Source organism: Stenotrophomonas sp. AC248, from assembly GCF_979258185.1.
On record NZ_OZ409840.1, the window covers coordinates 1,923,137 to 2,038,479 of the forward strand.

Annotated in this window: 91 protein-coding genes (2 of these 91 running past the window's edge); 43 read left to right on the top strand and 48 right to left on the bottom strand. The window is 67.8% G+C overall.

The window, feature by feature from the left end:
• The 7 genes from hisA to ACZ0AE_RS08910 all read left to right on the top strand — a co-directional run.
• Positions 1-471 carry the 3' portion of a 1-(5-phosphoribosyl)-5-[(5-phosphoribosylamino)methylideneamino]imidazole-4-carboxamide isomerase gene (gene hisA / locus ACZ0AE_RS08880; protein ID WP_038688645.1) on the top strand. It extends 264 nt beyond the left edge of the window, so only the last 471 of its 735 coding nucleotides appear in the window; its start codon lies beyond the left edge, outside the window; its stop codon occupies positions 469-471.
• Positions 465-1,241 (top strand): imidazole glycerol phosphate synthase subunit HisF, encoded by a 777-nt coding sequence (gene hisF / locus ACZ0AE_RS08885; protein WP_038688643.1) that lies wholly within the window; start codon positions 465-467, stop codon positions 1,239-1,241. The genes hisA and hisF overlap by 7 nt, the downstream gene beginning before the upstream one ends.
• Entirely contained in the window at positions 1,231-1,854 is a 624-nt protein-coding gene (gene hisIE, locus ACZ0AE_RS08890) for a bifunctional phosphoribosyl-AMP cyclohydrolase/phosphoribosyl-ATP diphosphatase HisIE (protein WP_038688641.1), read from the top strand. The genes hisF and hisIE overlap by 11 nt, the downstream gene beginning before the upstream one ends.
• 88 nt (positions 1,855-1,942) lie before the next feature.
• A complete protein-coding gene (locus ACZ0AE_RS08895) occupies positions 1,943-3,541 on the top strand; it encodes a calcineurin-like phosphoesterase C-terminal domain-containing protein (protein WP_463600869.1) in 1,599 nt (532 codons plus the stop codon).
• A gap of 172 nt (positions 3,542-3,713) precedes the next feature.
• Complete coding sequence (locus tag ACZ0AE_RS08900; RefSeq protein WP_051598834.1) at positions 3,714-4,718, top strand: glucokinase; 1,005 nt, start codon at positions 3,714-3,716, stop codon at positions 4,716-4,718.
• Between the two features lie 55 nt (positions 4,719-4,773).
• A complete protein-coding gene (locus ACZ0AE_RS08905) occupies positions 4,774-5,772 on the top strand; it encodes a N(4)-(beta-N-acetylglucosaminyl)-L-asparaginase (RefSeq protein ID WP_463600870.1) in 999 nt (332 codons plus the stop codon).
• Between the two features lie 2 nt (positions 5,773-5,774).
• Complete coding sequence (locus tag ACZ0AE_RS08910; protein WP_463600871.1) at positions 5,775-6,506, top strand: copper homeostasis protein CutC; 732 nt, start codon at positions 5,775-5,777, stop codon at positions 6,504-6,506.
• 221 nt (positions 6,507-6,727) lie between these two features.
• Here the strand turns inward: ACZ0AE_RS08910 and ACZ0AE_RS08915 are convergent, their stop codons facing one another.
• Positions 6,728-9,799 carry a TonB-dependent receptor gene (locus tag ACZ0AE_RS08915; protein ID WP_463600872.1) on the bottom strand — a complete coding sequence of 1,024 codons (3,072 nt, stop codon included), beginning with the start codon at positions 9,797-9,799 and terminating at the stop codon, positions 6,728-6,730.
• A 620-nt stretch (positions 9,800-10,419) separates the two neighbouring features.
• Between ACZ0AE_RS08915 and ACZ0AE_RS08920 the strand changes: the two genes are divergently transcribed.
• From ACZ0AE_RS08920 to ACZ0AE_RS08950, 7 genes are all read left to right on the top strand, one after another.
• Positions 10,420-12,885 (top strand): GH92 family glycosyl hydrolase, encoded by a 2,466-nt coding sequence (locus ACZ0AE_RS08920; RefSeq protein ID WP_463600873.1) that lies wholly within the window; start codon positions 10,420-10,422, stop codon positions 12,883-12,885.
• Between the two features lie 105 nt (positions 12,886-12,990).
• Positions 12,991-14,037, top strand: a complete 1,047-nt coding sequence (locus ACZ0AE_RS08925) for a LacI family DNA-binding transcriptional regulator (RefSeq protein ID WP_038692249.1) — start codon at positions 12,991-12,993, stop codon at positions 14,035-14,037.
• A gap of 44 nt (positions 14,038-14,081) precedes the next feature.
• On the top strand, positions 14,082-15,392 hold the full coding sequence (gene fucP, locus ACZ0AE_RS08930; RefSeq protein WP_051598833.1) for an L-fucose:H+ symporter permease: 1,311 nt from the start codon (positions 14,082-14,084) through the stop codon (positions 15,390-15,392).
• A gap of 7 nt (positions 15,393-15,399) precedes the next feature.
• Entirely contained in the window at positions 15,400-16,395 is a 996-nt protein-coding gene (locus tag ACZ0AE_RS08935; RefSeq protein WP_038688630.1) for a carbohydrate kinase family protein, read from the top strand.
• Positions 16,392-17,585 (top strand): AGE family epimerase/isomerase, encoded by a 1,194-nt coding sequence (locus ACZ0AE_RS08940; RefSeq protein WP_448133561.1) that lies wholly within the window; start codon positions 16,392-16,394, stop codon positions 17,583-17,585. Before ACZ0AE_RS08935 ends, ACZ0AE_RS08940 begins: the two co-directional genes overlap by 4 nt.
• 161 nt (positions 17,586-17,746) lie before the next feature.
• Positions 17,747-20,395, top strand: coding sequence for a beta-mannosidase (locus tag ACZ0AE_RS08945; RefSeq protein WP_463600874.1), 2,649 nt, complete (start codon positions 17,747-17,749; stop codon positions 20,393-20,395).
• Positions 20,396-20,459: 64 nt separating this feature from the next.
• The gene (locus ACZ0AE_RS08950) at positions 20,460-20,909 is read left to right on the top strand and encodes a hypothetical protein (protein WP_038692243.1); all 450 of its coding nucleotides are present in this window, start codon (positions 20,460-20,462) and stop codon (positions 20,907-20,909) included.
• 36 nt (positions 20,910-20,945) lie between these two features.
• Here ACZ0AE_RS08950 and mtnC read toward each other — a convergent pair whose 3' ends face one another.
• From mtnC to ACZ0AE_RS08975, 5 genes are all read right to left on the bottom strand, one after another.
• Positions 20,946-21,644: an acireductone synthase gene (mtnC, locus tag ACZ0AE_RS08955; protein WP_463600875.1), complete on the bottom strand. Its 699-nt coding sequence runs from the start codon at positions 21,642-21,644 to the stop codon at positions 20,946-20,948.
• A gap of 3 nt (positions 21,645-21,647) precedes the next feature.
• Positions 21,648-22,211, bottom strand: coding sequence for a 1,2-dihydroxy-3-keto-5-methylthiopentene dioxygenase (locus ACZ0AE_RS08960; protein ID WP_038688624.1), 564 nt, complete (start codon positions 22,209-22,211; stop codon positions 21,648-21,650).
• Between the two features lie 258 nt (positions 22,212-22,469).
• Complete coding sequence (locus ACZ0AE_RS08965) at positions 22,470-23,114, bottom strand: methylthioribulose 1-phosphate dehydratase (RefSeq protein WP_463600876.1); 645 nt, start codon at positions 23,112-23,114, stop codon at positions 22,470-22,472.
• A 658-nt stretch (positions 23,115-23,772) separates the two neighbouring features.
• Positions 23,773-25,200, bottom strand: a complete 1,428-nt coding sequence (locus tag ACZ0AE_RS08970) for an amino acid permease (protein ID WP_038688620.1) — start codon at positions 25,198-25,200, stop codon at positions 23,773-23,775.
• 67 nt (positions 25,201-25,267) lie between these two features.
• Entirely contained in the window at positions 25,268-26,746 is a 1,479-nt protein-coding gene (locus tag ACZ0AE_RS08975) for an amino acid permease (protein WP_038688618.1), read from the bottom strand.
• A 183-nt stretch (positions 26,747-26,929) separates the two neighbouring features.
• On the opposite strand from ACZ0AE_RS08975, the gene ACZ0AE_RS08980 reads away from it, so the two are divergent.
• Positions 26,930-27,514: an NUDIX hydrolase gene (locus ACZ0AE_RS08980; protein ID WP_463600877.1), complete on the top strand. Its 585-nt coding sequence runs from the start codon at positions 26,930-26,932 to the stop codon at positions 27,512-27,514.
• Between the two features lie 183 nt (positions 27,515-27,697).
• Here ACZ0AE_RS08980 and serA read toward each other — a convergent pair whose 3' ends face one another.
• Positions 27,698-28,939, bottom strand: coding sequence for a phosphoglycerate dehydrogenase (gene serA / locus ACZ0AE_RS08985; protein ID WP_137189371.1), 1,242 nt, complete (start codon positions 28,937-28,939; stop codon positions 27,698-27,700).
• A 187-nt stretch (positions 28,940-29,126) separates the two neighbouring features.
• On the opposite strand from serA, the gene ACZ0AE_RS08990 reads away from it, so the two are divergent.
• The 3 genes from ACZ0AE_RS08990 (at position 29,127) to ACZ0AE_RS09000 (ending at position 32,691) form a co-directional block, all read left to right on the top strand.
• The gene (locus ACZ0AE_RS08990; protein ID WP_463600878.1) at positions 29,127-30,515 is read left to right on the top strand and encodes an FAD-binding oxidoreductase; all 1,389 of its coding nucleotides are present in this window, start codon (positions 29,127-29,129) and stop codon (positions 30,513-30,515) included.
• A 65-nt stretch (positions 30,516-30,580) separates the two neighbouring features.
• Positions 30,581-30,874, top strand: a complete 294-nt coding sequence (locus ACZ0AE_RS08995; RefSeq protein WP_392732939.1) for a DUF2388 domain-containing protein — start codon at positions 30,581-30,583, stop codon at positions 30,872-30,874.
• Positions 30,874-32,691, top strand: a complete 1,818-nt coding sequence (locus tag ACZ0AE_RS09000) for a DUF7844 domain-containing protein (RefSeq protein ID WP_463600879.1) — start codon at positions 30,874-30,876, stop codon at positions 32,689-32,691. The genes ACZ0AE_RS08995 and ACZ0AE_RS09000 overlap by 1 nt, the downstream gene beginning before the upstream one ends.
• On the opposite strand, the gene ACZ0AE_RS09005 is transcribed toward ACZ0AE_RS09000, so the two are convergent.
• Together ACZ0AE_RS09005 and ACZ0AE_RS09010 are read right to left on the bottom strand one after the other, a co-directional pair.
• Positions 32,669-33,733, bottom strand: a complete 1,065-nt coding sequence (locus tag ACZ0AE_RS09005) for an ATP-binding protein (RefSeq protein WP_038688605.1) — start codon at positions 33,731-33,733, stop codon at positions 32,669-32,671. The genes ACZ0AE_RS09000 and ACZ0AE_RS09005 overlap by 23 nt on opposite strands.
• Positions 33,733-34,479, bottom strand: a complete 747-nt coding sequence (locus ACZ0AE_RS09010; protein WP_102100680.1) for a response regulator — start codon at positions 34,477-34,479, stop codon at positions 33,733-33,735. Before ACZ0AE_RS09010 ends, ACZ0AE_RS09005 begins: the two co-directional genes overlap by 1 nt.
• Positions 34,480-34,605: 126 nt before the next feature.
• Here ACZ0AE_RS09010 and ACZ0AE_RS09015 point away from each other — a divergent pair, with 126 nt between their 5' ends.
• From ACZ0AE_RS09015 to ACZ0AE_RS09030, 4 genes are all read left to right on the top strand, one after another.
• Positions 34,606-35,760, top strand: a complete 1,155-nt coding sequence (locus ACZ0AE_RS09015; protein ID WP_463600880.1) for an efflux RND transporter periplasmic adaptor subunit — start codon at positions 34,606-34,608, stop codon at positions 35,758-35,760.
• Positions 35,761-36,350: 590 nt separating this feature from the next.
• A complete protein-coding gene (locus ACZ0AE_RS09020; protein WP_463600881.1) occupies positions 36,351-39,464 on the top strand; it encodes a multidrug efflux RND transporter permease subunit in 3,114 nt (1,037 codons plus the stop codon).
• A gap of 1 nt (position 39,465) precedes the next feature.
• Complete coding sequence (locus tag ACZ0AE_RS09025; RefSeq protein ID WP_463600882.1) at positions 39,466-39,855, top strand: nuclear transport factor 2 family protein; 390 nt, start codon at positions 39,466-39,468, stop codon at positions 39,853-39,855.
• Positions 39,856-39,954: 99 nt separating this feature from the next.
• Entirely contained in the window at positions 39,955-40,689 is a 735-nt protein-coding gene (locus ACZ0AE_RS09030) for an MliC family protein (RefSeq protein ID WP_447593383.1), read from the top strand.
• 24 nt (positions 40,690-40,713) lie between these two features.
• Here ACZ0AE_RS09030 and ACZ0AE_RS09035 read toward each other — a convergent pair whose 3' ends face one another.
• The 7 genes from ACZ0AE_RS09035 to ACZ0AE_RS09065 form a co-directional block, all read right to left on the bottom strand.
• Entirely contained in the window at positions 40,714-41,295 is a 582-nt protein-coding gene (locus tag ACZ0AE_RS09035) for a hypothetical protein (RefSeq protein WP_463600883.1), read from the bottom strand.
• Complete coding sequence (gene yeiP, locus ACZ0AE_RS09040; RefSeq protein WP_128098065.1) at positions 41,285-41,851, bottom strand: elongation factor P-like protein YeiP; 567 nt, start codon at positions 41,849-41,851, stop codon at positions 41,285-41,287. Before yeiP ends, ACZ0AE_RS09035 begins: the two co-directional genes overlap by 11 nt.
• Positions 41,852-41,917: 66 nt before the next feature.
• A complete protein-coding gene (locus tag ACZ0AE_RS09045; protein ID WP_447593385.1) occupies positions 41,918-42,688 on the bottom strand; it encodes an SDR family NAD(P)-dependent oxidoreductase in 771 nt (256 codons plus the stop codon).
• Positions 42,689-42,766: 78 nt separating this feature from the next.
• A complete protein-coding gene (locus ACZ0AE_RS09050) occupies positions 42,767-45,334 on the bottom strand; it encodes a sensor domain-containing protein (RefSeq protein ID WP_038688591.1) in 2,568 nt (855 codons plus the stop codon).
• Positions 45,331-46,224 (bottom strand): hydroxymethylglutaryl-CoA lyase, encoded by an 894-nt coding sequence (locus ACZ0AE_RS09055; RefSeq protein ID WP_463600884.1) that lies wholly within the window; start codon positions 46,222-46,224, stop codon positions 45,331-45,333. The genes ACZ0AE_RS09050 and ACZ0AE_RS09055 overlap by 4 nt, the downstream gene beginning before the upstream one ends.
• Before the next feature lie 190 nt (positions 46,225-46,414).
• On the bottom strand, positions 46,415-46,801 hold the full coding sequence (locus ACZ0AE_RS09060; protein ID WP_463600885.1) for a VOC family protein: 387 nt from the start codon (positions 46,799-46,801) through the stop codon (positions 46,415-46,417).
• Between the two features lie 10 nt (positions 46,802-46,811).
• Positions 46,812-47,600 carry an enoyl-CoA hydratase-related protein gene (locus ACZ0AE_RS09065; protein ID WP_137189384.1) on the bottom strand — a complete coding sequence of 263 codons (789 nt, stop codon included), beginning with the start codon at positions 47,598-47,600 and terminating at the stop codon, positions 46,812-46,814.
• A 119-nt stretch (positions 47,601-47,719) separates the two neighbouring features.
• Between ACZ0AE_RS09065 and ACZ0AE_RS09070 the strand changes: the two genes are divergently transcribed.
• From ACZ0AE_RS09070 to ACZ0AE_RS09080, 3 genes are read left to right on the top strand one after another with little or no spacing between them, the layout of a single operon-like run.
• Positions 47,720-47,974, top strand: coding sequence for a FeoA family protein (locus ACZ0AE_RS09070; protein ID WP_038688583.1), 255 nt, complete (start codon positions 47,720-47,722; stop codon positions 47,972-47,974).
• Entirely contained in the window at positions 47,971-49,830 is a 1,860-nt protein-coding gene (gene feoB, locus ACZ0AE_RS09075; protein WP_038688581.1) for a ferrous iron transport protein B, read from the top strand. Before ACZ0AE_RS09070 ends, feoB begins: the two co-directional genes overlap by 4 nt.
• Complete coding sequence (locus tag ACZ0AE_RS09080) at positions 49,830-50,084, top strand: DUF6587 family protein (protein ID WP_137189385.1); 255 nt, start codon at positions 49,830-49,832, stop codon at positions 50,082-50,084. Before feoB ends, ACZ0AE_RS09080 begins: the two co-directional genes overlap by 1 nt.
• A gap of 157 nt (positions 50,085-50,241) precedes the next feature.
• On the opposite strand, the gene ACZ0AE_RS09085 is transcribed toward ACZ0AE_RS09080, so the two are convergent.
• Both ACZ0AE_RS09085 and ACZ0AE_RS09090 read right to left on the bottom strand, forming a co-directional pair.
• Positions 50,242-50,823: an NAD(P)H-dependent oxidoreductase gene (locus tag ACZ0AE_RS09085; protein WP_463600886.1), complete on the bottom strand. Its 582-nt coding sequence runs from the start codon at positions 50,821-50,823 to the stop codon at positions 50,242-50,244.
• 53 nt (positions 50,824-50,876) lie between these two features.
• A complete protein-coding gene (locus ACZ0AE_RS09090) occupies positions 50,877-51,278 on the bottom strand; it encodes a MerR family transcriptional regulator (RefSeq protein WP_463600887.1) in 402 nt (133 codons plus the stop codon).
• 155 nt (positions 51,279-51,433) lie between these two features.
• On the opposite strand from ACZ0AE_RS09090, the gene dapB reads away from it, so the two are divergent.
• The 5 genes from dapB (at position 51,434) to ACZ0AE_RS09115 (ending at position 58,375) form a co-directional block, all read left to right on the top strand.
• Positions 51,434-52,174 (top strand): 4-hydroxy-tetrahydrodipicolinate reductase, encoded by a 741-nt coding sequence (dapB, locus tag ACZ0AE_RS09095; RefSeq protein ID WP_448135772.1) that lies wholly within the window; start codon positions 51,434-51,436, stop codon positions 52,172-52,174.
• Positions 52,175-52,455: 281 nt separating this feature from the next.
• On the top strand, positions 52,456-53,586 hold the full coding sequence (carA, locus tag ACZ0AE_RS09100) for a glutamine-hydrolyzing carbamoyl-phosphate synthase small subunit (RefSeq protein WP_448133576.1): 1,131 nt from the start codon (positions 52,456-52,458) through the stop codon (positions 53,584-53,586).
• Positions 53,587-53,734: 148 nt separating this feature from the next.
• Positions 53,735-56,977, top strand: a complete 3,243-nt coding sequence (gene carB, locus ACZ0AE_RS09105) for a carbamoyl-phosphate synthase large subunit (RefSeq protein ID WP_038688570.1) — start codon at positions 53,735-53,737, stop codon at positions 56,975-56,977.
• 8 nt (positions 56,978-56,985) lie between these two features.
• Positions 56,986-57,450 carry a transcription elongation factor GreA gene (gene greA / locus ACZ0AE_RS09110; RefSeq protein ID WP_026069738.1) on the top strand — a complete coding sequence of 155 codons (465 nt, stop codon included), beginning with the start codon at positions 56,986-56,988 and terminating at the stop codon, positions 57,448-57,450.
• A gap of 4 nt (positions 57,451-57,454) precedes the next feature.
• Positions 57,455-58,375: a phosphoglycerate mutase gene (locus ACZ0AE_RS09115; RefSeq protein ID WP_447593402.1), complete on the top strand. Its 921-nt coding sequence runs from the start codon at positions 57,455-57,457 to the stop codon at positions 58,373-58,375.
• A gap of 51 nt (positions 58,376-58,426) precedes the next feature.
• On the opposite strand, the gene ACZ0AE_RS09120 is transcribed toward ACZ0AE_RS09115, so the two are convergent.
• Positions 58,427-59,497 (bottom strand): DUF1176 domain-containing protein, encoded by a 1,071-nt coding sequence (locus ACZ0AE_RS09120; RefSeq protein WP_463600888.1) that lies wholly within the window; start codon positions 59,495-59,497, stop codon positions 58,427-58,429.
• 141 nt (positions 59,498-59,638) lie between these two features.
• Here ACZ0AE_RS09120 and recJ point away from each other — a divergent pair, with 141 nt between their 5' ends.
• Both recJ and ACZ0AE_RS09130 read left to right on the top strand, forming a co-directional pair.
• On the top strand, positions 59,639-61,411 hold the full coding sequence (recJ, locus tag ACZ0AE_RS09125; protein WP_463602082.1) for a single-stranded-DNA-specific exonuclease RecJ: 1,773 nt from the start codon (positions 59,639-59,641) through the stop codon (positions 61,409-61,411).
• A gap of 70 nt (positions 61,412-61,481) precedes the next feature.
• Entirely contained in the window at positions 61,482-62,093 is a 612-nt protein-coding gene (locus ACZ0AE_RS09130; protein WP_463600889.1) for a hypothetical protein, read from the top strand.
• A gap of 27 nt (positions 62,094-62,120) precedes the next feature.
• Here ACZ0AE_RS09130 and ACZ0AE_RS09135 read toward each other — a convergent pair whose 3' ends face one another.
• Together ACZ0AE_RS09135 and ACZ0AE_RS09140 are read right to left on the bottom strand one after the other, a co-directional pair.
• On the bottom strand, positions 62,121-63,185 hold the full coding sequence (locus tag ACZ0AE_RS09135) for a DUF1176 domain-containing protein (protein WP_463600890.1): 1,065 nt from the start codon (positions 63,183-63,185) through the stop codon (positions 62,121-62,123).
• Between the two features lie 126 nt (positions 63,186-63,311).
• A complete protein-coding gene (locus tag ACZ0AE_RS09140) occupies positions 63,312-64,370 on the bottom strand; it encodes a DUF1176 domain-containing protein (RefSeq protein WP_463600891.1) in 1,059 nt (352 codons plus the stop codon).
• Positions 64,371-64,508: 138 nt separating this feature from the next.
• Here ACZ0AE_RS09140 and ACZ0AE_RS09145 point away from each other — a divergent pair, with 138 nt between their 5' ends.
• The gene (locus ACZ0AE_RS09145) at positions 64,509-67,424 is read left to right on the top strand and encodes a VIT domain-containing protein (RefSeq protein ID WP_463600892.1); all 2,916 of its coding nucleotides are present in this window, start codon (positions 64,509-64,511) and stop codon (positions 67,422-67,424) included.
• 128 nt (positions 67,425-67,552) lie between these two features.
• Positions 67,553-68,428 carry a LytTR family DNA-binding domain-containing protein gene (locus ACZ0AE_RS09150; RefSeq protein ID WP_463600893.1) on the top strand — a complete coding sequence of 292 codons (876 nt, stop codon included), beginning with the start codon at positions 67,553-67,555 and terminating at the stop codon, positions 68,426-68,428.
• Positions 68,429-68,486: 58 nt separating this feature from the next.
• Here ACZ0AE_RS09150 and ACZ0AE_RS09155 read toward each other — a convergent pair whose 3' ends face one another.
• Complete coding sequence (locus tag ACZ0AE_RS09155) at positions 68,487-69,233, bottom strand: M48 family metallopeptidase (RefSeq protein WP_038688555.1); 747 nt, start codon at positions 69,231-69,233, stop codon at positions 68,487-68,489.
• 204 nt (positions 69,234-69,437) lie between these two features.
• Between ACZ0AE_RS09155 and prfB the strand changes: the two genes are divergently transcribed.
• The 4 genes from prfB (at position 69,438) to ACZ0AE_RS09175 (ending at position 76,263) form a co-directional block, all read left to right on the top strand.
• Positions 69,438-70,563 (top strand): peptide chain release factor 2 gene (gene prfB / locus ACZ0AE_RS09160; protein ID WP_102100629.1). Its coding sequence is split into 2 segments (ribosomal slippage): positions 69,438-69,512 and positions 69,514-70,563, totalling 1,125 coding nucleotides; the frame shifts between segments, so codons are not numbered across the junction.
• Between the two features lie 126 nt (positions 70,564-70,689).
• Positions 70,690-72,207, top strand: coding sequence for a lysine--tRNA ligase (lysS, locus tag ACZ0AE_RS09165; RefSeq protein WP_463600894.1), 1,518 nt, complete (start codon positions 70,690-70,692; stop codon positions 72,205-72,207).
• Positions 72,208-72,404: 197 nt separating this feature from the next.
• Entirely contained in the window at positions 72,405-73,544 is a 1,140-nt protein-coding gene (rpfG, locus tag ACZ0AE_RS09170; protein WP_038688550.1) for a cyclic di-GMP phosphodiesterase response regulator RpfG, read from the top strand.
• A 544-nt stretch (positions 73,545-74,088) separates the two neighbouring features.
• Positions 74,089-76,263, top strand: coding sequence for a response regulator (locus ACZ0AE_RS09175; RefSeq protein ID WP_463602083.1), 2,175 nt, complete (start codon positions 74,089-74,091; stop codon positions 76,261-76,263).
• Positions 76,264-76,275: 12 nt separating this feature from the next.
• On the opposite strand, the gene rpfF is transcribed toward ACZ0AE_RS09175, so the two are convergent.
• Positions 76,276-77,145, bottom strand: a complete 870-nt coding sequence (gene rpfF / locus ACZ0AE_RS09180; protein ID WP_463600895.1) for a diffusible signal factor synthase RpfF — start codon at positions 77,143-77,145, stop codon at positions 76,276-76,278.
• A 508-nt stretch (positions 77,146-77,653) separates the two neighbouring features.
• On the opposite strand from rpfF, the gene ACZ0AE_RS09185 reads away from it, so the two are divergent.
• A complete protein-coding gene (locus ACZ0AE_RS09185) occupies positions 77,654-78,757 on the top strand; it encodes a DUF6624 domain-containing protein (RefSeq protein ID WP_463600896.1) in 1,104 nt (367 codons plus the stop codon).
• A 100-nt stretch (positions 78,758-78,857) separates the two neighbouring features.
• Here ACZ0AE_RS09185 and ACZ0AE_RS09190 read toward each other — a convergent pair whose 3' ends face one another.
• The gene (locus ACZ0AE_RS09190) at positions 78,858-80,534 is read right to left on the bottom strand and encodes a long-chain fatty acid--CoA ligase (RefSeq protein WP_463600897.1); all 1,677 of its coding nucleotides are present in this window, start codon (positions 80,532-80,534) and stop codon (positions 78,858-78,860) included.
• Positions 80,535-80,770: 236 nt separating this feature from the next.
• Between ACZ0AE_RS09190 and ACZ0AE_RS09195 the strand changes: the two genes are divergently transcribed.
• Positions 80,771-81,220 carry a hypothetical protein gene (locus ACZ0AE_RS09195; RefSeq protein ID WP_463600898.1) on the top strand — a complete coding sequence of 150 codons (450 nt, stop codon included), beginning with the start codon at positions 80,771-80,773 and terminating at the stop codon, positions 81,218-81,220.
• 89 nt (positions 81,221-81,309) lie between these two features.
• Here ACZ0AE_RS09195 and acnA read toward each other — a convergent pair whose 3' ends face one another.
• Positions 81,310-84,066, bottom strand: coding sequence for an aconitate hydratase AcnA (gene acnA / locus ACZ0AE_RS09200; RefSeq protein WP_448133585.1), 2,757 nt, complete (start codon positions 84,064-84,066; stop codon positions 81,310-81,312).
• A gap of 287 nt (positions 84,067-84,353) precedes the next feature.
• On the opposite strand from acnA, the gene ACZ0AE_RS09205 reads away from it, so the two are divergent.
• The 3 genes from ACZ0AE_RS09205 (at position 84,354) to acnB (ending at position 87,631) form a co-directional block, all read left to right on the top strand.
• Entirely contained in the window at positions 84,354-84,578 is a 225-nt protein-coding gene (locus ACZ0AE_RS09205) for an AbrB/MazE/SpoVT family DNA-binding domain-containing protein (RefSeq protein WP_038688544.1), read from the top strand.
• A 7-nt stretch (positions 84,579-84,585) separates the two neighbouring features.
• A complete protein-coding gene (locus tag ACZ0AE_RS09210) occupies positions 84,586-84,984 on the top strand; it encodes a type II toxin-antitoxin system VapC family toxin (RefSeq protein ID WP_038688541.1) in 399 nt (132 codons plus the stop codon).
• A 61-nt stretch (positions 84,985-85,045) separates the two neighbouring features.
• Positions 85,046-87,631, top strand: coding sequence for a bifunctional aconitate hydratase 2/2-methylisocitrate dehydratase (gene acnB, locus ACZ0AE_RS09215; RefSeq protein WP_038688539.1), 2,586 nt, complete (start codon positions 85,046-85,048; stop codon positions 87,629-87,631).
• 243 nt (positions 87,632-87,874) lie between these two features.
• Here acnB and ACZ0AE_RS09220 read toward each other — a convergent pair whose 3' ends face one another.
• The 23 genes from ACZ0AE_RS09220 to flhA all read right to left on the bottom strand — a co-directional run.
• A complete protein-coding gene (locus ACZ0AE_RS09220) occupies positions 87,875-88,945 on the bottom strand; it encodes a protein-glutamate methylesterase/protein-glutamine glutaminase (RefSeq protein WP_463600899.1) in 1,071 nt (356 codons plus the stop codon).
• Positions 88,942-89,538, bottom strand: coding sequence for a chemoreceptor glutamine deamidase CheD (cheD, locus tag ACZ0AE_RS09225; RefSeq protein WP_038688535.1), 597 nt, complete (start codon positions 89,536-89,538; stop codon positions 88,942-88,944). Before cheD ends, ACZ0AE_RS09220 begins: the two co-directional genes overlap by 4 nt.
• Complete coding sequence (locus tag ACZ0AE_RS09230; RefSeq protein WP_038688533.1) at positions 89,535-90,398, bottom strand: CheR family methyltransferase; 864 nt, start codon at positions 90,396-90,398, stop codon at positions 89,535-89,537. The genes cheD and ACZ0AE_RS09230 overlap by 4 nt, the downstream gene beginning before the upstream one ends.
• A 54-nt stretch (positions 90,399-90,452) precedes the next feature.
• Positions 90,453-92,723, bottom strand: coding sequence for a methyl-accepting chemotaxis protein (locus ACZ0AE_RS09235; RefSeq protein ID WP_463600900.1), 2,271 nt, complete (start codon positions 92,721-92,723; stop codon positions 90,453-90,455).
• A 446-nt stretch (positions 92,724-93,169) separates the two neighbouring features.
• Positions 93,170-95,539 carry a methyl-accepting chemotaxis protein gene (locus ACZ0AE_RS09240; RefSeq protein WP_463600901.1) on the bottom strand — a complete coding sequence of 790 codons (2,370 nt, stop codon included), beginning with the start codon at positions 95,537-95,539 and terminating at the stop codon, positions 93,170-93,172.
• A 96-nt stretch (positions 95,540-95,635) separates the two neighbouring features.
• Positions 95,636-96,019 carry a hypothetical protein gene (locus tag ACZ0AE_RS09245; protein WP_038688529.1) on the bottom strand — a complete coding sequence of 128 codons (384 nt, stop codon included), beginning with the start codon at positions 96,017-96,019 and terminating at the stop codon, positions 95,636-95,638.
• Between the two features lie 151 nt (positions 96,020-96,170).
• Positions 96,171-96,662 (bottom strand): chemotaxis protein CheW, encoded by a 492-nt coding sequence (locus ACZ0AE_RS09250; RefSeq protein ID WP_038688527.1) that lies wholly within the window; start codon positions 96,660-96,662, stop codon positions 96,171-96,173.
• A gap of 540 nt (positions 96,663-97,202) precedes the next feature.
• Positions 97,203-97,982 carry a flagellar brake protein gene (locus ACZ0AE_RS09255; RefSeq protein ID WP_038688526.1) on the bottom strand — a complete coding sequence of 260 codons (780 nt, stop codon included), beginning with the start codon at positions 97,980-97,982 and terminating at the stop codon, positions 97,203-97,205.
• A 176-nt stretch (positions 97,983-98,158) separates the two neighbouring features.
• The gene (locus tag ACZ0AE_RS09260; RefSeq protein WP_463600902.1) at positions 98,159-100,399 is read right to left on the bottom strand and encodes a methyl-accepting chemotaxis protein; all 2,241 of its coding nucleotides are present in this window, start codon (positions 100,397-100,399) and stop codon (positions 98,159-98,161) included.
• 811 nt (positions 100,400-101,210) lie between these two features.
• Positions 101,211-103,187, bottom strand: coding sequence for a chemotaxis protein CheA (locus tag ACZ0AE_RS09265; protein WP_463600903.1), 1,977 nt, complete (start codon positions 103,185-103,187; stop codon positions 101,211-101,213).
• Between the two features lie 57 nt (positions 103,188-103,244).
• Entirely contained in the window at positions 103,245-103,610 is a 366-nt protein-coding gene (locus ACZ0AE_RS09270; RefSeq protein ID WP_038688521.1) for a response regulator, read from the bottom strand.
• Positions 103,607-103,915 (bottom strand): STAS domain-containing protein, encoded by a 309-nt coding sequence (locus tag ACZ0AE_RS09275; protein WP_038688519.1) that lies wholly within the window; start codon positions 103,913-103,915, stop codon positions 103,607-103,609. Before ACZ0AE_RS09275 ends, ACZ0AE_RS09270 begins: the two co-directional genes overlap by 4 nt.
• Positions 103,916-104,128: 213 nt before the next feature.
• On the bottom strand, positions 104,129-105,496 hold the full coding sequence (locus ACZ0AE_RS09280; protein WP_463600904.1) for a chemotaxis protein CheW: 1,368 nt from the start codon (positions 105,494-105,496) through the stop codon (positions 104,129-104,131).
• On the bottom strand, positions 105,493-106,275 hold the full coding sequence (locus ACZ0AE_RS09285) for a ParA family protein (protein ID WP_038688515.1): 783 nt from the start codon (positions 106,273-106,275) through the stop codon (positions 105,493-105,495). The genes ACZ0AE_RS09280 and ACZ0AE_RS09285 overlap by 4 nt, the downstream gene beginning before the upstream one ends.
• A 5-nt stretch (positions 106,276-106,280) precedes the next feature.
• On the bottom strand, positions 106,281-107,270 hold the full coding sequence (gene motD, locus ACZ0AE_RS09290) for a flagellar motor protein MotD (RefSeq protein WP_038688513.1): 990 nt from the start codon (positions 107,268-107,270) through the stop codon (positions 106,281-106,283).
• A 1-nt stretch (position 107,271) separates the two neighbouring features.
• Positions 107,272-108,012 (bottom strand): flagellar motor protein, encoded by a 741-nt coding sequence (locus tag ACZ0AE_RS09295; protein ID WP_038688511.1) that lies wholly within the window; start codon positions 108,010-108,012, stop codon positions 107,272-107,274.
• Between the two features lie 112 nt (positions 108,013-108,124).
• Entirely contained in the window at positions 108,125-109,924 is a 1,800-nt protein-coding gene (locus tag ACZ0AE_RS09300) for a chemotaxis protein CheA (protein ID WP_447593450.1), read from the bottom strand.
• Between the two features lie 4 nt (positions 109,925-109,928).
• A complete protein-coding gene (locus tag ACZ0AE_RS09305) occupies positions 109,929-110,543 on the bottom strand; it encodes a protein phosphatase CheZ (RefSeq protein WP_038688507.1) in 615 nt (204 codons plus the stop codon).
• The gene (cheY, locus tag ACZ0AE_RS09310) at positions 110,543-110,935 is read right to left on the bottom strand and encodes a chemotaxis response regulator CheY (RefSeq protein WP_038688505.1); all 393 of its coding nucleotides are present in this window, start codon (positions 110,933-110,935) and stop codon (positions 110,543-110,545) included. Before cheY ends, ACZ0AE_RS09305 begins: the two co-directional genes overlap by 1 nt.
• Before the next feature lie 16 nt (positions 110,936-110,951).
• A complete protein-coding gene (locus ACZ0AE_RS09315; protein ID WP_038688503.1) occupies positions 110,952-111,698 on the bottom strand; it encodes an RNA polymerase sigma factor FliA in 747 nt (248 codons plus the stop codon).
• Positions 111,695-112,582: a MinD/ParA family ATP-binding protein gene (locus tag ACZ0AE_RS09320; RefSeq protein WP_038688502.1), complete on the bottom strand. Its 888-nt coding sequence runs from the start codon at positions 112,580-112,582 to the stop codon at positions 111,695-111,697. Before ACZ0AE_RS09320 ends, ACZ0AE_RS09315 begins: the two co-directional genes overlap by 4 nt.
• On the bottom strand, positions 112,569-114,296 hold the full coding sequence (gene flhF / locus ACZ0AE_RS09325; protein WP_463600905.1) for a flagellar biosynthesis protein FlhF: 1,728 nt from the start codon (positions 114,294-114,296) through the stop codon (positions 112,569-112,571). The genes ACZ0AE_RS09320 and flhF overlap by 14 nt, the downstream gene beginning before the upstream one ends.
• 154 nt (positions 114,297-114,450) lie before the next feature.
• A protein-coding gene (gene flhA / locus ACZ0AE_RS09330; protein ID WP_038688501.1) for a flagellar biosynthesis protein FlhA crosses the window boundary here: on the bottom strand, positions 114,451-115,343 show its end. It continues 1,216 nt past the right edge of the window; the window shows 893 of its 2,109 coding nt (coding positions 1,217-2,109); the start codon falls outside the window, past its right edge; it ends in the stop codon at positions 114,451-114,453.

Consider the following 115,343-nt stretch of genomic DNA (forward strand, 5'->3'; position numbering starts at 1 on the left):
GACGACGTGGCGCGCATTCTTGATGCGGGCGCCACCCGGGTGGTGGTCGGTTCGGTGTCGGTACGCGCGCCGGAGACGGTGATCGGCTGGCTGGGCGAGTTCGGCCCGGAGCGGCTGACCATCGCGCTGGATGCCCGCCAGGCCGACGACGGCCGCTGGCTGCTGCCGGTGCACGGCTGGACCGAAACCGCCGAAGACACCCTGGATGTGCTGGCAACGCGGTACGCGCAGGCCGGCATGACCCACCTGCTGTGCACCGACATCGCCCGCGACGGCATGCTGTCCGGCCCCAACATCGGCCTGTACCAGCACCTGGCCACCCTGTTGCCGGGCGTGGCGGTGCAGGCGTCCGGTGGCGTGCGCAGCGCGGCCGACGTGGCCGAGGCCAAGGCGGTGGGCTGCGGCGGCGCGATCCTGGGCAAGGCGCTGCTGGAAGGCCGCATGACCCTGCCGGAGGCGCTGGCATGCTGAGCCGCCGGCTGATTCCCTGCCTGGACGTGCGCGATGGCCGCGTGGTCAAGGGCGTGCGTTTCCGCGACCACGTCGACATGGGCGACATCGCCGAGCTGGCGCTGCGCTACCGCGACCAGGGCGCCGACGAGCTGGTGTTCTACGACATCGGTGCCAGCCCCGAAGGCCGTGCGGTGGACGTGGGCTGGATCGAGCGCATCGCGCGCCTGATCGACATTCCGTTCTGCGTGGCCGGCGGAATCTCCGACGTGGAGACCGCGCGCCGGGTGCTGTATGCCGGTGCCGACAAGATTTCGGTCAATTCCCCGGCACTGGGGCGCCCGGCGCTGATCGAGGAACTGGCCGATGCGTTCGGCGTGCAGTGCGTGGTGGTCGGCATCGATTCGGTGCGCGAGGCCGACGGGGAATGGCGGGTACGGCGCTTCAGCGGCGACCCGGACAAGACCCAGGCCGTGCCGGTGCGCACGCTGGACTGGCTGGTCGAGGCGCAGCGCCGCGGTGCCGGCGAGATCGTGCTGAACTGCATGGACAGCGACGGTGTGCGCCGCGGCTACGACGTGGCCCAGCTGCGCCAGGCACGCGCGCTGTGCCAGGTGCCGCTGATCGCCTCCGGCGGAGCCGGTGAGATGCAGCACTTTGCCGACGTGTTCGACCAGGCCGATGTCGATGGTGCGTTGGCCGCCAGCGTTTTCCACAGTGGCGCCATCGCCATTCCCGCGCTCAAGCAGTTCCTGCGCGAGCAGCAGATCGAGGTTCGAGATGTCTATTGAGGTACTGCCGTCGCGCGAGGCGCTGGACGGACTGGCGTGGAGCAAGGGCGACGGCCTGCTGCCGGTGGTGGTGCAGGATGCCGACAGCCTGGCCGTGCTGATGCTCGGCTATGCCAACGCCGAATCGCTGGAAATGACCCTGGCCACCGGCCACATGACCTTCTACAGCCGCAGCAAGCAGCGCCTGTGGACCAAGGGCGAGTCGTCGGGCAACGTGCTGGCGGTGGTGGCGGTGCGCGTGGACTGCGACAACGACACGTTGTTGGTGAGTGCGCGCCCGGCGGGCCCGACCTGCCACACCGGCAGCGACAGCTGCTTCGAGCGGGCCCCGGGCAACTTCCTGGGCCGCCTGGATGCGTTCGTGCGCCAGCGCGAGCAGCAGCGCCCCCCGGGCAGTTACACCACCACGCTGTTCGACGGCGAGATCCGCCGCATCGCGCAGAAGGTGGGCGAGGAGGGGGTGGAAACCGCGCTGGCCGGGGTGGCCCAGGACGATGCGGCGCTGCTGGGCGAGTCAGCCGACCTGCTGTTCCACCTGATCGTGCTGCTGCGCGCGCGCGGTTTGTCGCTGGCCGACGCGGTGGCCGTGTTGGCGGCGCGCCACGCAGGGTGAGCGTATGAATCGCGTTTAACGTCGGTGAAACGCGGCACAAGCGATGATGTGCCGCTTTACAATCACCCACCCCGAACGGACCGTCCCGATGACCCGCACTGCTGCCTGGCTGGCTTGCCTGCTGTTGACTACCGCACCCGCCCTGGCCGCCGAGGTGACCGTGACCGGCAAGGTCTATCAGGAACGCGACGGCAAGCCCGGGCGCGGGCCCACCGACCCGGGCATGGCCGGGGTGCAGGTGTCCAACGGCGAGGTGATCGTGCGCACTGCCGCCGACGGCAGCTACAGCCTGCCGGTGCGCGACGGGCAGACGGTGTTTGTGATCAAGCCCGATGAGTACCGCTTCCCGGCCGCCAGCAACGGGCTGCCGTCGTACTGGCGCCACTACGCGCCGCAGGGCTCGCCGCGGCTGAAGTACGACGGTATCCGCGCCACCGGCAGCAACGTGCGCAACTGGGACTTCGCGCTGGAACCGGCCAAGGGCAGCGACGCCGCCCGCGCCGGGTTTGAGATGCTGGTCTTCACCGATTCGCAGACCGCCAGCCGGCAGGACATCGACTATTACCAGCGCGCCATCGTCGACCCCATCATCGGCAAGCATCCGGCACGGCTGGGCACCACGCTCGGCGATATCGTCAACGACGACCTGGACCTGTACCCGACCATCAACAAGGCCACCGCGCTGCTGCAGGTGCCGTGGTTCCACGTGCCGGGCAACCATGACCTGGATTTCGACGCCGGCGATGACCGCCACTCGCTGGACAGCTGGCGCGCGGTGTACGGGCCCGATACCTACGCGGTGGAAGAGGGCGGGGCCAGTTTCGTGTTCCTCGACGACGTGGTCTACGACCCTGCCGCCAAGCCGAGCTACGTGGGCGGGCTGCGCCCGGACCAGTTCACCTTCCTCGGCAACTACCTGAAGGGCCTGCCGCGCGATCGCCTGGTGGTGCTGGGCATGCACATTCCGCTGTTCGATGCCGCGCCCGGCCGCGAAACCTTCCGCCACGCCGACCGCACGCGCCTGTTCGCGCTGCTCAAGGAGTTCCCCAACGTTCTGGTGCTCAGCGGCCACAGCCACACCCAGCAGCACTACTACCATGGCGCCGCCGAGGGCTGGCAGGGCAGCAAGCCGTTGCATGAGTACAACGTGGGCGCCGCCTGTGGCGCGTTCTGGTCGGGCGTGAAGGACAGCAACGGGATCCCCGATGCCACCATGAGCGATGGCACGCCGAACGGCTATGCGGTGTTGTCGGTCAAGCCCGGCGGCGACTACGGCCTGCGCTATTACGTGGCCCGCGCGCCGGATGACTACCAGATTGCCCTGCACGCGCCCAAGGTGCTGCGCAAGGACGCCTATCCGGCATGGGGCGTGTACGCCAACGTGTTCATGGGCCAGGCCGATACGCTGGTGGAATACCGCGTGGACACTGGCGCCTGGCAGACCATGAAGCGGGTGGAACAGCCCGACCCGCGCCTGCTGGTGGAGAACGTGGCCGACGACCAGGCCGAGCGCCTGCGCGGTTTTGATCGCTCTCCCGAAGCCACGCCGTCGCCGCACCTGTGGCGCGGCGCGCTGCCCACCAACCTGACGGCGGGCGAGCACAAGGTGGAAGTGCGCGCAGTGCACGCCGATGGCCCCACCGCCTCGGCCAGCACCAGCTACCGCCTGCAGGTCGGCAAGCCCTGATGGGGCGCCTGCCGCGCACGGCGCAGCGGCTGCATACGCCGCTGTACGGCGCGACCTGCTTTGCAAACCCGGTGCGATCGCCGAAAATCGCACCGGGTTATTCGACCCCAGCCAAGGCCTGCGAGTGAGCGTTGCGGTACCGTTTCCGGAGCATTCTCCGGCCCCCTCCGATGTGTCTTTGCTGACGCCCGGTCGGGAATCGTCTGTTGAAACGCTGCTCGTGGCCGACGTCGGTGGCACGTTCGCGCGCCTGGCCGTGGCCGAACTGCGTGCCGGTCAGCCGCCGCAGCTTGTCGGCCTGCGCCGTTACAGCTGTGCCGCGTTTGCCAGCCTGGCCGCGATCCTGGCCGATTTCATCGCCAGCGCCGGGCAGCCGCTGGACAGCGCCGTGGTGGCGATCGCCGGGCTGCTGGAAGGCGACCACCTGGTCAACACCAATCTGCCGTGGCCGGTGTCGGTGGCCGACACGCGCACCCAGGCCGGCCTGCGCTCATTGGCGCTGATCAACGACTTCGAAGCGGTCGCCTACGCGATCCCGCATGTGCAGGCCGATACCCTGGTGCCGCTCAATGGCGCGCCTGACACCGCATCGCGTTGGCCGGCGCTGGTGCTCGGCCCGGGCACCGGGCTCGGCGCGGCCCTGCGTTTCCAAGGCGGGCACCAACCCGTACTGGCCAGCGAAGCCGGCCATGCCGCGCTCACGGCCGGCACCGCACTGGAACTGGAGATCCTGCGGCAGATGCAGCAGCGCTGGGCGCACGTGGACCAAGAGCGCATCCTGTCCGGAAGCGGCCTGATGAACCTGTACCCCTGCCTGTGCGGCCTTCGCGGCGTGGCACCGCAGTGGGACACCCCCGAACAGCTGATCGCCGCCGCGCATCTGGGCGACGACCCGGTGGCGGTGGAAACGCTGGAGGTCTTCAGCGCGTGGCTGGGCAGCCTGGCCGGCGACCTGGCCATCACCTTCGGTGCGCGGTCGGTGTACCTGGTGGGCGGCATTCCGCCGCGCATCGCGCACTTCCTGCACGCGGGTGGCTTCCAGGCGCGGTTCCTGGCCAAGGGTGTGATGGGCCGGGTGCTGGCGCAGGTGCCGGTGTGGCGGGTGGAACATGGCGAACTGGGCATGCTGGGTGCGGCGGTATGGCACGCCGCGCGCCACGAACGCGCCGTGGCATGACGCGTCCGCCCGGTAGCGGGCGGTTCGATGACCAATCTTGCAGGGAGTGGGTGGGATGACCGATCGCAGGCAGTTCCTCCAGGCCGGTGTACTGGCCGCAGGCGCGCTGGCCCTGCCGCGCGCCGGTGCGCGGGCAGGCGGCGGCGCGCGGGTGGTGTCCACCTGGGACTTTGGCGTGGGCGCCAACCAGGCGGCGTGGAAGGTGTTGGCCGGCGGCGGCAGCGCGCTGGACGCGGTTGAAGCCGGCGCGCGCTGGGCCGAAAGCGAGTTGTGCAACCCCACCGTGGGCCGCTGCGGCAATCCTGATCGCGACGGCGTGCTCAGCCTCGACGCCAGCATCATGGACGGCGACGGCCGCTGTGGTTCGGTGGCGGCGCTGACCGACATCCTGCATCCGGTGTCGGTGGCCCGCAAAGTGATGGAAAACACGCCGCACGTGATGCTGGTCGGGCAGGGCGCGCAGCAGTTCGCGGTCGAGCAGGGCTTCGAGCGCCAGAAGCTGCTCACGCCGGCAGCCGAGAAGGCGTGGCGCGACTGGTTGAAGACCGCCCAGTACACGCCGGAGATCAACGTCGAGCGCCGCGGGCGTCCCGGCGACAGCAGCAACCATGACACCCTGGGCATGTTGGCCATCGACGCCACCGGCCGCCTGGCCGGTGCCTGCACCACCAGCGGCATGGCCTGGAAGCTGCACGGCCGGGTGGGTGACAGCCCGATCATCGGCGCCGGCCTGTACGTGGACAACGAGGTGGGCGGCGCCACTGCATCGGGAGTGGGCGAAGAGATGATGCGCAACGCCGCGTCGTTCCTGGTGGTGGAGCTGATGCGCCAGGGCCGGTCGCCCGCCGAGGCCTGCCGCGAGGCGATCGCCCGGTTGGTGCGCAAGCGCCCCGAGGCCAGCAAGACCCTGCAGGTGTGCTTCCTGGCGCTGGACAAGCAGGGCCAGGTCGGCGCGTATGCGTTGCACCGTGGCTTCGTCTACGCGGTATGCGACAAGGATCGCCAGGACGACCTGCGTGATTCGGCATCGGTCTACACCAGCGAGCAGACCTGAGCATGGCGCGTCGGCTGCTGGAAATCGCCTCCACTTCGGTGGCCTCGGCGTTGGCCGCGCAGGCCGGTGGCGCCGATCGCATTGAACTGTTCGACAACCTCGCCGAGGGCGGCACCACGCCGTCTTACGGCAGCATTGCCGTGGCCCGCGAGCGCCTGCGCATCCCGTTGTTCGTGTTGATCCGCGCGCGCCCCGGCGACTTCCACTACGGCCCGCTCGAGGCGGAGATCATGCTGCGCGATATCGCCCACTGCCGGCAGCTGGGCTGCGACGGTGTGGTGATTGGCGCGCTGGACGCCGACGGCAACGTGGACACGGCGCTGTGCCAGGCGCTGGTGTCGGCTGCCGGGCCGCTGCAGGTAACGTTCCATCGCGCGTTCGACGCCGCACGCGACCTGCCCGCCGCGCTGGAGCAGGTGATCGCGCTGGGCTGCCAGCGCGTGCTGACCTCGGGCGGCCAGGCCAGTGCCGAAGCGGGCGCGGAGAGGGTGGCGGCGCTGGTGGCGCAGTCGAACGCGCGCATTGGCGTGATGGCCGGCGCAGGGCTCAACGCGCGCAACATCGCCGCGGTGGCCGCACGCACGGGGTGTGTTGAACTGCACGCATCGGCCAAGGCGGCGCAGCGTTCGGCGATGCGCCACCACAACCCAGCCCTGGTGGGCCTGTCGCCGGATTGGACTGTTACCGACGCCGAAGAAGTCGCCGCGCTGCGCGCCGCGCTGGACCAGATCTAAGAATCAGGCGGGTAGAGCCACCCCATGGGTGGCTGCTCCTGGTTCCGGCACCGCGTGTAGCCACCGAGGGCTGCGACAGCCACCCATGGGGTGGCTCTACACCGGGGGCGAATGCATCCCGCGACGGCTTCCCCAGGCCCACAAAAAACGGCAGCCACCTGTACCAGCGCGGCTGCCGTGGAGGACCGTTACCCCCGCCCGAAGGCGGGGGCGGGTGACGCTTAGAACTTGTAGTTCACGCCGAAGTACAGCTGGCGGCCGGCATAGATGTTGGACAGCAGACGGGCCTCGGTGTCGTTGCCCAGGTAGCTGCGCAGTTCGGACTTGGTGGCATTGAGCACCGAAGCGGTCAGCGTCCAGTCCGGCGTAACGTTGTAGGCAACGTTCAGATCCAGCTGATCGTAGGGCTCGGTGTAGCTGGTCAGGCCATTGTTGAGGCCGCCGACCACTTCACCGCGACGGTTGTACGAGGCACGCGCCAGGAAGGTGTCGTTCTCGTAGAACAAGGTCACGTTAGCCTGGTTCTTAGCGCTGCCGACCAGCGGCGAGGAGCCGATTTCTTCGCCATCGAGCACGATCGACGCCAGGTTGGTGTCGTTGTAGGTGTAGTTGGCCTGCACGCCGAAGCCGAAGCCGAAGGTGTACTGGCCGTACAGTTCCACGCCCTGCGAGACGCCGTCACGGCCGTTGGCCTGGGTTTCGTACTTCTGCACCGTCACCGATTGCCCGCCGACGGTCATCTGCTGGTCGCGCACCACCGGCACGGTGAAGTTGTCCACGTTCTTGCGGAACAGCGACACGCCGGCCACCGCGCCTGGCTTGAAGTACCACTCCAGGCCGAGGTCGAACTGCACCGCCTCGAACGGCTCCAGCGCCTTGTTGCTGCCCGAGCCATACCAGCCGGGTGTGTCGGTGCCACCGGCGACGCGACGGTCGTTGCTGTATTCCTCGCTGACGTAGCGCAGGCCACCCGGGTAGGCAATGGAGGTGTAACTCGGGCGGGCGATCACCTTCGACGCCGCGCCGCGCAGCACCAGCGAATCGGTGATGTCCCAGGCGATGTTGAAGCTGGGCAGGAAGTCGGTGTAGGTCTTGTCCAGCGAGCTGAGCGTGTAGACCTTGTCGCGTGCCTGGGGGTCCGGCACGCGCACGAAGCCGCCCTGGCAGCGCAGGGTCGGATCGGCGGCCGGGTCATCGCAGCTCATCGGTGCACCGGCGGCGTTGTCCACGAAGTAGTCGTTGAAGCGCTCGACCGAATCGCTGGACTGCGCGAACTGCTTGGTACGCACCACGCGCACACCGACGTTGCCGCGGACGCGTTCAGTACGGAAGTTGGCCTGGAAGTAGCCGGAGTAGATCTTCTCGTTGACGTCGTAGACGAAGTCTTCTTCGGTACGGTTGTGCGAGCCGCCGTAGGTCTTGTTCAGGTAGTCGATGTAAGCCGGGTAGTCGACGCCCGGGAACACGTTGGCATTGAAGCCGCCGGCGATGTTGCTGATCGGGTTGGACAGGAAGAAGCCCGGCTGGGCGTTGCCGGCGGTGGGGTCGCAACCGGCCTGGTAGCGATTGTTGTCGTAGTCGGCCGGGTCCAGGCCCGGGCATACCCAGTACGTGTTGCCGGTGTTGCGGTGGACCTTGCCATCGCGGTACTTGGTACCGAACTGGATGGAATCCAGCCAGCCGGCTTCGAACAGTTTGGTGACATCGGCCTGGAAGTAGTTCTGTTCAACCTCGGTCTTCATCCACGACGAATCGGTGGAACCGGTATCGACTTCGGCAATGCCGGCCATCAGCTGCTGCTGCAGGTCCGGCGAGAACTGCACCGACGGGGTGCCGGTCAGGTCCCACGCGGTGTACTGATTGCCCGACTGCCACTCGCTTCCCACCTTGCGGCGCGGCTTGGCCGACATGCGGAAGTTCATCGACGGACCACCTTCGGACCAGGTACGGCCGCCGGTGAAGGAGGCCTTCCACAGCGGGCTGATGTCCCAGTCGATGGTCAGGTCGGCGGTCTGCGAGAGCGCCTTTTCCTTGCTGTAGCCGCCGGTCAGCTGCGGGGTGGGGATGGTGCAGTCATCCGGGCCCCAGCCACCGGGCTTCATGCCGGCCGCAGCGGCCTCTTCCTCGCTGCAGTAGTAGGCCTTGCCGGCCAGCTTTTCGTACTGCGCACCGGTGACGATGCTGCCGCTGGGATCGAAGGTCAGGCCGTTGAGCAGCCGGCCACCGTCCCAGTTGCCATCCTGGTTGTAGCGCGCCAGGTTCCACTCCGGCACCTTGAGCATGTTCTGGGTGTAGTCACCCTGCAGCTCGAAGCGGAAGTAGTTGGCGGTCAGGGTCACGTTGTCGATCGGCTTGAACTGGAAGGTCAGCTGGCCGCCCTTGCGCTCGCGCTCCTCTTCCTTCACCGCGAAATTGACCGACGTCGGCATGAAGAACTCGCTGTAGTTCTTGCCGGTCTGGTTGTTGAAGCCGGACTGCCCCCACCAGTAGTGGATGCCATCCTGCGGCAACAGACCACCGTTGGCATCACGGGCAGTGGTGCCGTCGCCATACCACTGGTAGTCCTCGGTGCTGGCTTCCATCGTGCGGCTGGTGCGCTTCTGCTGGGTCACGCCGACGAGCACGCCGAAGCGCTCGTCCTTGCTGTGCCAGGAGTACAGCGCCGACGCCTGCGGATCGATGTCGTGGCTGGTGTCCGAGGAGGTGCCTTCCAGGTTGACGTAACCGGAGTTGGCTTCCATGTCGAGCGGGCGACGGGTGTGCAGAATTACGGTACCGCCGATGCCGCCTTCATCAATGCGCGCTTCCGGCGACTTGAACAGCTCGGCACTGGACAGCATGTTGGACGGCAGCAGCGTGTAGTTGAACGAACGCGTGGCCTCGTTGTTGGTCTCCGAGGACGCGACGAAGTTGCCGTTCAACTGGGTCAGGGTCAGGTCTGGCGCCAAGCCACGCACGCTGACGGACTTGCCTTCGCCGCCGCTGCGGGTGATCACCACGCCCGGCACGCGCTGCAGGGCATCGGCGACGTTCTTGTCGGGGAACTTGCCGACGTCTTCGGCGGTGATCACTTCGACCACGGCGTTGGCGTCGCGCTTCTGCTGCAGACTCTTTTCGATGGCGTAGCGATAGCCGGTGACGGTCACGCTGTCGAGCGTGGTGGCCTCCGGCGACGAAGCGGGGCTGGCCTGCTGTGCGAAGGCACTGGCGGGCACCATCGCGGCGGCGAACAGCGCGGCGGTAATGGCGGCCGACAGCGTGTCGCGGTTGCGCATGCGGGACATCTTGTTCATTCCACTCTCTCCCTCTCCTGGATTGAAACGGTGGCGATACGTTGTTGAATCGATCTAATGTTTTGGGAGGGCTGTTGCCAGCGCTGAGCTCCCGTGCGTCCCGCATGCAGCCTGGTGGGCCCCCACCCACCGCTCCGGCAATCGTGACCGTTTGAAGTTGGATCGATCTAAACGATTGGCGGGGAATTTTTAGCACGGGTTCCGCAGGGAAGCATGCTGCTCCGCAATATGGCCAAGGCGGACCGGGAACCGGGCGGATGACGTCGGCGGAGTGAAAACGTTTTCTTGCGCGGGACGGCGGAGGCGGGAGCCGGTGGTCCATCGTCCCGTGGTGAGAACCGGGTTGTCGGTGGAGCTGTGGCAACCGGCGAAAGGCAGCTCCCACGTACCAAGGGCCGGAACGACGGCCCTGGCAGCCCTCCCAGACGAAAAACGAGCGGCACCATGTTGCGCCGCAGAATGCATCCGCCGAAATCTCCGTGCTTTACTTGAATCGATCTAAATTCACGGCAACGTGGATCTGGACCGGTGCCAGCGGGGGAATGGCTGGCACGCCATGGCGGGCATCCGCCCTGCCTTTTTCCGTCTGCCGTACCGACATCGACCCACAGGATCCACGCATGCGCCGACTGCCGTCCGTCATCGCCGTTACCCCGTTGCGCCGCCCACTGCCGCGCCTGGCCTGCCTGCTCGCGCTGGCCTTCGCGCCGGTCCTGCAGGCCGCCGCCCCGGTCGCGCTGGAGCGCGAGGTCAACACCTTCATCGGCAGCAAGGATGACGGCAACACCTTCCCGGGGGCGTCGGCACCGTTCGGCCTGATCCAGGTCAGCCCGATCGGCGAGCATTACGCCGGCTGGCGCTACGACGATCCGAAGATCCGCGGGTTCGGCCATTCATTCCTGTCCGGGGCCGGGTGCTGGGAGCAGGGCGGCCAGGTGTCGGTACTGCCGGTCACCGGCAGCATCGGCAAGGGCGGGGACTTCAACACAGACGATGCCAAGAGCTTCGACCACAAGCGCTACGCGTCCACCTACACCCACGACGGCGAGATCGGCCAGGCCGGCTACTACAAGGTGCGCCTGACCGGTTACGGCGGCATCGATGCCGAAGCCACCGCGCGCACCCGTGCCGCCGCCGAGCGGTACACCTTCCCGGTCGACGCCGGCACCGGCCACGTGCTGGTCAACGTGGGCCAGGCCAACGAGCGCCATTCGGTGATCGGCAGCGTGATCGACGTGGTGGGTGATCGCGTGGTCGAAGGCAAGCTGGTCACCAAGAGCTTCTGCGGCGGCCACCAGTACACCACCTGGTTCCGCATCGAGTTCGACCGCCCGTTCAAGGCGTTTGGCACCTGGGGCGAAGAAGGCGGCCTGGCCGACGCGCGCCACCGCATGGAGGGCGAACAGAAGCCCAGTGGCGCCTGGTTGAGTTTCGATACCGGCAAGAACCGCGCGGTCACCGCGATCAGCGCGATCTCGCACGTAGACGCAGAAGGCGCGCGCAACAACCTGCGCAGCGAGGGCATGCAGGGCGGCAAGCTGCTGGGCTTCGAGCAGATGCGCAGCCAGTCGCAGCAGCAGTGGCGCCGTGAACTGGCCACCACGCGCGTCCACGGCGGCAGCGGCGACGACCGCACCGTGTTCTATTCAGCGCTGTATCACGCGCTGCTGCAGCCGCTGACCGGCAGCGATGCCGACGGCCGCTACCGTGGCTACGACGATGCGATCCATCGCGCCGACGGCTGGACCTACTACGAGTACTTCTCGCTGTGGGATACCTACCGCGCGCAGAACCAGTGGCTGGCCCTGACCCGCCCGCAGGTGGCGCGTGACATCGGCCGCAGCCTGCTGGCCATCAACGCGCAGGGGGGCTGGTTGCCGCGCTGGGGCTACGCCAACTTCGAGACCAACATCATGACCGGCGACCCGGTCACCCCGTTCCTGGTCGACCTGTGGCGCTTCGGCGCGCTGGACGGGCGCGAGGGCGAGGCCTACACCGCGCTGCGCCGCAACGCCTTCGAGCAGCCGCCGCTGAACTCGCGGCATGCCGGCCGCTCGGGCAACCCCGGCTACGTGGACAACGGCTACGTCGCCTACGATCGCGCGTTCCCCTCCAAGGGCATGGACGTGGACCCGCACCACGGCGGCTCGGCCACGCTGGAATACGCCCTGGCCGACTGCGCGCTGGCGCAGATGGCCGATGGCCTGGGCCATGCCGACGACGCCGGCACGCTGCGCGCGCGCGGCGGCAACTGGCACAAGGTGTGGGACCCGCAGGTGCGCGACGAGGAGACCGGCATGAGCGGCTTCCCGCGTCCGCGCATGGACGACGGCAAGTGGTACGTGCCGTCCGACGGCCACTACAGCCCGCGCTCGCACCATGGCTTCCATGAAGGCACCGCGTGGCAGTACCAGTGGCTGGCGCAGCAGGACGTGCCGGGGCTGGTGCAGGCCATGCACGGCCGCGAAGAGGCCGGCAAGCGCCTGGATGCGTTCTTCGCCTACGACGCGCTGGTGCAGTCGCCGCTGACCGCCGCGCGCAAGGAATGGGTGGTGGGCCCGTACAGCTACTACAACCAGTACCGCTACAACCCCAACAACGAGCCGGACCTGCACGCGCCGTGGATGTACACGCTCATCGGCCAGCCGTGGAAGACCGCCACCGTGGTGCGTGCCGCGCAGCAGCTGTTCACCAACGCCCCCAATGGCGTCACCGGCAACGATGACCTGGGCACGATGTCGGCGTGGTACCTGTTCAGCGCGATCGGCCTGTACCCGGCGGTGCCGGGCAGCGGCCAGTTCCTGCTGCACACCCCGCGCTTCGACAAGGTGGAGGTGGACCTGGGCACCGGCCGCACGCTGACCCTGGCCGCCGCCGGTGCAGACGGGCGCACGCTGCAGTACGTGCAGGGCGTGCGCGTGGACGGCAAGGAGCACGCCCCGGTGTGGCTGGACTGGAACCGGCTGCAGCAGGGCGGTCGCATCGACTTCGCGCTGGGCACGCAGGCCCCGACCCGTGGCTGGGGCACCCAGGCCGAGGCGCTGCCGCGTTCGTTCTGCGCCACCCCCGGGGCGGTGCTGGAATGAACCGTTGCATCGGCGGCGGTCGCGATCTGCGTGCCTGCAGGGGCGCGGTCCGCTTGCCGATGCGATCGTTTACGCTTGCCGGATGACAAGGACCGGGCAGACACCATGAATGACAAGGTCAAACCAGCGGGCAAGGGCACGCGCGCCGTCACCGTGACAGATATCGCCGAAGCGATCGGCGTGTCGCGGGCGACCGTGTCGCTGGTGCTGCGTGGCAGCCCGCTGGTCAATGTCGACACCCGCGCCAAGGTCGAGGCCGAGCTTCGCCGCCAGCGTTATGTCTACAACCGCGGCGCGGCCAACCTGCGCCGGCGCACCTCGTCCAGCGTGGCCCTGGTGATCAACGACCTGTCCAACCCGTTCTTCGCCGAATTCGCCTCCGGGGTGGACGAGGCATTGGGTGCGAAGGGGTTCGTGACCCTGCTGGGCAGCACCGGCGAATCGCCGCAGCGGCAGCAGGCGGTGCTGACCACCCTGATGGAACACACCCCGGCCGGGTTGATCCTGTCGCCGGCCGAAGGCAGTGATGCGGCCGAACTGCGCCAGGTACTGGGCTTCAACGCCAACGTGCTGCTGTTCAACCGCGAGCCGCCCGGTGCCGACTGGGATTTCCTCACCCTGGACAACCAGCAGGGCGCCTACCTGGCCACCCGCCACCTGATCGAACGCGGGCACGAACGCATTGCCTTTTTCGGTGGCCATGCCGATTCCAGTTCCTGCCACCAGCGCCGGTTGGGCTATGCGCAGGCACTGGCCGAAGCGGGCAGGGAGCTGCATCCGGACTGGCTGATCGAGTCGGCCCCCAGCCGCCTGGAAGCGGCCGCGCGCAGCGAAGAACTGTTCGCGCGCGTGCCGGCGCCGACCGCGGCGGTCTGCTACAACGACAGCGTTGCGCTCGGGCTGATGCTGGGCCTGGCCTCGCGCGGGGTGCGCCCCGGCGTGGACTTCGCCGTCACCGGTTTCGACGATATCTCCGAAGCGGCGGTGGCCTTGCCGCCGCTGACCACGCTCACCGTGAACCCGCGCGAGCGGGGCCGCCAGGCGGCCGAACTGCTGCTGCAGCGGCTGGACCATCCCGATGCCGCGCCACAACGCACCGTGGCGCCCGTACAACTGCGCATCCGCGCCAGCAGCGGCCCGGTGGCTGCGTGATGGCGTTTCCCTTTACCTGCCCGCGCAACGAGGCGCGTACCTGAATGCCCATTTCTCCAACGCCCCGACTGCCTGCCTCGTCATCGTCCGCGCCCGTGGTCAACACGCGCATGGCCCTGGCCGTGGCCACCACGATCTTCTTCATGTGGGGCTTCCTGACGTGCCTCAACGACATCCTGATTCCGCATCTGAAAGCGGTGTTCGAGCTGAACTACGCCAAGGCGATGCTGGTGCAGTTCACCTTCTTCGGCACCTACTTCCTGATGTCGCTGCCGGCCGGCCGGCTGGTGGCGCACCTGGGGTACAAGAAGGGCATCGTGGCGGGCCTGGCCATCGCGGCCGTCGGTGCACTCGGCTTCTGGCCGGCCGCCGAACTGCGCGTGTATGAAGCCTTCCTGGGCGCGCTGTTCGTGCTGGCCACCGGCATCACCGTGCTGCAGGTGGCCGCCAACCCGTACGTGGCACTGCTGGGGCCGGAACAGACCGCGTCGAGCCGGCTGACCCTGGCCCAGGCACTGAACTCGCTGGGCACGGCAATCGCGCCGATCTTCGGCGGGCTGCTGATCCTGGGCAACACGGTCAAGAGCGCCGATGACATCGCCGCGCTGCCCTCGGCCGAGCAGATTGCCTACCGCGTGCAGGAAGCGCAGTCGGTGCAGGGCCCGTACGTGGGCCTGGCCATCGCGCTGGCGCTGCTGGCGGTGTTCGTCTACCTGTTCCGCCTGCCGGCGCTGACCGAAACCACCGAACAGGGTGACAGTGGCACGCACACCCTGATGGATGCGCTGCGCCACAAGCACGTGCTTTTCGGCGTGCTGGCGATCTTCTTCTACGTGGGCGCCGAAGTGTCGATCGGCAGCTTCCTGGTCAACTACCTGTCGATGCCGTCCATCGGTGGTTTCACTGAGCAGCAGGCGACCCATTACGTGTCGGCGTACTGGACGCTGGCGATGATCGGGCGCTTCGCCGGCTCGGCGATCATGACGCGGTTCTCGCCGCGCCTGCTGCTGACCCTGTTCGCGGTGGTCAACGTGCTGCTGCTGGCGCTGACCATGCTCGGCTCGGGTCACGTGTCGCTGTATTCGGTGGTGGCGGTGGGCCTGTTCAACTCGATCATGTTCCCGACCATCTTCGCGCTCAGCATCGAGCGTCTGGGACCGCTGACCAACAAGGCGTCCAGCCTGTTGATCATGGCCATCGTGGGCGGCGCCGTGGTGCCGTACCTGCAGGGCGTGCTGGCCGACCATATCGGGCTGCAGCCGTCCTTCATCCTGCCGCTGGTCTGCTACGGCTACATCATTTTCTATGGCCTGTCGGGTTCGCGCCCGAGCGCCGCATTCCGCCAGGGAGCCTGAGGCCCGAATGAGCAAGATTGTCTGTTTCGGCGAGATTTTGATCGATCTACTTGCCCAACCGCCGGCCACGCCCGACACCCCGCGCGCGTTCCTGCAATACGCCGGTGGTGCGCCGGCCAATGTCGCCGTCGCGGCGGCACGGTTGGGTGCCGACACCCATTTCGCCGGCATGCTCGGCCAGGACATGTTCGGTGACTTCCTTGCCGAGAGCCTGGCCGATGCGGGCGTGGCCACCGACTGCATCGTGCGCACCGACGCGGCCAAGACCGCGCTGGCGTTCGTGGCCCTGGACGCGCACGGCGAGCGCAGCTTCAGCTTCTACCGGCCGCCGGCCGCGGACCTGCTGTTCCGCAGCAGCCACTTCCATCCCAACTGCTTCGCCGGCACGCGCAGTTTCCATGTGTGTTCCAACAGCCTGACCGAAGCGGAGATTGCCGAGGCCACGCTGGACGGCATGCGCCGCGCGCGCGCCGCCGGCGCCATGGTCAGCATCGACCTCAACCTGCGCCCCGCGCTGTGGCCGACCGGCGTGGACCCGCTGCCGCGGCTGTGGGAGGCCCTGCAGTTGGCCGAGCTGGTCAAGCTGTCGCGCGAGGAACTGGATTACCTGGCCGCCGCACACGCGGGTGGTGGCGACGCGGTGATTGCACGGCTGCTGGGCGCGCAGGCGCAGGCGGTGGTGATCACCGACGGCGCCGCCCCGATCCGCTGGCACACCCGCCACACCGAGGGCGTGCTCACCGGCTTCCGCGTGCAGACGGTGGATTCCACTGCGGCAGGCGACGCGTTCGTGGGGGGCCTGCTGTTCGGCATCGGCGAGCGCGGCGGCGACGGCAGTGCCTTCGCCACCTTCTGCCAGGACCCGTCCGCCCTGACCGGGGCCATCCGCTTCGGTGCGGCGGTGGGTGCGCTGGCCGTAACCCGCAAGGGCGCGTTCGCCGCCATGCCCAGCCTTGATGAAGTCCAACAGCTGCTGCAGCAACAACAGGAAGACGCCGCATGACCACGCCGGTTCCGCCCACCCCTGATTTCCGTTCGCCTGCGTTCCTGCGTGCGCACATCGCGCAGACCATGGCCTTCTACCAGCCGCACGAGATCGACCCCAACGGCGGCTTCTTCCACTACTACCGTGACGATGGCAGCGTGTACGACGCCAGCCACCGCCATCTGGTGAGCAGCACCCGCTTCGTGTTCAACCACGCGATGGCCTACCGCGAGTTCGGCAAGCCCGAGGACCTGGCGGCGGTCGAGCACGGCCTGCGCTACCTGCGCCAGGTGCACCGCAATCCGGCCACCGGCGGCTACGCCTGGACCCTGCGCGATGGCGTGGTCGAAGACGCCACCAACCACTGCTACGGCGTGGCGTTCGTGTTGCTGGCCTACAGCTGTGCGCTGAAGGCCGGCATCAGCGAGGCCCGCGGGTGGATGGACGAAACCTGGCAGTTGCTGGAACTGCGCTTCTGGGAACCGTCGTTCGGCCTGTACAAGGACGAGGCGGACGCGAACTGGACCTTCAGCGACTACCGCGGCCAGAACGCCAACATGCACATGTGCGAAGCGATGCTGGCCGCGTTCGAGGCCAGCGGCGAACAGCGCTACCTGGAACGCGCGCTGCTGCTGGCCGACCACATGACCCGCCGCCAGGCGGCCCAGGCTGATGGGCTGGTGTGGGAGCACTACGACCGCCAGTGGCAGATCGATTGGGACTACAACCGTGACAACCCCAAGCACCTGTTCCGCCCGTGGGGTTTCCAGCCCGGCCACCAGACCGAGTGGGCCAAGTTGCTGCTGATCCTGGACCGCCATGTGCAGGCCGACTGGCTGGTCCCCACCGCCCGCCACCTGTTCGACGTGGCCGTGGCGCGTAGTTGGGACGCCGAGCGCGGTGGCCTGTACTACGGCTTCGCACCGGACGGCAGCGTCTGCGACGACGACAAGTATTTCTGGGTGCAGGCCGAATCGCTGGCCACCGCCGCGCTGCTGGCCAAGCGCACGGGCGATGCGCAGTACTGGGACTGGTACGACCGGCTGTGGGGCTATGCCTGGCAGCACATGATCGACCACCGCTACGGCGCCTGGTACCGCATCCTGGATGCGGACAACCGTTCCTACAGCGACGAAAAAAGCCCGGCCGGCAAGACCGACTACCACACCATGGGCGCGTGCTACGAAGTGCTCAACGTAGTGCGTTGAATCCGGTAAAGCCGACCGTCGGTCGGCTGCCCCAAACCCGGTAGAGCCGACCGTTGGTCGGCTGCCCCAACATCCCGGTAGAGCCGACCGTTGGTCGGCTGCCCCAGAATCCCGGTAGAGCCGACCGTTGGTCGGCTGCTCCCACAACCAGGCAGGCCACCATGCGCGCGCACCGCCGTTTCCATGTCGTTGCACCGGCCTGCTGGCTGTTGCTGGTCCTGCTGGCCGCGTGGGCACCGCCCGTCGCGGCCGCCCCATTGGCGGCAGACTGGTCATTCCGCCTGCTGCCCGGTGACGCGCGCGGTGCCGCGCACCCCGGCCTGCAGCAGTGGCGCCCGGCGCAGGTGCCGGGCGCGGTGCATACCGATCTACTGGCTCAAGGGCTGATCCCCGATCCCTACGTGGGCGCGCCCGAGGCGGGCCTGCAGTGGATCGGCCTGGCCGCCTGGGAATACCGCGCCCGCTTCGACGTGGACGCTGCCACGCTGGCACGCGCGCATGCCGAGCTGGCGTTTGAAGGCCTGGACACCTTTGCCACGGTGAGTTTGAACGGCCAGCCGCTGTTGCAGGCCAACAACAGCCACCGCACCTGGCGCGCGCGGGTGGACGGCCGGCTGCGTGCCACCGGCAATGAACTGCGCATCGTGCTGCGCTCCCCGATCACCACGCTGCTGCCGGGCGTCCAGGCGATGCCGCACAAGATCGCCGGCAACTACCCTTCGCCGTACGGCGACGAGCCCAAAGACGCGATGGTCGGCAACTTCGTCCGCAAGCCGGGTTACCACTTCGGCTGGGATTGGGGCCCGCGTTACGTGACGGCCGGCATCTGGCGCCCGGTGCAGCTGGACAGCTGGAATGCGCAGCGCCTGACCACCCTGGCCGTGCAGACCCGCGCGCTGGACGCCGCGCACGCCGATCTGGCGATCACCGTGCAGGTGGAAAGCGCCGCGCGTGGCACTGCCGCAGTGCGCGTGGACGTGCTGGACCCGGATGGTGTGTCAGTGGCCCGTATCGATCGTGACGCCTCACTGCAGGCCGGCGACAACGCCATTACCGTGCCGGTCGCGCTGAAACAGCCGCGCCGCTGGTGGCCGGCGGGGCAGGGCGAGCAGGCGCGCTATAGCGTGCGGGCCACGCTGGCACCGGGCGGTGCAGACGCGCGCCGGATCGAACAGCGCATCGGCCTGCGCACCGTCGAGCTGCGCCGTGACGTGGACCGCCAGGGCGGGCAGGGCTTCGCGTTCGTCATCAATGGCGTACCGATCTTCGCCAAGGGCGCCAACGTCATCCCGTTCGACATGTTCCCGGCGCGGGTGGATGCCGCGCGGATCCGCCGCGAGCTCACCGCCGCGCGCGACGCCAACATGAACATGCTGCGCAACTGGGGCGGAGGCTACTACGAGGACGATGTGTTCTTCGACATCGCCGACGAGCTGGGCCTGCTGGTCTGGCAGGATTTCATGTTCGGCGGCGGCATGCAGCCCGGCTACGACCCGGCGTTCCGCGCCAACGTGGTGGCCGAGGCGCGCGACAACGTGCGCCGGCTGCGCCACCACCCCAGCGTGGTGCTGTGGTGTGGCAACAACGAGGAAGAAACCGCCTGGAAAGACTGGGGCCATGGCCGCGACCTCACCGCTGCCGACCCGGCCTTCGCGGCGAAGGTATGGCAGGGCTACGTGGACCTGTTCGGCAACGACCTGCGCCAGGTGGTGGCCGATGAAGGGCTGGGCGTGCCGTACTGGTCCAGCTCGCCCAGCAACGACCTGGACGACAAGGCCAACGATTCCACCCGGGGCGACAAGCACTACTGGCAGGTCTGGGGCAACCCGGCGCTGCCGGTGACCGCGTACCTGCGCGAGACCCCGCGCTTCATGTCCGAATACGGGCTGCAGGCATGGCCGTCGCTGCGTACGCTGGAGGGCATCATTCCGACCGCCGATCAGCAGGTGGACAGCGCCACGGTGCGCGCCCACCAGAAATTCATGGCCGGCGAGGGCAACCAGCGCCTGTTGAAGTACATCGAAGAGGAGTACGGCACGCCGCGCGATTTCCCGGCGTTCGTGTACCTCAGCCAGGTGATGCAGGCCGACGGCATCCAGCTGGCCGCGCTGCACCACCGCGCGTCGCGGCCGTATACGATGGGCTCGCTGTACTGGCAGCTCAACGATGTGTGGCCGGGTGCCTCGTGGTCCAGCATCGACTACGCAGGCCGCTGGAAGGCACTGCACTTCCACGCCAAGCGCTTCTTCGCCGACCAGGCCGTGGCCGCATTGCGCGACGACGGCATGACCCGGGTAAGCCTGCTCAACGACCGCCAGCAGGGCCTGCAGGCGACGTGGCGGTTGCGCGTGATGGATCTCGATGGTGCGCTGCGCAGTGAGCAGCGGCATACGGTGGCCTTGCCGCCGTTGTCCGCGCTGGAGGTGGGCCGGTTCGCCGATGCGGACCTGTTGAAGGGGGCCGATCCAGCACGCACCGTAGCAGTGGTGGAGTTGTTCGACGGCGGAAGGTTGCTGTCACAGCAGCGGGTGTATTTCGCGCCGGCCAAGGCCTTGCTGCTGTCACCGGCGACGATCGACAGCGAACTGCGCGCCGATGGCGACGGGTATGTGTTGACCCTGCGTTCGCCTACGTTGGTGCGTGCGCTGTGGATCGCCTTCGATGGGCTGGACGCCACGCTTGACGACAACGCGCTGGACCTGGTGCCGGGCGAGACAGTGACGATTCGGCTGCACGCGGATGCCGACCTCGCATCGCTGCAGAAGGCGTTGAGGCTCACCTCATTGGTCGATGCAATGGCCGCACGCTAGCGGCGGCAGCCTGTCTGCGCACGCCTGGAGTATTCTCCAACGTATCGTTGACCAGGCCACGCGCGTGTTCGCAGCAGACAGACGCATCATCCAGAGCAGGTGGCAGGCAGAAGCGTATCCCCGCGAGAATTCACTCGCTTTCGCCAATGGATTCTATTGCCTGTTCGAAACGTCCGAGCCACACCCGCAGGTGATGGAAAAGGCATGGGTTCCGGCGTCGGATGCGTGGCAGGCCGACGCCGAAGGTTGCGAGGGGCTGGCAGTCCTGAATACCGTCGCGCTGTCAGACACGCGGATCACCTGCGGCGAGTGCTGCGCCGCAGGTGAAGATGGCTTTATCGCGGTGAGTGAGGCGGCAACCAATACGTTGGTCTGGCTGCTGGTGCTGCGCCGAACGGACCCATTCGTCAGCGTGGCGCTGGAGGAAGATGGCGTTCGCGCCACCTCGTCGCGCGGCACAACGGTTCTCATCCCGTTGGACCGCCCGGATCAGCTATCCATCACGTGGGCCTGAAGACGCTTGCTGCCTCCGCCCCCGTTCGCCTCGCGGTTATAGCGTGATCTGCTGGAAATTCTCGACGCGGTCGTGGCCGTGGGTCGCTTCGCCGTTGCGCGGCAGCGGGTAGTCGTCCAGGCGGTCGAGCAGGCGGGTCTGCAGGCCCGCCTCGCGTGCGGCGTCCAGCTCTTCCACCACGTCGGACAGGAACACGATCTGGCCTGCCGGCACGCCGATCGCCTTGACGATGTGGCGGTAGCTGTCGGCATCGCGCTTGCCGCCCACTTCGGTGTCGAACCAGCCCGAGACCAGCCCGGTCAGGTCACCGGCCTCGCTGAAACCGAAGAACTGCTTCTGGGCCGGCACCGAGCCGGACGAATATACGTACAGCGGCTTGCCTTCGGCATGCCAGCCCTTCAGCACGGCCGCCACGTCCGGGTAGAAGTGCGCCTTGTAGTCGCCGTTGCGGTAGCCGCTTTCCCAGATCATGCCCTGCAGCGCCTTCAGCGCGGTGTGCTTGCGGTCCTGGTCGATCCAGCCCTGCAGCGTTTCCACGATCAGGCTGTCCTGGCAGGCGCCACCGATCTCCACGGCCACCGCGTCCAGCCAGCGGCGCACCTCCGGCTGCTGGCCATGGGCAGCGACGAACGCCGGCAGGGCCTTGCGCGCATAGGGGAACAGCACGTTCTTGACGAACGAAATGCTGCTGGTGGTGCCCTCGATATCGGTGAGGATGACGGTTGGATGCGGCATGGATCAGTCGGCCTGGTGCTGTGCGGGGTGGTAACGCGGGAACTGCTGGGCGATATCGCTGCCGGTGAAATGGCCGACCCAGCCGTCGGCTTCGGTGAAGAAGCGGATCGCGACGAAGCTGGGTTCTTCGCCCATGTCGAACCAGTGGGTGATGCCATCGGGCACGGCGATCAGGTCATCCTTGACGCACTCGATCTCGTAGACCTTGCCGTCCAGGTGCAGGGTGAACAGGCCGGAGCCGGCAACGAAGAAGCGCACTTCGTCTTCCTTGTGGAAGTGTTCGTCGAGGAACTTCTTCCGCAGCTCGGCGCGGTTGGGGTTGTCCGGGGCGATCGAGGCCACGTCCACGCTCTTGAAGCCATGTTCGGCCACCAGCCGGTCGATGTCGGCCTTGTAGGCGGCGAACACCTCCTCCTGGCTCGCGCCGGGCGCGACCGCCTGGGTGGCCTGCCAGCGCTCGAAGGTGACGCCGATCTGCTTGAGTTCGGCGGCGATCGCCGCGCCATCGCGGCTGTCGAACAGCGGGGCGTCCGGGGCGGTGTCGTCAAAAATGCGGAGTCGGCTCATGGCGGCGGCAGCGAGGCGGAGAAGGGGGAAGGAAAGGGTACCAGCGCAGCGCCGGGGAAGGGGCCGCAGGCGGATGGTGAAGGGCGGAATACAGATTCCCTTCAGGAATCTGGAGAGTCCGCAGCCCACGGTGGTGCCGGCCGCTGGCCGGCTCTTCATGAACGTTAAAAGATCTGGAAGAGCCGGCCAGCGGCCGGCACTACCTGGATAGCGTGGAGCCGGCCGGCGGCCGGCATTACCGGGGTGCCGCGCTGCCTTTCAGCCGCGCAGCTTGCGCAGTTCCAGTTCGCAATGGAACAGGAATTCAAAGGCTTCCAGGTGCCGGCGTGCTTCGGCCATCGTGCGGCCCCAGGCGTACAGGCCGTGGCCGTCGATCAGGTAGCCCCACAGGGATTGGGTGTCGAGCAGCGCGTCGACCTGGGCCGACAGCACGTCCATGTCCTGGGTGTTGGCGAACACCGGCACGTCGATGGCCATTTCGTGGGTGCTGTTGCCGTGGAAGGCCTTGAGCAGCTCGTAGCCTTCCAGGCGGATATGCCCCTGCGGCGCATACAGGCGCGAGGCCACCGTCTGCACCGGCGAGTGGGTATGCAGCACGCAGCCTATTTCCGGGAACCGGCGATACAGCTGGGTGTGCAGCAGGGTCTCGGCGGACGGCCGCAGCGGACGGCCCACGGCCTTGCCGTCGAAGTCGACGACCATGATGTCGTCCTCCACCAGCCGACCCTTGTCCTTGCCGGACACGGTGATCGCCGCATGGCGGTCATCCAGGCGATGGGAGAAGTTGCTGCTGGTCGCCGGTGTCCAGCCCGAGTGGGCCAGCTCACGCACGTTGTCGATCAGCACCTGGGCCAGCTCGCTCAGGCGCGCCGTATCGTAGGGGAAGGTGTTCATGGCTGGCATTGTAAATGCTTGAAAGCAGGTACTGCGAGAGCCGTTTTCCTGGCTGGGCTGGGCGGGGCGGGGCGGGGCGGGGTTTGCGGGGGACGCCGTGAATACGTCCCTGTAGGCGTGGTCGCCGCTTGCGCGTGTGCGCTCTCGTGCGCACACGGCAAGACCGGGGTTGGGCGTCCTGCCCAACCCGCCCGAGGCATGCCTCGGGCCCATGCGGCTCACACCCCCGCAAACCCCACCCCGCCCAGCCCCCCCACACGCTGAGGCGCGTGCCAGCCGGTGGGGTGGGAGAGAAAAAGCAAAGCCGGCCAGTGGCCGGCTCCAGAGCGTGACGACCAACGGTCGTCACCTACCTCGACTTCATTTTTTATCACCAATCACCGCGAACCAACGAAACCGGGCAATAACCATCCCGCTCCCTCGCTCCATCTGCTCCTGGCACCGTCACACGGAACCTGTCGAGGGTGGGGCGGGGTGAGGTTGCGGGGGTGTGAGCCGCATGGATGCGGCGACCAAGCCTACAAGGACGTACTTGCGGCGTCCCCCGCGGCCTCACCCCGCCCCGCCACCCCACAGCACCCCAGAGCCGCCGTAGCGGTTGCTTTGGCTCTTGGCACTTGCAGTAAAAGCGGGCCGCCGGGCCGCAGGCCCGGCACAAACCCACCCCTTACTTCCCGGCAAGCCGACTATTCCGATACCCATACCCGAAGTAGATCGCAAAGCCCACCGCCGTCCAGATCCCCATCAGCATCCAGTTGTGCGCCGTCATCGCCGTCAACAGCGCGATACAGCTCAGCACCCCCAGACTGCAGATCAACCACGCCATCGGCATCCGGAACGGACGCGGCAAGTCTGGCTGCGTACGACGCAGAATCAACACCCCTGCGCACACCGCCGCGAACGCAATCAGCGTCCCCATCGACGTCAGCTCGCCCAGGATATCCAACGGGAACAGCGCCGCCAGCAACGCGATCCCGATCCCCGTGATCACCGTATTGATGTGCGGCGTCCGGTACTTCGGATGAATCTTCGTGAACACCGGCGGCAGCAACCCGTCGCGGCCCATGATCATGAAAATGCGCGGCTGCCCGATGATCATCACCAGCACCACCGACGACAACCCGATCAGCGCCCCGATCTCCACCACGATCCGCAACCAACCCAACTGCGGATGCGCCGCCACCGCCGTCACCACCGGCTCGTCCGTACCCAGCAACTGATACGGCACCAGCCCGGTCATCACCGCCGCCATCGCGATGTACAGCACCGTGCAGATCACCAGCGACAGCAACATCCCGATCGGCATGTCACGCTGCGGCTTGTGCGATTCCTGCGCCGCCACCGACACCGCCTCGAACCCGATATAGGCGAAGAACACCATCGCCGCACCGCGCAGCACCCCCTCGAAACCGTACTTGCCCGGCCCCGCGTTCTCCGGAATGAACGGCGTCCAGTTGGCCGGATCCACATACTTCCAGCCGGCGATGATCACCAGGATGATCAGCCCCGTCTTCAGCACCACCATCGCCATGTTCATCGCCGAGGATTTGCTGATCCCCACGTAACACAGCCAGGTCAGCAGCAGCACCAGGATCGCGGCCGGAATGTTGGCGATCGCCCCGGTCGGGCGCAGTTGCCCATCCAACGGCGCGCTGACCAGTGCAGCGGGCAGGTGGATGTCGAAATGACTGAGCAGGCTCAGGAAATAGCCGGTCCAGCTCACCGCCACCGCCGAGGCCGACACACCGTATTCGAGCACCAGCATCCAGCCGATGAACCAGGCCGACAGCTCGCCGAACGTGGCGTAGGTATAGGTGTAGGCGCTGCCCGAGACCGGCACCATCGCCGCGAACTCGGCATAGGCCATCGCGCAGAACGCGCAGCAGATCGCGGCGAGCACGAACGACAGCATGATTGCCGGGCCCGCGTGGTTGGCCGCGGCCTGGCCGGTGATCACGAAGATGCCGCCGCCGATCACCGCGCCGATGCCCAGCGCGGTCAGCCCCCAGGGGCCGAGCGTGCGGCGCAGGCTCAGGCCGTTGGCGTCTTCGTGGGCGGCGTGCGGGTGCTTGGTGGCCCACAGTTGCTTGAACATGGTGTGTTTTCTTATAGGTGGAGCGTATGTGGAACGGGCCGGCGCGTGGGCCGGCCCGTCAGGTACATCAGGCGGACGGGGTGTTGAGTTTGCTGTGGCGCATGCCGTAACCGAAGTAGATCAGCAGGCCCAGCACGGTCCAGCCCACGAACAGGTGCCAATGCACCACGAACGCCTGCCAGAACAGGAACAGGCACGACGCCGCGCCGAGCGGGCAGATCACCCACACCAGCGGCACGCGGAACGGACGCGGCAGCTCCGGGCGGGTGTAGCGCAGGATCAGCACGCCCACGCAGACCGTGGCGAAGGCCAGCAGGGTGCCCATCGACACCAGCTCGCCGAGCACGTTCAGCGGCACCATGCCGGCCAGTGCGGCGGCGATCACGCCGACCACGATCGTGGCCCAGTACGGGGTACGGAAGCGCTTGTGGACCTTGCCGAACACCTTCGGCAACAGGCCGTCGCGCGAGATGGTGTAGGCGATGCGGGTCTGGCCCATCATCATCACCAGCACCACCGAGGACAGGCCGGCAATGGCGCCGATCTCCACGGCGGTCTTCAGCCAGGACAGGCTCGGGTAGGCTTCCAGCGCGGTGGCCACCGGCTTGTCGGTGCCCAGCAGGTGGTACGGCAGCATGCCGGTCAGCACCGCGCACACGATGATGTAGACGATGGTGCAGACCGCCAGCGAGCCCAGTAGGCCGATCGGCATGTTGCGCTGCGGGTCCTTGGTTTCACCGGCGGCGGTGGAGACCGCATCGAAGCCGATGTAGGCGAAGAAGACGATGGTGGCCGCACGGAACACGCCGCTCCAGCCGAACTCGCCGGACACGCCGGTGTTTTCGGGGATGAAGGGATGCCAGTTGGCCGGGTCCACATGGGCCGCGCCAATGCCGACGAACAGGCAGATCACGAAGACCTTGATGGCCACGATGATCGCATTGACGAACGCGGACTGGGTCACGCCCACATACAGCAGGCCGGTCACCGCCGCCACGATCAGCATCGCCGGCAGGTTGAACAGCTTGCCGGAGGCGGCGAACTCATGCCCGTTCCAGGCAATGGGCGCGGCACTCAGCGCGTCCGGGAACGGCATGTGCAACGTGGTGGTGATGAAGCTGATCAGGTACGCCGACCAGCCCACCGCGACCGACGCCGACGCGAACAGGTACTCCAGCACCAGGCACCAGCCGATGAACCAGGCCATGCCTTCGCCGAGGGTGGCGTAGGAATAGGAATACGCGCTGCCGGAGACCGGCATCATCGCCGCGAACTCGGCGTAGCACAGGCCGGCCAGCGCGCAGGCGAAGCCGGCGAACACGAACGACAGCATGACTGCCGGGCCGGCGTGGTTGGCCGCAGCCTGGCCGGTCAGCACGAAGATGCCGGCACCGATCACCGCGCCGATCCCGAGCATGATGAGGTGTTTGGCTGTGAGGGTCCGTTTCAGTGTGGCTTCGCCGTCCAGGCTGCCTTCGATGGGTTCACCCGCGTCGACGTGGCCGGCGGGTTCAACCGGTTTGACCCTCAACAGAGACTTCAGCATGCAGTGCTTCCCTAAATGGACAAAGGTGAGGTGCGCGGTACATTGCCGGGCACCTTGATGGCAACTGGGCGCCCCAGCGTGCGGGGCCCGCTGTACCTTAGCCAAAGCTGAAGCCCGCGCACAAGCACAAATGCAGCATGGCCCGGCGATAATCGACAAATTCCGCCCGAACCCCCCGCTACCATGTCGCTGAACCCTGAATCCGTTGTCGTTGCTGATGCTGAACTGCGTGCCCAACTGGCTGCGTATGCGCAGCGCCAGCCTGCCCACGCCGCCCTGGCTGACGAATTCAGCACACTATTGGACGACCCGGAGAACCCCTTCCTGCGCGAACGCCTGGCCGGTCATTTCACCGGCAGCGCCTGGTTGGTCAGTGCCGACGGGGAGCGCGTGCTGCTCACCCACCACCGCAAGCTGGACCGCTGGCTGCAGCTGGGCGGCCACGCCGACGGTGACCGTAACCTGGCCCGGGTGGCGCTCAAGGAGGCGGAGGAAGAGTCCGGGCTGAGCGGGCTGGTGCTGGAAGATGGCGCGCTGTTCGACATCGACAGGCACTGGATTCCCGAACGCAGGGACGTGCCTGGGCATTGGCATTACGACGCTCGCTACGTGGTGCGGGCGGTGGGCAGCGAACAGTTTGCGATCAGCGAAGAGTCGCTGGCGCTGGCGTGGCGGGAGATCCGTGACGTGGCCAATGCGGCGGTCGAAACCCCGGATGGTGACGATTCGTTGCCGCGCATGGCCAAGCGGTGGATGGCGCGGCGATAGCGCATTCGCGCTCTCGCCCCCACGCTTTGCTACGCAAAACGCGGGCCCCGCTCACCAACACCCACATCCCCCGCGCCGTTGGCGCGCCCCCCTTGACTCAAGGGGGGCTCTACACCCGACGCATGACCTTATGCCGTGGAGTCGCGCCACCCATGGGTGACGGGCCCTGGCAACGAACCCAGGTCAATACAACACGCGCGTACGCAGCGTGCCCGGGATCGCGGCCAGTTCGTCGCGCACGGCGCCGGCCTGTGCCTCGCTGGCGGTGATGTCGATCACCACGTAGCCCACCTTGGCATCGGTGCGCAGGAACTGGCCGTCGATGTTGACGTTGTGACGCGAGAAGATCTCGTTGACCTTGGACAGCACGCCCGGCACGTTCTGGTGGATGTGCAGCAGGCGCAGGCTGTCCTCGTGCTCGGGCAGGGTCACTTCCGGGAAGTTGACCGCCGACAGGGTGCTGCCGTTGTCGCTGTAGCGCACCAGCTTGGCCGCCACTTCAACGCCGATGTTGTCCTGCGCTTCCAGCGTGCTGCCGCCTACGTGCGGGGTCAGGATCACGTTGTCGTGCGCGGTCAGCGGCGACACGAAGGCATCGCCGTTGCCCTTGGGCTCGATCGGGAACACGTCCAGTGCCGCGCCGCCGATATGGCCGCTGTGCAGGGCCGCATCCAGCGCGTCGATGTCGACCACGGTGCCGCGTGCGGCGTTGATCAGGTGCGCGCCGGGGCGCATGCGGGCCAGCTGTTCGGCGCCGATCATCCACTGCGTGGCCGGCGTTTCGGGCACGTGCACGGTGACAATGTCGGCGCGCGACAGCAGGTCGTCCAGGCTGATCGCCGCGCGGGCATTGCCCAGCGACAGCTTGGTTTCCACGTCGTGGAAGATCACCTGCATGCCCATGGCCTCGGCCATCACGCCCACCTGGGTGCCGATGTGGCCATAGCCGATGATGCCCAGCGTCTTGCCGCGCACTTCGTGGCTGCCGGCCGCCGACTTGGACCAGCCGCCACGGTGGCATTCGGCGTTCTTCTGCGGGATGCCACGGGTCAGCATGATCGCTTCGGCGATGACCAGTTCGGCCACGCTGCGGGTGTTGGAGTAGGGCGCGTTGAACACCGGGATGCCGGCCAGTTCGGCCGCGTCCAGGTCCACCTGGTTGGTGCCGATGCAGAAGCAGCCCACCGCCATCAGGCGTTTGGCGTTGGCCAGCACGTCGGCGCTGAGCTGGGTGCGCGAGCGGATGCCGACGATGTGCGCCTCGGCGATGCGCGCCTTCAACTCGTCCTCGGGCAGCGCCTTGCTGTGCAGTTCGATCTGCGAATAGCCGGCGGCGGTGAAGACGTCGATCGCGGTCTGGCTCACCCCCTCCAGCAACAGCACGCGGATATCCTGCTTCGGGAACGAGGTCTTCTTCGGCGACATGGGCGGGCGCAGCGTGTAGGGCGGGAGCGCCCAACTATGCCAGAACAGGCGGGGGATTGTGCAGTGCGCCAATCGGCGCGGCGATGGTTTCAGATGCATCCGTTGACACGTTGAAGGGGATGCCGGCGGCCAGGCCCGGCGTGGCGGTCTGCTACGCTTGGGAATTACCTCGTCCTGCCTTGCCGCCATGACCGATCCGCGCCTTTCTTCGCTGTTGCAGGACTGCCCCGGGCTGCGGCTCACGACCGAAGCGGCCGATCTGGAGCATTACGGGCGCGACTGGACCCGGCGCTGGACCCCGGCGCCGCTGGCGATCGCCCTGCCGGGCAGCGTGGACGAGGTGCAGGCGATCCTGCGCTGGGCGAGCACGCACCAGGTGGCGGTGGTGCCGTCGGGTGGGCGCACCGGGCTGTCCGGTGGCGCGGTGGCTGCGAACGGCGAACTGGTGCTCAGCCTGGAGCGGATGAACAAGCCGCTGGCCTTCGACGCGGTGGACCGCACCCTGACCGTACAGGCCGGTATGGCGCTGGAAGCGGTGCACAACGCAGCGCGGGAGCACGGGCTGATCTACCCGGTGGACTTCGCCGCGCGTGGGTCGTGCTCGATCGGCGGCAACATCGCCACCAACGCTGGCGGCATCCGCGTGATCCGCTACGGCAACACCCGCGAGTGGATTGCCGGGTTGAAGGTGGTCACCGCCAGTGGCGAGCTGCTGGAGCTCAACAAGGGCCTGATCAAGAATTCCAGCGGCTACGATTTCCGCCAGCTGCTGATCGCCTCCGAAGGCACCCTGGGCGTCATCGTCGAGGCGACGCTGCGGCTGACCGATCCGCCGCCGGCCAGCAACGTGATGCTGCTGGCACTGCCCAGCTTCGAGGTGCTGATGCAGGTGTTCGCCGCGTTCCGTGAGCGGATGCAGCTGCAGGCGTTCGAGTTCTTCACCGACCGCGCGTTGGAACACGTGCTGGCGCACGGTGCGCAGGCGCCGTTCGAGCAGGTGCACCCGTTCTACGTGGTCACCGAATTCGCGGCCGGCGACGAGGCCCAGGAAGCCGCCGCGATGGCGGCGTTCGAGACCTGCATGGAGCAGGGCTGGGTCAGTGACGGCGTGGTCAGTGCCAGCGATGCGCAGGCCGCGCAGCTGTGGCGCCTGCGCGAGGGCATCACCGAAGCGGTGGCGCGTTACAAGCCCTACAAGAACGACGTGTCGGTGCGGATCTCGGCGATGCCCGCGTTCATGGCCGAAACCCAGGCGCTGATCGGGCAGGCGTACCCGCAGTTCGACGTGGTCTGGTTCGGTCACATCGGCGACGGCAACCTGCACATCAACGTGCTCAAGCCCGATGCCACCGAAGATGCGGAATTCCTGACCCAGTGCGAGCACGTGACCAAGCTGCTGGCCCAGGTGCTGGCACGGTTCGATGGCAGCATCTCGGCCGAACATGGCATCGGCCTGGTCAAGAAGGGTTACCTGGACAGCACCCGCAGTGCGCCGGAAATCGCCTTGATGAAGGCGGTCAAACGTGCGTTTGATCCCCAAGGGCTGCTGAATCCCGGCAAGCTGTTCGACCTGTAGGACGCGACAGGTCTTCACGCAGGCTATACGCTCTGCGCTTTCCCACTTCGAACGACACCATGACGATGCGTCCGATCCTGCTTCTCGCCGTGCTTGCCCTGCCGTTGCCGGCGCTGGCCTCCAGTTTCGCCGGCTCGTCCGCTGGCTCCGCCTCCGGTGCCTCGTCGGCCGGTTCGTCCAGCTCGGACGATGACAAGATCGTGCTCGATGCGCGCGAAGACGCGGCGGCATTCGTTGCCAGCGACGGGGCCATCCGTGGCGCCCGCCTGGAAGCGGCCCTGCTGCACCTGCGCGAGCACGATGCCGCGCAGCGTGATACCAGCGATCTGGCGTTGGCCCGGACCCTGCTGGCACGCTGATGCAGGCGCGTCGCCGGGCCCGCCGCTGGCGTTGGGCGGCCCTGGCGTCGCTGTTGGCCTGTCCCTTCGCGCAGGCCGCGCTGCAGTTAGAGCTGCAGCCGGACGGACTTGATGGGCAGCAGATCCTGGCCGCCGAGCGTGCACTGCAGGACATGCAGCACGTAGTACCTGCCGCCTGGCAGGACCGTTTTGATCGCCCGGTAAAGGTCGGCTGGTCGTCCACCCTTCCAAAACACGTGCATGGCCGCACCCGCCGTGGCGCGATTACCCTGCGCCGTGACCTGCTCGATGACGTACGCACGGGCGAGCCACTGCCGCGCGCGCTGCAGGCCGCGCTGATTCATGAGCTTACCCATGTGCTGGACCGCGCCCCGGGCGGCGGCTGGTCGCAGACCGCGCGATGGCGCGACCTCAGTGGCTGGCAGCAGCGCCCCTGGCGGCTGGGTCGCACCGGCAATCATTTCAGCACGCGCAGCCCCGACGAGTACGAGCGGACCAGCCCGGCCGAGTTCCTGGCGGTCAACGCCGAGCATTTCGTGCTGGATCCCGCATATGCCTGCCGGCGCCCGGCAGTGCATGCATGGTTCACCGCGCAGATCGGTGCCAGCGGACACGCCCCGGACTGCGATGCACGTCTGCCGTTGGTGCAGGCCGACGACGCATCGGGTGCCGCATCGCTGCTGCAGCTGGATCCGGCCCGCGTGTACGCGGTGGACTACCTGCTCGCCGAGGGCAACGACCGGCTGATGAGCCGCTGGGGCCACAGCATGCTGCGGCTGGTGATCTGCGCGCCGGGCCGCGCGCCGGGGCCTGCCTGCCGGATGGACCTGTCCTACCACCGGGTACTGTCGTTCCGCGCGTTTGTCGGCGATGTGCAGATTTCCAGTTGGCGCGGGCTCACCGGTTCGTACCCCTCGCGGCTGTTCGTGTTGCCGCTGAACCAGGTGATCAACGAGTACACCCAGCTGGAACTGCGCGGGCTGTCCTCGGTGCCGCTGCAGCTGCAGCCCGGGGAGATTGCCAGCCTGCTCGAACGCGTGGCCCAGGTGCACTGGAGCTATGACGGCAGGTACCTGTTCGTGAGCAACAACTGCGCGGTGGAAACCGGCAAGCTGCTGCAGGAAGGCGTGCCGGCCTGGGCCACGCCCGGCCTGAACCGGATCACCCCGCGTGGCCTGCTGACACGCCTGACCCGGGAGGGACGCGCCGATCCCACAGTGCTGCAGAACCGGGCCGAGGCGACCCGCCAAGGCTACTACTTCGCCTCGGCGCAGGATCACTACCAGCAGCTGTTCGAGGTGGCCCGGGCCGAACTGCCGCTGGACACTGCCGAGGTGGCCGCATGGCTGCAGCGTCCGGCGGCGCAGCGTGCACCGTGGCTGGGGCAGGGTGGGCTGCGCGCAACGGCGGCGTTGCTGCTGCTGGAACAGGCGGCACGCCAACGCGAGGAACTGCGTGCGCGCGACCAGCTCAAGCGCACGCTTGGCACCCGCGCACAGGGCGCCGACCCGGCACGGGACACCTTGATGGCGCTGCTGCACGACACCGGCCAGCTGGTCAGCCCGGCGGCGCTGGTGCCGGGCGGCGGCTACGGTCTGCCGCTGGGCAGCGAGCAGGCGGCTGCCGCGGCATCCACCGCGGCCATCAGCGCCCGCGGCGTACCGGCGTGGCAGCAGCTGCAACAGCAGCTGCGCGCGCGTCTGCCGGCCGCGCAGCAGCAGGAACTGGTCACGATCGAGAACAACCTGGACCGGCTGGGCGCGCGCATGCGTACCCTGGCGCGCGAGGAAACTGCTACTGACGCGGCAGTTCGATGACAAAGCGTGCGCCGCCCAGCGCACTGGCGGTGCACGATACGCGGCCGCCATGGGCATCGGCGATGGCCTTCACCACCGCCAAGCCCAACCCGCTGCCGCCGCGCTGGCGCGAACGCGAGCCATCGCCGCGCATGAACGGGTCGAAGATGTGCGCGCTCAGGGCGGGGTCGATGCCCGGTCCCTCATCGTCGATGGATACCTGCACGTGGGTGGCGGTGTCATGCACGGCGATGCGCACGCGCCCGGGCGTGGCGTAGCGGCGCGCATTCTCAAGCAGCGCCATCAGGGCCTGGCGCACCCGGGTGGGATCGCAGTGGGCCGGATGCTCCTCGCGCGAGGTTTCCAGTTCCAGCACGAAACCGCCGCTGCGGAAGCCAGGATCGACCAGGGTCATGACCGAATGCACTTCATGCACCACGTCGCTGCGCGCGCGGCGCACGTCCAGCCGCGCGCTGTCGGCCAGGCTCAGCACGCGCAGGTCTTCGATCAGCCGGGACAGGCCTTCCACCTGCGCCAGCAGGCTGCGGAACTGGGCTTCATCGGGCTGGAACACCCCCTCGGCCAGGCCCTGCAGGCGGCCACGCAGGATGGTCACCGGGGTGCGCAGTTCGTGGGCGATCGCGGCGTGCCACATCACCCGGTCGGCATCCATGTTCTGCAGGCGGCGCGCCATGGCATTGAAGTCGTCCACCAGCAGCGCCACCTCGCCCAGCGAGCGGTCGCTGGCGGCGGCCCGCGCGCCAAGGTCGCCGCCGGCCAGCTTGCCGATGCTGTCCACCACCGAATTGAGCGGGGTCAGGATGCGCTGCGACAGCCGTACCGAGGCAGCCACGGCCACGGCGAGGCCCAGCAGGGTAACCGCGGCCATCCACACCAGTTCGGGGCCGGTGGGGGCCCAGCCGGTGGGTTCTTCGGCGTAGGGGTAGAAGTTCACCAGTACCGCGTACAGCAGGTAGGAGCTGAGGATCACCATCACGATCACCGCCAGCACCATCAGCGACATCGACACCACGATGTGCCGGCTCAGGCCCGGGCGGCGCATCAGTGGTCGGCCGCCAGCCGGTAGCCTACGCCGCGCACGCTGGCCGGCACGTTGCCCAGGCCCACGTCATCCAGCTTGCGGCGCAGCTTGCTGACATGGCTGTCCACGGTGCGCTCCAGGGCTTCGCTCTCGGGCAGGCACTCGTGCATGAGTTCGCTGCGGCTGAAGATCCGTGACGGGGCCAGCGCCATGCAGTGCAGCAGTTTGTACTCGGTCAGGGTGAGCAGCAGTTCGTGGCTGTAGCCGTCGCCCTCGACGTGTACGGCGTGGGTTTCGGGGTCGATCACCAACCTGCCAACGCGCAGGATGCCGGGTTTGGCCGGGCCACGCGCATTGAGCGTGCGGCGCAGGACGGCGCGCACGCGCGCGGCCACTTCGGCCGGGTTGAACGGTTTGACCACGTAGTCGTCGGCGCCCATGCGCAGTGCGGTGAGCTTGTCCAGGTCCTGGTCCAGGGCGGTGAGCATGATGACCGGGGTGTCGCCGCGCTGGCGCACGGTGTTGAGCACGGTCCAGCCGTCCATGCCGGGCATCTGCACGTCGAGCAGGATCAGGTCGGGGCGGGCGCTGCGGTGCAGGGCCAGGGCGCCGATCCCGTCCTGCGCGCGCACGGTGCGCAGGCCTTCGCGATGGAGGTAGGCGGCAACGATGTCGGCGATTTCCGGTTCGTCTTCGACGATCAGGACCAGCGCGTTGAGCGAGCGGTCCCAGTGCGCGGCGGCGCTGGGCGAATCGGTGGCGTGCATGCGGGGCAGGGCCAGAAGGTGCTTGTGCTCCATCGTATCTCCACAGTTCCTCCATCGAAACCCCACGCAGGCGCCGCAGACTTCGCCATTCATGATTCTGGCCGCGCGTGTGGCCCTGTGCAGCTGATGAAAACCAACAGGATTCAAACCGCTGTATGGGCGGTGCTTGCGGTCATGCTTGCGGCATGTGCCAAGGACGAGGCGGCGCCGGTGGCGGTGCCGGAGGTGAGCGTGGTGTCGCTTTCGCCTGCGACGGTGCAGCGCGACGATGAGTTGCCGGGGCGTGTGGCGGCGGTGCGTACGGCGCAGATCCGCGCGCAGGTGGGCGGGATCGTGCAGCGGCGGCTGTTCGCGCAGGGGGCGGAGGTGCAGGCGGGTACGCCGTTGTTCCAGATCGACCCGGCGGCGTTCCGTGCGGAGGTGGACAGTGCGCGGGCGTTGCTGCAGCGCAGTGAGGCGGCGGTGGCGCGGACGCGGGTGCAGTCGGAGCGGCTGGGTTCGCTGGCGGCGGCGCAGGCGGTGAGTCAGCAGGCGCGCGACGATGCGCATGCCGAGCACCAGCAGGCGGTGGCGGACGTGGCACAGGCGCGTGCGACGCTGGCGCGGCGGCAGTTGGATCTGCGCTATGCGACGGTGGAGTCGCCGATCGCGGGGCGTATCGATCAGGCGCTGGTGACCGAAGGGGCGCTGGTAACGGCGAGCGATGCGACGCCGATGGCGGTGGTGCAGCAGTTGGACCAGGTGTACGTGGATGTGCGGCAGCCAGCATCGATGCTGGAGGGTATTCAGCGTGCGGTGGTGGCCGGTCAGCTGGATGCGGCGAAAGGTTTGCCGGTAACGCTGCTGGGTACGGGCGGGACGCCGTATGTGGAGCAGGGGCGGATGCTGTTTTCGGGGATCAATGTGGACGCGGAGACGGGCGACATTGTGTTGCGGATCGTGGTGGACAATCCGGCGCGGCGGTTGTTGCCGGGGATGTTCGTGCGGGCGCGGGTGCCGCGCGGGGTGCAGGTGGGTGCGTTGTTGGTGCCGCAGCAGTCGGTGCTGCGTAGTACGGGCGGGCAGTCGTATGCGTGGGTGGTGGGTAAGGAGGGCAAGGCGGTGATCCGGACGATCGAGGTGGATGGTCTGGTGGGCCGGGAGTACGTGGTGAGCCACGGGCTGCAGGCGGGCGAGCGGGTGGTGGTGGAAGGGCAGGAGCGGTTGCAGGAAGGGATGGCGGTGACGGCCCGGCCTTGGCAGCCGGCTGCTGCTGGTGTGAAGGCGAAAAGCGAAAGCTGAAAGGCCAGAGCTGCCTTCAGCACCTGCTCTGTGGCTGGGCCGGGGCGGGTAGGTTCACGGGACACGCCGCAAGTACGTCCGTGTAGGCTCCGTCGCGCCATCCATGGCGCTCAGGGTCCCGTGAACCCACCCACCCCGACCCTCGACACTGGGCTGGTGGCCTTGGGCGAGCGAAGTGCAACGGCGGCGTTTCTCGGCACCTGTCGCGATCCAATCGACGTGGGGTCCTCTGTCTTTGGTCTTGTGGAGCGAATGCCGCAGGTGCAGTGGAAGCTCTGCTTTCCTGTGCGCGCCAGCCATGTGTCAGGGGCTGGTGCGGGTGGGGTTGCGGGACCCTGAGCCGCATGGATGCGGCGACGGAGCTTACAGGGATGTACTTGCAGCGTGTCCCGCAACCCCACCCGCACCTGCCCAGCCCGGTGCAGGCGCGGACAGTAGCTCTTGCCCTTGCCCTTGCCCTTGCTCTTGCTCTTGCTCTTGCATCGCAGTGGCCTGAGCAATCCCGCAGTACGACGAAGAATCTTTTTTGTGGATGACGATGCCACTGCACCGGCTGCTTTCGCCGCGGTGCGACGGCGAGAGGATGTTGCATGCCGCAGTTTTTCATTGAGCGCCCCGTGTTTGCGTGGGTGCTGGCTATTTTCGTGGTGCTGGCCGGTGCGCTGGCCATTCCGCGCCTGGCGATCGAGCGCTATCCCAGCGTTGCGCCGCCCAGCATCAGCATCTATGCCAGCTATCCCGGGGCATCGGCGCAGACCATGAACGATGCCGTGGTCGGGCTCATCGAGCGCGAGCTGTCCGGGGTCAAGCACCTGCTGTATTTCTCCTCGTCCACCGATACCTCGGGTGAGGCCTCCATTACCGCTACCTTCCGCCCGGGCACCGATCCGGAGCTGGCCCAGGTGGACGTCCAGAACCGCATCAAGGCGATCGAATCGCGGCTGCCGCAGGCGGTGCGCCAGAACGGCCTTGGCGTGGAGGCCGCCGATTCGGGCTTCCTGATGCTGGTCGGGCTGCGCTCCACCGATGGCCGCCTCGACGAAGTGGCCCTGAGCGACTACATGGCGCGCAACATCGTCGAAGAACTGCGGCGCATCGATGGCGTGGGCCGTGTGCAGCTGTTCGGTGCCGAACGTGCCATGCGGATCTGGGTCGACCCGGCACAGCTGGTGGCCTACCGCCTCACCCTGGGCGACCTGACCACCGCGATCAGCGAACAGAACGCGCAGATCGCCCCCGGCCGGGTCGGCGATTCGCCGGCGTTGCCGGGCCAGCGGGTCACCATTCCCCTCACCGTGGAAGGCCAGCTGAGCACGCCCGAGGCGTTCGCCGCCATCGTGCTGCGGGCCAATCCGGACGGCTCCCGGGTGGTCATCGGTGACGTGGCGCGGGTCGAGCTGGGCGCAGAAAGCTATGCATGGTCCACCCGTGAGAACGGCGCGCCGGCAACCGCGGCGGCCATCCAGTTGTCGCCCGGGGCCAACGCAGTGAAGGTGGCCGGCGCGGTACGTGCGCGCATGGCCGAACTCGAACCCACCCTGCCGGTGGGCATGCAGTCCACGGTGCCATTCGACACCGCGCCGTTCGTGGCGATCTCGATCCAGAAAGTGCTGATTACCCTCGTCGAGGCGATGGTGCTGGTGTTTGCTGTGATGTACCTGTTCCTGCAGAACATCCGCTACACGCTCATCCCGGCCATCGTGGCGCCGATCGCGCTGCTGGGCACCTTCGCGGTGATGCTGGCGGCCGGCTTCTCGATCAACGTGTTGACCATGTTCGGCATGGTCCTGGCGATCGGCATCATCGTCGACGATGCCATCGTGGTGGTGGAAGGCGTCGAGCGGATCATGGCCGAAGAAGGCCTGCCGCCACGCGAGGCCACCGCCAAGGCGATGAAGGAGCTCACCGGTGCGGTGATCGGCATCACCCTGGTCCTCACCGCGGTGTTCATTCCGATGGCGCTCGCCGATGGGTCGGTGGGCGCGATCTACCGGCAGTTCAGCCTGGCCATGGCGGTATCGATCCTGTTCTCGGCGCTGCTGGCGCTGACCCTGACGCCGGCGCTGTGCGCCACGCTGCTCAAGCCGAGCACGCGCGGCCACCACGGGCGTGGTGGTTTCTTCGGCGCGTTCAACCGCGGCATGGCGCGCATGACCGACGGCTACCAGGGGCGCGTGGTGCGCATCCTGCAGCGCGGTGGACGCAGCATGGCCGTGTTCGCCGCACTCGTGGTGGCGCTGGGGCTGGGTCTGCATCTGCTGCCCGGCGCGTTCCTGCCCGAAGAGGACCAGGGCTACTTCATGACCTCCATCCAGCTGCCGGCCGATGCCACCGCCGAGCGCACCCTGGAGGTGATGCAACGCTACGAGGCACACATCGCCGCGCGTCCGGGCATCGCCTCCAACCAGGCGATCATGGGCTACAGCTTCGCCGGGTCGGGGCCGAACGCGGCCATGGCTTACACCATGCTCAACGATTGGGACGCGCGCGCCGGTGCCACCGTGGCCGACGAGGTTGAACGCGCGCAGCAGGCCATGGCCGCTGCGCCGGAAGGTCAGGTGATCGTGGTGACCCCGCCGGCCATCGACAGCCTGGGCACCTCGTCCGGGTTCGACCTGCGCCTGCAGGCGCGTACCGGCCAGAGCCAGGCGCAGCTGCAGGCGGCACAGCAGCAGCTGCTGGCGCTGGCCGCCGCCAGCCCGCTGCTGCGCGACGTGCATGCCGAAGGCCTGCCATCGGGCAGCACCGTGCGGTTGGAGATCGACCGGCACAAGGCGCAGGCCATGGGCGTGGGCTTCAGTGCGATCAGCGACACGCTGTCGGCGGCGATGGGCTCGCAGTACGTCAACGATTTCCCCAATGCAGGCCGCCTGCAGCAGGTGATCGTGCAGGCCGACGCACCGCACCGCATGCAGGTGGACGACGTGCTCAAGCTGCACGTGCGCAATGCCAACGGCGGCATGGTGGCGTTGGCCGAGCTGGTCACCCCGGTGTGGTCGCAGACGCCGCTGCAGCTGGAACGCTACCAGGGCTTCCCGTCGCTCAGCCTGTCCGGCAATGCGGCAGCAGGCGCGTCCAGCGGCCAGGCCATGGCCGAGATGGAGCGGCTGGCGCGGCAGTTGCCGGCCGGCTTCGCACTGGCCTGGACCGGGCAGTCGCTGCAGGAGCGCGCCTCCGGTGCGCAGGCGCCGTGGCTGATGCTGCTGTCGATGCTGGTGGTATTCCTGGTGCTGGCCGCGCTGTATGAAAGCTGGTCGATCCCGGCGGCGGTGTTGCTGGTGGTGCCGTTGGGCCTGCTGGGCGCGGTGGCGGCCGTGCTGTTACGCGGGTTGCCCAACGATGTGTTTTTCAAGGTCGGGATGATCACCGTGATCGGGCTGTCGGCCAAGAACGCGATCCTGATCGTGGAGTTCGCGCGCCAACTGCAGTTGCAGGGGCATAGCTTGGTCGACGCGGCGATCGAGGCGGCACGTCTGCGGCTGCGCCCGATCCTGATGACGTCGCTGGCGTTCGCGCTGGGCGTGGTGCCGTTGATGCTGGCCACCGGCGCGTCGGCCGAAACCCAGCATGCGATCGGCACCGGGGTATTTGGCGGGATGCTGACCGCCACCGTGCTGGCGGTGTTCTTCGTGCCGCTGTTCTACGTACTGGTGCAGGGCGCACGCCGCTGGCGCTGGCCATGGCGGCGACGCCGGGAGGAATGACATGAGCACGACCGTGCTTGAACACACCATCGCAACGGCCGAGGCGCAGGTGCTGCAGCTGCTGTTGGCGCAGGACGTGGACGCACTGCAGGTCTGGCTGTCGCCGTCCCTGTTTTTCAGCGACGGGGCAGGGCAGTGGTTGGGCGCCCATCCCTGTCTGACGGCGTGGTCAACTGGACAGCTGCGGATCACCGCGCTAGAGCAGGCTGCGGTGGAACCGCTGGTGTGCGGGCAGCTCACCCTGGTATCCAGCGACGTGCGGCTGCGCTATGCCGACGCGGCCGGCGAGCACGCGCGTGCGCTGCGCCTGCTGCGGGTGTGGGCCAGCGCATCGAACGCGGCCGGCGTGCACCTGCTGTCAATCGGACTGCTGCCGCCGCGCGGGGTCTGAACCGATGCTGCAGCCCATGGAGTCAGGGCTGCTTCACCTCCTGCTGCAGGCTGCGGGCTAGGATGGTTCGCTGAACGCAACAACCGCAAGGAGTCCAACATGCGTGCATCCCCGTGGCTTTTCAGCCTGGCCATCGCCACCGGCCTGAGCGCCTGCCAGCCCGCGCAACGTGCCGAGGGCAACGCCAGCGAGGCGGGTGCGGGCGAGGCGCCGCCGCCCATGGCCGCTGCCACCTCCGACGAACGCAGCTACGCGTTCCAGTGTGGCGACGTCGCCGTGCAGGCCACCTACCGCGGCCAGGATTCGGCCAGCGTGGTGGTGGAAGGTCGCACCTACCCGATGGCATCGGAACCGGCAGCGTCCGGCGCGCGCTACGGTGACGGGCAGGGCAATGTCTTCTGGACCAAGGGCACCACCGAAGGCACGTTGCAGTTGAAGGGCGAGCCGGATCGCACTTGCACGGGCAGTGGTGAACAGGGCGCTGCAGCGCCGCTGCCGACCGCGCAGGACGCCACCGCGGCCGGCTTCCGCGCCACCGGCAACGAGCCGGGCTGGCTGGCCGAAGTGGCCGCCGGCGCCACGCCGCACCTGCGCGTGGAAACCGACTACGGGCAGCGCACGCTGGAGATCGCAGCGCCGACCCAGGGCAAGGATGGCTGGTCGGGCACGGCCGCAGACGGCACGCCGGTCAAGCTGACCTTCCAGCGCACGGTGTGCCAGGACGACATGAGTGGGCAGGCGTTCGGTGCCACGGCCATGTTGACCGTGGGCGCCCGCCAGTATCACGGCTGTGGGGATTTTGCCGGGGCTCCGGCCCTGGCCGCCAAGCCGTAAACGCCAGCCGCATACGCGTCGCCGCTACGGCTGGCAGTCGGCCGCCGGTACCGGACCGGTGAACAGGTCGTAGCGCTTGCCGACGCCGCGCAATGCGTGGCGGATTTTGCACTCGTCGTGATGGCGTTCGTACAGTGCCGCGAAGATCCGCTCGCGGCCGTCGCAGTACTCCGCTGAGGCCTGTTCCAGCTCCTGGCGGCGTTCCTCGTCGTAGGGCTCTTCGCCGGCGAAGTGCTGGCACGTGTTTTCGCGTTCGAGGAAGGCGCGCACATCGGCGGGCATCGCGCAGTAGATGCGGATGTCGGCCAGGTTACCCACGTCGCCGGACACCTCGCAGCCCGCAGCAGCGCGTGCGCGTTCCAGCTGCTCCAGGTCGGGCATGCCGACGTCCTCGTCGGCATCCGCATCCGCATCGGGCGGTGCATCGGCGGCGGCGGCTACGGCAACATCGGGTGCCTCCTCCGTCGCGGGTGCAGGCGTGGCCGCTACGGGAGCTGCGGCGGCCGGCACCGCGTCGACCGGGTGCGTGCCGCTGTCGCCTGCCTGCGGCGAACACGCCGCAAGCAGGGACAGGCAGCCCACCAGCGCCAGGCGCTTAGTCGGCACGACCGGCGAACTCACCGGTGGCGGTGTTGACCAGCACGCGCTCGCCGTTGGCGATGTACTCGGGCACCATGATTTCAATGCCGGTGCTGAGCTTGGCCGGCTTCGGGCGCTTGGTGGCGGTGCCGCCCTTCATTTCCGGCGGGGTTTCGACCACTTCCAGCACCACGCTGGTCGGCAGCTGCACGCCCACCGGGGTCTCGTCGATCACCTGCACGTAGATGCCGGTCAGGCCATCGGTGATGTAACCGGCGTCATCGCCCAGCACTTCCGCGTCGACCATGTACGGGGTGTAGTCCTCGTCGTCCAGGAACACGAACGCGTCGCCGTCCTTGTAGGAATACGTGGACTGGCGGCGCAGCAGTTCGACTTCGGGCAGGTTGTCGTCGGCATCGAAGCTGGCATCGAGCTTGTTGCCGCCCGGCACGCTGTACATGATGAAGCGGAAGCGGACGTTGCCGCCGCGACCCTGCGGCGAGCTGCGCTCGATGTCGCGGATCTGGTAGACGCCGTTGTTGTATTCGACGACGTTGCCTTTCTTGATGTCGTTGGCTTTCATGGAATGAAGGTCGGTTCGTGGGAGGTCAGGGTGCCTGTCCGGGCACCCGGCGGGATGGGTGTCTGTTTACTTGGGCGCCAGGCGCACGCCACCGTCCAGGCGGATGGTTTCGCCGTTGAGGTAGGTGTTGCCCAGGATATGGCCGACCAGGCCGGCGAAGTCGTCGGGCTTGCCCAGGCGCGGCGGGAACGGGATCGAGGCCGCCAGCGATTCCTGCACGGCCGGCGGCATGCCATCGACCATCGGGGTCCAGAAGATGCCCGGGGCAATGGTCATCACGCGGATGCCGAAGCGCGACAGCTCACGCGCCATCGGCAGGGTCATGCTGACCACGCCGCCCTTGGAGGCCGAATACGCGGCCTGGCCGATCTGGCCCTCGTAGGCGGCCACGCTGGCGGTGTTGATGATCACCCCGCGCTCGCCGTCGTCGCCGGGGGTGTTGTGCTGCATGCGGTTGGCCGCGGCCTTGGCCACGTTGAAGCTGCCCACCAGGTTGACCATCACCGTGGTCTGGAAGTTGGCCAGCGGCATCGGCGCCTCCTTGCCCAGCACGCGGCCGGCACCCAGGATGCCCGCGCAGCTGATGGCGACATTCAAGCCGCCCAGGAAGTCGTGTGCGGCGTCGATCTGCGCGGCCACGGCCGCCTCGTCGCTGACGTTGGTGGTGAAGTAGCGCGCGTTGTCGGCGCCAAGCGCCGCCACGGCGGCCGCGCCCTTGTCGTCATTGAGATCGAACAGGGCCACCTTGCCGCCATGGGCAACCAGGAACTGGGCCACGGACAGGCCGAGGCCGGAGACGCCTCCGGTGATGACGGCACGGACAGAAGACAGCTGCATCGCAAGGTTCCGCTGGATCAGGAACCGCCGATTCTAGCGGAAGCCGGGGGTGCCGCTGTTGTGCGCTGCGCGCCGGGCTCAGTGACGGGGTGTCAGGCGCCGGGCGAATTCATCCGGTGCCAGTCCGGGCGCGAACAGGAACCCTTGCCCGACCGTGACCCCCAGCGCCTGCAGAAAACGCCGCTGCGGCTCCGATTCGATGCCCTCGGCCACCAGGCCCAGCCCCAGGCTGCGCGCGATGCCGCAGACCGCCTCGCACACTGCCTCGTCGGAGCGGTTGCCCGGCACGCCCTCGACGAACAGCTGGCTCAGCTTGAGCCCGTGTATCGGCAGCCGGCGCAGGTAGTTCAGCGCGCTGTAGCCTTCACCGAAGTCGTCGATGGTCAGCTGCACGCCCATTTCACGCAGGCGCGCGAAGGTCTGCAGGGTGTCCGGCGCGTCCTCGATCAGCACCCGCTCGGTGAACTCCAGTTCCAGTGCGCTGCCCGGCAGGCCGAACTCGTCCAGTACCTGGCGCACGTGGCGGGCCAGGTCTTCGCCGACGAACTGCCGGTAGGACACGTTCACCGCCACCCGCACGATGCCCAGCCCGGCATCCTGCCACTGGCGGATCTGGCGGCAGGCCTCGCGCAGCACCCACAAGCCGATCCGCACGATGTCACCGGTGCTTTCGGCGTGGGCGATGAAGATGTCCGGGCGCAGTTCGCCCAGCTGCGAGTTGCGCCAGCGGATCAGGGCTTCGGCGGCCACCATGCGGCCGTCGTGCAGGCTGACCTGCGGCTGGTAGACCAGGTGGAACTCGTCGTCGTCCAGCGCGCGGTGCAGGCGGCTTTCGATCTGCAGGCGGTCGTGCTGGCGCTGCGCCAGCTCCGGGGAGAACACCTGCCAGCCGTTGCGGGTGCGCCGCTTGCAGTCGTACATGGCGATGTCGGCGTTCTGGATCAGCTGTTGCGGGCGCAGCCCGTCCTGCGGCGCGCGGGCGATGCCGATGCTGGTGGTCACCGCGAATTCGTCGCTGCCGAACCGGAACGGCGTGCTGAACCCGCGCGTGATCGCCTCGGCCAGACGCTCGGGTTGGTCGGCCTGGTCGCGGGTGTCGCAGACCACCAGGAATTCGTCGCCGCCGAAGCGCGCCAGTAGCCCTTCGGTACCGATCGCGGTGGCGATGCGGCGGGTGGCATCGATCAGCAGTTCGTCGCCGGCGTTGTGGCCCAGCAGGTCGTTGACGGTCTTGAACCGGTCCAGATCGATGTACAGCACGGCCACCCGGCAATGGGTGGGGTTGGCCATGCGAGCGGCCAGGTCGTTGAGCACCGCATCGCGGTTCATGATGCCGGTGAGCGGATCAGTACGGGCCTGGATGCGCAGGGTTTCCTCGGCCTGCTTGCGCGCGGTGATGTCCTGCACGGTGCCGGCGATGCGCGCGGCATCCACGTCGCCGGCTTCGGCTTCGCCGATCATGCGTACCCAGAACGAATGCCCGTCGCCGCGCTGACCCTGCAGCTCCAGCTCGAACGGCACCTGCTTGTCGATCACGTCCAGCAGCGCCTGCTGCAGCTGCGAGCGGTCGTCCACGCGCAGGCATTCCAGCAGGTGCGCCATGTCGTGCAGCGGCAGCTCCTGGCCCAGGATGCGATTGGCCTCGTCGGTGAGGTACAGCCGCTGCAGGCCGCGGTCCCACTCCCAGCCGCCGATGTGTGCCAGCGACTGGGCGCGATCGAAGAGGGCATTGGTGCGCTTGAGTTCGGTGATGTCGCTGAACATGCCGAACACGTGGTCCGGGCAGTCGCGGCCGGTGCCGAACACCGGCACGTTGGTGGTGGAGATCCAGATCATGCGGCCGCGCGGGCGGTGGTACAGCCCGACGATGGTGCTGCGGATGATCCGGCCGGTGCGCAGCGAGACCGCCGCAGGCCATTGCTCGCGGGTCAGCGGGTGGCCGTGTTCGTCCACGCAGATCCAGTCGTCCGGGGCCAGCATCGCCTGCAGGCTGCCGCCGTTGCCGGGGGTGCCCAGGATGCGGTGCGCGGCCGGGTTGGCCGAGACCACGCGCAGGTGGCTGTCGAACAGGACCACGCCCTTGTCGATCGACTCCATCAGCAGGCGGTAGCGCGATTCGGCCTGCCAGCGGCTGCTCAGGTCGCGCGCCACGGCCACGATGCAATGCTCGCCCTGGTGCTCGAACCCGGCCGAGTGCACCTCCACCGGGAAGCGGCTGCCGTCGCCGCGCATGTTGGTGACTTCGATGACGTAGGTTTCGCCCCGGTGCAGCGCTTCCCACACCGGGTCCAGGTGGTCGTTGGGCAGGTCCGGGTTGAGCAGTTCGATCGGCTGCCCGACGATGTCCTCGCGCGGGCGGCCATAGGCGCGCACGCCGGCCTTGTTGAGGTCCAGCACCACGCCCGATTCGCTCAGGATGCTGACCGGGTCGGGCACGGCATCGAACAGGGCGGTGTAGCGGCGCAGTGCCAGCTGGCGGTCGTCCATCGCTTCCTGCAGGGCCTGCTGCACCTCGCGCAGCAGGGTGCGCAGGTCGGCCTCGCCCGGCGGGCTTGCCAGGGCGCGATCCATGGCGGCCAGCGCGTGGACGTGGGCGGTGAGGTGATCACCGGCCGCAACGTCCCTGCGCGGGCCGCGGCGGCTCATGTGGCCGCCAGCGCCTTGCCGGCCTTGCTGCCGGTCTCGCGGCCCAGCCGCGCCGCCAGCCAGCGGCCGGTCGCGGCCAGCGCCGGCAGGTCGATGCCGGTGCGCATGCCGATGCCGTGCAGCAGGTACACCACGTCTTCGCTGGCGACATTGCCGCTTGCGCCCTTGGCGTACGGGCAGCCGCCCGCGCCGGACACGGCCGAATCGACCACGCGCACGCCTTCCTCCAGGCACGCATCGATGTTGGCCAGCGCCTGGCCGTAGGTGTCATGGAAATGCACGGCCAGCGCCGACATCGGCAGTTCGGCTGCCACCGCGTGCAGCATCGCGCGCGCCTTGCGCGGGGTGCCCACGCCGATGGTGTCGCCCAGCGAGATTTCGTAACAGCCCATGTCGTGCAGGGCGCGTGCCACCCGGACCACCTCGCTGACCGCCACTTCGCCCTGGTAGGGGCAGCCGAGCACGGTGGAGACGTAGCCGCGGACGTTGACCCCGTCGGCCTTGGCGCGCTCAAGGATCGGCGCGAAGCGGGCCAGCGATTCGTCGATGCCGGCGTTGGTGTTGGTGCGGTTGAAGGTTTCCGACGCCGCAGTGAATACCGCCACTTCCGAAACGCCCACGGCGCGGGCACGGTCGTAGCCCTGTTCGTTGGGCACCAGCACCGGGTAGGCGATGCCGGGGCGATGCGCGATGCCGGCGTAGACCTCGGCGGCGTCGGCCAGCTGCGGCACCCAGCGCGGGCTGACGAAGCTGGTGGCTTCAATGGTGCGCAGGCCGGTCAGCGACAGCTGCCGGATCAGCTCGATCTTGTCGGCGGTGGCCACCGGCTGGGCTTCGTTCTGCAGGCCGTCACGCGGGCCGACTTCGACGATGCGGACGAAATCATCCATGGCAGGCCTCCCGGCGGACGGGACGGCGCACAGCAGGCTGCAGAAGGGGCAGGGGTCGGGTCACAGGGATACCAGGGGAAAGAGGGTGGCCCGCGTTCCCCGGCGGGCCACGAAAGGGGGATACGCGGGCTGGGCGACAAAGCGGCCAGCCCGCGGTGGGGAGCGCGGTCGTCGGGGGCGACCGGGGTGCTCAGCCCGGGCGGTGGCAGACCGCTTCGATGTTGTTGCCGTCCGGGTCGAGCACGAAGGCCCCGTAGTAGCTGGGGTGGTAGTACTCGCGGATGCCCGGCGCGCCATTGTCCTGGCCACCGGCCGCGAGCGCGGCGCGGTGGAACGCATCCACCGCCTCGCGGCTGTCGGCACTGAAGGCCACGTGCACGCCGCCGTGGGCGCCGGGGGCGTTGCCGATCCAGAAGTCCGGCTTGCCGGTGCGGCCGAAGCCGGCATGGTCATGGTCGCCGGTCTGTTCGGCGCTGACCTGCATCACCACGCGGATGCCCAGCGGGGCCAGGGCCTGCTGGAAGAACGCCAGGCTGCGCGTGAAGTCGGCGCAGCGGATACCGATATGGTCGAGCATGTGCGTGTCCTCAGTCCTGGGTGACCCAATGCGGGGCGCGTTTGTCCAGGAACGCGCCGAGGCCTTCCTGGCCCTCGGCCGACACCCGCAGGCGCGCGATCAGCGCGGCGTTGTCACGGTCCAGCGCGTCGCGGTCGCGGCCCACGCTGACCCGGCGCACCAGGTCCTTGGCCGACGCCGACGCCACCGGGCCGGCCTTGTCCAGCAGGCCCAGCTGGCGCTGGACCGCCTCGTCGATGCGTTCAGGTTCGATCAACTGGTGCACCAGACCGATCCGCAGCGCGGTTTCGGCGTCGAAATGCTCGCCGGTGGCAAACCAGCGACGGGCCTGGCGCGGGCCGATCGCGTCGATCACATAGGGGGAAATCACCGCCGGCAGCAGGCCCAGCCGGCTTTCGGTCAGGCCGAAGCGGGCGCTGGTACTGGCAATGGCGATGTCGCAGCAGGCCACCAGGCCCACCCCGCCACCGAAGGCGGCGCCCTGGACCCGTGCGATGGTGGGCTTGGGCAGCTCGTCCAGGGTGCGCATCAGCCGCGCCAGCGCCAGCGAATCCTCGCGGTTGGCGTCCTCGCTGGCGGCGGCCATGCCGCGCATCCACTGCATGTCCGCGCCGGCCGAGAAGGAGGCGCCCTGGCCGGCCAGCACCACCGCGCGCACCTGTTCGTCACGGCCGGCCGCTTCCAGCGCGGCGGTGAGCTGGGCGATCAGCGCCGCATCGAAGGCGTTGTGCAGGGTGGGGCGGTTCAGCCACAGCGTCAGTACCGCGGCACTGCGTTCAATCCGTAATGCATCACTCATGGGGGGCCTGCGGTTACTCCATACATGTACGGATCATAGCGGGCCATGGGGCACGGGCAATGACGCGGCGCGGCGATGCTAGAATTGATAACCATTCCTGATTGGCAAGAAGGCGCTCCGTGACGTTGTCCGATCTGCCTCTGCACGGTTCCGCCCTGGTGGACGCCGTGCAGGACCTACATGCAAACGATGCGATCGCCCGCCGGCTCCGCGAGCTGGGTTTCGTCAAGGGCGAGGATGTGCGTCTGGTAGCCCGTGGGCCGGTGGGCGGTGAACCGCTGCTGGTGCAGGTCGGGTTCACGCGCTTCGCCCTGCGCCGCAGCGAGGCCCGGCGCATCCTGGTCACCGCGATCCCGGCCGGAGCGGCGGCATGAGCGCGGTGGCGCTGCCCCTGCGCGTGGCGCTGGTGGGCAACCCCAACAGTGGCAAGACCGCGCTGTTCAACCAGCTCACCGGCAGCCGCCAGAAGGTGGCCAACTACACCGGCGTTACCGTCGAGCGCAAGGAAGGCCGCCTGCGTGCGCCGTCCGGGCGCGAGTTCGCCGTGCTCGACCTGCCGGGTGCCTACAGCCTGCAGCCCGCCAGCCTGGACGAGGCCATCACGCGTGACCTGTGCCGGGGCTTCTACCCGGGCGAGGCCGCGCCGGACGTGCTGCTGTGCGTGATCGACGCCACCAACCTGCGCCTGCACCTGCGCTTCGCGCTGGAACTGCGCGAGCTGGGCAAGCCGATGATCGTGGCGCTGAACATGGTGGATGCGGCCGAGCGCCGTGGCATCAAGATCGACGTACCGGCGCTGGAGCAGGCGCTGGGCGTGCCGGTGGTGGAGACCGTGGCCGTGCGCCGCAACGGTGCCCAGGCGCTGGTCGCGCGGCTGGACGCGATGGTGCCGCATCTGCAGGCGCCCGTGGCGCTGCCCGATGCGGACGCGGATTACCACGCGCAGGTGCGCGGCATCCTGGCCGCGTCGGTCAGCATGCCCACCCGCACCGCGAAGATCGATGACGCGCTGGACCGCTGGCTGCTGCACCCGGTGTTCGGGCTGATCACGCTGGTGGTGGTGATGTTCCTGATCTTCCAGGCGGTGTTTGCCTGGGCCACGCCGCTGATGGACGGCATCGAGGCCGGCTTCGGCTGGCTGGGCGAGACTGTGGCCACGGTGCTGCCCGAAGGCCCGCTGACCAGTCTGCTTACCGACGGCATCATTGCCGGCGTGGGCGGGGTGGTGGTGTTCCTGCCGCAGATCCTGATCCTGTTCGCCTTCATCCTGGCGTTGGAGGAATCGGGCTACCTGCCGCGCGCGGCGTTCCTGCTGGATCGCATGATGGCCGCTGCCGGGCTGTCCGGGCGGTCGTTCATCCCGCTGTTGTCCAGCTTCGCCTGTGCGGTGCCGGGCATCATGGCCACGCGCAGCATCCAGGACCCCCGCGACCGCCTTGCCACGATTCTGGTGGCACCGCTGATGACCTGTTCGGCGCGGTTGCCGGTGTATGCGCTGCTGATTGGCGCGTTCATTCCGGCCAAGACCCTGTGGGGCTTCGTCAGCCAGCAGGGGTTGATCCTGTTCGGCCTGTACATGGCGGGCATCCTCAGCGCGCTGGCGATGTCGTGGGTGATGAAGAAGTGGCGCCGCGACAAGAGCGAGCACCCGCTGATGCTGGAGCTGCCGTCGTACCGCATTCCGCACCCGCGTGATCTGGCTGTCGGCCTGTACGAGCGCGGCATGATCTTCCTCAAGCGCGTGGGCGGCATCATCCTGTCGTTGACCATCCTGCTGTGGGTGTTGCTGAAGTTCCCGGCGGCACCGGCCAACGCGACCATGCCGGCCATCGACTACAGCTTTGCCGGGCAGATCGGTCATGCCATGACTACGATCTTCGCGCCGCTGGGCTTCAACTGGCAGATCTGCATCGCCCTGATCCCGGGCATGGGCGCGCGCGAAGTGGCGGTGTCCTCGCTGGCCACGATCTACGCGTTGTCCGCTGCCGACGATGATGCCGCTATCCAGGCGCTGACCCCGGTGGTGGCCCATGGTTGGTCGCTGGCCACCGGCCTGTCGCTGCTGGTGTGGTTCATCTACGCGCCGATGTGCATTTCCACGCTGGCCACGATCAAGCGTGAAACCAATTCGTGGAAGCAGGTGGGCTTTGCCACCGTCTACCTGTTCGCCGCGGCCTATCTTGCCGCGCTGGTCACCTACCAGGTGACCGTGGCACTGGGCGGCGGCTGATGAGCACCGGCCTGCTGCTGCAGTACATCGTGGTGGTGCTGATTGTGCTGGTCAGCGCCTGGGTGGTGCTGAAAAAGCAGTTCCCGGGCACCGTGCGCAAGGCGCGCGGGGCGATCGCGCTGGGGCTGGTGAAGCCGCAGCGTGCCGCCTGGCTGCAGGCCCTGGGGCGGAAGATCGCGCCCCCGGCCAGCGGCGGCGGTGGCGCCTGCGGTGGCTGTGACAGCTGCGGCCCGAGCACCCCGAAACAGCACTGAATCAGCGCGCGTAGCGCCGGGCTCTGCCCGGCTGCTCTTCGGCCAATGATGCGGGGATCTGACCCAAGCCGCGTAGAGCCGGGCTCTGCCCGGCTGCTCTCCGGCCAATGGCGCGGGGATCTGACACAAGCCGGGCAGAGCCCGGCTCTACGATGCGTCAGCGGGCCTGGTGGCCCAATCGCTCTGCCTGCTGCAGCCAGGCCTCGCGCTGTGCCTCGGAAGCGCTGCGCACCGGCCCGAAGCCGCTGATCTTCACGGGCCGGATGCCGCAGAAGTCCAGGATCGTCCGCCGGATCTGCTGGTGCCCCGGCATGCGGTATACCCAGCGGTAGTACCAGGGCGGGGTGTCCAGGGTGGTGATCACCCGCGCGCTGCGTCCGGCCAACAGGCGGTCCCACCACACCGAATCGGCGCGGTAGCGGAACGCGACCCCGGGCAGGAAGGCGCGGTCGAAGAAGCCCTTGAGCAACGCCGGCATGCCGCCCCACCAGGTGGGGTACACCAGCACCAGGTGCTGGCAGGCGGCGATGGCGGCGTTGATCTGTTCAAGGCCCGGTTCCAGCGGCTGGATCTGACGGTAACCGTGGCGCAGGATCGGGTCGAAGTCGATCTCGCCCAGCGCGAACAGCTGCACCTGGTGGCCGGCGGCCAACGCGGCGTGTTGGTAACGCTCGGCCAGCGCGCCGCACAGGCTGTCGCGGTCGGGATGGCCAAGCAGGATGACGATGGATCGGGACATGCGGGCGCTCGTTGCGGGGTGGTGCAGGCTACGGTCTGCCCCATGGGGCAGAGTCAAGCCGCCACGCACGCGCCCTGGGTCAGGCAGACATCGAGCGGGCCGTGGTGTCCGTCGGCCGCCAGCAGGGCGACCTCGGCACGCAGGTCGGTCAGTGCGGTGTCGAGCTGCCGCAGCCGCGCCAGTTCGGCGCGGACGGCGTGCTGGCGTGATGCCAGCAGGGCCTGCACCTGGTCCCAGTCGATGCTGCCGTCATCGCGGCGCAGCGCGGCCACGTCGGCCAACCGGAAGCCCAGTACCAGTGCCTGGCGGATCAACAGCACCAGGTTGAGGTCCTGTTCGCTGTAGTGGCGGTAACGGTTGACGCGTGGCACCGTGGCCAGCAGGCCGCGTGCCTCGTACAGGCGGATCGCCTTCTGGCTGGCGCCGCTGCGCCGGGCCACTTCGGAAATGAGCATGTCAGTCGCGCACCGTGTCGCCGGTGACACGTACACGTTGCTGCGAACGCTGCATGGGTGACGGCCTGAAAAAACAGGTGCACAGGGTAGCAAGCGGGAGCATGCGCGCCGTATTTGCCCTTGTGCAGGCCTGCCCGCACCGCTAGCCTTCGGGCATGACCACTCCCCCTCTTCGTTTGCTCATCCACGGCGCGTCCGGACGCATGGGCCAGGCCCTGCTGCGGCTCGCCGCCGAACACGCTTCCCTGCAGATCGTCGCCGCGGTGACGCGCCGTTCACCGGCGCAACGGGTGGTGGACGGTGTGCCGCATTTCGCCAGCAGCGAACTGGCCGGTGCGCCCACCTTCGACGTGGCCATCGACTTCAGCCTGCCTGAAGGCTTCGACCCGATCCTGGCGCTGTGCGTCGAACGTGGCGCCGGGTTGGTGTCGGGCACCACCGGGATCAGCGAGGCGCAGCGCCAGGCGCTGATCCAGGCGGCCGCCGGCATCCCGCTGGTGTGGGCGTCCAACTTCAGCCTGGGCGTGGCGGTACTGGACGAGCTGGTCGAGCGCGCCGCGGCGGCGCTGGCCGGCTGGAACTGCGACATCGTCGAGTCGCACCACGTGCACAAGCAGGACGCGCCCTCCGGGACCGCGCTGACGCTGGGTGCCGCGGCGCAGAAGGGCGGGGCAGACCCGCACTACGCCAGCCTGCGCGCCGGGGACATCGTGGGCGAGCACCTGGTCCAGTTCACCGGGCTGGGCGAGCGCATCGAGCTGACCCACCGTGCCACCAACCGGGACATCTTCGCCCGCGGCGCGCTGTTTGCCGCCACCCAGCTGGCCGGCCGCGCGCCCGGCAGCTACCGGGTCCGCGACCTGCTGGCCGGGGCCGCCCCGGCCGTTGCTGGCTGAACGCGCTGGCTGAACAGGCCGGTCGGGCCACCCGGACCGACCGGCCCGGCGGGGCCACGAGCGCTGCGCTGGCTGAACCCCGGGCGCGGTGATCGCGCCCGTACGTCAGCGCATGCATGTAAACGCTGGCGTCGCAGCCCCCTTGCCTTTACAATTCCCGCTCGCCGAATCACGACAGCCGGACCGGTCCCGCACCGCAGTCCGCGCTTTTTTGCAGCCGCTTTTTCGTGGAGCGCAGGCGTGACTTCGGTGCCCCCATCGGTAGCCAAAGTGAGATCTCCGTGACCCAAGCCGCAATCCTCGTCCTCGAAGACGGCACCGTATTCGAGGGCGAATCCGTAGGCGCGCCCGGCCTGTCCGTCGGCGAGGTGGTGTTCAACACCGCCATGACCGGTTATCAGGAAGTGCTGACTGATCCTTCCTACGCCCGGCAGATGGTCACGCTGACCTACCCGCATATCGGCAACACCGGCATGACCGACCAGGACGACGAGGCCCACAAGGTGTGGTCTGCCGGCCTGATCGTGCGCGACGTGCCGCGCCGTCCCAGCAACTGGCGCAGCCAGGTGTCGCTGCAGGACTGGCTGCTGCAGCGCGGCGTGGTGGCCATCTCCGGCATCGACACCCGCAAGCTGACCCGCATCCTGCGTGAGCGCGGCGCCCAGAACGGTGCGCTGATGGCCGGTGACGGCATCAATGTGGAGACCGCCCTGGAAGCAGCGCGCAAGTTCCCGGGCCTGAAGGGCATGGATCTGGCCAAGGTGGTGAGCACCGACAAGGCTTACCCGTGGACCGAAGGCCAGCTGGACCTGGACAACAACGAGTTCGTCAGCGCCGCCCCGAAGTTCAAGGTCGTGGCCTACGACTTCGGCGCAAAGCTCAACATCCTGCGCATGCTGGCCGAGCGTGGCTGCGACATCACCGTGGTGCCGGCGCAGACCCCGGCCGCCGACGTGCTGGCGATGAACCCGGACGGCGTGTTCCTGTCCAACGGCCCGGGTGACCCGGAACCGTGCGACTACGCCATCGAGGCGATCAAGGTGTTCCTGGACAAGAAGCTGCCGGTGTTCGGCATCTGCCTGGGCCACCAGCTGCTGGCGCTGGCCTCCGGTGCCAAGACGGTCAAGATGGGCCACGGCCACCACGGCGCGAACCACCCGGTGCAGGACCTGGACGATGGCCGGGTGATGATCACCTCGCAGAACCACGGCTTCGCGGTGGATGAAGCCACGCTGCCGGCCACCCTGCGCGTGACCCACCGCTCGCTGTTCGATGGCACCAACCAGGGCATCGCACGCACCGACGTGCCGGCGTTCTCGTTCCAGGGCCATCCGGAAGCCTCGCCGGGTCCGCACGACGTGGCACCGCTGTTCGACCGTTTCGTGACCCTGATGGCGCAGGCCAAGGCCTGATCCGCCGCCGCCGGTGCCCCCGGCGGCATCGCGACGGAACGCGAGTCCCTGCAGTGCCGCAGCCCTTGGCGCGGCGCTGCACCCCCGGAAGTTTCCTGATCGACAGCGTGCGATCACCCCGACACGCTGTACTGACTTAGAGAAGACAATGCCAAAGCGCACTGACCTTAAAACCATCCTCATCATCGGTGCTGGCCCGATCGTCATCGGCCAGGCCTGTGAGTTCGACTACTCCGGCGCGCAGGCCTGCAAGGCGCTGCGGGACGAGGGGTATCGCGTGGTGCTGGTCAACAGCAATCCGGCCACGATCATGACCGACCCGGAGATGGCCGACGCCGTCTACATCGAGCCGATCAACTGGCAGACGGTCGAGAAGATCATCGCCAAGGAAAAGCCCGACGCGCTGCTGCCGACGATGGGCGGCCAGACCGCGCTGAACTGCGCACTGGACCTGGCCGACAACGGCGTGCTGGAGAAGTACAACGTTGAACTGATCGGCGCCAAGCGCGATGCGATCCGCATGGCCGAAGACCGCGAGCTGTTCCGCGTGGCCATGGGCGAGATCGGCCTGGACTGCCCGTCGGCGGCCGTCGCGCACACGCTGGAAGAAGCGATCGAGATCCAGACCCGCGTCGGCTACCCGACCATCATCCGCCCCAGCTTCACCCTGGGCGGCAGCGGCGGCGGCATCGCCTACAACCGCGAAGAGCTGGTCGATATCGTGACCCGCGGCCTGGAACTGTCGCCGACCACCGAAGTGCTGGTGGAAGAGTCGGTGCTGGGCTGGAAGGAATTCGAGATGGAGGTGGTGCGCGACACCGCCGACAACTGCATCATCGTCTGCTCGATCGAGAACCTGGACCCGATGGGCGTGCACACCGGTGACTCGATCACCGTGGCCCCGGCCCAGACCCTGACCGACAAGGAATACCAGCGCCTGCGCGATGCCTCCATCGCCGTGCTGCGCAAGATCGGCGTGGATACCGGCGGCTCGAACGTGCAGTTCGGCATCAGCCCGACCACCGGCCGCGTGGTGGTGATCGAAATGAACCCGCGCGTGTCGCGTTCGTCGGCGCTGGCCTCCAAGGCCACCGGCTTCCCGATCGCCAAGGTCGCGGCCAAGCTGGCCGTGGGTTACACCCTGGACGAATTGAAGAACGAGATCACCGGCGGCCTGACCCCGGCCTCGTTCGAGCCGTCGATCGACTACGTTGTCACCAAGATTCCGCGCTTCGCCTTCGAGAAGTTCCCGGCCGCCGATGCGCGCCTGACCACCCAGATGAAGTCGGTGGGCGAGGTGATGGCGATGGGCCGCACCTTCCAGGAATCGCTGCAGAAGGCCCTGCGTGGCCTGGAAACCGGCAAGATCGGGCTGGACCCGACCGGCCTGGACCTGGCCAACGAAGACGACATCACCACCATCAAGCGCGAGCTCAAGGCCCCGGGCCCGGAGCGTCTGTTCTTCGTGGGTGATGCGTTCCGTGCCGGCTTCAGCGTGGAAGAGGTGTTCGCGCTGTCGCACATCGATCCGTGGTTCCTGGACCAGATCGAAGAGATCATCCAGGCCGAAGCACAGGTCGCGGCCGAGGGTATCGACGCACTGGACGGCGCACGCCTGCGCAAGCTCAAGCGCGCCGGTTTCTCCGACGCCCGTCTGGCCGAACTGACCGGTACCAACGAAGCGGCCGTGCGCGCGCTGCGCCGTGCGCACAAGGTGCGCCCGGTGTACAAGCGCGTGGATTCCTGCGCCGCCGAGTTCGGCACCAGCACGGCCTACCTGTACTCGACCTACGAGGACGAGTGCGAGGCCGCGCCGAGCAACCGCGACAAGATCATGATCCTGGGCGGCGGTCCGAACCGCATCGGCCAGGGCATCGAGTTCGACTACTGCTGCGTGCACGCGGCACTGGCGCTGCGCGAGGATGGCTATGAAACCATCATGGTCAACTGCAACCCGGAAACCGTCTCCACCGATTACGACACCTCCGACCGCCTGTACTTCGAGCCGCTGACGCTGGAAGACGTGCTGGAGATCGTCGAGCTGGAACAGCCCAAGGGCGTGATCGTGCAGTACGGCGGCCAGACCCCGCTGAAGCTGGCGCGCGCGCTGGAAGCCAACGGCGTGCCGGTGATCGGCACCTCGCCGGACTCCATCGACCTGGCCGAAGACCGCGAGCGCTTCCAGCAGCTGGTGGACAAGCTGGGCCTGAAGCAGCCGCCGAACCGCATCGCCCGCAACGACCAGGAAGCCCTGCTGCTGGCGCGCGAGATCGGCTACCCGCTGGTGGTGCGCCCGAGCTACGTGCTGGGCGGCCGCGCGATGGAAATCGTGTACGGCGAATCCGACCTGGCCCGCTACGTGCGTGACGCGGTGAAGGTGTCCAACGATTCGCCGGTGCTGCTGGACCGCTTCCTGGACAACGCGGTGGAAGTGGACGTGGACATCATTGCCGACAAGGACGGCAACGTGCTGATCGGCGGCGTGATGGAGCACATCGAAGAAGCCGGCGTGCATTCGGGCGATTCGTCCTGCTCGCTGCCGCCGTACTCGCTGTCGGCCGAGACCCAGGCCGAGCTGCGCCGCCAGGTGGTGGAACTGGCCAAGGCCCTGAACGTGGTCGGCCTGATGAACACCCAGTTCGCGATCCAGGCCGGCGAGAACGGCGAAGACATCGTGTACCTGCTGGAAGTGAACCCGCGTGCCTCGCGCACCGTGCCGTTCGTGTCCAAGGCCACCGGCATGGCGCTGGCCAAGATCGCCGCGCGCTGCATGGCCGGCATGACCCTGGCCGAGCAGGGCGCGCTCAAGGAGATCGTGCCTGACTACTACTCGGTCAAGGAAGCGATCTTCCCGTTCGCCAAGTTCCAGGGCGTCGACCCGATCCTCGGGCCGGAGATGCGCTCCACCGGTGAGGTGATGGGCGTGGGCCGCAGCTTCAGCGCCGCCTTCGCGCGTGCGCAGGAGGCCGGTGGCATCAAGGCCCCGCCGCTGGGCAAGGCGTTCGTGTCGGTGCGTGACCCGGACAAGCAGCGCGTGCTGCCGGTGGCCAAGCTGCTGCTGGAGCGTGGCTACACGCTGGTGGCCACGCGTGGCACCGGTGCCTGGCTGCAGCAGCACGGCATGGACTGCGAGATCGTCAACAAGGTGGTCGAAGGCCGTCCGCACATCGTCGACTCGATCAAGAACGGCGAGATCGTGTATATCGTCAACACGACCGAAGGGCGTGCGGCGATCAACGACTCGTTCTCGATCCGTCGCGAGGCGCTGCAGCACCGCGTCACCTATTCGACCACCATTGCCGGCGCCAAGGCGCTGGTGCAATCACTGGAATTCCGCGGGACCGGCCCGGTCTGGTCGCTGCAGGAACTGCACAAGGAGTTGAACGCATGAGAGCACCGATCACGTTGAAGGGCGCGCAGCGTCTGCGCGAAGAGCTGGACCACCTGAAGTCGGTCAAGCGCCCCAAGGTCATCGCGGCGATCGCCGAAGCGCGCGAACACGGCGATCTCAAGGAGAACGCCGAGTACCACGCCGCGCGCGAAGAGCAGGGCTTCATTGAAGGCCGCATCAAGCAGCTGGAAGGCGAGCTGTCGCACGCCGAGATCATCGACATCACCAAGCTCAACGCCGGCAGCAAGGTGGTGTTTGGTGCCACCGTCGAGCTGTCGGACGTGGAAAGCGACGAGGAAAAGCGCTACCAGATCGTGGGTGACCTGGAGGCGGACATCAAGCTCGGCCTGATCGCCATCTCCTCGCCGCTGGCGCGTGCGTTGATCGGCAAGCTGGAAGGCGATGCGGTCACCATCGACGCACCGGCCGGCCAGCGCGAGTACGAAATCGTCAGCGTCCAGTACCTGGACTGAAACGATGGCCACCGCGACGCTGCTGTTGCCGGCGCGCAGCCGATTCCCGGCCACGCCCTTGCCCGATGACGTGGCAAAGGCGCTCGGGCGGGCCGAACGCAGCAGTGTCCAGGCCGGTGAGGACGCCCAGCTGCAGCGGCATTTCCAGCTGCAGCCGGCGCACTGGCCGGTTGCCGCGTTGACCCGCCAGCTGGACGTGGGCGACGCGGGCGAGGCGATCTGGCTGCGTGCCGACCCGGCCCATGTGGTGCCGGACATGCAGGGCGCGCGGATGATGGGCCACGGCGACACGCTGCGGCCCGACGCCGAAGACGTGGCCCAGCTGCTGCCGGCGTTGCAGCCGCTGTTTGCCGGGTTCGGGTTCACCCTGGATGCGCCGGTGCCGTCGCGCTGGTACCTGCGATTGCCGCCGGGCACCACCTTGCCGGTATTCGATTCCCCCGATGACGTGCTCGGCGATGACCTGTTCACGCATCTGCCCGAAGGCGACGCCGGGCGCCGTTGGCGTGCCCTGCTGACCGAAGCGCAGGTGGTGCTGCATACCCACCCGTGGAATGAGCAGCGCACGGCGGCGGGCAAACGTGCCATCAATTCGTTGTGGTTCTGGGGCGGCGGTGAGCTTCCCCAGGCCGTGCATACCCCGCACGCGCAGGTACGCAGCCGCGAGGCACTGCTGCAGGCGTTGGCCCGTGCGGCCGGCGTGCACGCCGATGGCGAGCAGCAGGTGGACGCGCTGGTGGATCTGCGCCAGCTGCGGTCGCTTGAACAGCTGGGCAAGGATGCGATCCGGCCGCTGCTGGTGGCGGTGCAGCGCGGCGAGCTGCGTCGCCTGGTCCTGGATTTCGAAGACGGCGTGCGTTTCGAGATCGACAAGGGCCAGCGCTGGCGCTTCTGGAAGAAGCCGGTCCAGCTTCACGACACCTGAGTACAGCGCCGACCGAGGGTCGGCGTTCCTGCCTCTGGCCAGCGCCAGGGCTCAGCGCAATTCTGTCTCGAACGTGGCCAGGTGCCAGAAGCCGCCCGGCATGGCCCGGCACAGCCCGGTCACGTATTCGCGGCTCACCACGAACCGCGTGCCGTCCCAGACCCAGTAGCGCCCGAACCCGCAGCGTCCCAGCGTCCGCTCGTCCCTCTCTTCGTAGAGCACCGCGTCCGGAGGCCGCAGGAACACGTGTGCGGTGGTGACCAGCGCCGGCTCGAACGGCGGTTGCGCGCGGATCACCCAGCTCGGCCCGCTCGCGTAGTAGCCCGGCCCGTGGCAGGTCATGGACGCCAGCAGGTGCACCGGGTCCAGCCGGTGTACGTCCAGTGATGTCGATTCCACCCGATCCTCCTGCCATGCGCACACCGCCTGCATGTCACGGCCGGCCAACAGCGCGTCCATCAGGTCCTTGCGCTCGGCAAGCGCCGCATCGTTCGGCCGTGTTTCCGCCAGCGGTGGCGGATTCTTCAGCACCGGCCTGGGCAAGGCCGGCGGCACGCTCGACTCCGGCCGAGTGCCGCGCTGGATCAGCGCGCCGGGGGTGTCGAGCCGGTCCTGCGCCGCGTCCATCTTCAGCAGCAGGGCCGTGGCACCGCGGTTGGAAATGGGCCAGGCGCTGCCGGCCGCATCCACGATCGCGATGGGCGCATCGCGCCGCAGCGCCACCAGCAGCGCGTCTACCTGTGCACGACTGAGCGAGACCGGTGCCTCGGGCTGCGTGGGAACCACCGCACCCAGCGGACGGCCGTCTACGCGCAGCTGCAGCGCGCCGGTGGGTTTGGCCGCCGGCGGCGCGCTTCCCGCATCGAGATACTCCTCGCCGTCCACGTAGCCCAGCATCGCCGTGACCGGGGTATCCGGCCCGCCGGCACGTTCGAACAGCAGGCTGAAGGCCAGCGGTGCGTCGGCGCTGAATCCGGCGGCGCGGCAGGTACGGGTGTTGTCACAGGCCAGCAGCCAATCGTGCTCGAAGAACGACGTGCCCAGTGAAGAAGCCGTTGCGGCGGTGACCGGTGCCAGCGAGAGGGCCATGGCCAGGCGCAGCGGCAATGCAGAGAAAGGCATGAAATAGTCGGGTTAAAGCGGGCAGGGAGCATCCAACATCGGCGCATGCACGGGAACGCATGTGTCGACCGATACACCCGCAGAGCAGCTACCGGAGCCAGCCGGTATCATGGCGGCACTCTCTGCAACCCGGCGATGCCGATGTCTTCCACCGCCGCTGCTGCGCCGCTCTCCGCTTCCCCGACCACCACGCACGCCGTCACCCTGCAGCGTCGCGACGCAGCGCCCGTGACTGGCTGGCCCGACGACATGCTGCCGCTGCTGCAGCGTCTGTATGCCGCACGCGGTGTCACCGATGCGGCGCAGGCGCAGCCAAAGCTGGCGCAGCTGCACGCGCCGGAGCTGATGGGCAGCATGCAGGCTGCAGTGAACCTGCTGGCCGAGGCGATTGCCAGCAACGCGCGCATTCTGGTGGTGGGCGATTTCGACTGCGACGGCGCCACGGCCTGCGCGGTGGGCGTGCGCGGACTGCGCATGCTCGGTGCGCGCGACGTGGTGCACGCGGTGCCCAACCGCATCCTGCACGGCTACGGATTGTCGCCGTCGCTGGTGGCCGACCTGGCGCACCTGCAGCCAGGCCTGCTGGTCACCGTCGACCACGGCATTGCCTGCCATGCCGGCGTCGCGGCGGCCAAAGCACTGGGCTGGAAAGTGCTGGTCACCGACCACCATCTGCCCGGTGAACGCTTGCCGCCGGCCGACGCGCTGGTAGACCCGAACATCAGCGGCGATGCCTTCCCCAGCAAGGCGCTGGCCGGCGTGGGCGTGATCTTCTACGTGCTGATGGCGCTGCGTCGCTACCTGCGCGAACAGGGCGCCTTTGCGGCGACCCCCGAGCCGGACCTGCTGACCCTGCTGGATCTGGTCGCGGTGGGCACCGTGGCCGACCTGGTGGCGCTCGATGCCAACAACCGTGCACTGGTTGCTGCCGGGTTGCGCCGCCTGCGCGCAGGGCAGGGCTGCGTGGGCCTGCAGGCCTTGATCGAGGCCAGCGGCCGCGACCCGGCACGGCTGAGCGCCACCGACATCGGATTCGCGCTGGGCCCACGCTTGAATGCTGCCGGGCGCCTGGAAGACATGGCGTTGGGCATTGAACTGCTGCTCACAGAAGACCGCGGCCAGGCCCGCGAGATCGCCCAGACACTGGAGCAGATCAACGCCGAGCGCCGCGCGGTGCAGCAGCTGATGACCGACGACGCCGAACTGGCGGTATCGCGCGCGATGCTCACGGCCGAAGGCGAACGCCCGATCGCCGCGTGTCTGTTCGATGCCGACTGGCATCCGGGCGTGGTCGGCCTGGTGGCATCGAAGATGAAGGACCGCCTGCACCGCCCGGTGATTGCGTTTGCCCCGTCCGAACCGGGCAGCAATTCACTGCGCGGCTCGGCACGCTCGATCCCCGGCTTCCACATCCGTGACGCGCTGGCGCTGGTCAATGCCGCGCACCCGGGCCTGATCGACAAGTTCGGTGGCCACGCGATGGCGGCGGGCCTGAGCCTGCCGCACGCACGCTTCGATGATTTCCAGAAGGCATTCGTAGCCGTGGTCGAGTCGAGCATGGACCCGGCGTCGTTGCAGCAACTGCTGCTGAGCGATGGCGAGCTGGCGCCGGGGGAGCTCGATTTCCGCCATGCCGAAGCGCTGCGCCTGGCCGGCCCGTGGGGGCAGGGCTTCCCCGAGCCGCTGTTCGACGGTCATTTCCAGGTGGCGCGTTGGCAGGTGCTGAAGGAAAAGCACCTGAAACTCAGCCTGCGCGTGCCCGGCCGTGCCGAACCGATCAATGCGATCCACTTCAGTGGCTGGAAGGGCACCGCCCCGGCCAACCACGTGCATATCGCCTACCGTCTGGTCAGCGACGACTACCGTGGCGGCGGCGCAATCCAGCTCATCATCGAACACTGCGCCGATGCTTGAACCGCACCGTTGCCTGCTCTTGTCGGCCTGCCTGCTGCTGACCGGACTCCCCTTTACGACACACGCCCATATGCGCCCATCGCCCATCGAACGCTTCGACCTGCAGAGCCGCATCGTGCTGCAGGCCGATGAGGCTGCACGCACCGAACTGTCGACCCGCGAAGGCTTCGAGTTCCCGGACCTGGAGGGCTCACGCCAGAGTGTGGCGTGGTTGCTGGGGCTGGAGTTGACCGCGCGCGTGGCGGGCGAGGGCGACGCGCCGGCCGGCGCGGTCACGGTCGACGACGCGGTTGCCGCCGTAATGGCGCGCCTGGCCAGGACCCGCTGCGTCGCCACGGCCTACGCGCCATCGGTCGATCTGGACGATTACCGGGATGCAGACGACCAGACCGGCGCGCTGGCGTTCACCTGCCAGCTGCCCGATCCCGCCCCGCTGCGCCCCCTGCATGCTGCATTGCGCAGCGCCCGGACCGACAGCGAACGTCACCAGGCTGCGCAGCACTTGCTCGCCGTCTATGTGGATCACCTGGCCCATGCGCCCGACCGGCCGGTGCACGCCCGGCATGCCACCTGGTCGCGCCCGTACACCGCCGACCATGCGGTGATGCAGAGCATGGGGGTGATGGGAACCCTGTTGCCGATGCTGTTTCCGTTCGATGGCTGGGAAGACGACGACGCCTGAGCGTCGCCGTCCACCGCCGCGGCGGGGTTACTCCTGCACCTTGGTGACCAAGGTCGGCAGGTTCCATGGCCCGCCAAGCGCGATCGACCGACATAGCCCCGAACTGGTCACCGAGGTCTTCACGAATCGGGTGCCGGTCCAGCCCCATGTGGTGGAGTAGATGCAATCGGCCAAGCCGCGGCCCCTGTGCCATTCTTCGATGGAGCGCACTGTGTCGCTGCTACCCGAGTAAGTGACCCAGCTGGGTTGGTACGGGGCGCGGTCATTGACTACCCAGTAGCCGTCACCCCTGTTGTAGGCGCCCCGCCAGCACAGATGCGAGACCAGCAGCTTGTCCGCGCTCAAGCGCTTTACCTTCATTTCCTGAGGGCCCTCATTGGACATCGCGTTCCATGTCGGGTGCAGGGCTTCGCAATCGTCGGCAGAAGTGGTGGAGACCAGCGCCGCGCGCAGCGCGGGTGACCCTGCCAGCGCTTTGTCGGCGGGGCGCGTGGGCAATACGTTGGCCAGGTCCACCACCGGCATGGGGAGGGCGGGTAGCACTGCGTCCTCGGCGTTGCTGCCTTTGCGCGTGAGCGCACCCGGGGTTCGGATCCGCCCCTGGAACTCGTCCATCTTCAGCAGCACCGCCGACGCGCCGTGATCGGATACGGTCCAGCGCTTGCCATCGTTGCCGGTGGCCACGATATGGCTGTTGCGGGTCAGTGCGGCGAGTAGAGCAGTGACCTGTGTCGCCGAGAACACCGCCACGCCTTTGTCCGCGTCGTATCCCAGCGGTCCCAGTTCGGTGTCGTTGACCTGCAGCGTAAGCCGTGAGGGCCGCTCGGCTTCGTGGTACTGGCCCAGCATCAGCTTACCCGTGACTGTCTGCCGGGGCCCTGCCAGACGGGTCAGCAGGATAGAGACCGGCAGGTTATCGCCGGCCTCCTTCTGGTAGCCGGCCGCGCGGCAGGTGCGGGTGTTGTCGCAGGCCAGCATCCAATCGCCATGCTCGAACTCGATGCCTTTGGGCGGAGACGAGGCGAGGCCCGGCAGAATGCCCAGCAGCGACAACGCAGCAGCGAGAGGAAGACACGTGTAACGGAGGCGCATCGGACGATGTCCATGGCGGGCTGGATAGCGTCGTCGCTACCGTCGCCGTGGTCCATGAAATTTGTACGAATCCGCTCGGCGGTGATGCACCTCAGCGACACCTCACTGCGACGTCTACCGGTTCGGTTACTCCTGCACCTTGCTCACCAGCGTCGGCATTTCCCAGGCGCCGCCGGCCGAGACCAACCGGCACAGCCCGGTGCTGGAAACGTCGGTCTTCACGAACTGGGTGCCGGTCCAGCCCCAGCTGGTGGTGTAGAAGCAGTCGCCCAGACCGCGGCCCCTGTGCGATTCGACGATGGTGCGCACGTCGTCGCCTGCGCCGGAGGTGGTCACCAGCCGCGGCTGGTACGGGGCACGGTCGTCGACCACCCAGTAGCCGTCACCGGTGTTGTAGGCGGCGCGCCAGCAGGCCTGCGAGACCAGCAGCTTGTCCGCACTCAGACGCTGCACGGTGATCTCCTGCGGGCCCTCATTGGAGATCACGCTGTCGCCCGGGTGCAGGGCCTCGCAGTCGTCGGCCGAGGTCGCCGCGGCCAGCGCCGCGCGCAGCGCCTTCGATTCGCCCACTGCTTCATCGGCGGGGCGGGTGGGCACTACCTTGGCCAGCTTCACCACCGGCATCGGCACGGCCGGCAGCACCGTGCTTTCCGCCTTGGTCCCCTTGCGCACCAGCGCGCCCGGCGTGCCCAGCCGGCCCTGGAACTCGTCCATCTTCAACAGCACCGCCGAGGCGCCGCGATCGGACACCGTCCAGCGCTTGCCGTCGTTGCCAGTCAGCACGATCCGGCTGGTGCCGGTCAAGGTGGACAGCAAGGCCTTCACCTGCGCCGGCGAGAGCACGGCGGTGCCGTCTGCGGCCTTGTAGGCCAGTGCGCCCAGTTTGGTGTCGTTGATCTGCAGTGATAGCTGCTTGGGCAGTGCTGGTCCGTCCATTTGCCCGAGCATCACCTCGACCTTGACCGGCTGGTCGGGGCCCGCCAGCCGGGTCAGCAGGATCGACACCGGCGCATTGCCGCCGTCCTCGTCGTTCTGGTAACCGGCCGCGCGGCAGGTGCGGGTGTTGTCGCAGGCCAGCGTCCAGTCGTTGTGGGTGAAGCTCACGCCACTGACGGCGGCGGGCGCGGCGTGGGCCGGCAGCAACGGGGCCAGCAACAGCAGGGGGAGCAGGGCAGGCAGGCGCATGCGGGACGTCCTTGTAATGACGCAATGGGGGAGCGGCATCTTGGCCCACTGCGGCGGGCACGCCAAGCCTTGCATCGGCTCAACCCCGTTTGCCGGCATGATCCGTTCAACCTGCTGTCATCGGATAAGGAGCGTCACATGCAACGCACACTTCGTGGGATCGGCATGCTGGGCATGCTGCTGCTGGGCACGCAGGCAGGTCAGGCACAGGCACGCACCGTGCCGCGTCCGCCACCGGTGACGCCGGTGCTGCAGGTGGCCGGGGCCGAGGTGCCCGTGCAACTGCGCCAGGTGCGCCTGGACAGCCGCGTGGTGGCCGGCCTGGGCGAGACCCGCATCGAGATGACCTTCTTCAACCCCAACCGCCGCGTGCTGGAAGGCCAGCTTGAGTTCCCGCTGGCCGACGGCCAGCAGGTGGCCGGGTTCGCGCTGGACATCGACGGCGTGCTGCGCGACGCGGTGCCGGTGCCCAAGGCACAGGGCCGCCAAGTATTCGAGGCGATCGAGCGGCGCCGGGTCGACCCGGGCCTGCTGGAGCAGACCGCGGGCAACCAGTTCCGCCTGCGGGTGTACCCGATCCCGGCCCAGGGCAGCCGCCGCATCGTGCTCACCTTCCGTGACACCCTGCCCGTGGATGCAAAGGGGTTGCGCTGGGCCGTGCCGCTGCAGTTCGCGCGGGGCGCCGACGAGGTGGTGCTGCGCATGGAAGCCCGGGGCACCGGTGCCCCGACAACGATCCAGCCGTCGCCCTGGAAATTCAGCGCCGAGCAGGGCGCGTACGTCGCGCAGTGGCAGGGGCGCGGCGATGCATTGCCTGCCCAGGTGCTGTGGCGTCTGCCGCAGGTCCGGCAGCCGGACGTGGTGACCGGCCTGCACGAGGGACAGCGCTATCTGCTGGCGCAGGTGCCTGTGCCGGCACAGGCCACGCCGCGGGTGCTGCCCACGCGCGTGGGGCTGGTGTGGGACGCGTCCGGTTCGGCGCGCCAGCGTGACCGGGCCGCGGAGTTCGCGGTGCTGGACCGTTACTTCGGTGCGATGGGCACCGGCGAGGTAGAGCTGACCGTACTGCGCGACCGCGCCGAACCGACGCGCCGCTTCCGTATCCACGGCGGCGACTGGAGCGCGTTGCGGACCTACCTGACCGGCCTGCCGCTGGACGGTGCCAGCGCGCTTGGCGCGTGGACCCCCCGCGCCGACATCGGCGAGTACCTGCTGGTCAGCGATGGCCTGTCCAACTACGGCACCCCGGCGCCGCCGACACTGGCAGCAGGGCAGCGCCTGTACGCGCTGAGCAGCGCCGGCGCGCGCACCGATGGTGCCCGCCTGCGTGCATGGACCGGGGTCCACCATGGGCAGGCATTGGTGCTGTCCAGTGCGGCCGAGGTCGAGGCGGTGCTGCCCTTGCTGCTGCAGCAACCGGCGCAGGTCGTGGCGTTGCGCGGCACCGGCGTGGACCAACTGGTGGCCGACGCAAGCGCGGCCAGCCAGGGCTGGCTGCGGGTGTCCGGCCGGGTGCAGCGCGATGATGGCGTGGTGGAGGTGCAGGTGCGCCTGGCCGATGGCCGCGACCACACCCAGCGGATCACGTTGGCCGGTGCCCGCGCACTGGACGGGGGGCTGGTGGCGCAGGCCTGGGCCAGCGCCACGCTGGCCGGTTACGCGGCCGACCCGGTGGGCAATGCCGCGCGGATCGGCACGCTGTCGCAGCAGTTCGGGATGGTCGGTGCGGACACCTCGCTGCTGGTGCTGGAGACCCTGGACGACTACCTGCGCTATGGCATCCGCGCCCCGGCGCCGCTGCGCGCCGACTACGACCGCCTGCATGCCGTGCGCATCGGCGACGAAAAGCAGGCGCGTGCGCAGCGCCTGGACCAGATCGCGCTGCAGTTCGCCGAACGCGAGCGCTGGTGGAACACGCGCTGGCCCAAGGGCGCGCCCGCGACCCAACCGGTGCTGACCAAGGCCGCGCCCATGGCGGTTGCCGCTGCGGATGCGCAGGTCTACTTGGAGGCGCGCGTCAATGACGTGGTCACCCCACCTTCGCCGCCCGCACCGCCGGCGCCGGCGCCGATGGCACTGGCCGCTGCGCCGCGTGGCGACCTGGAGGCTGTCGCCGTCACCGGCAGCAAGCGCAGCCGCAGCAACAGCGGCGCCATCGCCGTCACGCTGGCCGCCTGGGAACCCGATTCGGCCTATGCCCGACGCCTGCGCGGTGCCGCACCCGCACAGCTGTACGCGCTGTACCTGGCCGAACGCGAGCAGCACAGTGACAGCAGCGCGTTTTACCTGGACGTGGCCGACCTGCTGCTGGCCGCCGGCCAGCGCGAGCTGGGCCTGCGCGTGTTGTCCAACCTGGCCGAGATGCAGCTGGAAAACCGCCATGTGCTGCGCGTGCTCGGCTACCGCCTGATGCAGGCCAATGCGCCGGACCTGGCGGTGCCGGTGTTCCGCCAGGTGCTGCGGCTGGGCGAGGAAGAGCCGCAGAGCTTCCGCGACCTGGGCCTGGCGCTGGAGGCCAGCGGCCAGTACCAGCCGGCGCTGGACGCGCTCAACGAGGTGGTGGTGCGGCCCTGGGACAGTCGTTTCGACGGCATCTCGCTGATCGCGCTGGACGAACTCAACACCCTGGCCGCACGCGAACGCGTGGATGCCCGTGCCGTCGATCCGCGGCTGCGCCGGGCGCTGCCGCTGGACCTGCGGGTGGTGCTCAGCTGGGACAGCGACAACAGCGACATGGACCTGTGGGTGACCGACCCCAACGGCGAGCGCGCCTACTACGGCAACCGGCTCACCTACCAGGGCGGGCAGATGTCGCAGGACTTCACCGGCGGCTACGGGCCCGAGCAGTTCTCGCTGCGCGATGCCAAGCCCGGCAAGTACAAAGTGGAGGCGAACTTCTTCGGCAGCCGCGAGCAGCTGGTCACCGGCGCCACCACCCTGAGCCTGCGCCTGAGCACGCACTGGGGCACCGGCAAGCAGCGCGACCAGCAGGTCACGATGCGGCTGAAGGACAAAGCCGAGACGGTGCTGGTGGGCGAGTTCGAGGTGCGCTAGCACGCCACCGCGGTTCGACAGGGAGCAGGGCAGGGCGACGCAGATGACGTCGCCCTGTCTGCACTGGGGCGGGCGGCTACAATCCAGGGCCTGCCCCTCGTTTCCGGCCTTTCTGCATGGACCCTGTCATGGCCCCCGCCGCGCCGGTGCGCTGGCGTCCCGCCACCCGCTTCCTGGTCTGGTCGGCCATCCTGCTCACGACTGCGGTCGCCAATGCCTTCGTCGAGGTGATGGACGCCCAGCGCCGTGGCGATGGCCTGGCACTGTGGGAACCGATGATCTGGGAGCTCAGCAGTGTGGTCGTGATCCTGCTGACCCTGCCGTTGCTGTGGTGGGGTTGCCAGCGCTGGCCGCTGCATGCCGATACCTGGAAGCGACGGCTGCCGGCGTACCTGCTGGCCAGCGTGGCGTGGTCGCTGGTGCATGTGCTGGGGATGATGGCCCTCCGTCATGTGTCCTATGCGGCGCTGGGCCAGCACTACGAAGACGGCTCACCCTGGCCGACGCGGCTGGTGTACGAGTACCTCAAGGACGTCCGCGCGTTCTTCAGTTTCGTGGCGATCGAACACTTCTTCAGCTGGTTCGGCCGGCGACGGCAGGGCGAGGCGCATCTGCTAGCAGCGCCCGATGACGCGCCCACGGCGGAGCCCGCCGATGTGGCACGTCCCGAACGCTTCCTGGTGCGCAAGCTCGGCCGCGATTTCCTGGTGGCCACCGCCGATATCGAATACGCGCAGGCCGCCGGCAACTACGTCAACCTGCGCGTGCGCGGGCATGACTATCCGTTGCGCAGCACCATGGCGGCGCTGGAGGAGCGGCTGGATCCGGCGATCTTCGTGCGTGCCCACCGCAGCTGGGTGGTCAACGTGCGCCGGCTGGTCTCGATCGAGCCCCTGGACGGCGGTGAGGCGCTGCTGCACATGGACGATGGCGGGCGGGTGCCGTGCAGCCGCCGGCAGCTGCCGTCGTTCCGCCAGGCATTGGCGGCGCAGGCCACCGGCTGACGGCAGAGCGCCGCCAGCCGGCGTGGCACCCCGGATGCCCGGGATGCCGTCAGGCAGCTCAGCGCTTGCCGTCTTTCTTGATCATCGCGTCGATGCGACCGGCGCGCGCTTCCGAGCCCGGGTGCGAGGACATCAGGCCACCTTCGCTGGACAGCTTGCGGAACATGCTGGCCAGCGCGGCCGGGTCGTAGCTGTGGCGCTTCATGAAGCGGTAGCCGTACTCGTCGGCCGCGCTCTCTTCCTTCTGCGAGAACTGGGCGTTGACGAAGCCTTCGGCCAACTCGCCCAGCTGGCCCTGGGTCAGGTCGGCGACGTTGGCGTTGCCGGACGCGGCCAGGGTGTCGCGACCGGCCGAAGTCAGCATGGCGGTGCGCATCTTGGTCTTGCTGTGGCCCAGCTTCACGTGGCCGATTTCGTGGCCGATCACACCACGCACTTCATCGTCGGAGGCCATGTCCATCAGGCCCGAGTACACGCGCACGCAGCCGTTGGCCATGGCCCAGGCGTTGACGTCTTCGGTCAGGTAGACCTTGAAGTTGAGGTTCAGGCCGTCTTCGTTGGCCAGGCCCTGGGTGATCTTGGCCAGGCGCTGGGCATACGGGCTGTTGGCCGGGGCGATCTTGTTGTCCTTGTCCATGTAGGCGCAGGCCTGGTCGGCGGCCTTGGCCACGTCGGCATCGGACAGGGTCAGGGCCTGGCCGGCCTTCATGCCGGTGCCGGCCAGCGACTTCAGGTCGATGGCCGAGGCGTTGCCAGCGGCGAAGCAGGCCAGGGCCAGCAGAACAGCGGAGGATGACTTCCTCATCGGGTAAAACTCCATGTAGGTGGTATTGGGGGCGACCGCTGGCGGGGGCCACCGGGCGCGGCAGGAGTCTACCCTCTGGCCTGCCCGGCGTGTTCACCCATCGCTGACGCGGGCCGCCCGGGCGCCACCGCCGCCGGCCGTTGCGGCCTCAAAGCCCCGGATAGGCTATGATGGACAGTCTTTTCGCACGCACTAATTGCCGACATGATCGAGCTCAATCCTGTCCGCCAGCGCATCACCGATCTCACCGATCGCGTGCTGTCGCTCAGGGGGTATCTTTGACTACGACGCCAAGAAAGAGCGTCTGGAAGAAGTAACCCGGGAACTGGAAAACCCGGATATCTGGAACAACGCCGAATACGCCCAGAACCTGGGCCGCGAACGCGCCAACCTTGAAAAGACCGTGGGCGGCATCGCCACGATCCTGGATGGCCTGTCCGAGTCCGGCGAACTGCTGGAACTGGCCGACAGCGAACAGGACGAAGATACCGCCCTGGCCGTGGTCGCCGACCTGGACAAGTACCAGAAGCACGTTGAACAGCTGGAATTCCAGCGCATGTTCTCCGGCCAGATGGACAACGCCGCGGCGTTCGTCGACATCCAGGCCGGCGCCGGTGGTACCGAAGCCCAGGACTGGGCCGAGATCCTGCTGCGCATGTACCTGCGCTGGTGCGAATCGCGCGGCTGGAAGACCGAGCTGATGGAAGTGTCCGGTGGCGACGTCGCCGGCATCAAGTCGGCCACGCTGCGCGTCGAAGGCGATTACGCCTACGGCTGGTTGAAGACCGAAACCGGCGTGCACCGGCTGGTGCGCAAGTCGCCGTTCGATTCGGACAACCGCCGCCACACCAGCTTCACCTCGGTGTTCGTGTCGCCGGAAGTCGATGACAACATCGAAATCGACATCAACCCGGCCGACCTGCGCACCGACGTGTACCGGTCCTCCGGTGCCGGTGGTCAGCACGTCAACAAGACCGAATCGGCGGTGCGCATCACGCATATTCCGACCAACACGGTCGTGGCCTGCCAGACCGGCCGCAGCCAGCACCAGAACCGCGACAACGCGATGAAGATGCTGGCCGCCAAGCTGTACGAGCTGGAAATCCAGAAGCGCAACGCCGAGCGTGACGCGGTGGAAGCCACCAAGTCCGACATCGGCTGGGGCAGCCAGATCCGCAACTACGTGCTCGACCAGAGCCGTATCAAGGATCTGCGCACCGGCATCGAACGGTCGGACACGCAGAAGGTGCTGGACGGCGACCTCGACGAATTCGTCGAAGCCAGCCTGAAGTCCGGCCTGGCCGTGGGTGCCAAACGCACCGACGCCTGACCGTCGGGGCCGCCGCGCGCGGCCCCGATCCGGTGTGCCCGGGCCGCGCCCGGTTTCGCAATCCGCCCCGACCATCGGCATGATGGCGGGGACCGTACCTCCCCCCGACATACATAGACCCACGCCATGAACGATCAGACCGCCGCGCCGCAGCCCCGCGTCGACGAGAACAGCCTCATCGCCGAGCGCCGCGCGAAACTGACCGCCCTGCGCGGGCAGGGCATCGCCTACCCGAACGATTTCCGCCGCGAACAGTTCGCCGGCACCCTGCAGGCCGAGTTCGCCGACGCCGAGCAGTGGACCGCCGAAGCGCTGGAAGCCACCGACCGCCAGGTGAAGATGGCCGGCCGCCTCATGGCCAAGCGCGTCATGGGCAAGGCCAGCTTCGCCCAGATCCAGGACGAGTCCGGCCGCATCCAGCTGTTCCTGCAGGGCAGCACCCTGGGCGATGCCTACACGGCGTTCAAGGGCTGGGACGTGGGCGACATCATCGGCGTGGAAGGCGGGCTCACCCGCACCAAGACCGGCGAGCTGTCGGTCAAGGCCACCAGCATCCGCCTGCTGACCAAGTCGCTGCGCCCGCTGCCGGACAAGTGGCACGGCCTGGCCGACGTGGAGCAGCGCTACCGCCAGCGCTACGTCGACCTGATCGTGACCCCGGAGTCGCGCGAGGTGTTCATCAAGCGCTCGCGGATCATCCGCGCCATGCGCGCCTGGCTGGACAGCCGCGACTTCCTGGAAGTCGAAACGCCGATGATGCATTACATCCCCGGCGGCGCCACGGCCAAGCCGTTCACCACCCACCACAACGCGCTGGACCTGGACCTGTACCTGCGCGTGGCCCCGGAGCTGTACCTCAAGCGCCTGGTCGTGGGTGGGCTGGAGCGCGTGTACGAGATCAACCGCAACTTCCGCAATGAAGGCGTGAGCACCCGCCACAACCCGGAATTCACCATGATGGAGCTGTACGAGGCCTACGCCACGTACACCGAAGTGATGGACCTGACCGAAGGCGTGATCCGTGACGTGGCCAGCAAGGTGCTGGGCACCACCACGGTGGAGTGGGACGGTGCCACCATCGACCTGGCCCCGGCGTTCCGCCGCTGGCGCATGGACGAGGCGGTACGCCACCACAACCCGGAGATCAGCGCCGCCGACTGCACCGACCGTGATGCGCTGGCCGCCCATTGCGAGCGCCTGAAGATCCGCATCAAGCCGTCCTACGGCTGGGGCAAGCTGCTGCTGGAGATCTTCGAGGCCACCGTCGAGCACACCCTGGTGCAGCCGACCTTCATCACCGACCACCCGGTCGAGGTGTCCCCGCTGGCCCGCGCCAACGACGACCAGCCCGGCTACACCGACCGCTTCGAGCTGTTCATCAACGGCAAGGAGCTGGCCAACGGCTTCTCCGAGTTGAACGACCCGGAAGACCAGGCCGCCCGGTTCCAGGCCCAGGTGACGGCCAAGGAAGGCGGCGACGACGAGGCCATGCACTACGACGCCGATTACATCCGTGCGCTGGAGTACGGCATGGCCCCGACCGGTGGCCTGGGCATCGGCATCGACCGCCTGGTGATGCTGCTGACCGGCAGCAGTTCGATTCGTGATGTGCTGCTGTTCCCCTACATGCGTCCGGAAAACTGAGACGTGCGTCCGGGTGCCCGGCACGGGCATCCCGGGTGGGGTTCCGCTGCCGTGGCCGCGCGCGTATCGTTTCTGCGTGGTCATCCGGGCAGTTCGGCGTGATGGCCAGGCAATGATCGAGCAGTGGGCGGGCGTGACGCCCGCATCACACTGCGGCTACGATCATGAACCGGGCGATCGCGACGGGAGGCGGATCCATGCAAGGTGCCAGTGTGCAGAGTGGCGGAGTATCCTTTCCGCAGCATGTTCCAGTGTGGTCCAGGAAGACGGCGGAAGCAGCCTTGAATATTGTCATCGTTGACGATCAGACGTCCGCGCGCACCATGCTGCGTCATGTCATCGAGGACATCGCGCCGGAGCTGAGCGTGCACGACTTCGGTGACCCGCTCACCGCGCTGGCCTGGTGCGAGTCGCACCCGGTCGATCTGTTGCTGCTCGACTACCGCATGCCGGAAATGGACGGGCTGGAATTCGCCCGCCGGTTCCGCCGCCTGCCCAAGCACCGCGACATCCCGGTGATCCTGATCACCGTGGTCGGCGACGAGCCGATCCGCCAGGCCGCGCTGGAAGCCGGCGTGATCGATTTCCTGGTCAAGCCCATCCGACCGCGCGAACTGCGCGCGCGCTGCTACAACCTGCTGCAGCTGCGCCAGCAATCGGAAAACGTCAAACAGCGTGCGCTGTCGCTGGAGCAGCGCCTGCTGGCCAGCATGCACGAAGTGGAAGAGCGCGAACGCGAAACCCTGTCGCGGTTGGCGCGTGCGATCGAGTTCCGTGATGCCGGCACCAGCGCCTACCTCGAGCGCATGGCGCACGTGGCCGGGTTGATCGCCGAACAACTCGGCCTGCCCGAGGAAGAGTGCAAGCTGATCGAAATGGCCGCGCCGCTGCACGACATGGGCAAGATCGCCATTCCCGATGCAGTGCTGCTCAAGCAGGGCAAGCTCAACGAAGAAGAGCTGGCGATCATGCGCCGGCACCCGCGGATCGGCTACGAGCTGCTCAGCGGCAGCCAGAACCGCTTCATCCAGGTGGGCGCGTTGATCGCGCTGCGCCACCATGAGCGTTATGACGGCAGCGGCTACCCCGACGGCCTGATCGGCGATGCGATCCCGCTGGAAGCGCGGATCGTGGCGGTGGCGGATGTGTTCGACGCGCTGATCTCGCCCCGCCCGTACAAGGAAGCGTGGACGATGGAAGCCACCATGGCCTACCTGTACGCGCAGCGCGGCCGCCTGTTCGACCCGCGCTGCGTGGACGCGCTGATGAAGGGTCGCGAGCAGCTGGAAGAGATCTGCGCCCAGCACTCGACCGCCTCGACCCGCCCGGGAATGTGAGATGCAGCCCCTGTACCCGTGGCTGAAGCGCCGGTTGGCGCAACGTCCGGATACCGAGCACGGGCAGGTGGTCGTGCGGATCGCCCTGATTTCGCTGATCCTGCTGTATGTGCTGCTGGCGGGGGCGCGCAACCACCTGCTGGACCAGTACCACGGCGTGCTGGCCACGGCGCTGACCGGGCTGGGCGTGTCGCTGCTGTTGCTGGGCTGGCTGCTGTGGCGGCCGCAGCGGTCGCACCTGCGGCGGGTGGTCGGCATGCTGGCCGACTACGGGTTGATCGCGCTGGGCATGATCCAGATGGGCGAGCCGCTGGCCTGGGTGTATGCGGTGGTGATGTGGGTGACGGTGGGCAATGGGCTGCGCTACGGCAAGCGTTACCTCGCCGCTGCCATCGCGCTGGCCATGCTCGGCTTTGGTACCACCGTGTTGCTGACCCCGTACTGGATGGACAACGCCAGGCTGGCTTTCTTCCTTTGGTTGGGGCTGGCAGTGGTGCCGATGTGCTGCTCGACCCTGCTGCGCCGACGCATGCGAGTGCCCCCCATGAACGACTCTCCCCGCACCGGCCCCGCCGGCAAGCAGCACCTGCTGGCCCGGTTCAAGCAGCGCCTGTCCGGCCGGCCCGACAGCGAGCACGCGCAGAACCTGATCCGCATCGCCATCACCTCGCTGTTCATCATCTACCTGGGCTGGCGGTACCTGGAGAACCACGGCGATACGCTGCTGGCCACCTGGCTGATCCTGGCCTTCGAGCTGACGGTGTCGGCCGGGCTGCTGGCGGCCATCCTGCTGCAGCCGGGCGTATCGCACGTGCGCCGGGTGATCGGCATGCTCACCGACTATTCCTGCATGGGGCTGATCATGACCATCCAGGGCGAGCCGGCCGCGCCGCTGTACGCGGTGTGCCTGTGGGTCACCATCGGCAACGGCATGCGGTATGGCAGCACCTACCTGCGCGTGGCCACGGCCATGGGCTGCGTGGCGTTCCTGTGCACGATCATGCTGGCGCCGTACTGGCAGCAGCACAGCTACCTGGCGTGGGGGCTGCTGCTGGGGCTGGCGGCCATCCCGCTGTACTTCGACTCGCTGCTGCACGCGCTGACCCGCGCGGTGGCCGAGGCGCGCCAGGCCAACGAGGCCAAGAGCCGCTTCCTGGCCAACATGAGCCATGAATTCCGCACCCCGCTGAACGGCTTGGCGGGCATGACCGAGGTGCTGGCCACCACCCGCCTGGACGAGGAGCAGCGCGAGTGCCTCAACACCATCCAGGCCTCGGCGCGCAGCCTGCTGGCGCTGGTGGAGGAGGTGCTGGACATCTCGGCCATCGAGGCCGGCAAGGTCCGCGTGGAGCGCCACGAATTCGCCCTGGCCGACGTGCTGCAGGCGATCAACCTGATCCTGACCCCGCAGGCGCGCACCAAGGCGCTGGAGTACCGCGTCGTGGTGGACGAGCACGTGCCGCCGCGGCTGTACGGCGATGCCGGCCACCTGCAGCAGATCCTGCTCAACCTGATGGGCAATGCGGTCAAGTTCACCGATGACGGCTTCGTGGCGTTGCGGGTGTCGCTGCTGGACGGGCAGGTCGGCGAGCGGGTGATGCTGCGCTTTGAGATCCTCGACAGCGGTATCGGCGTGCCGGCCGCGCTGCGCGAGCGCCTGTTCGATGCCTTCGAGCAGGCCGACGTGGGCCTGGCCCGCCGCCACGAGGGCACCGGCCTGGGCACCTCCATTGCCAAGGGCCTGGTGGAATCGATGGGCGGCCGCATCGGCTATACCCCCAACAGCCCACGTGGCAGCGTGTTCTGGGTGGAAATCGCGCTGGACGTGGCGATGACCCCGGTACTGACCGGCGACACCACCGAGAATGGCAACGTCATCGCCTTCTCCAATCCGTTCCTGCGCCACCGCGCCCGGGTGCGCAGCCTGCGCGTGCTGGTGGCCGACGACCATGCGGCCAACCGCATGGTGCTGCAGCGCCTGCTGGAGAAGGCCGGCCACAAGGTCGTCTGCGTCAATGGCGGCGAGCAGGTGCTGGACATGCTGGAGCAGTCCGACTTCGACACCGCCATCGTCGACCTGCACATGCCGGGCATGAGCGGGCTGGACCTGCTCAAGCAGCTGCGGGTGATGCAGGCCAGTGGCATGCCCTACATCCCGGTGATGGTGCTCAGTGCCGATGTCACGCCCGATTCGATCCTGCGCTGCGAACAGGCCGGTGCGCGCGCGTTCCTGGCCAAGCCGGTGGTGGCCACGCGGTTGCTCGACATCCTGGCCGACATCGCCGCCAACACGCGGCCCGAGCCGGGTATCCAGGCGGTGCCCGCCGCGCCGGTGGTGGCCGGCGCGCTGGATCCGGCGGTGCTCGACGAGCTGGCCGCGCTGGGCATGGGGGAGGGGTTTGAAAAGCAGTTCATCGCCCAGTGCCTGAGCGATGTCGACGGTTGCATGGCCCGTATCCAGGCCAGCGGTGAACAGCAGGCCTGGGATCAGCTGCGCGAACACGCCCACGCGCTGCGTGGGGTGGCCAGCAACCTCGGCCTGGTCCAGGTGGCCAATGCCGGGGGTGAGCTGATGCGCATGCCCGACTGGCAGCTCAAGGCCGAATGGACCCCGCGCGCGGCCGCCCTGGGCAATGCGTTGCGACAGGGAAGGAAGGCACTCGACGCCCGGGCTGTCGCCCTGCGGCAGTCCGATGGCGACGAGTGCACGCCCTCCTGAACATGGCCAGGCTCAGCCGGCATCACCGTTGCGCCGTCCCTGTGCCCGCACCAGCCGGTCCATCGTACGCAGCGACTTTTCGCCCAGCTGCATGGCCGTGTCCACCCAGATCTCGGTGATCCGCATCATTTCGTGCAGCGGCACCATGCTGGACACTTCCGACACTTCGCGCATGGCCGCCCAGGCGTGCGGAATGCGCTTGCTGTCCTTGATCACCCGCTCGACCGCGGCCACGCCTTCACCCACCGGCACCACCACGTCCACCAGGCCCATCTCGTGCAGCTGGCGGGCGGTGTAGAGATTGCCTTCCAGCATGATCTTCTCGGCCAGGCGCGGGCTGATCCGCTGGCACATGAAGGAGTAGGCGCCCATGCCCGGGAACAGGTCGAACAAGACCTCGGGCAAGCCCATCAGCACGCCTTCCTCGGCCACGATGGTGTGGCAGCTCAGTGCGGCCTCGAAGCCACCGCCAAGTGCATTGCCCTGCACCAGCGCGATGCTGTGCGCGCGCACGCCCAGGCCGGCGTGGAACGCATGCACCCCGCGCACGCAGCGCTGGGCGTAGTCGAGCAGGCGCGGGCGGTCGCCCTCGCGGATCAGGCGGCAGAACAGTTCCAGGTCGCCGCCCAGGTTGAACACGTCGCTGTCCGACGCCAGCACCACGTGCGGGGACAAGGCGTGGGAGATGCTCAGGCGTTCGCCGAGCTCGCGCTGGTAGCCCACGATATCGTCCACCAGCCGCGAGGCGAAGCAGGGGCGACCGGGCTGGTCGACCAGGTTGGCGTGCATGTGGATCCAGTACACGTCACGGTGCGCTTCTTCGGTGATGCGCAGGGTCGGGTGCAGCTGCGGGCGGGGGGCAAAGGGATGGACTGCAGACATGGGAGTTCTCCGTAAGACCGTCCGGCCGACCGCATTGCGGACGGAGAATGAAGGGGGCGAGCAGAACGTGCGGCGGCGAGTGATTCTATGCGCGGGGTGTGAACCGCCTGCAAGCGCTGCCCCGGCCAAGCGCAGCCCCGGGTGACCCGGCCCAGGGGCGGTGGCTGTCATCTTGGGCAGCTTCATGCCGCGTTGACGCCCGCAAAGCCTTGCGGCCCGGGGCTCTTGGGCACTCCCCCGCACGCGGCCCGGCGTTTCTGGGCCCGGGGTGGCAGCGTTCGGAATGGAACGAATCTGGGCGGGGTGCATCGGGTCAGGGTGGGGTTGCGCGGGTCTGCCCCTGGCTCCTGTGGCCACTTGCCCGCTGCTTGTCGATCTGTAACTAATAGACCGTTCAAGGAGTGGGCAAGGCGCGTGCGTAGTTCTGGGCGCGATGACAGGTTTAAACGGGGGAGCAATGGAGAGAATTTTCGCCACGCGCGTTGGGCGCGTGACAACGTCAGCGGTCTTGCTCATCGCACTTCTGGGTGGAGCGACGACAGCTTTCTCTGCGGAACGCACGATCGAGATTTCACGCGCGAAAGGTCCGGACCCGGATCTCAGGAAAAGCATCGCTGCTCAGGTGGCGGCCAGCACAGACCCCTTGTCCCCAACCGCACTGAAGAGCTTCAGGGATCTGCTTGAAACAAGAGGCTGGCCTACGTTTGATACGGCGGGAAGGGAGGGTATCGACGATGCAGGCAAACTGTTGCTCCGCGCATCGAGCGATGTTGAGTTCCAGCAGCAGCTTCTGCGGCTCCTGGATGATCGGGTGGGGGTAGACATAGATCCGCTTGGCTACGCGCGGCTCTCCGATCACGTTCAGATCAGGCACGATCAGACGCAGTCGTACGGAACACTCATGGGTCTGGTCGACGGCGGGATTGCGATCAGCCCGGTTCTGGACGGCATCGCCGCAGCACGATTCTTCCGTGATTTTTATGGCTTGCCATCTGTCGAGGAGCAAATCGCTTCAGCAAGGTCCGCGCATGCGGCCGGGCAGCGCCTTTCCGACATCAATGGTGATCCACGACTCTCGGCGGACTTCAAGCCGTATACCCAGCCTGCAGTTCGTCAACGATTGGGAGAGATGATCGCAGGCGACCAAGCCACTCGGGCTGGGATTTCCAAGGCGACTGGAGCGGCGCGGGAAAAGCTGCTGGCCGAGATGCGGGAAATTGACAGAAAGAATACCGGGGAGATAAAGAGAATTTTTAACGAAGTGGGATTTCCCGACGTACAGATGGTGGGTCGGGACGGCGTCTCTACTGCCTTCCTGCTGGTTCAACACGCAACCGATGATCCGGCGTTTCAGCGGCGCGCTCTGGAGCTTGCCAGGCCGTTGATGGATTCGCGCCAGATGTCCAGGCAACAGTTCGCCGCACTCACCGACCGCGTTCTTCTGGCCGAAGGCAAGCAGCAGTATTACGGTACCCAGGTTGAGATCGTGGCGGGAAAGGCGGTTGCAAAATCCCTTTCCGACCCGGATGGGGTGGATTCGCGCAGGGCAAGCATGGCGATGGGACCGCTGGACGAGTATCTGAAGATCCTGCAGGAGCGTTACCGGAAGTAAGCCGAGGCGCTGTCGCAAAGCGCAGCATGTTCTGCCGGCAACAAAAACGCCCGCAAGGTGGTGCCTTGCGGGCGTTTGGTAGTGCGGTTGCTACCCCTGCTTACGCCGGTGGCGTATCGCGCAGTTCGCGGCGCAGGATCTTGCCGACGTTGGTCTTCGGCAGTTCCTTGCGGAATTCCACGATCCGGGGGTGCTTGTACCCGGTCAGGTTGGCCCGGGCGTGTTCCTTGACCATCTCGGCGGTCAGGTTCGGGTCCTTCTTGACGATGACCACCTTGACCACTTCGCCGGACTTCTCGTCGGGTACGCCGACCGCGGCCACTTCGAGCACGCCCGGCATCATCGCGATGACGTCTTCGACCTCGTTGGGGTACACGTTGAAGCCGGACACCAGGATCATGTCCTTCTTGCGGTCGACGATGTAGAAGAAGCCGTGCTCGTCCATCCGCGCCATGTCGCCGGTGTGCAGCCAACCGTCGGCGTCGATGGCCTGGGCGGTTTCTTCCGGGCGCTGCCAGTAGCCCTTCATCACCTGCGGGCCCTTGATGCACAGCTCGCCCACTTCGCCCGGGGTCAGCGTCTTGCCGTTGTCATCCTTGACGCACGCATCGGTGGACGGGATCGGCAGGCCGATCGCGCCGTTGTACTCGGCCAGGTTGAGCGGGTTGATGCAGGCGGCCGGCGAGGTTTCGGTCAGGCCATAGGCCTCGACCAGGGTCACGCCCGTGGCCTTCTTCCAGCGCTCGGCGACCGCGCGCTGCACGGCCATGCCGCCGCCCAGGGTGAACTTCACGGTGGAGAAATCGATCTCGTCGAAACCGGGCGTGTTGAGCAGGCCATTGAACAGCGTGTTGACGCCGGTGATGGCGGTGAAGCGGGTGGCCTTGAGCTCCTTGACGAAGCCCTTCATGTCGCGCGGGTTGGTGATCAGGTGGTTGCAGCCACCGAACTTCATGAAGACCAGGCCGTTCGCCGTCAACGCGAAGATGTGATACAGCGGCAGCGCCGTGATGATCACTTCCTTGCCCGGCTCGATGCCCGACGTGGACAGCCACGCCGAGGCCTGCTGCATGTTGGCGATCAGGTTGCGGTTGGTGAGCATGGCGCCCTTGGCCACGCCCGTGGTGCCGCCGGTGTACTGCAGGAAAGCCACATCCTCATGGTCGATCTCGACCTTGGGCAGGGTGTGGCGGCTGCCCAGCTTGAGTGCCTGGTTGAAGCGCACCGCGCCGCGGATGCTGTAGTTGGGCACCATCTTCTTGATGTACTTCAACACGAAGTTCACCAGCAGGCCCTTGGCACCGAGCATGTCGCCCAGGCCGGTGGTGATGACCTGCTTGATCGGGGTGTCGGCAAGGACCTGCTGGACGGTGTCGCCGAAGTTGTCGACCACCACCAGCACCGCAGCGCCGGAATCCACCAGCTGGTGCTTGAGCTCGCGCGCGGTGTACAGCGGGTTGACGTTGACCACGGTGAGGCCGGCGCGCAGCACGCCGAAGGTGGCCACCGGGTACTGCAGGCAGTTGGGCATCATCAGGGCGACGCGATCGCCCTTTTTCAGCTGCAGCTCGCCGAGCAGGTAGGCAGCGAACTGCTCCACCAGCGCGTCGGTTTCACCATAGGTGAGCTGCTTGCCGAAACTGGAGTAGGCGGGACGGTCGCGGTACTTGGCCACCGAGGTATCGAACACGGCAGAGACCGAAGCGAACTCGTTGACGTCGATCTCGGCAGGTACGCCGTTGGGATAGCTCTGCAGCCAGGGACGTTCCAGACTCATATTCCCCCTCCAGGAATCGTTGATGAAAGTGTGTGCTGGCCCTGAGTATCCGCCAGTTCACGTCCGGGCAGCATACCGGGCCGGATGGAAAAGGCGAAGGGGGCGTGAAGAAGCCCCGGTCGACAGCCGATGTGGTGACCCCCTCACACGACGGCCAGCCTCCATTTCGTGCCATTCCGATAGACAGCCAGTGAGCAACTGCCGGACCATTGAAGCCACTTTGATGGAGCCGATGCATGCTATCTGCCTTGTGCTGTTCGTTGGTCCTTTCCAGTGCCGCCATGCTGCCGGCCGCACCCCCTCCACTGGTTCAGCTGGACTACCCGGTCCTGGCGCCGGGCGAGGTCGGCGCATTCCGGGTCCGCGTGCCCGCCTATGCCGGCGGCGCTGGCCGGGTGTCCTATGCCGCCCATGCGCTGATGCCGGGCAGCGAGCAGGATCGAGGCTATCGCTTCATTGCTGCCGCCTGTGGTGAGGGATTCACGCCGCGGGTGCACTACGAAGAGCGGGGCGTTGTCTGCTCACGGACCGGGCAAGCGGCGCATCCGGCATTCGACATGGTCGTGACCGTCCGCAATACCGGTGCAAGTGCGGGCGAGACTGTCATGGACCAGGGCTTGGGGAGCCTGATCTACGATATTGGCTCGGTCAGCTCGCCTTGGCGTCTCTACAGCGTCACACCCTGAGCGCACGCGTAGACCACGACCGTTGGTCGTGGCGCCTTCGTGGCATGTACGCGGCAGCCCCGACCAACGGTCGGGGCCTACCGGGGTGGTCAGCCCTTGGCTGCCAGCTGGCGCAGCACGTACTGCAGCAGGCCGCCGTGCTTGAAGTACTCCACTTCCTTCGGCGTGAGCAGCATCACGTGCACCTCGAAGGTTTTGCGGGTGCCATCGGCCTTGGTGGCCGTTACGGTGGCCGTCTTGCTGGCGCCATCGTTCAAGCCGGTGATGTCGATGGTCTCCGAGCCGTCCAGGCCCAGGCTCTGCGCGTTCTCGCCGGCCTTGAACTGCAGCGGCAGTACGCCCATGCCCACCAGGTTGGAGCGGTGGATACGCTCGAAGCTCTCGGTGATCACGGCCTTGACGCCCAGCAGGTTGGTGCCCTTGGCCGCCCAGTCACGCGACGAGCCGGTGCCGTATTCCTTGCCGGCGAACACCACCAGCGGCACGCCGTCGGCCTTGTACTTCATGGCCGCGTCGTAGATCGCCAGCTTCTGCGGCTCGCCACCGCCGGCGGGGAAGTACAGCGTGTTGCCGCCTTCCTCGCCCCCGAACATCAGGTTCTTGATGCGGATGTTGGCGAACGTACCGCGGACCATGACGTCATCGTTGCCGCGGCGACTGCCGTAGCTGTTGAAGTCGGCCGGCTGCACGCCGCGCTCCTGCAGGAAGCGGCCTGCCGGCGAGTCCTTCTTGATGTTGCCGGCCGGGGAGATGTGGTCGGTGGTGATCGAATCCCCGAACAGGCCCATCACCCGCGCGCCGTGCACGTCGTCGACGTGACCGACCTGCATGGTCATGCCGTCGAAGTAGGGCGGGTTCTTGATGTAGGTCGATGCGCCGTCCCATGCGTACAGGTCGCCGTCCGGCGAAGCGATGGTGTTCCAGCGGGTGTCGCCCTTGAACACATCGGCGTAGTTCTGCTTGAACATCTCCGGCCCGATGGTCGCGGCGATCACATCGCCGATTTCCTTGTTGCTCGGCCAGATGTCGCGCAGGTACACCGGGTTGCCGTCGCGGTCATTGCCCAGCGGCTCGGTGGTGAGGTCGATGTCGGTGGTACCGGCAATCGCATAGGCCACCACCAGCGGCGGGCTGGCCAGGTAGTTCATTTTGACTTCCGGGTGTACGCGGCCTTCGAAGTTGCGGTTGCCCGACAACACCGAGGTCACCACCAGGTCGCCAGCGGCGATGCCGGCGCTCACTTCGGCCGGCAGCGGGCCCGAATTGCCGATGCAGGTGGTGCAGCCATAGCCGACCACGTAGAAGCCGATCTTCTCCAGCTCGGTAAGCACGCCGGCCTTTTCAAGGTAATCGGTGACCACGCGCGAGCCTGGGCCAAGCGAGGTCTTCACCCACGGCTTGCGGTCCAGGCCCTTGGCGGCCGCGTTGCGCGCGAGCAGGCCCGCACCGATCATCACCGCCGGATTGGAGGTATTGGTGCACGAGGTGATCGCGGCGATCACCACCGCGCCGTCCTTCAGGCGGAAACGCGTGCCATCCAGTTCCACATCGCTGTAGCCCTTGGCCAGCTGTTCGTTGCCGACCGCGGCGCCGCCGCCTTCGTTGACGAACTTGGACACGTCATCGTTGCGCTTGTCGCGGTTGGTGATCAGCCCCACCAGGCTGTCGCGGTAGTTCTGCTTGACGTCTTCGAGCAGCACGCGGTCCTGCGGCCGCTTCGGGCCGGCCAGCGACGGCTTGACCGTGCCCATGTCCAGTTCCAGCGTGGCGCTGTAGCTGGCGTGCGCGGTCTGCGCGTCGTGCCACAGGCCCTGCGCCTTGGCGTAGGCCTCGACCAGCGCGATCTGTTCTTCGCTGCGGCCGGACAGGCGCAGGTAGTTCAGCGATTCCTCGTCGATCGGGAAGATGCCGCAGGTGGCGCCGTATTCCGGGGCCATGTTGCCGATCGTGGCGCGGTCGGCCAGCGGCAGGTGCTGCAGGCCTTCGCCGAAGAACTCGACGAACTTGCCAACCACGCCGTGCTTGCGCAGCTGCTGGGTGACAGTAAGCACCAGGTCGGTGGCGGTGGCGCCCTCGGGCAGCTTGCCGGTGAGCTTGAAACCCACCACCTGCGGGATCAGCATCGAGGACGGCTGGCCGAGCATGGCCGCCTCGGCTTCGATGCCGCCCACGCCCCAGCCGAGCACGCCGATGCCATTGATCATGGTGGTATGGCTGTCGGTGCCGAACACGGTGTCGGGGTAGGCCACCGGCGTGCCGTCCTTGTCGGCGGTCATCACCACGCGGGCCAGATTCTCCAGGTTCACCTGGTGGACGATGCCGGTGTTGGGCGGCACCACCTTGAAGTTGTCGAACGCCTTCTGGCCCCAGCGCAGGAAGCCGTAGCGTTCCATGTTGCGCTGGAATTCGATCTTGCCGTTGAGGTCCAGCGCGTCGGGCGTGCCGAACACGTCCACCTGCACCGAATGGTCGATGACCAGTTCCGACGGGATCTGCGGATTGATCTGTTCCGGGCGGCCGCCCAGCTTGACCACCGCATCGCGCATCGCGGCCAGGTCGACCACGCAGGGCACGCCGGTGAAATCCTGCAGCACCACGCGTGCGGGCATGAAGGCGATTTCGATGTCCGGCTCGGCGGTCGGGTTCCAGCGGGCCACTGCCTCGATGTGGTCGCGACCGACCGTGGCGCCACCATCCTCGTGCCGGAGCAGATTCTCCAGCAGGATCTTCATGGAGTAGGGCAGGCGGGAGATGTCGAACTGCTGTCCGAGCTTGGGCAGGCTGAAGTAGTCGTAGGTCGTGCCGCCGACGTCCAGCTGGCTGCGGGTGGAGAACGAATCGCTCATGCGGGGTGACTCCTCTTGCGGATGGCTTGCGTTGGCCCGCCCGAGGCAGGCCTGCTTGCGTTCGCCGTTGGCCCATAGGCCCGGTGACCGTTCCAAGTATGAACGATTCAGCCGGCCTTCGGCCTGCGGCATCGGGTCTCAGGGTACATAGAGATATGTATCGCTGATGTCATGGGGACCTGCGTATCCTTTGGCCGGCAAGGCCGGGATGGGGCGTGGCGCGTCCTCGGGTGGAAGTATGCCCCCGGAAGTATGTATAATTTGTGCATACTTTGGAGGGCCTACCGATGGAAGCCACCGTTGCAGAACGCGGACAGATCACCTTGCCCAAGGCGGTCCGCGATGCGCTCGGCCTGACCAAGGGCACCCAGCTGAAAGTGGAACTGGACGGCAGCCGGATCATCCTGCGCAAGAGCGTGGACGACGCGATTTCGCGCGCACGCGGCAAGTTCGCCCTGGATGGCTTCGATTCGGCCCAGGCCGCCGTCGACGCGGTCCGCGACGCCGAGTGAGCCGCGCATGATTGCCGTCGATTCGCCGGTCCTGATCGAGCTGCTCAGCAACGGCCCCCAGGCCGACGCCGTGGAAGCCTGTCTGCGCCAAAGCCTGGTCGGAGGGCGCGTGGTGATCTGCGGCGTCACCCTGGCTGAGATCTGCGCCTCGCTGCGCGGCGGCGCCGAGGTGCAGGGCGCGCTGGAAGAAATGGGTATCCATTTCAGCCCGCTGGAGGCCAAGTCCGCATTGCGCGCCGGCGAGATGCACCGCCGCCACCGCCAGCGCGGCACCAGCAGGCGCGGGCTGGACGATTTCATGGTCGGGTCACACGCGCTGCTGCAGTGCGATGGCCTGATCACCTGGAACGATACGTTTTACCGCGACTACTTCAAGGGCCTGAAGCTGATCGTGCCGCACGCTTGAGCCCACTTATTCCACCGCTGTATTCAATCGCAGTCTTTTCAAAGAAATCCCGGGAGTTGTCATGTTGGAAGCCTACCGCCACCACGTAGCCGAGCGCGCCGCGCTTGGCATCCCGCCGCTGCCGCTGAACGCCCAGCAGACGGCCGACGTCATCGAACTGCTGAAGAACCCGCCCGCCGGCGAAGCCGAGTTCCTGCTGGAACTGCTGACCCACCGCGTGCCGGCCGGCGTCGATGACGCCGCCAAGGTCAAGGCCTCGTACCTGGCCGCGATTGCCCTGGGCAGCGAAGTCAATGCGCTGATCAGCCGCGAGCGCGCCACCGAACTGCTGGGCACCATGCTCGGCGGTTACAACGTCGCCCCGCTGGTGCAGCTGCTGGATGACGCCGTGGTCGGCGCCATCGCCGCCGACGCGCTGAAGAAGACCCTGCTGGTCTTCGACGCCTTCCACGACGTGCAGGAAAAGGCCAAGGCCGGCAATGCCAACGCCCAGGGCGTGCTGCAGAGCTGGGCCGATGCCGAATGGTTCACCAGCCGTCCGCAGGTGCCCGAAAGCCTGACCATCACCGTGCTCAAGGTGACCGGCGAAACCAACACCGACGACCTGTCGCCGGCCCCGGACGCCACCACCCGCCCGGACATCCCGCTGCACGCCCTGGCGATGCTGAAGAACAAGCGTGATGGCATCGAGCCGGAAGAAGACGGCAAGCGCGGCCCGGTCAAGTTCCTGGAATCGCTGAAGGACAAGGGCCACCTGGTGGCCTACGTGGGCGACGTGGTCGGTACCGGTTCGAGCCGCAAGTCGGCCACCAACTCGGTGCTGTGGTTCACCGGCGAAGATATTCCGTTCATCCCGAACAAGCGCTTCGGCGGCGTGTGCCTGGGTTCCAAGATCGCCCCGATCTTCTACAACACCATGGAAGATGCCGGCGCGCTGCCGATCGAACTCGACGTGTCGCAGATGAACATGGGCGATGTGATCGAGCTGCGCCCGTACGACGGCAAGGCCCTGAAGGACGGCGCGGTGATCGCCGAGTTCAAGGTCAAGTCCGACGTGCTGTTCGACGAAGTGCGCGCCGGTGGCCGCATTCCGCTGATCATCGGCCGCGGCCTGACCGCCAAGGCGCGTGAAGCGCTGGGCCTGGCCCCGACCGATCTGTTCCGCCTGCCGATGGACCCGCCGGATACCGGCAAGGGCTTCTCGCTGGCGCAGAAGATGGTCGGCCGCGCCTGTGGCCTGCCGGAAGGCCAGGGCATGCGCCCGGGCACCTACTGCGAACCGAAGATGACCTCGGTGGGCTCGCAGGACACCACCGGCCCGATGACCCGTGACGAGCTGAAGGACCTGGCCTGCCTGGGCTTCTCGGCCGACCTGGTGATGCAGTCGTTCTGCCACACCGCGGCGTACCCGAAGCCGGTGGACGTCAAGACCCACCACACCCTGCCGGAGTTCATCTCCACCCGTGGCGGCATCTCGCTGCGTCCGGGCGACGGCGTGATCCACAGCTGGCTCAACCGCATGCTGCTGCCCGACACCGTCGGCACCGGTGGCGATTCGCACACCCGTTTCCCGGTGGGCATTTCGTTCCCGGCCGGCTCGGGCCTGGTCGCCTTCGCGGCGGCTACCGGCGTAATGCCGCTGGACATGCCCGAATCGGTGCTGGTGCGCTTCAAGGGCACGATGCAGCCGGGCGTGACCCTGCGTGACCTGGTCAACGCGATCCCGCTGTACGCGATCAAGTCCGGTCTGCTGACCGTGGCCAAGGCCGGCAAGAAGAACATCTTCTCCGGTCGCATCCTGGAAATCGAAGGTCTGCCGGAGCTGAAGGTCGAGCAGGCGTTCGAACTGTCCGATGCCTCGGCCGAACGTTCGGCCGCCGGTTGCTCGGTGCACCTGAACAAGGAGCCGATCATCGAGTACCTCACCAGCAACATCACGCTGCTGAAGTGGATGATCGCCGAGGGTTACCAGGACGCCCGTTCGCTGGCGCGCCGCATCGAGAAGATGGAAGCCTGGCTGGCCAACCCGGAGCTGCTGGCTCCGGACGCCGACGCCGAGTACGCCGCCGTCATCGAGATCGACCTGGCCGACATCCACGAGCCGATCGTGGCCTGCCCGAACGATCCGGACGACGTCAAGACGCTGTCCGACGTGGCCGGTGCGGCCATCGACGAAGTGTTCATCGGTTCGTGCATGACCAACATCGGTCACTTCCGTGCGGCGGCCAAGCTGCTGGAAGGCAAGCGCGACATCCCGACCAAGCTGTGGGTGGCACCGCCGACCAAGATGGATGCTTCGGAGCTGACCAAGGAAGGCCATTACGGCACCTTCGGCACCGCCGGCGCACGCATGGAAATGCCGGGCTGCTCGCTGTGCATGGGCAACCAGGCGCAGGTGCGCGAGGGCGCGACGGTGTTCTCGACCTCGACCCGCAACTTCCCGAACCGTCTGGGCCGCAACTCCAACGTGTACCTGGGTTCGGCCGAACTGGCCGCGATCTGCTCGCGTCTGGGCCGCATCCCGACCAAGGAAGAGTACATGGCCGACATCGGCGTGCTGGATGCCAGCAGCAAGGACATCTACCGCTACATGAACTTCGACCAGATCGAGGACTACCAGGACGTGGCCAAGACGGTTGCTGCCTGATGCGTTGCCGGCCGATGGCCGGCAACCGGTAGCCATCGACCGTTGGTCGATGGGCTGAAAACAAAAAACCCCCGGTGAAAGCCGGGGGTTTTTCGTTGTGATGCGTAGATTCCGTAGCGCCGGGCGCTGCCCGGCTGCCGTTCGCGCGGACCGCCCCAGCCGGGCAGAGCCCGGCGCTACGTGATTCGGACGGCCGGGCAGAGCCCGGCGCTACGTGGCTGGTGGTGTGCCGCCGGGCATGCGTTATGCGCGCGCCATGGCCATCAGCCGTTCGGCGATGCGTTCCAGCGGGACCATTTCTTCGGTGGCACCGAGTTTGTAGGCCGCGCCGGGCATGCCCCAGACCACGCTGGTGGCTTCGTCCTGCACCAGGGTGGGGGCGCCGGCGTTGCGCAGTTCCAGCAGGCCGCGCGCGCCGTCGTCGCCCATGCCGGTGAGGATCGCGCCGATCGCGTTGGCGCCGGCGCTTTCGGCCACCGAACGGAACAGCACGTCCACCGCCGGCTTGTGCCGGTTCACGGCCGGGCCGTCGTCGACGCGGCAGCGCCAGCGAGCACCGTCGCGGATGATGCGCAGGTGCTTGCCGCCGGGCGGGAGGTAGGCGTGGCCAGGCAGTACCGCTTCACCGTCGCTGGCTTCGCGCACGGACATCGCCGAATGGCGGTCCAGGCGTTCGGCGAACGGGGTGCTGAAGGTGGCGGGCAAATGCTGGGTCATCACCACCGCCGGCGCGTCGGCCGGCATGCCTTCCAGCACCACGCGCAGGGCTTCGGTGCCACCGGCCGAGGCGCCGATGGCGATCAGGCGGTCGGTGGTGCGGAACTGGATCGCGCGCGGCGTGGCGGCCGGGCCCACCGCGTCCAGGGTGATGCGCGGGGCGGTGGGGCGGGCGAGGGTACGCACGCGCGAGCGCGCGGCCATCTTGACCTTGCCGATGATCTCTTCGGCATAGGCCTGCAGCCCGCGGGCGACGTCGAATTTCGGCTTGGACACGAAATCCACCGCGCCCAGCGCGAGCGCCTGCAGGGTGGTATCGGCGCCACGCTCGGTCAGCGAGGAGATCATCACCACCGGCAGCGGGTGCAGCCGCATCAGGTTTTCCAGGAACGCCAGGCCGTCCATGCGCGGCATTTCGACGTCCAGGGTGATCACGTCCGGGGCCAGGCGCTTGATCTTCTCGCGGGCCAGCAACGGGTCGGCGGCGGTGCCGACCACCTCGATATCGCGGTCGCTGGCGAGGATCTCGCTGAGCATCTGCCGTACCACGGCGGAGTCGTCGACGATCAGCACGCGACAGGGGCCGGTCTGGGTCATTCGAACAGCTCCACGCCACCGGTGACCGGGGCCTTGGACAGGCGGGCGCGCACGGCCGATTCGGTGGCGGCCACTTCGGCTTCATGGGCATGCGGCAGGCGCTGCACGACCACCCGGCCGGTATCGGCGAAGAACCACACCTTGCGCGGATGGATGCCGCACAGATCCTCGGCCAGTACCGGGATGTGCTCGGCCTGCAGGTACTGGCGCACGAACTCGGCGTTGCGCGTGCCCACCGGGTTGCTGGTGAAGCCCTTCAACACGTTGGCGCCGCCGAACACCTTGGCTTCCAGGCGCTTGCGGTGTGCGCCGCGCTTGAGCAGGTCGTTGATCAGCAGTTCCATGGCATAGCTGCCATAGCGGGCGGGCGCGCCGTCGCCGACGTTGCCCTCGGGCAGCAGGAAGTGGTTCATGCCGCCGATCTTCAGCACCGGGTCGCGCAGGCAGGCGGCCACGCACGAACCGAGCGTGGTGGTCAGCGCGGTGTCGTCGTCCACCACCAGGTACTGGGTGGGCAACAACTTGGCGGCCGTTACCTTGAAGCGGCTGTCGAAGTAGCGCATCACATCGTCATTGCGGATCACGGCGTTCATACCGGGGCTCCGGGGGCGCGTTTGTACAACGTGCGCCCGCACGGCTGGATCAGGTCGGCGGCGTGCAGGTAGTTCTCCGAGTGGCCGGTGTAGAGCAGGCCGTCATCGCCCATGTGCTGGATCAGCCGCGACAGGATGCCGCGCTGGGTGGGCTTGTCGAAATAGATCATCACGTTGCGGCAGAACAGCGCATCGAACGGGCCGCCGACGTCGTACCGGCTGCTGAGCAGGTTGAGCGGGCGGAAGTCGATCAGGTCGCGCAGGGCCGGGTTGACCCGGCAGCTGCCTTCGTTGGGACCGCTGCCGCGCTGGAAATAGCGCTTCTTGATCGCCGGGTCCAGCCCGGACACCCGGTCGATGGCGTACACACCGCGGCTGGCGGTGGCCAGGACCTGGGTGTCCACGTCGGTGGCGAGGATCCGTACCGGCGGCTTGAGCGTGCCGAAGGCTTCGCAGGCGGTGATGGCCATGGAGTAAGGCTCCTCGCCGGTGGAGGCCGCGCACGACCACAGCTGCAGGGTGCCGTGGCCGGACCGCGCGCGCAGTTCGGTGTCGAGCTTTTCGAAGTGGTGCGGTTCGCGGAAGAACGCGGTGAGGTTGGTGGTCAGTGCGTTGGTGAACGCCTGCCATTCGTCGCCACCGTCGCGTTCGAGCTGATCCAGGTAGTCGTGGAAGTTGCGCAGGCCCAGCGCCCGCAGGCGCCGCGACAGGCGGCCGTAGACCATGTCGCGCTTGGCCGGTGCCAGCGAGATGCCGACACGCTGGTAGATCAGGTCGCAGACGCGGCGGAAATCACGATCGGCGAACTCGAATTCGCGGCCGTTCTGGGCGGTGGTGGCAGGGGCAGAAGGCGTGGACACGGGCGGACTCGAAGGAGGGTGGGGAGGCGGCGGCCGGGTGGCCACCGCGAAGGCTCAGAACTCTTGCCAGTTGCCGTCGTCCGGCGTGGTGCGTGGCGCGCGCGGGGCGGGCGCGGCACGTACCGGGCTGGGCGCGGCCGAACGGGCCGCAGGCCGTGCCGGGGCGGGCACCACCACGCGCGCGGTGACCGCGCTGACGGCGGCGGCCACGTGGTTGTCCAGGCGGAAGATGGCCACGGCGTCGGACAGCTGGCCGGCCTGTTCTTCCATCGCGCGCGCTGCGGCGGTGGCTTCCTCGACCAGTGCGGCGTTCTGCTGGGTGGTCTCGTCCATCTGCACCACGGTCTGGTTGACCTGGTCGATGCCGGCCGACTGTTCCTGCGAGGCCGCGGAGATCTCGGCCATGATGTCGGTCACGCGCTGCACCGAGGCGACGATCTCGCCCATGGTGGTGCCGGCCTTGCGCACCAGCGCCGAGCCGTCGGCCACGCTGGCCACCGAGTCGTCGATCAGGCCCTTGATCTCCTTGGCCGCACCGGCCGAGCGCTGGGCCAGGGTGCGCACTTCGGAGGCGACCACCGCGAAGCCGCGGCCCTGTTCGCCGGCACGCGCGGCTTCCACGGCCGCGTTCAGTGCCAGGATGTTGGTCTGGAAGGCGATGCCGTCGATGACCGAGATGATCTCGGCGATGCGCTTGGAGCTGGCTTCGATCGCGCTCATCGTGGTGACCACCTGGCCGACCACCTCGCCACCCTGGCTGGCCACGCCGTGCGCGCCGATGGCCAGCTGGTTGGCCTGGCGGGCATGCTCGGCATTCTGGCGCACGGTGGAGGTCAGCTCCTCCATCGAGGCTGCGGTTTCTTCCAGGTTGGCGGCCTGCTGTTCGGTACGGCGCGACAGGTCGCTGTTGCCGCTGGCGATCTCGCCGGCCGCCTGGTTGATGCTGCCTGCCGCGGTCTGGATCTGCCCGACGATCTGGGTCAGCTGGGACACGGTGGCATTGGCATCGTCGCGCATGCTGGCGAACACGCCCTGGAAGTCGCCGTGCATGCGCACGGTGAGGTCGCCTTCGGCGATGCCCGAGAGCAGCTGCGAGAGCTTGCCCAGGTTGTCGTCGCTGACCTGCATCATCGCGTTGAGGTTGGCGATCATCAGGCGGAAGTCGTGGTCGAAGCGGGCGGTGTCGCCGCGCTGGCTGAAGTCGCCGGCCGCCGCCGCCGCGCCCAGACGCTTGATCTCGGCATTGATGCTGGCCAGGTTTTGCTTGACCGAATCGACGGTGTCGGTGATGGCCGCTTTCTCGCCGGGGTAGCGCGCGATCTCGGCGGACAGGTCGCCCACCGCGTAGCGCTGCACCACCTGCAGGACGTTCTGCATGGTCTGCACGTGCGCGCCGACCAGGGTGTTGGTTTCATGCACCATCAGCCCGTACTCGCCGGGGAAGGCGCTTTCGTCCATGCGGAAGCTGGTTTGGCCGGCGTCGTGGCGGCTGGCCATGTCGCGCTGGCCGCTGATCACCGCGTGCAGCTGCTGCTGCATGCGCGCCATGCTTTCCAGCAGGCGGCCCGGTTCGTCGTGGGGCTGGGCACCGATGCGGCTGTCGAGCTTACCGGCGGCGATGCTCTCGGCGACCTGGGTGGCCTGGCGCAGCGGCAGGGTGATGCGGTTGCCGATCAGCCAGCTCAGGGCCAGCACGATCAGCACCACGGCGCCGCCGCTGGCGGTCATGATGGCGGTGAACACCAGCGCCTGCTGCTGTACGTCTTCCATGTACACGCCGCTGCTGATGACCCACTGCCAGGGCTTGTACAGGCCAGCGTAGGACGACTTGTCGTACAGGCCTTCGGCGCCGGCCTTGGCCCACTTGTAGGAGACCACGCCGCCGCCTTGGCGGGCGACCTGCACCAGGTCGTGGAACAGCTGCACGCCGTCCTCGGAGCGGAACGCCTGCATGTCCTTGCCGATCAGGTCCTTGCGGAACGGATGCATGAGCACGCGGTACTGGGTGTCGTAGACGCTGTAGTAGTAGGCGTCGCTGTCGGCGCGCATGCGCGCGAGCGCTTCCAGTGCGGCAGCCTTGGCGGCCGGTTCGGTCAGCTCGCCGGTTTCGGCCAGGCGATGGTAGTGGTCCAGGATGCCGTAGGTGAGCTCGACCTGGATCTTCAGGCTGTCCTTGCGGGTATCGGTGAGGTCCAGGTACTGCATGCGCGCGGCGATCACGGCCAGGGCGATGACGCCGACGGCGATCAACGCGGTGAGCAGGTTGAGCTTGCGCCTGACGGACAGGTTGGAGAAGTACTGGTTCCAGCGGCTGATCAGATTCATGGGCAGGGCATCATCTTTGGTCGACGAACGTGTCGCGGCAATGCTGTTATCGGCCAAAGGCAGCGGCTATTGAGGGTGGGTGGCTGAGCGTATTCAGGTTGGGGTGGCTCTACCGTCCGGGGCCGTGTGCAGCCGACCAACGGTCGGCTCTACCCTTCGGGACCGTGTGCAGCCACCCATGGGGTGGCTCTACCGTCCGGGGCCGTGTGCAGCCGACCAACGGTCGGCTCTACCCTTCGGGACCGTGTGCAGCCACCCATGGGGTGGCTCTACCGTCCGGGACCGTGTGCAGCCGACCAACGGTCGGCTCTACCCTTCGGGACCGTGTGCAGCCACCCATGGGGTGGCTCTACCGTGGTGGGCGCGGTCATGCGCCCTTGCCAACAAAAAGGCCCCGATGGGTATCGGGGCCTTTTGTCATGCGGGATTACAGGCTGCTGGCGCGCTTAGAACTCCTGCCAGTCGCCGTCGGCCAGTTCGGTGGCGACCGGGCGGGCTGCTGCGCGGCGGACCGGGGCCGGGGCGGCGGCAACCGGGCGTGCGGCACGCGGGGCCGGGGTGGCCACGGCTGCCGGCGGCAGCACCACGTCGTGCGCGTCGAGCTTGAAGATCGACACCGCGTCGCTGAGGTGGCCGGCCTGTTCTTCCATCGAGCGGGCGGCGGCGGTGGCTTCTTCCACCAGCGCGGCGTTCTGCTGGGTGGTTTCGTCCATCTGCACGACGGTCTGGTTGACCTGCTCGATGCCGGCCGACTGTTCCTGCGAGGCGGCGGAAATCTCGGCCATGATGTCGGTCACGCGCTGCACCGAGGCGACGATCTCGCCCATGGTGGCGCCGGCCTTGTGCACCAGCGCCGAGCCGTCGTTGACCTTGCCGACCGAGTCGTCGATGAGGCCCTTGATTTCCTTGGCCGCACCGGCCGAACGCTGGGCCAGGGTGCGCACTTCGGAGGCGACCACGGCGAAGCCGCGGCCCTGTTCGCCGGCACGCGCCGCTTCCACGGCTGCGTTCAGCGCCAGGATGTTGGTCTGGAAGGCGATGCCGTCGATGACCGAGATGATCTCGGCGATCTTCTTGGACGAGGTCTGGATCGCGCTCATGGTGGTCACCACCTGGCCGACCACATCACCGCCCTGGCTGGCCACGCTGTGCGCGCCGATGGCCAGCTGGTTGGCCTGGCGGGCATGCTCGGCGTTCTGGCGCACGGTGGAGGTCAATTCCTCCATCGAGGCCGCGGTTTCTTCCAGGTTGGCCGCCTGCTGTTCGGTGCGGCGCGACAGGTCGCTGTTGCCCGTGGCGATCTCGCTGGCCGCCGAGCTGATGGCCTGGCTGGAGTGCTTGATCTTGGTGACGATGCCGCTGAGCTGTTCGGCGGTGGCATTGGCGTCGTCGCGCATGGTGGCGAACACGCCCTGGAAATCACCGTGCATGCGCACCGTGAGATCCCCCTGCGACAGCGCGGTGAGCAGGCCGGAGATCTGCTCGATGCTGGCCGCGTTGGCGTCCAGCAGGCCGTTGATCTGCTGGGCCAGCTGCAGGAAGAAGCCTTCCTTGCCCTCGGCGCGGATGCGGCCGGACAGGTCGCCGGCGGCGGCCTGGGCAATCACGCGGGCCACTTCGGCTTCGACCAGCGCTTCCGGCGTACGGTCGCGCCACTCGACCACGTGGCCGACGCTCTCGCCTTCTTCGTTGCGGATGGTGGAGACCACCTGGGCGAACTGCGCATCGCCGAACTGCATGGCGCGACGGGCCACGCCGTTCGCCTTGAGGTTGTTCAGCAGGGTGGCATCCATTTCGCCGCGGTGCTCGAGCACGGTCAGCGGACGGCCCACCAGCGAGGTATTGGCATCGAAATCGGGCAGGTGCTTGCGCAGCTCCTCCTGGTACTGCGACAGGCTCTGCTCGAGTGCGCGGTTGGCGTACACGATGTTGAGCTGGTTGTCGGTCAGGTACACGCCGGTGGAGCTGTAATCCAGCGCGGTGCGGATGCGCAGGTTCTCGCGGGCGATGGCCTGGTCGGTTTCGGTGCGCTCGCGCAGGTCGCGCTGCATGCGCTGCATGGCCTGCATCAGGTCGCCGACTTCATCCTTGCGGGTGACGTCGATATGGCCGTCAAGCTTGCCGCCGGCCACGTCATTGGCGACCGACACGGCGCCGCGCATGCTGCCAACCAGCGAGCGGGCAAACAGGTACACCAGCACCAGACCGAGTGCGGCACCGCCGAGCAGGGCGATGATGGTGAGGGTGGCCGAGGCGGCATAGGTCGATTCGGCCTCATCGCGCGAGGCGCGGGCCAGGCGGTTGTCTTCGGCGATCAGTGCTTCCAGCGCCGAGGACGCTTTCAGGTGTTTGGTGCGGGTTTCGCCGACGAAGGTGTCCACGGCGTCATCGGGGAGATCCAGTTCCAGCATCTCGGTGACGGCATCGTAGGAGGCCAGCGAGTCTTTCCAATCCTTGGCGAAGGTGTCAAACAGCTTCTTCTGCTGGGGATTGTCGATCAATTCGGGGTATTTCTTGATGGACAGGTCGATCTTGCCGCGCAGTTCGGCGGCGCGCTTCTTGGCGTCGGCCTTGACGTCGTCGCTGGCGCGGATCAGGCCCTGGTAGGCCGAGTTGCGGTATTCGCCGACCATGCCGCGGATTTCACCGGCGGTGCGGATGCTCTCCATCCGGTGGCCAGCCAGTTCGGTGGTGACGTTGTTGAGCGAGTAAAGCCCGCGATACGCCACGATGCCCTGCAGCAGCATCACCAGCAGGAGGACACCGAAAGTCAGCATCAACTTCGGCATCAGTTTGAGGTTGTTGATCCAGGGCATGGGCGGTGCGATCTCCAGTGGCAAACGCGTCCGGGCGTCGTGCCCGGTTGCAGCGACCACGCCGGCCAGTGCCGGCGTGGCATGGCGTACGGCGGATTACTTGATGTTGGCGAGCTTGAGGCCGGCCGGCGAGCTGACTTCGATTTCAGCACGCGATGCGTCACGGGCGATCTTGCCGATCACGCACACGGTCTTGCCTTCCAGGCTTTCCAGCGGGAAGCTGAACTTGCCGCGGTTGGCGCCGGCGATGCGGGCCGAGAAGGTGTGGCGCGGGAACGCGCCGCCCATGTACAGGAAGGTCGGCTGGCCTTCGGAGCCTTCGGCGTAGCGGGCCTTTTCGACCTTGCCGCAGACCATGCCGTCCTTGCCGACCGAGCGCGGCGCCATTTCCGGCGGGATCATCTCGGCCGACTGGGCGAAGGCGGACGAGGCAGAGGAGGCGAGGACGGCAACCGAGAACAGCGCAAGCAGGGACTTCATCGGGAAGAATCTCCGGGGGAAATTGGACGAGTTGGCCCGGCCTTGGGCAGCCCTACACAGCCGGGTCCTGAAGCAGCTATCGGCCGTCGCGCAGGGAACTGAAGAACTTTTTTCACAACCCGGTCGAATCGACCGGGATGGCGGGGCACGATCAGGCGGCGGCGTCTTCGACCTGGGCCGGCTGGCCCATGTCGGCGCTGTCGAGCAGGGTTTCGATATCCAGCAGGATCAGCATGCGATCGTCCTGGGTGCCGATGCCGGAGATGAAGCGGGTATCGACGGCGGCGCCAAACTCGGGGGTGGGGCGGATCTGGTCGGCGTTGAGCGGGATGACGTCGGAGACGCTGTCGACGACGATGCCGACGACGCGGTCTTCGACGTTGAGCACGATCATGACGGTGAAGGCGTCATACGTGGCCTTTTCCAGGCGCAGCTTGAGGCGCAGGTCGATGACCGGGACGATGGTGCCGCGCAGGTTGATGACACCCTTGATGTAATCGGGGGCATCGGGCACGCGGGTGACCGAGTCGTAGCCACGGATTTCCTGGACCTTGAGGATGTCCACGCCGTAGTGCTCGGCGCCGAGGGTGAAGCTGAGATACTCGCCACCGCTGCTGGCGGCGTTGGGGTTGCTGTCGTTCATGGAAGGAATCCTGGGTCGGGCGTGGCGGTAAGGAAAAACCGGGCGTCACGCTCAATATCGGCCTGGAGTCGGGCGACTTTAGACGGGGTGTGGTTGGCTGTTTTCAGCGATTCGCTGCTGATGGACGGCGGGCGGTGCCAGGCCCTGCCGGGACACGCCGTAAATCCATCCCTGGAGGCTCGTGGGCGCCATCCATGGCGCCCAACGGTCCCGGCAGGGCCTGGCACCGCCCGCCCCACAGGTCCCGTGATCGGTTGGATAAAGCCGCGTGGGTGGGGAGGGGTAGTGCCGAGCGTTGCTCGGCACCCACACCCACCCCTCAGGCGCTGCGTGCTCTTGATCTCAACACGGCGAAAGCCATCTGTGCTGGGTTGGTACGGGTGGGTTGGCGGGACCGTTGGGCGCCATGGATGGCGCCCACGAGCCTCCAAGGATGGATTCACGGCGTGTCCCGCCAACCCACCCGTACCGACCCACTCCAACAGACCGAACCGCCGCAGTTGCAGTTGCAGTTGCCGTTGCTCCAAAAAAGCAGCCCGCCTAAATTTCCCCATTTTTGCGGGCGCTGCGCTGGCGGTCGATGCGGAAGATGTAGCGCTGGATCGCACTGTCGCCCCCGCGTGGCAGCGAATCGAAACGCATCCCCACGCGCTTCATCTCCACCCCGTTCGGCAGCTTCACCGCCAACTGATTGCACACGATCAACGCGATCTGCAGCGGCCCGCCCTCCGGCATGTCCAGCCGTGCGTCATACCGCTTCTGCAGCGCGAACACATTGCAGTCTACCGGCACCGTCACCGCCAGCCCGCCGCCACTGATGTCCACCACCCGCAGACTCAACGCCTCGCTGCGGTCCTCGTTGATCGGGAACAGCAACTGCGGAGAATCGGTGATCGGCGTCTCCAGACGGTACAGCTCCCGACGCTGCAGATGCACCAGCTCGCTCGGGAACGCTACCCGGAACGCCACATGGTGCGTACTGCCCACGCGCTCCAGATGGTCCAGCCGGAAACGTACCATCACCTTGTCCAGCTGCGCGAAGCACAGCAGGTGCCCAGCCTCTTCCGCCGCCCGGTTCGCCGGCTCGGACGGACTGCCGTCCAGCAGCAGCATGTCCTCGTCTTCGTCCAGCTCCAGGATCGCCGTCGGGAACGACTGGTCCCGCCCGCCCAGATGCGCATTGATCAACGAGCGCTGGTCGATCAATGCCTGCAGCAATTGACGGATCTGCCGGGGATTGCGGACCAGGTAACGATCGTCCGCGCCGTCGTCGTGCGCGGCGTGGTCGTCGTCGTGTGCCTCAAAGCTGCCTTCGGACATGGATGCGTGCTGAATAGAGTGGGCGCCGCCGGCGATTTTACCGGGGCTCTGTCCGTTTATCGGCAGCGGTTCACATTAATGTAGGGCCAATCCGTGTAGATCAGCTCGGCCGCCCCAAACGCACGACACCCCGCCGAAGCGGGGTGCCGTGGACACGCATCACAGGGCAGGGCGGATCAGAACTCCTGCCAGTCGCCTTCGTTGGCCAGCACCGGCTCGCGCACCGCGGCACGGCGCACCGGCGCTGCCGCTGCACGCGCACGCGGGGCCGCAATGGCCGGGGCACGGCTGCTGGCCGCCGGCGCGCTCGCCACCGGGGCCGCCTGGCCGTCCAGCTTGAACAGTGCCACGGCGTCGGTCAGGTGGCCGGCCTGCTCTTCCATCGAACGGGCGGCGGCGGTGGCTTCTTCCACCAGCGCGGCGTTCTGCTGGGTCGTTTCGTCCATCTGGGTGATGGTCTGGTTGACCTGCTCGATGCCCGCCGACTGTTCCTGCGAAGCGGCGGAAATCTCGGCCATGATGTCGGTCACGCGCTGTACCGACGCCACGATCTCGCCCATGGTCTCGCCGGCCTGGTTGACCAGCGCCGAGCCTTCGGCAACCTTGCCCACCGACTCGTCGATCAGGCCCTTGATCTCCTTGGCCGCACTGGCCGAGCGCTGGGCCAGGGTGCGTACTTCGGAGGCCACCACGGCGAAGCCGCGGCCCTGTTCGCCCGCACGCGCCGCTTCCACCGCCGCATTCAGCGCCAGGATGTTGGTCTGGAAGGCGATGCCGTCGATCACGGTGATGATGTCGGCGATGCGGCGCGAAGAGGCGTCGATCTCGTGCATGGTGCTGACCACGCGGCCGACCACGTCGCCGCCCTGGCTGGCCACGCCGTGCGCGCCGATCGCCAGCTGGTTGGCCTGGCGGGCGTGTTCGGCGTTCTGACGCACGGTGGAGGTCAGTTCCTCCATCGAGGCGGCGGTTTCTTCCAGGTTGGCGGCCTGCTGCTCGGTACGGCGCGACAGGTCGTTGTTGCCCGAGGCGATTTCGCCGGCGGCGGTGCTGATGCTGGACGATGCGTGCTGGATGCGGCCCACGATCTGGGTCAGCTGGGCGACGGTGGTGTTGGCGTCGTCACGCATGCTGGCGAACACGCCGTGGAATTGGCCCTGCATGCGTGCGGTGAGGTCGCCGTTGGCGATCGACTGCAGCAGGTGCGACAGCTGCGACAGGTTGCCGTCGGCCACTTCCATCATGGTGTTGAGGTGCTCGATCATCACCCGGAAATCGTGATCGAAGCGCAGCGCATCGCCACGCTGGGTGAAATCACCGGCCGCGGCGGCCTGGGCCAGCGACTGGATCTGGGTGTTGATGGCCAGCAGGCTGGCCTTAGCCGCGTCCATCGATTCGTGCAGGATCGCGCGGCTGCCGGGCAGGCGGCGGGCATTGGGCGACAGGTCACCGGCGGCGTACTGGTTCAGCACGGCGATGGCGTCCTTGATCGCATCCAGGTGGTCGAACACCACCGTGTTGGTGCCCACGGCCAGCTCGCCGTACACGCCCGGGAAGTCGGTGGGCATGCGGTGCGAGATATCCGGGCCGGCATGCATCGCGGCCATCTGCCGGGTTTCTTCGGAATAGCGGCGCAGCATGCTGGTCATTTCGCCGGTGGCGGCCAGCATCTGCCCGGCCTCGTCGGCGCTGGTGGCGCGGATGGTGACGCTCAGGTCGCCACGGGCCACCGACTTGATGGCATGCACGGCCTGGCCCAGCGGGCGGGTGATGATGCGCGAGATCATGAAGGCCAGGGCGGCGGCCACCAGCGACAGCAGCACCATGCAGCTGATGATGGCGATCACGCTGGTGCGGTGGGTGGCGTTGGCCGCGGCGATCTTGCTTGCCATCAGGCCGTTGCTGAACGCACCGAGCGCCTTGAGGTCGTCGAACAGCTGGCGACGGGCCGGGCGCGACTTCTCGTCGGACACCTGGCGGGCCAGCGCCCCATCACCGGCGGCGACGGCGGCGCGCAGTTCGACGTTGGCGGCGAAGTAGGCATCGGTGTCGGCGGACACCTTGGCGAACAGGGCACGCTCGCGCTCACCGGCCGGCAGTGCCGCGTAGGCAGCCAATTCGTCGCGGACCACCTTGGCGGTGGTCTCCATGCGCTTGTTGTAGTCGGCCACCTTTTCCGGCTGGTCGAACATGCTCACCTGCGCCATTTCGTAGGTGCGGAACTCACCCAGCTGCGAGCGCACTTCGCCCAGATGCTGCACCGACGGAATATCGTTGCTGGCCATCGCGCCCAGTTCGGCGTTGGCGCCATTGAGGCGAACCAGCGCGAAGGCGCCGAGGATGACGGTCATCAGGGTGGTGAGGGTAAAGCCCACGGCCAGTTTGCGGGCGATGGGCAGATCGTGGAACCACTTCATGGCAGGAACTCCGGGCAGGGCAGTGGCGCGCAGCCGTGGGGGCGCTGGGCGTGAGGTCGTGGCGAATGCGGGATGGGGCGAGGGGCGCGTGACGAAGAAGTCAACGCTCTCCCGAAATAGCGGCGACGCAACGCCGCAACTTGAGTGTTCGATGTCACATTTTTTCGCGGCGTGCAGCCGCGCCTCACAAACCCGCATTGGTTGCATAAGCAAGCAACCGCAAGGCTTTCGATTCGCGGCTCAAGGAGGCGGCTCAGTACGCCAACGTATCGCCGCCGATCAAGATCACAGTTTCAAAAAAGGCGCGTAACGGACAGGCCCGGCCGGAGGCAAATCACCCGGTAGTGCCGGCCGCTGGCCGGCAACCAGGAAACCCCCAGCACCCGGTAGTGCCGGCCGCTGGCCGGCAACCAGGAAACCCGCAGCAATGGGTAGTGCCGGCCGCTGGCCGGCAACCCCATGGACCCCAGCCGACAACGCGAGGAGCCGGCCAGCGGCCGGCACTACCGGGTGGCAAGCGGGATGAGGAGCCGGCCAGCGGCCGGCACTACCGGGGGGCAAGCGGGATGAGGAGCCGGCCAGCGGCCGGCACTACCGGGGGGCAGGCGGAATGAGGAGCCGGCCAGCGGCCGGCACTACCGGGGGTGGCAGGCGGAATGATCGGGGATGCAGACGAAGGCCGCGGACTCACAAACGAGGAGCCCCCGCTAGTAGCGGGGGCGCGCCGACAGGCGGGGGGTGTTGGGTGCTGATGAGGCCGCGCCCAAGGTTTGCAACGCAAACCTTGGGGATCCTTCGCGATCGCGAATGATCAAGCCGCCTGTGGCATCCGCAACGACCGCACCAGGCCACCGATATCCACGATCAGCGACACCCGGCCATCGCCCAGGATGGTGGCACCGGACACGCCACTGATGCGGCGGTAGTTGTTCTCGATGTTTTTGACCACCACCTGCTGCTGGCCGACCAGTTCGTCCACTTCCAGCGCGATCTTCTGGCCATCGCCTTCGACCACCACCACCAGCGAGTCGTCCTTGGTGCGCCCGCCGAACCCGTAGTACTCGCTGAGCGAGAGGATCGGCAGGTACTCGCCACGGACGCGCAGCACGCGGCCTTCGCCGGCCATGGTGCGTACGTCTTCGGGCTGCGGCTGCAGGGCTTCAAGCACGTAGGCCAGCGGCAGGATCACCGTTTCACCGGCCACCGCCACGGTCATGCCGTCGAGGATGGCCAGGGTCAGCGGCAGCCGGATCAGCACGCGGGTGCCATTGCCGGCCTTGCTTTCCAGCTGTACTTCGCCACCCAGCGCCTGGATGTTGCGGCGGACCACGTCCATGCCCACGCCACGCCCGGACAGGTCGGTGACCGCGTCGGCAGTGGAGAAGCCCGGCTGGAAGATGAGGTCCCAGACCTGGGCGTCGGTGGGGTTGTCGGGCACGCTCAAGCCGCGCTCGAGGGCCTTGGACAGGATCTTGTCGCGGTTCAGGCCGCGGCCGTCGTCGCTGACTTCGATCACGATGTGGCCGCCCTGGTGCGAGGCCGCCAGGGTGATCGTGCCGGTCTCGTCCTTGCCGGCGTCGCGGCGGACGTCGGGCATTTCCAGGCCGTGGTCGATCGAGTTGCGGACCAGATGCACGAGCGGATCGGCGATCTTCTCGATCAAGCCCTTGTCCAGCTCGGTGCCTTCGCCGATGGTGCGCAGGCGCACGTGCTTGCCCAGGCGCGAGGACAGGTCGCGGACCAGGCGCGGGAAGCGGCGGAACACCGCATCCACCGGCAGCATGCGCACGCCGATGACCGCTTCCTGCAGGTCGCGGGTGTTGCGCTCGAGCAGGTCCAGACCAGCGAACAGCTGTTCGGCATGCACCGGGTCCAGTGCGTGCGAGACCTGCTTGAGCATGGCCTGGGTGATGACCAGTTCGCCGACCAGGTTGATCAGGGCATCGACCTTTTCCACGGCGACGCGGATCGAGGTTTCTGCTTCATGTGCGGTAGCGGCAGGCGCGGCGGCAGCCGGCGTGGCCGCAGCCGGTGCCGGGGCAGCCGCAGGAGCCGCGGGGGCGCTGGTGGCCAGGCTGGGCGGTGCGGCCGGACGGATGTCCAGTTCGCAGTCGTCCACCACCCAGGCGAAGGTGTCTTCGATCTTGCTGCGCGGCACCTTGCCGACCAGGCCCAGGTCCCACGCCAGGTGAGCTTCAAGCGGGTCGAGCTGGTCGAAGCCGGGCAGGCGGTCCAGCCGCGCGGCCACCTGCAGCGACCCCAGGTGCTCCAGTTCGCGGATGATGCGCAGCGGGTCGTTGCCACTCATGAACAGCGACGGCGAGGGCACGAAGCCGATCTGCCACGCTTCGGGGGTGTCATCCACCTTGGCCGCGGCCACCGGTGCGGCGGCCGCCGCCTGGCCGGACAGTACCGCTTCCAGGCGTGCCTTGATCGCCGCCACAGCCTGCGGGTCCGCCGGCTGGCCGTGCTCGGCTTCGCGCAGCAGGGCGCGCAGCACGTCCACCGAGGACAACATGGCGTCCACCGCGGTGGCTTCCAGGGCGCGCTTGCCGGCGCGCAGTTCGTCCAGCAGGGTTTCCAGCACGTGGGTCAACGCGGCGATCGCGTCGAAGCCGAAGGTGCCGGCGCCGCCCTTGATGGAATGCGCGGCGCGGAACACCGAATTGATGATTTCCGGGTCCTGCTGGCCCGATTCAAGCGCCAGCAGGCCAGCCTCCATTGCATCCAGCCCCTCGCGGCTTTCTTCAAAGAACGTGGCGTGGAAACGTTGCAGATCCATGCTCATGGTGCGTGGGGTCCGGTTGCGAAGGGAGGGAGGGTGGTGCGGTGGGGCGCGCTGGGATCAGCCCAGCACTTTCTGCACGGTGGCGACCAGCTGTTCGGGATTGAACGGCTTGACCAGCCAGCCGGTTGCGCCGGCGGCCTTGCCTTCGGACTTCTTGTCGGCGGCCGATTCGGTGGTCAGCATCAACATCGGGGTGAACTTGTAGTCGGGCAGCTGGCGCAGCTCGCGGATCAGCGAGATGCCGTCCATGTTGGGCATGTTGACGTCGGTCACCACCGCGTTGAAGCGCTGGCCCTTGGCCCGGCCCAGTGCGACGGCACCATCTTCGGCCTCTTCGACCGAGAAGCCGGCCGAGGTGAGGGCGAAAGAGACCATCTGGCGCATCGACGCCGAGTCGTCCACCACCAAGATTCGTGCGCTCATGCAGCGTTCTCCACAGATTTCAGGTTGTCATGGGTTGCGTCCAGGCCGAGGGCCTGGGTGAGGCCGAGCAGTCGCGCGGCATCACGGAAGGTGGCAGTGCAACCGTCGAATCCGGTCGGGTGGCCTGCCTGGCGGCGGGCGTCGACGAATGCGCACAGGACCTGCATTGCTGCGGTGTGGATACGGCTTACCTGGCTGGCATCCAGCGTCAGGTCGCCGGCCTGGTCCACCAACGGGGCCAGGCGGGTTTTCAGCTCGGTGCTGGTCTCGATTCCGAGATCACCACCCAGGGCAACAGTGCTCATGTTTGCTCCGGACAAACGGTTCCGAGAGAGATAACGGCCCAAACCCACAAAGCTTTAGGGGCGCGCCGGGGGATCTTCATCGTTCTGTCGGGTGGCGTGGCGGGTAGCGCCACCCCATGGGTGGCTGCCAGGCAACGGCATGGCAAAAGGCGTTTGCCAGGCCGTCACGGCGTCGGACCGGACGGCAGCCGCCCCAAGAGGTGGCTCTACCGCTCAGTTCAGCAGTTGCGTGGCGTCCAGCAGGATCATCGGCTGGGCGCTGATGCGGGCCACGCCACGGAACAGGTCGTTGGAAATCTGGCAGATGCGCGCGGTATCGGGCGGCTCGATCTGCGAGTCGGTGAGGTTGGCCACGTCTTCCACGGCCGACACGCGCAGGCCCATGGTTTCGCCATCTTCCTCGAGCACCACGATGCGGGTGTTGGCGTCTTCCTGGGCCGGGCCGGCGCCCAGGTGGATGCCCAGGTCCATCACCGGTACCACCTGGCCGCGCAGGTTCATGATGCCGAGCATGGCGTCGGCGGTACCGCGCAACGGCAGCAGCGGCACCGGCAGCACCACTTCCTGCACCTTGAGCAGTTCCAGTGCGTAGGCCTGGGCGCCGCAACGCAGGCGCAGCCAGCGCGAGGTGCGCTCGCTGGCCCGACGGTTCTCGCGCGGGCTGGAGGCGGGATTGCGCGCCTGAGCCTGCAGTTCCTGCCAGCTGCCTGGGCGAGTGTGAGCCGGCGCGGGCGCGGCGCTGCGGGCGCTCGGGGCACTCATCGGCATCGGTGGGGGCATGGCGCGGGCGGCGGGTGTCGGGGCGGGGGCGGGAACAGGGCGGGCAGGGGCGACCGGTGCTGCCACCGCTGCGACGGCCGGCGCATTGTCGTGCAGCACATCGTCGGGAAGGTCGTCCCAACTCGGCCTGCCCGCGTCCGCGCCTGCAGTCGCAGCGGGGAGCGCCGCGACCGGCGGACCGAGCGCGGGATCGTTCATCAGCTCGTCGAGCAGCGCCAGATTGGCCGGCGCGCCGGGGGAGGTTGGGGTGTCGTGGACGGTCGCGAGGGTGTCGACCGGGGGGCCGAGCGCGGGATCGTTCATCAGCTCGTCGAGCAGCGCCAGATTGGCCGGCGCGCCGGGCGAGGTCGGGGTGTCGTGGACGGTCGCGAGGGTCTCGACCGGCGGGCCGAGCGCGGGGTCGTTCATCAGCTCGTCGAGCAGGGCGAGGTTGGCGGGCGCGCCGGGCGAAGTCGGGGTGTCGTGCACGGTCGCGAGGATGTCGACCGGAGGGCCGAGCGCGGGATCGTTCATCAGCTCGTCGAGCAGGGCCAGGTTGGCCGGCGCGCCCGGGGCGGTGGGGGTGTCGAACTGCGCTGCGGGTGCGGGCGCGTCGCTGTCCGGATCGGTGCCGGCATCGGCCAGCGCGTGGCGGGCGAACTCGGCGCTGATCGCACGGGCCACGCCATCGGCTTCGGCGTCGTCCTGCGCGGCCATCGCGGCGGTCGGCGGGGTCGATACGTCGGCCTGCACCGGTGCCGCCGGCACGGCATCACCCAGCAGTTGTTCCAGGTAGTCGTCGAGCACGCCGGCGGTGTTCATGCCGCGCGCTCCATCTGCAGTGCGTCGTCGGCCATGATCCATTCCAGGGCACGGCGGTACGCCGCCAGGCCACGGCCGGGGTAGTCGTCGGACTGCGCCGGAATGGTCAGGCTGGCGGCATTGCAGATGCGGGTGTCGACCGGAATCGCGTCTTCCCAGACGCGGTGGCCGTGCGTGTCCTGCATCAGCTTGACGGTTTCGTTGCCGGCGCGGGTGCGGCGGTCGAACAGGGTCGGCAGGATTGACATCGGCAGCGGGCGGCGGCGCGAGCGTTCGACCATCTCGCCGGTCCGCACCATGCCGTCCAGGCCGTGCAGCGCGAGCGGTTCGGCCTGGGTCGGAATGATCAGGCGGTCGGCGGCGGCCAGCGCATTGATCATCAGCAGGCCCAGCGTGGGCGCGCAGTCCAGCAGGATGTAGTCGTGCTGGCCCTGGTGGCGGGCAAAGGCGTTCTGCAGGGCCAGGCCGAGCCCGGGCTGGTTGGCGCTGCGCCGTTCCAGGGTGGCCAGCGCGGCCTGCGCGCACACGTAATCCAGGCCGGGAATATCGCTGTGGCGGCTGAGCGAGGACAGCTCGGCCGGCGGCGCGCCGAACAGTTCCAGCACGCCCTGCGGCGGCGGGTCCAGCGGCACGCCGAAGGCGCGGGTCAGCGACGAATGCGGATCAAGATCGATCAGCAGCACACGGTGGCCCAGGGTGGCCAGGCCACGGCCCAAGGCCAGGCTCGTGGTGGTCTTGCCCACGCCGCCCTTCTGATTGGCGATTGCCCAGATGCGCATTCGGTTCACTCCTTCATTGCAGGGGAGACGGCGGCGCCCACACGGCTGCCGGCCGGCACCGGTGGCAACTGCACCGGTGCGATGGGGGTTACGGAGGGGGTCTTGCCGGGCGTGGCCGGGTCCGATTCGGCGGTCAACTGCGGCCCGATCGGATCCACGCCTTGGGCGGTGTCGGCCAGGATGATCACCATCACGCGCCGGTTGCGGTTGCGCCCTTCGGCGCTGGCATTGTCTTCGCGCGGGCGGAACTGACCGTAGCCGACCATCGCCAGCCGCGACGGCTGCAGGCCCTGGTCGGCGAACAGGTGGACCACGCTGGCCGCGCGCCCGGCCGAGAGTTCCCAGTTGGAGGGGAACAACGGGGTGGCGATCGGAATGTTGTCGGTGTGGCCTTCCACGCGGACGCCGTTGGGCGCCTCGCGCAGCACCTGGGCCAGCTTGGACAGGGTGTCGCGTGCGTGCACGTCCAGCGTGGCCGAGCCGGTGGGGAACAGGATGTCACTGTTGATCTCCACCTCGATCCACAGCTCGGTACGACGCACGGTGATCATGCCGCGCTCGATCAGCGGCGCCAACGTGGCGGTGAGCTTGTCGGCAATGGTATTGAGCTGGCGCTCGGCGCGTTGCAGCTGTTCCTGGTTGCGCACCGAGACCGGCATGCGCATCTGCGAGGCCATCGCCGGCAGCAGGGTGGGGTCGTTGGACGGGGCCGGCGCGGCCGGGCCGACGCGGTTGCCGGCCTTGATCACCGACGGGCTGTCCCAGCCGCCGCCCTGCACCTGCTGGTTGCCCACCTGCACCGGGTTGATGGTGCGCGGCGCGCCGCCGAAGGCGGTGGTCAGCGCATCGGCCATCACCCGGTACTTGCCTTCGTTGAGCGAGGAGATGGCGTACATCACCACGAAGAAGGCGAGCAGCAGCGTCATGAGGTCGGCATAGGGAATGGCCCAGGCCTCATGGTTGGCATGCTCTTCGTGATGCTTGCGACGGGCCATGTCAGTGCAGGAACCCGGAGAGGTTGGTTTCGATGTTGCGCGGGTTTTCGCCCTGCGCGATCGAGATCAGGCCTTCGATGATCATTTCGCGGTCGCGGCTGTTGTGGTGGATCACGCTCTTCAGCTTGGCCGACACCGGCAGGAACAGCAGGTTGGCCGAGGCGATGCCGTAGATGGTGGCGGTGAACGCCGCGGCGATGCCGTGGCCGAGCTTGCTCGGGTCGGCCAGGTTCTTCATCACCGCGATCAGGCCCAGCACCGCGCCGATGATGCCCAGGGTGGGGGCGTAGATGCCCATGCCCTCGAACACCTTGGACGCGGCCAGGTCCTGGTGCTCCTGACTGCTCAGTTCGATTTCCATCATGTGGCGGATGGTTTCCGGCTCCACGCCATCCACCAGCAGTTGCAGGCCCTTGCGCAGGAACGGGTCGTTCTGTGCGTCCACCTGGGCTTCCAGGCCGAGCAGGCCCTGGCGGCGGGCGATGTTGCTCCATTCCACGATCTGCTTGATCAGCTCGTGGCGGTCGCTGCTGGGCGGCAGGATGACCCAGCGCACAATCTTGAAGGCGTGCTTGAACACCGCCGGCGAGGTGTGCAGCAGGATGGAGGCGATGGTGCCGACGATCACGATCACGAAGGCGGCCGGCGACCACAGTGATGCCAGGCCGGCTCCCTTGAGGATGCTGCCGCCGACCAGTGAGGCCAGGGCGAGGAAAAGTCCGATGAGGCTGAGTCTGTCCATGGGTCCGTTATCGGCGTATGTGAATGGGACTTGAGATGCCGAAGGAATCCGGTGGGGCGGCGGTCACAGTTTTGGAGGAAGCAGCCGGGCAGAGCCCGGCTCTACAAGGCGGTTAGCGGAGGCCGTCCACGTCCAGGATCAGCGACATGCGGCCGTCGCCGATCAGGGTGGCACCGGCGTAGCCGCGCAGGCCGCGCAGTGCCTTGGGCAGCGGTTTGATCACCACTTCCTCGCGGCCCCGCACCTGGTCCACCACCAGCCCGAAGCGGGCTTCGCCGGCCTGCAGCACCACGATGGTGAGCAGCGACGAGGCGGCCGGTGCGACGGCCAGCCAATGGCGCAGGTCCACCAGCGGCAGCGTGTGCGACTTGCGGTCGAGCACGGCGCGGCCGTCGAACCAGCCCAGCGAGGTGTTTGGCGCGTGCAGCACTTCCATCACGCGGGCCAGGGGCAGGGCATAGACGTCTTCGCCGGCCTGCACCAGCAGGGTGGGCAGGATCGCCAGGGTGAGCGGGACGCGGATCATGAAGCGGCTGCCGCGGCCCAGCTCGGACTGGATCTGGATCTGGCCGCTGAGCTCGCGGATGCGCGACTGCACCACGTCCATGCCGACGCCACGGCCGGAAATGTCGGTGACTTCCTGCTTGGTCGAGAAGCCCGGCAGGAACACCAGGTGCAGGCATTCCTCGCTGGTCAGGCGGGCCGCCGCTTCCGGATCGATCAGGCCCTTTTCGCGCGCCTTCTGGCGCAGCCGTTCGGGATCGATGCCGGCGCCGTCGTCCTGCACTTCAATGCTGACGTAGTCGCCTTCCTGCTGCGCCGACAGCCGCACGTGGCCGCTGCGCGGCTTGCCCTGGGCTTCACGCAGGTCGGGGGTTTCCACGCCGTGGTCGATGGCGTTGCGCACCAGGTGCACCAGCGGGTCGGCCAGGGCCTCGACCAGGTTGCGGTCGAGCTCGGTTTCAGCGCCGACCAGCTCCAGTTCCACTTCCTTCTTCAGGTTGCGCGCCACGTCGCGCGCCACCTTGGGGAAGCGCGAGAACACCTTGCCCACCGGCTGCATGCGGGTGCGCATCACCGCCGACTGCAGGCGCGCGGTGGCGATGTCCAGGGTGGAGACGGCGCGGTCGAGTTCTTCGTCGTGCAGGCGCGCACGCAGGGTCTTGAGGCGGTTGCGTGACAGCACCAGTTCGCCGATCAGGTTGACGATGGCGTCCAGGCGCTTGGTGTCCACGCGCACGGTGTGCTCGGCCTCGGCCACCGGCTTGTTGGCGGCCGGCTTGGCCGGCGGTGCGGCCGGTGCGCGCGGCGGCGGGGCGGCCGCGACTGCGGGCTTGGCGCCGGGCACGGCGCCGCCGTGCAGCTGGTCGAGCAGGGCTTCAAATTCGTCTTCGCCGATCAGACCGTCGTCGGCCTTCCTGGCCACCGCTGCCGGGGCAGCGCCGCCGTGCAGGGTGTCGAGCAGTGCTTCGAACTCGTCTTCGCTGATCAGTTCGCCGGTGGCCGGCGTCGCGGCAGCGGCCGGGGTGGCCGGGCCGTTGACGTCGAACTGTGCGATCAGCTCCGGCGGCGCGTAGCCCGGCTCGGTACCGGCCGAGACCGAATCCAGCATCGACTGCAGGTAATCCAGCGATTGCTGGGCGGCGTCGAAGTGGTGGGCCTGCAGCGTGGCCTTGCCGGAGCGGGCCATGCCCAGGGTTTCCTCGGCGGCATGGCACAGCTCGACCATGGCCTGGATGCCGAGGAAGCCGGCACCGCCCTTGAGCGTGTGGAAGCCGCGGAACACCGCATTGAGCTGGTCACTGTCCTGGGGCGACTGCTCCAGCGACACCAGCTGTTCGCCAAGGCGGTCCAGGATTTCCTGGGCCTCGAGGATGAAATCGGCGGCAATATCGTCTGGAACAGCGCTCATGGTGTTACAGCCCCAAATCCGAAAGCAGGTCGTCAGCATCCACCTGTGAAACCTGGTGACGGTCCAGGCCACTCACGGCCGGGCCGGCCAGGCCGTTGTCACGCTTGTGCGCGGTGTCGTCCTGCGGCGGCAGGCCGAGTGCGCCAAACCCTTCATGCACGCGACGCACGATCCCCACCACGCGGCGGATGATCTGCCCGGTGAGGTCCTGGTAGCTCTGGGTAAGGGCGATCTCGGTGAGGTTGTGGCGGATCCGGTCCAGCTGCTGGTCCTGGTCGGCGGTGAGGCCGTTGGCACGCAGCTGTTCGGTCAGCGCCCGGCATTCCTCGGCCAGGTCCAGGGTGCGGTGGGTGGCCTGTTCGGTCATCGTCACCACGTGGTCCAGGCGCGCGCAGGCATCGTCCAGCTCGCCGGCTTCGCTGGGCAGGCTGGGCAGTTCGCCCAGGGCCTGGCCAAGTTCGCGGGCGAGCCGGTTCAGGCCGGCCATCATCGGCTGGGTACGCAAGGCAGCCAGCGCGTCGATTTCCCGGCGCCAGCCGGCTTCATCGCCGCTTTCCAGCGCAGCCAGGGCGTCCTGCAGGCGCTGGACCAGCGCGGATTTGTCGCGAAGGGTTTCCATCAGGCGCTCGCTGCCAGGCGTTCGAAGATCTTGCCGAGCTTTTCTTCCAGGGTCTGCGCGGTGAACGGCTTGATGATGTAGCCGTTGACGCCGCACTGGGCCGCTTCGATGATCTGTTCGCGCTTGGCTTCGGCGGTCACCATCAGCACCGGCAGGGTCTTCAGCTTGGCGTCGGCGCGGATCGCCTTGAGCAGGTCGATGCCGGTCATCACCGGCATGTTCCAGTCGGTGACCACGAAATCGAACGGCTGGCTCTGCAGCAGCGACAGCGCGGCATGCCCGTCCTCGGCTTCGGCCGTATTGGTGAAGCCCAGATCGCCCAGCAGGTTCTTGACGATACGACGCATGGTCGAGAAATCGTCGACGATCAGGATACGCATGTTCTTGTTCAAAGCACTTTCCTCGGTATCAAGTGTTCGCGAGGCCGGCGTCGGCCGCCTCGAAGATCTTCAATCGGCCCCGCAGGCGCAGCACGGCCTGGCCGTGGATCTGGCACACGCGTGACTCGCTGACGCCCAGCACGGCGCCGATCTCTTTCAGGTTCAGTTCCTGCTCGTAGTACAGCGACAGCACCAGCTGTTCGCGTTCGGGCAGCAGGCCGATCGCATTGCCCAGTTCGCGGCCGAATTCGCCACGCTCCAGCACCTGCTGCGGGGTCGGGCCACCCTGGGCGACGGTGTCCAGCTCGCCCTGGTCCTCGATCCGCGATTCCAGGCTCAGCACCTGGCCGCGTGCGGCGTCTTCCATCAGGCGCAGGTAGTCCGGCAGCGGCATGTCCATGGCGGCGGCCACTTCGGTGGCGCTGGCGGCACGGCCGGTGCTCTGCTCCAGGCGGCGGATGGTGGACGCGGCGTCGCGGGCGCGGCGGTGCACCGAACGCGGTACCCAGTCGCCCCGGCGGATCTCGTCGATCATCGAGCCGCGGATGCGGATCGAGGCATAGGTTTCGAACGAGGCGCCCTGGTCGGCGTCGTAGCTGCGCGAGGCTTCGATCAGGCCCATCATGCCGGCCTGGATCAGGTCATCCACTTCCACGCTGGCCGGCAGGCGCGCGGCCAGGTGGTGGGCGATGCGGCGCACCAGGTCCGAATGCTGGGCAATGCATTCGTTGGCGGCGGTGCGTTGCACCTCTTTGTATTGTGCGGCGCCTTTCATGCGGTCACCCCGCGTTGCTTGAGGATGCGTTCCAGGAAGAATTCGACCCCACCACGCGGCTCGGTCGGGGCCTGCCAGCGGGCGGTGCGGCGGGCGATCTCGGTGATCGCCTGGGCGGCCGGGCTGGACGGGTAGGCCTTGACCACCGGCTGCTGGCGCTGCACCGACAGGCGCAGCCAGTCATCCTGCGGCACGCAGCCGAGGTAGTTCAGCGACACATCGGCCAGGAACTTCTCGCAGACCCGGGTCAGCTTTTCGTACAGCACGCGGCCCTCGTTGGGGTCGCGCACCATGTTGGCCACCACCTGGATGCGGTCCACGCCGCGTTCCCGCGAGAGCACCTTGATCAGGGCGTAGGCGTCGGTGATCGAGGCCGGCTCGTCGCAGACCACCACCACGGTGTCCTGGGCGGCCTGGCAGAAGGTCAGCACGCCGTCGGTGATGCCGGCGGCGGTGTCCACCACCATGAAGTCCAGCTCGCGCTCCAGTTCGGAGAACACGTTGACCAGGCCCACGTGCTCGGCCGGCTGCAGTTCGGCCATGTGCCGGCGACCCGATGCGGCCGGGACCACCAGCACGCCACCGGGGCCTTCCATGATCACTTCATCCAGGGTGCAGCGCCCGGCGACCAGGTCGGCCAGGGTCAGCTTGGGCTGCAGGCCCAGGATCACATCGATGTTGGCCAGGCCCAGGTCGGCGTCCAGCAGCAGCGTGCGCTTGCCCATGTCGGCGAGCGCCACGGCCAGGTTGGCCGACACGTTGGTTTTGCCCACGCCGCCCTTGCCGCCGGTGACGGCGATGGTGCGCACAGGGCCCAGCGGCTGGCTGCGGGTGGCAGACAACGGGAAGGTCTTGGTCAGCTTGGCGTACTCACGCGACGGCATGGTTCAACTCCGGGTTGCAGGGCATATCGGCCGCGCGGCGCAAATCTTCAAGGCGAAGTACAAGATTGGCGGCACTGGCCCGGTGCAGGTCTTCGGGAACGTCCTGGCCATCGGTGACCCAGGTGATCGGCAGGCGGTGGTCCACGGCCACCGACAGGGCGGTGCCGAAGCGGCCGGTTTCGTCCAGCTTGCTCAGCACCACGCCCTGCGGGTTGGCGGCACTGAAGCGGCGGACCACCTCGTCCATGTCGCCGAAGCTGGTGTTGGCCGGCAGCACCAGCAGGGTGCGGATCTGCTCGGCGGCGCGCAGCCACTGCAGCTGGGCGGCCAGGGCACGGTCGCGCGGGCCCAGCCCGGCGGTGTCGATCAGCACCAGCTTGTAGTCCTGCAGGCGCTCCAGGAGCTGGTTCAGGTCGCTGCCGCTGTTGGCTTCGTGCACCGCGATGCCGAGCTGGCGGCCGAAGCCGTACAGCTGCTCGCGGGCGCCGATGCGGCCGGTATCGGTGGTGACCAGGGCCACGTCGCGGGCGGCATGCTTCTCGGCGAAGCGCGAGGCCAGCTTGGCGATGGTGGTGGTCTTGCCGGCACCGGTCGGGCCGACCAGGGCGATCACACCGCCGGACTCCAGCGGGTCAACCGGGGCGATCGGCAGCTTGCGCGACAGCAGGCCCAGCATCAGCCCGCGGCCACGGTGGGCTTCGGTGTCCAGCGGGATCTGCATGGCCACGTCGCGGCTGATGCCGGCGTCGAAGCCGTATTCGTCCATCAGGTCCAGCGCGGCGGCGCGTACCGGCGACCCGCGCAGGCGCTCGTCGGTGAAGCGATGCATTTCGCGCTCGATGACGTGGCGCATGCCGGCCACTTCATGGCGCAGCTGGCGGATCTCTTCGTCATCGCGCTGCACGACCACCAGTTCGGCGGCGGGCTGCGGCTGGGCCTGCGCCGGTTCCGTGACGGCCGCCGGCGCCGGGTTTTCGACGCGCGTTTCGGCGACGGCGACCAGCGCCTGCGGCACGGCGGCGGCGACGGCCTCGGCGACCGGCAGGGCCGGCGGCACGGTGACGCTGACCGGCAGCGGCGGCATCGCCACGGCGGCAGCCGGCACATGCATCTGGAAGTGCGGTTCGTCGTCCAGCGGCGGGTCGATGATGAAGCGGGCGCGGTTGATCGGCGGGGCGACGGTGGCGACGGCCGGCTCGGCCTGTGCCGGTGCCGGCGACGCGGCGGCGGCCTGCTCGACGTTGAACGGGGCGAAGATCTGTTCCGGCAGCGCGCTCATGCCGGCCGCCGGGGCGGTGGCGGCGCGGGCCAGGGTGGCCGCGAAGCCGCTGCTGCCCGGCGGCGGCACGATCTCGTTGGCGGTGTCCAGGGTACGACCGGTGGCACCCACTGCGGCACGTGCCAGCGCGGCCACCGCAGAGGTGGTGGCGGCCACCGGTTCGGCGGCAACCACGGTCGGCTTGCGACGGGTCACCGCGGCGATCACCGCATCGGCGGCATTGCGCGGTCGCGGCGCCGGGGCCGGGGCCACGTCCTTGCGCGCTGCTTCCAGCGCACGCTGCACCGCACCTTCGTCGTAATTCGCCGCGGCCACGATCTCGACGCCTTCCTCGATCCGCCGGTTCGACAGGATCACCGCATCAGGACCATGTTCCTTGCGCACCAGGTTCATGGCCGAGCGCATATCGGGAGCGACGAAGCGTTTGATTTTCATGCTGTGGTACCGGGACTGGGGCGGCGGGGTGGTGGAAGGGAAGCGCTGGTTGTCGGTGGTCTGCACGGTCCGGGTTTCCCTTTATGTCCTGCTGCGTTGATATCGAAATGGGGGTGTGTCTGTTTTCTGGCACATGTCCGTCGGGGTTCCGACGTCAGCTGATCGTGCCGACCAGCTTCAGTCGTTTGTCCTCGGGTACCTCGCTGTAGGCCAGCACCGACAGCGAGGGGACGCTGTGGCGCACCAGCCGTGCCAGCGCGGCACGCACCGGGCCGGGTACCAGCACGACCGCCGGCTCATTCTTCGCTTCCTGCTTGCTGACACATTCGGCCAGGCTTTGGTGCAGTCGCTCAGCGAGTCCGGGTTCCAGTGCGGCGCCGTTGCCCTGTGTGGACTCCTGCAAGACACGTTCCAATTGCGGGTTGAGGGTGAACACCGGCAGCTCGGCCGACATGCCGGCGATCTCCTGCACGATGAAACGGCCCAGTGCGTTGCGCACCGCAGCGGTCAGCGTGGCCGGGTCCTGGCTGATGGGCGCGTTCTCCACCAGCGATTCGACGATCTTGCGCAGCTGGCGGATCGGAATGCGTTCGATCAGCAGGTTCTGCAGCACCCGCACCACCGCCGACAACGGCAGCGACTTCGGGGTGAGGTCTTCGACCAGCTTGGGCGCGCTCTTGGCCAGGTTGGCCAGCAGCTGCTGCACTTCCTCGTGGCCGAGCAGTTCGGGCGCGTGTTCGCGGATCAGGTGCGACAGGTGGGTGGCTACCACGGTGGCCGGGTCGACCACGGTGTAGCCCATGGTTTCGGCGTGGGCACGCTGGTGCGGCTGGATCCAGGTGGCATCCAGGCCGAACGCGGGGTCCTTGCCGGCGATGCCCTCCAGCGCACCGAGCGCGCTGCCCGGGTCCAGGGCCAGTTCGCGGTCGGGGTGGATTTCAGCGGTGGCCACCGGCACGCCGTGGATCAGCAGGCGGTAGGCCGTGGCCGGCAGTTCCAGGTTGTCACGGATGTGCACCGACGGAATCAGGAAGCCGATGTCGTGGG

Coding starts and splice junctions, on each gene's coding strand:
- hisF (WP_038688643.1), top strand. CDS start 465: ATGCTGAGCCGCCGGCTGATTCCCTGCCTGGACGTGCGCGATGGCCGC.
- hisIE (WP_038688641.1), top strand. CDS start 1,231: ATGTCTATTGAGGTACTGCCGTCGCGCGAGGCGCTGGACGGACTGGCG.
- ACZ0AE_RS08895 (WP_463600869.1), top strand. CDS start 1,943: ATGACCCGCACTGCTGCCTGGCTGGCTTGCCTGCTGTTGACTACCGCA.
- ACZ0AE_RS08905 (WP_463600870.1), top strand. CDS start 4,774: ATGACCGATCGCAGGCAGTTCCTCCAGGCCGGTGTACTGGCCGCAGGC.
- ACZ0AE_RS08910 (WP_463600871.1), top strand. CDS start 5,775: ATGGCGCGTCGGCTGCTGGAAATCGCCTCCACTTCGGTGGCCTCGGCG.
- ACZ0AE_RS08915 (WP_463600872.1), bottom strand. CDS start 9,799: ATGAACAAGATGTCCCGCATGCGCAACCGCGACACGCTGTCGGCCGCC.
- ACZ0AE_RS08920 (WP_463600873.1), top strand. CDS start 10,420: ATGCGCCGACTGCCGTCCGTCATCGCCGTTACCCCGTTGCGCCGCCCA.
- ACZ0AE_RS08925 (WP_038692249.1), top strand. CDS start 12,991: ATGAATGACAAGGTCAAACCAGCGGGCAAGGGCACGCGCGCCGTCACC.
- fucP (WP_051598833.1), top strand. CDS start 14,082: ATGCCCATTTCTCCAACGCCCCGACTGCCTGCCTCGTCATCGTCCGCG.
- ACZ0AE_RS08935 (WP_038688630.1), top strand. CDS start 15,400: ATGAGCAAGATTGTCTGTTTCGGCGAGATTTTGATCGATCTACTTGCC.
- ACZ0AE_RS08940 (WP_448133561.1), top strand. CDS start 16,392: ATGACCACGCCGGTTCCGCCCACCCCTGATTTCCGTTCGCCTGCGTTC.
- ACZ0AE_RS08945 (WP_463600874.1), top strand. CDS start 17,747: ATGCGCGCGCACCGCCGTTTCCATGTCGTTGCACCGGCCTGCTGGCTG.
- mtnC (WP_463600875.1), bottom strand. CDS start 21,644: ATGCCGCATCCAACCGTCATCCTCACCGATATCGAGGGCACCACCAGC.
- ACZ0AE_RS08960 (WP_038688624.1), bottom strand. CDS start 22,211: ATGAGCCGACTCCGCATTTTTGACGACACCGCCCCGGACGCCCCGCTG.
- ACZ0AE_RS08965 (WP_463600876.1), bottom strand. CDS start 23,114: ATGCCAGCCATGAACACCTTCCCCTACGATACGGCGCGCCTGAGCGAG.
- ACZ0AE_RS08970 (WP_038688620.1), bottom strand. CDS start 25,200: ATGTTCAAGCAACTGTGGGCCACCAAGCACCCGCACGCCGCCCACGAA.
- ACZ0AE_RS08975 (WP_038688618.1), bottom strand. CDS start 26,746: ATGCTGAAGTCTCTGTTGAGGGTCAAACCGGTTGAACCCGCCGGCCAC.
- ACZ0AE_RS08980 (WP_463600877.1), top strand. CDS start 26,930: ATGTCGCTGAACCCTGAATCCGTTGTCGTTGCTGATGCTGAACTGCGT.
- serA (WP_137189371.1), bottom strand. CDS start 28,939: ATGTCGCCGAAGAAGACCTCGTTCCCGAAGCAGGATATCCGCGTGCTG.
- ACZ0AE_RS08990 (WP_463600878.1), top strand. CDS start 29,127: ATGACCGATCCGCGCCTTTCTTCGCTGTTGCAGGACTGCCCCGGGCTG.
- ACZ0AE_RS08995 (WP_392732939.1), top strand. CDS start 30,581: ATGCGTCCGATCCTGCTTCTCGCCGTGCTTGCCCTGCCGTTGCCGGCG.
- ACZ0AE_RS09000 (WP_463600879.1), top strand. CDS start 30,874: ATGCAGGCGCGTCGCCGGGCCCGCCGCTGGCGTTGGGCGGCCCTGGCG.
- ACZ0AE_RS09005 (WP_038688605.1), bottom strand. CDS start 33,733: ATGCGCCGCCCGGGCCTGAGCCGGCACATCGTGGTGTCGATGTCGCTG.
- ACZ0AE_RS09010 (WP_102100680.1), bottom strand. CDS start 34,479: ATGCACGCCACCGATTCGCCCAGCGCCGCCGCGCACTGGGACCGCTCG.
- ACZ0AE_RS09015 (WP_463600880.1), top strand. CDS start 34,606: ATGAAAACCAACAGGATTCAAACCGCTGTATGGGCGGTGCTTGCGGTC.
- ACZ0AE_RS09020 (WP_463600881.1), top strand. CDS start 36,351: ATGCCGCAGTTTTTCATTGAGCGCCCCGTGTTTGCGTGGGTGCTGGCT.
- ACZ0AE_RS09025 (WP_463600882.1), top strand. CDS start 39,466: ATGAGCACGACCGTGCTTGAACACACCATCGCAACGGCCGAGGCGCAG.
- ACZ0AE_RS09030 (WP_447593383.1), top strand. CDS start 39,955: ATGCGTGCATCCCCGTGGCTTTTCAGCCTGGCCATCGCCACCGGCCTG.
- yeiP (WP_128098065.1), bottom strand. CDS start 41,851: ATGAAAGCCAACGACATCAAGAAAGGCAACGTCGTCGAATACAACAAC.
- ACZ0AE_RS09045 (WP_447593385.1), bottom strand. CDS start 42,688: ATGCAGCTGTCTTCTGTCCGTGCCGTCATCACCGGAGGCGTCTCCGGC.
- ACZ0AE_RS09050 (WP_038688591.1), bottom strand. CDS start 45,334: ATGAGCCGCCGCGGCCCGCGCAGGGACGTTGCGGCCGGTGATCACCTC.
- ACZ0AE_RS09055 (WP_463600884.1), bottom strand. CDS start 46,224: ATGGATGATTTCGTCCGCATCGTCGAAGTCGGCCCGCGTGACGGCCTG.
- ACZ0AE_RS09060 (WP_463600885.1), bottom strand. CDS start 46,801: ATGCTCGACCATATCGGTATCCGCTGCGCCGACTTCACGCGCAGCCTG.
- ACZ0AE_RS09065 (WP_137189384.1), bottom strand. CDS start 47,600: ATGAGTGATGCATTACGGATTGAACGCAGTGCCGCGGTACTGACGCTG.
- feoB (WP_038688581.1), top strand. CDS start 47,971: ATGAGCGCGGTGGCGCTGCCCCTGCGCGTGGCGCTGGTGGGCAACCCC.
- ACZ0AE_RS09080 (WP_137189385.1), top strand. CDS start 49,830: ATGAGCACCGGCCTGCTGCTGCAGTACATCGTGGTGGTGCTGATTGTG.
- ACZ0AE_RS09085 (WP_463600886.1), bottom strand. CDS start 50,823: ATGTCCCGATCCATCGTCATCCTGCTTGGCCATCCCGACCGCGACAGC.
- ACZ0AE_RS09090 (WP_463600887.1), bottom strand. CDS start 51,278: ATGCTCATTTCCGAAGTGGCCCGGCGCAGCGGCGCCAGCCAGAAGGCG.
- dapB (WP_448135772.1), top strand. CDS start 51,434: ATGACCACTCCCCCTCTTCGTTTGCTCATCCACGGCGCGTCCGGACGC.
- carB (WP_038688570.1), top strand. CDS start 53,735: ATGCCAAAGCGCACTGACCTTAAAACCATCCTCATCATCGGTGCTGGC.
- ACZ0AE_RS09115 (WP_447593402.1), top strand. CDS start 57,455: ATGGCCACCGCGACGCTGCTGTTGCCGGCGCGCAGCCGATTCCCGGCC.
- ACZ0AE_RS09120 (WP_463600888.1), bottom strand. CDS start 59,497: ATGCCTTTCTCTGCATTGCCGCTGCGCCTGGCCATGGCCCTCTCGCTG.
- recJ (WP_463602082.1), top strand. CDS start 59,639: ATGTCTTCCACCGCCGCTGCTGCGCCGCTCTCCGCTTCCCCGACCACC.
- ACZ0AE_RS09130 (WP_463600889.1), top strand. CDS start 61,482: ATGCGCCCATCGCCCATCGAACGCTTCGACCTGCAGAGCCGCATCGTG.
- ACZ0AE_RS09135 (WP_463600890.1), bottom strand. CDS start 63,185: ATGCGCCTCCGTTACACGTGTCTTCCTCTCGCTGCTGCGTTGTCGCTG.
- ACZ0AE_RS09140 (WP_463600891.1), bottom strand. CDS start 64,370: ATGCGCCTGCCTGCCCTGCTCCCCCTGCTGTTGCTGGCCCCGTTGCTG.
- ACZ0AE_RS09145 (WP_463600892.1), top strand. CDS start 64,509: ATGCAACGCACACTTCGTGGGATCGGCATGCTGGGCATGCTGCTGCTG.
- ACZ0AE_RS09150 (WP_463600893.1), top strand. CDS start 67,553: ATGGCCCCCGCCGCGCCGGTGCGCTGGCGTCCCGCCACCCGCTTCCTG.
- ACZ0AE_RS09155 (WP_038688555.1), bottom strand. CDS start 69,233: ATGAGGAAGTCATCCTCCGCTGTTCTGCTGGCCCTGGCCTGCTTCGCC.
- lysS (WP_463600894.1), top strand. CDS start 70,690: ATGAACGATCAGACCGCCGCGCCGCAGCCCCGCGTCGACGAGAACAGC.
- rpfG (WP_038688550.1), top strand. CDS start 72,405: ATGCAAGGTGCCAGTGTGCAGAGTGGCGGAGTATCCTTTCCGCAGCAT.
- ACZ0AE_RS09175 (WP_463602083.1), top strand. CDS start 74,089: ATGAACGACTCTCCCCGCACCGGCCCCGCCGGCAAGCAGCACCTGCTG.
- rpfF (WP_463600895.1), bottom strand. CDS start 77,145: ATGTCTGCAGTCCATCCCTTTGCCCCCCGCCCGCAGCTGCACCCGACC.
- ACZ0AE_RS09190 (WP_463600897.1), bottom strand. CDS start 80,534: ATGAGTCTGGAACGTCCCTGGCTGCAGAGCTATCCCAACGGCGTACCT.
- ACZ0AE_RS09195 (WP_463600898.1), top strand. CDS start 80,771: ATGCTATCTGCCTTGTGCTGTTCGTTGGTCCTTTCCAGTGCCGCCATG.
- acnA (WP_448133585.1), bottom strand. CDS start 84,066: ATGAGCGATTCGTTCTCCACCCGCAGCCAGCTGGACGTCGGCGGCACG.
- ACZ0AE_RS09205 (WP_038688544.1), top strand. CDS start 84,354: ATGGAAGCCACCGTTGCAGAACGCGGACAGATCACCTTGCCCAAGGCG.
- ACZ0AE_RS09210 (WP_038688541.1), top strand. CDS start 84,586: ATGATTGCCGTCGATTCGCCGGTCCTGATCGAGCTGCTCAGCAACGGC.
- acnB (WP_038688539.1), top strand. CDS start 85,046: ATGTTGGAAGCCTACCGCCACCACGTAGCCGAGCGCGCCGCGCTTGGC.
- ACZ0AE_RS09220 (WP_463600899.1), bottom strand. CDS start 88,945: ATGACCCAGACCGGCCCCTGTCGCGTGCTGATCGTCGACGACTCCGCC.
- cheD (WP_038688535.1), bottom strand. CDS start 89,538: ATGAACGCCGTGATCCGCAATGACGATGTGATGCGCTACTTCGACAGC.
- ACZ0AE_RS09235 (WP_463600900.1), bottom strand. CDS start 92,723: ATGAATCTGATCAGCCGCTGGAACCAGTACTTCTCCAACCTGTCCGTC.
- ACZ0AE_RS09240 (WP_463600901.1), bottom strand. CDS start 95,539: ATGCCCTGGATCAACAACCTCAAACTGATGCCGAAGTTGATGCTGACT.
- ACZ0AE_RS09245 (WP_038688529.1), bottom strand. CDS start 96,019: ATGAAGTCCCTGCTTGCGCTGTTCTCGGTTGCCGTCCTCGCCTCCTCT.
- ACZ0AE_RS09250 (WP_038688527.1), bottom strand. CDS start 96,662: ATGAACGACAGCAACCCCAACGCCGCCAGCAGCGGTGGCGAGTATCTC.
- ACZ0AE_RS09255 (WP_038688526.1), bottom strand. CDS start 97,982: ATGTCCGAAGGCAGCTTTGAGGCACACGACGACGACCACGCCGCGCAC.
- ACZ0AE_RS09260 (WP_463600902.1), bottom strand. CDS start 100,399: ATGAAGTGGTTCCACGATCTGCCCATCGCCCGCAAACTGGCCGTGGGC.
- ACZ0AE_RS09265 (WP_463600903.1), bottom strand. CDS start 103,187: ATGAGCATGGATCTGCAACGTTTCCACGCCACGTTCTTTGAAGAAAGC.
- ACZ0AE_RS09270 (WP_038688521.1), bottom strand. CDS start 103,610: ATGAGCGCACGAATCTTGGTGGTGGACGACTCGGCGTCGATGCGCCAG.
- ACZ0AE_RS09275 (WP_038688519.1), bottom strand. CDS start 103,915: ATGAGCACTGTTGCCCTGGGTGGTGATCTCGGAATCGAGACCAGCACC.
- ACZ0AE_RS09280 (WP_463600904.1), bottom strand. CDS start 105,496: ATGAACACCGCCGGCGTGCTCGACGACTACCTGGAACAACTGCTGGGT.
- ACZ0AE_RS09285 (WP_038688515.1), bottom strand. CDS start 106,275: ATGCGCATCTGGGCAATCGCCAATCAGAAGGGCGGCGTGGGCAAGACC.
- motD (WP_038688513.1), bottom strand. CDS start 107,270: ATGGCCCGTCGCAAGCATCACGAAGAGCATGCCAACCATGAGGCCTGG.
- ACZ0AE_RS09295 (WP_038688511.1), bottom strand. CDS start 108,012: ATGGACAGACTCAGCCTCATCGGACTTTTCCTCGCCCTGGCCTCACTG.
- ACZ0AE_RS09300 (WP_447593450.1), bottom strand. CDS start 109,924: ATGAGCGCTGTTCCAGACGATATTGCCGCCGATTTCATCCTCGAGGCC.
- ACZ0AE_RS09305 (WP_038688507.1), bottom strand. CDS start 110,543: ATGGAAACCCTTCGCGACAAATCCGCGCTGGTCCAGCGCCTGCAGGAC.
- ACZ0AE_RS09315 (WP_038688503.1), bottom strand. CDS start 111,698: ATGAAAGGCGCCGCACAATACAAAGAGGTGCAACGCACCGCCGCCAAC.
- ACZ0AE_RS09320 (WP_038688502.1), bottom strand. CDS start 112,582: ATGCCGTCGCGTGAGTACGCCAAGCTGACCAAGACCTTCCCGTTGTCT.
- flhF (WP_463600905.1), bottom strand. CDS start 114,296: ATGAAAATCAAACGCTTCGTCGCTCCCGATATGCGCTCGGCCATGAAC.